The following is a 115343-nucleotide window of genomic DNA, read 5'->3' as shown; positions in this document are numbered from 1 at the left end:
CTGTTGAATAAAGCCGATACACTATCGGCTTAAAACCACGTCCGAATACAAATCGGCAGAAATACCATGACCCAAGCCTCATCTATCGCGCCAGAAATACCCTACGTCGGCCGCTTTGCACCGACACCTTCAGGCCCCCTGCATTTTGGTTCTCTGGTAGCAGCCCTTGCCAGCTATCTGGATGCCAAAGCCCACAAGGGACTCTGGCTGATGCGCATTGAAGATATTGATCCCCCAAGAGAACAACCCGGTGCCAGCGATACCATCCTGCAGGCGTTAGAGGCCTTTGAGCTTTTCTGGGATGGTAAAGTGATGTATCAGAGCCAACAGAATGAGCGCTATCAGGATCAGGTAGATCAGCTGATCCAGGCAGGCTTGGCTTACCCCTGCCAGTGCAGTCGTAAGCAGCTAAAAGAATATACTGTATATCCAAACAGTTGCCGTAAAAACCCACCTCCTGCCGATGCAGAATGTGCCATTCGCCTCAAAACCGAGGGCATCTTCAGTATTGAGGACAGAATCCAGGGACATTGCCAGTGGCCGATGGAGCAGGTGGGCGACTTTATTATTCAGCGCCGCGACAAGCTCTTTGCTTATCAACTGGCGGTGGTTCTGGATGATCAGGAACAGCGCATCAATCAGGTCGTTCGGGGTTACGATATTCTGGAAAGCACACCGCGCCAGCTGCAACTTCTAAAACACCTGAACCTGACACCGCCAACCTATGCTCATATTCCGGTGATCGTACAGGCCAATGGCCAGAAGCTGAGCAAACAGAATCTGGCACCGGCGATCAACAGCAAAGAGAAACATCAGCTGCTGCTTCGGGCACTGGCGGCACTGCAGATTTTTCCGGAGCGGGAGATACAGGCCTGCGCCTACTCTGATATTCTTCGCTGGTCTGTTGATCAGTGGGATCCGTCCCGGCTGGCGATGAAGCAGGAGATCCCAGAAGCGGATCTGCTCTGATCTCTTTCAGACAAGCGTCAAACAGCGCCAGTAACACTTAATAAGAACAAAACAGCGAATTCGCCATGTATATGTACCGTTTGATTCTCTTTCTGGTATTTGCCGGCTACCTCTTCTCCCCGGTTCTGATGGACTGGTGGGGCGACACGAACGGCAGCTGGTACCGCCCCTATCTGATCTGGGGTGCTTTGATCGGCATCTCCATCTGGCTTGAGCAGAAGAGAAAACTTGATGAACTTTAGTTTCAGTCTGGGGCAGGTTTCCGCTATCGGCGTTGGCTACCTGCTGTTTCTGTTTGCTGCTGCTTACGCCACGGAACGCCGTTGGTTACCCCGTAAACTGACCCGCCATCCTCTGGTCTATGTACTGTCACTGGGGGTTTATGCCAGTGCTTGGGCGGTGTATGGCTCGGTCGGCTTAGCCAATCAATATGGTTATGGTTTCCTCTCCTATTACCTTGGGGTCGCCGGAGCCTTCGTACTGGCTCCTGTGCTGTTAGTCCCCATTCTCAGGATTACCCGTACCTATCAGCTGTCATCACTGGCGGATCTGTTTGCCTTCCGCTTCAGAAGCCGATGGATCGGAAGTCTCGTTACCGTCTTTATGCTGATGGGGGCGCTGCCCTTATTAGCCCTACAGATTCAGGCGGTTGCGGACTCCATCTATATACTGACCAACGAAGCCTCACCACACACCCTAGCTCTCGGCTTCTGTATGGTGATGATCCTGTTCGCTATTTTGTTTGGCGCACGACACACCTCCCTCAGGGAAAAGCATGAAAGTCTGGTCGTTGCGATCGCCTTTGAATCCATCATCAAGCTGGTGCTTATGCTGGCAATTGGCGCTTATGTGCTGTTTGAGATTTTTGGCGGTTTTCAGGGGCTGGATATCTGGCTGACCGCTCACGCAGACCAGTTGCAGGAACTGCAGAAACCGCTAGAGGCCGGCCAGTGGCGTACCATGCTGCTGCTCTTCTTTGCAGCGGCTGTGGCTATGCCACACATGTTTCACATCATCTTTACTGAAAACCAATCCACAGATGTATTGTTCCGTTCCAGCTGGGCAGTACCTCTTTATCTGTTGCTCCTCAGTCTGCCGGTGCCCCTGATTCTCTGGGCGGGTATGGCAGAAGGCAACCCGCTGAAGCCGGAATATATGGTGCTGGGTATCGGCATCAATGGTGCAGAAAACTGGGTCGGTATCTTTGCTTTTATCGCGGGTCTCTCAGCGGCGAGCGGCACTATTATTCTGGTAACACTGGCTCTGGCGGCGATGACTCTTAACCACCTGGTGTTGGCGGTTTATCAGCCCGGTGCCAAGTTCGATATCTACAACTGGCTGCTCTGGTTCCGTCGTCTGCTGATCGGCCTCATTATTATTGCGGCCTATCTGTTCTACCGCACGCTCGGGGTAAAACATGATCTGGCAAGCCTTGGCCTGACCTCTTTCGTCGGCATTCTGCAGTTTCTGCCGGGTATTCTGGCGGTGCTCTACTGGCCAACCGCAAACCGGATCGGTCTGATCGCAGGTCTCTGTGCCGGTATCGGCATCTGGATTTTCGGTCAGGTGATTCCTCTGCTCTATAATATCGAGCAGGTAACACTGCCCGCTACCAATCTGGTATTCCATTCCGGTGGCGATGGCTGGTATGAGGTAGCTCTGGCCTCCATCATCCTCAACATTGTGGTCTTCATCTTCACGTCGCTCTTTTTACAGCCCAGTGATGAAGAGAAAGCAGGGGCCAGCTCCTGCTCCGTTGATGCTCTTTCCCGCCCACACCGGTTACAGCTGAATGCCCGCACCTGCGAGGACTTTATCGGGTTTCTGGCGATCCCACTCGGCAAAATGACTGCCGAGCGGGAAGTGCAGACTGCGCTGAAGGATCTGCAACTGGCTCCGGAAGATGGTCGCCCTTACTCCCTCCGACGACTGAGAGACCGGATTCAGGCCAACCTCTCCGGTTTGATGGGACCGGCTATCGCGCAGGAAATTGTCGATCAGTACTTGCCCTATCAGGCCAACAGCAGCAGTCATAACTCAGAAGATATTCACTTTGTTGAAACCCGGCTGGAGAATTATCGCTACCAGCTGACGGGACTCGCCAAAGAGCTGGACTCCCTGCGCCGCTATCACAGACAAACCCTGCAATATCTGCCGATCGGGGTCTGCTCGCTGGGTAACGACTTTGAGATTCTGATGTGGAACAACACCATGTCGGAGCTGACCGGCATTCCGATGGATCAGGTGGTGGGTTCCCGCTTCGACAGCCTTCCGGAACCCTGGAAAAGCCTGTTGGGCGAATTCGTCGGCAGTCAGGCACCACACCTGTTCCAGAAGGTGCAGCAGGATAATGGTAAACCGCGCTGGTTCTCACTGCATAAAGCCCATATTGAAGAACCCCTCTCCCACATGGGTGGCTCGGTAATTCTTCTGGAAGACCACACCGAAACCCAACAGCTGGAAGAGGAGCTGGTACACAGTGAACGTCTGGCCAGTATCGGGCGCTTAGCGGCCGGTGTCGCCCATGAGATCGGCAACCCCATCACGGGGATCTCATCTCTGGTACAGAACCTGAAATATGAAACCGATAACCCGGAAGTGATCTCAGAAACCGCCGATCAGATTCTTCAGCTGACCAAACGGGTAACACGTATCGTGCATTCACTGGTGAGCTTTGCCCATGCCGGTCGCCACTCCAGCCAAACCGCACAGGAACCCCTGCTGATCAGCCATGCGGTAGAGGAAGCCGTCAACCTTATCTCCTTGAGTTCTAAGGGAAAAGATATTGTTTTCGACAACCAGTGCCCGGACGATCTCTACGTGATCGGTGACATTCAAAAACTGATACAGGTTTTTGTTAACCTATTAGGTAACGCAAGAGATGCCTCAGATGCGGGGGATAGTGTTACTATAACTGCTACCGTTCAGGACAATACCGCCCAGGTAAGCGTTACCGATCGTGGCTGTGGTATCCCTGAAGAACAGTTAGAGCATATTTTTGAGCCCTTCTTCACTACCAAAGATCCCGGAGAAGGAACCGGTCTCGGTTTAGCATTGGTCTACAGCATCATAGAAGAACACTATGGCCATATTCAGATCAGCAGCCCGGCAGACCGGACGCAAGGTCGTGGGACAGAGGTCACCATCACCTTGCCTCTCTACCATGCTGAAGCCAAAAGCGAATCCGCGTGGAATGACTAAATGAGCAAGATTCTGATTGTAGAAGATGAAGATATTATCCGTTCCGCTCTCAAGCGTTTGCTGGAACGACATAATTTCAACGTCAGTGAGGCCGGATCCGTCGATGACGCTCTGAGCCATCTTAAAAGTAACAGCTATGATCTGGTGATTTCCGACCTGCGCCTGCCTAAAGCTCCGGGGACGGATCTGATTGAACTGGCTGAAGGTACTCCGGTCCTGATCATGACCAGCTACGCCAGCATGCGCTCCGCTGTGGATGCCATGAAACAGGGGGCAGTGGATTATATCGCCAAGCCTTTTGACCATGACGAAATGCTGGAAACCGTCAACCGGATTCTGGCACAGCGCAAATCGGCTCAGCCGACAGAAAGCCAGGATGCTGAAGACGAGTCCGAGACAGAAGCCGGCACCATGGGCATGATCGGCCACTGCTCGCCAATGCAGGTGGTTTATCAGCGCATCCGCAAAGTTGCTCCGACAGAAGCAACGGTTCTGGTTCAGGGTGAATCCGGTACCGGTAAAGAGCTGGTGGCCAAGGCGATTCACAATCAGAGTCGCCGCAAGGGCGAGCCGATGATCTCAGTAAACTGTGCTGCCATTCCTGAAACCCTGATCGAATCCGAACTGTTTGGTTATGAAAAAGGGGCATTTACCGGCGCAAACACCAACCGTAGCGGTCTGGTCGAAGCAGCCGATGGCGGTACTCTGTTCCTTGATGAGATTGGTGAGCTGCCTTTGGAAGCTCAGGCGCGTCTGTTGCGTGTTCTGCAGGAAGGCGAGATTCGTCGTATCGGCTCGGTACAGTCAAAGAAGGTCAATGTACGTCTTGTCGCCGCAACTCACCGGAATCTGAAAAAACTCTCCAGTGAAGGTGAATTCCGTCTCGATCTCTATTACCGACTGAATGTAATGGAGATCGCTCTGCCGGCACTACGTGAGCGTGGTGAAGATATTCTGGAAATTGCCGAATATCTGCTGGGCGAAGCCTGCAAGCGCATGGATCGCCCGAACCTGCGCTTCAGTAAGCATGCCTCCGATGCCATCATGCAGCATGACTGGCCGGGTAACGTGCGTGAACTTGAAAACGCCATCGAGCGCGGTGTCATTCTGGCGGAAGGCAACCTGATTCACAGTGATGATATGGGTATCGTGCCCGAAGTTGTGGCACCGGTACGTATGCCGCCTCAGGCTCAGTCCGCATTACCCTCTGTGAGCATGGCACCAGTTCCTCAGCGTTCTGCCGGTCGTAACGATGGTACAAAAGCACCGGAAGATCTGTCACTGGAAGATTACTTCCAGCACTTTGTGTTGGAACATCAGGATCAGATGAGTGAGACCGAGCTGGCACAGAGGCTGGGGATCAGCCGGAAGTGCCTCTGGGAGCGTCGCCAACGCCTTGGAATTCCTAGAAAAAAAGCAGCAACTAAGAAGAGCGGGTAACCCCCGCTCTTTTTTTGACCCACATCAAAGCCTGTTGACCCGCGCGTCAAGGTGACAAATTCAGAGTGTTACCGTAACACACAGACACAGAGCCAAATAATGGTTTCACAGGTAACAATCTTCTGTTTGGTCTTAGACGAACTTTACCAGCACAACCGTAATTCATTGTTTTTAAAGGTTTTTTTAAAAGCTGGCACACCAAGTGCAATCTATACGGGCAAGAACAACAAGAACACGGTTAACTGACAGCCAACTCAATAAAAATAATAACTGGCAGATTTTGTAACGCTCATACAACAAAAACAAAAATCAGAGCAAACAAACATCAGGCAAAAACGGAAACAACAAAAACAAATATCCGATAAATGCCAAACCTGAAACAACAACAATAAATCAGGTCGAAGTTAACCACAGCGAACTCATGCATCTCAGGCTCGCAACAACAATAAAAAAGCGGCGCTTTAAGATGCCAGCCCGAACAACAAAAACAAAACCTGGGCTGAGAAAAAATCCTTGGATTAATTGTTTTGAATACGAGGCGGTCCAAACCAGAAGTAGTGATACTTCGCATTGGAAAACAAAAATAACAAGGCTTAAGCCACCAAGGTTTGTCACCGATAGACTGTCATTGCGTATTCAGAGCGATTTACCGAAGTCTGACATACCGTCCGCATGGAAGCGGACAGTTCCGGCGGGGCCAATTTGGCCCCGCTTTTATTTTTAGGGTAAACTCCCCTCTCCTATTCAGAGATTCAAGACCCAGCGATGCTAAAAGGAATTCCTTCTTTTCTAAAGCGTCCCGGTGATTCAATTCGGCAGCTGCTTAAATCAGAGCGGCCACAGCAATCCGAAAAACACGAATTGCGCATCGTTTCCCGTGACGAACACCCCATCAGCCGCTCCGGCATTTCAGAAAGCGCTTTGAAAGTGCTCTATCGTCTGAAAAAAGCAAATTATGATGCCTTTCTTGTAGGCGGCTGCGTTCGTGATGCGCTTTTGGATCTGCACCCGAAAGATTTTGATGTGGCTACCAATGCCACACCGGAACAGGTCAACAGCCTGTTTCATAATGCCCGCATTATTGGCCGACGTTTCCGTATTGTGCATGTCCGCTATGGTCGTGAAATTATCGAGGTGACCACCTTCCGTGCGCCCCACGATACATCCAATGCCAAGTCCCACGCATCTCAGACCGACCAGGGGCTTTTGGTACGGGATAACGTATTCGGCAGCATTGAAGAAGACGCTATGCGTCGTGACTTCACCATTAATGCCCTCTATTACAATATCCGCGATTTCTCCATCCATGATTACGCTGGCGGTATCCGTGATATTGAACAGCGCCTGATTCGAATGATTGGTGATCCGGAAACCCGCTATCGGGAAGATCCGGTTCGCATGCTGCGTGCGATCCGCTTTGCAGCCAAACTGGACTTCAATATCGAAGCTGCGACAGAAGCTCCTATCCGCGCATCTGCCAACCTGTTACGCCAGATTCCCGCTGCGCGTTTATTTGAAGAGGTACTGAAACTTTTCCTCTCAGGTCAGGGTGTTGAAACCTTTAAGCTGCTGCGTGAATACCAGTTATTCGGGCAACTCTTCCCGTATACAGAAGATGCACTGCAGGAAAGCCCTGAACGCGAAGCCTTTATTATCCGCGCACTGGAGAATACCGATAAACGTATTCGCCAGAATAAGCCGGTAACACCAGCTTTCCTGTTCGCGGCACTCTTGTGGCCTGTGGTTCAGAGAGCCTTTGGTGAGTTAGTTCGTTCCGGTATTCCACCTGTGCCAGCAATGCAACAGGCAGGACAGCAAGCAACAGCAGCTCAGGTGGATTTCACCTCGATTCCTAAGCGTTTCAGCCAACCGATGCGTGAGATCTGGGAGTTCCAGTTACGTCTCGAACGACGTCAGGGCAAACGTGCTTTCCAGACTGCTGAGCATCCGCGCTTCCGCGCTGCTTATGATTTTCTGGTACTGCGTGGCGAAACCGGTGAAGACGTTCAGGATCTGGCTGACTGGTGGACCGATTTCCAGGAGAGTGATACCCACTCCCGCCGTAATCTGGTTCAGCACAATGAGCAGAATGAAAAACCTGCTCCCCGTAAGCGCCGCCGTCGCCGCCGCAGTAACAGTAAGAACAGCCATCATAAAGACGGCCCCCGTAAATCTCAGGATTAAGTGGCCCCATGACAGCAACTCATACCGCTTATATCGGACTGGGCAGTAATCTCGAAGATCCAGTTCAGCAGCTCAAAACCGCGCTGCAGGAGCTGGATCAGCTGCCCGAGACCAGCCTGACTCAAGCATCTTCTTTATATAGCAGTAAACCGGTTGGCCCTCAGGATCAGCCGGACTTTGTTAACGCGGTTGCTAAACTGGAAACCAGTCTTGAGCCATTAGCACTTCTGGATCAACTTCAGGCTCTGGAGCAAACCCACCGACGAGTTCGTGAGCGTCACTGGGGGCCGCGAACCCTGGACCTGGATCTGTTACTGTTTGATGACCAAATCATTTCACATCCCCGCCTGATCGTCCCACATGCACACATGCATGAACGGGGCTTTGTACTGTTACCTCTGGCTGAAATCAGCCCCAATTTGTCCCTGCCAGGTAAAGGTTCTATTACAGACATTCTGTCTAATATCGCGACAGATGACTTGCAGATACTGACAAAGTCAGAGTAAAGTTACCGCAGCTTGTTACCTTTAGATGCAGGTAACGTCAAAGTAACACATTCCGAAACGCCCACCGCCACAAGCAGTGGGCGTTATTGTAATGGCGGAACATAATAATGAAGACAGTGACAATCAGTACACTGAATAAGCTAAAACAGGCCGGTGATAAATTCAGCTGCCTGACTGCGTACGATGCAACTTTCTCAGGACAGGCAAGCCAGGCCGGAATCGAAGTACTTCTGGTTGGTGATTCACTGGGTATGGTTCTGCAGGGACATAACAGCACACTGCCGGTAAGCGTTGACGATATCGTTTACCACACTCAATGCGTAGCCCGTGGTAACAAAGGCGCTCTGATTATGGCGGATATGCCATTTATGAGTAACGCATCAACCGAACAAATGCTACTTAACGCAGGCAAGCTGATGCAGGCCGGTGCACACATGGTCAAGATCGAAGGTGAAGCCTGGTTAGCAGAAGGTATCACTGAATTGACCCGCCGTGGCGTTCCGGTTTGTGCGCACCTGGGTCTGACACCTCAGATGGTGAACCAGTTTGGCGGATACAAGGTGCAGGGCAAAACCGAAGCCGCTGCACAGGCAATCATTGAAGCCAGTCAAAAGCTGGTGGATGCGGGTGCCAGCATCATCCTGCTGGAATGCGTACCGACTGAAGTCGGTCGTCTGGTGACTGAAGCGGTATCCGTACCAGTGATCGGTATCGGCGCTGGCCCACACACTGATGGTCAGATTCTGGTTCTTCAGGATATGCTTGGCATCACTATGGGTCACACCGCTAAGTTTGTGAAAAACTTTATGACCGATGCATCAACCATTCAGGAAGCACTGAGCAACTATCATCAGGAAGTGAAAGCCAACACCTTCCCTGCTGAGGAGCACTGTTTCTCATGATTCTGTGTCACACCATTGCTGAGCTGCGTGCTGCTATCGCAGAACGTCGCCGGAATGAAGGCGGCAAGGTCGCTTTTGTTCCGACAATGGGCAATCTGCACTCCGGTCATATTCAGCTGATCCACGAAGCTCATAAAGAGGGCAGCACTGTTGTGTGCAGCATCTTTGTGAACCCGATGCAGTTTGGCCCCAATGAAGATCTCGATTCTTATCCGCGCACTCTGGACGCGGACAGCCAGCAACTGTCAGAAGCCGGTTGCCATATTCTGTTCGCGCCGAATGCCAACGAGATCTACCCTAACGGTCTGGACAGCCAGACACAGGTCAATGTACCTGAGCTGGGTGAAGAGCTATGCGGTGCTGCCCGTCCCGGTCACTTTACCGGTGTTACCACAGTGGTCAGCAAGCTGTTCAATATTGTTCAGCCGGATGTGGCTTTGTTTGGTCAGAAGGATTTCCAGCAGCTGGCGATCATTCGCAAGATGGCACAGGATCTTTGCATGCCGCTTGAGATCAAAGGCGTGCCAACGGTTCGTGCAGAATCCGGTCTGGCTCTGAGCTCTCGCAATGGCTACCTGACACAGGAAGAACTGACACAGGCATCCGCCTTGTATCAGACATTAGTCAAAATTCGTCAATCGATCGAAGCCGGTGAGTCAGATTTTGATAAACTCTGCCAGCAAGCGAAGACTGAGCTCAGCACCCATGGTTTTACCCCGGACTATCTGAGTGTACGACGCCAGTCTGACCTGAAAATCGCTGACGCTAATGACTGTCAGCTGGTCATCCTGGCAGCTGCCCACCTGGGTAAGGCACGACTGATCGATAACATCGCATTTGCGTTGAATCAAAAATAACATTAAGGCATACTGCGCGACTTAGCTGCTATTTGCAGCAAACCTGCGTGCTTCTATAGCGTTTCCAGTATGCTTTTTAATAAAGCATTTCAGAAAGAAATAAAGGTTAATCATCATGCAATCCATCATGCTTAAAGCAAAACTGCATCAGGCTCGTGTCACTCACGCGGTACTGGAGTATGAGGGTTCTTGCGCTATTGACGGCAACTTGCTGGATATGGCCGGCATCCGTGAATACGAGCAAATTCAGATTTACAACATTGAAGGTGGCCAGCGCTTCACTACCTACGCTATCCGTGGTGAAGAAGGTTCCGGCATCATCTCTGTTAATGGCGCTGCAGCTCACCAGGCTAAAGTTGGCGATCGCGTTATCATCTGCGCATACGCAAACTACACTGAAGCTGAGCTGGCTAACTTCAAGCCTGCCCTGATCTACATGGCAGAAGGCAACGAAGTGAGCCACACCAGCAACGCGATTCCGGTACAGGTTGCTTAAGAGCAATACTTACCGAGAAATGAAAAAAGCTGACCTAAGGTCAGCTTTTTTTTTGTCATCATTTAGGCGTATTCTGTCTCTGGAACTGCAAAAAAGTGCTATGCTGCATAGCACAATAAAGATCTTTATCTGATAAAAAAGGAAATACCTATGCAAGACGTTGTTATCGTCGCCGCCGGTCGTACAGCAATCGGCAGCTTTAACGGTGGTCTGAGCTCTGTTTCTGCCAGCGATCTGGGTGCCGTTGTAATCAAAGGCCTGTTAGAGAAAACCGGTATTGATCCTAAACAGGTAGACGAAGTTCTGCTGGGTCAGGTACTGACAGCGGGTTGCGGTCAGAACCCTGCTCGTCAGGCAGCGATCAAAGGCGGTCTGACAGAAGCAACGCCTGCTATGACAATCAACAAGGTTTGCGGCTCAGGCCTGAAAGCCCTGCACCTTGGTACCCAGGCGATCCGTTGCGGCGATGCTGATGTGATCATCGCTGGCGGTATGGAAAACATGTCTCTGTCTGCCCACGTTCTGCCGGGCTCCCGTTCTGGTCAGCGCATGGGTAACTGGGCTCTGCAGGACAGCATGATTGTTGATGGCCTGTGGGATGCCTTTAATGATATCCACATGGGTATTACCGCAGAAAATCTGGCGGAGAAATACTCCATCAGCCGTGAAGAGCAGGATGCGTTTGCTGCTCAGTCTCAGCAGAAAGCTGAAGAAGCGATTAAAGGCGGTCGTTTCTCTGATGAGATCATTCCGGTAACTATCCCTCAGCGTAAAGGCGATCCGGTTGTTTTCGGCACCGACGAAAACGCACGTTTCGGTACCACCGCTGAAAAGCTGGCAGCTATGCGCCCGGCATTCAAAAAAGACGGCACCGTAACTGCGGGTAACGCTTCTACACTGAACGATGGTGCTGCAGCCGTTATGCTGTGCAGCGCGAAGAAAGCTGAAGAACTGGGTCTGCCGGTTCTGGCCAAGATCTCTGCTTACTCCAATGCAGGTGTTGATCCTAAGATCATGGGTATTGGTCCTGTTCCTGCGACTCAGCGCTGCCTGGAAAAAGCAGGTTGGGATATCAAGGATCTGGATCTGGTTGAAGCCAACGAAGCTTTCGCCGCTCAGGCTCTGAGTGTCAACAAAGAGCTGGGTTGGGATACCGGTAAAGTCAACGTAAACGGTGGTGCGATTGCACTGGGCCACCCGATTGGTGCTTCCGGCTGCCGTGTACTGGTCAGTCTGGTTCACGAAATGATCAAGCGCGATGCTAAAAAGGGTCTGGCGACTCTGTGTATCGGCGGTGGTCAGGGTGTTGCTCTGGCGGTTGAACGCTAAGCATCACTTTGCATTGACAGTAGCCTGCTTGCCGCAGGTTACTGTGCTGCACAAACAGCAGACATAAAAAAACCTCGCAATGGCTGCATCAGCTTTGCGAGGTTTTCTTTTATCAGGAGTCTGCCTTTGATATCAAAAACAGACGCCTGAAGACCAAGAGCGAGTCTTACTCTGCAGCTTCTGCCAGAGTCGCTGCTTTCTCTTCGTCGGTTACTTCTTTAATGCTCAGCTTAACGCGGCCACGGTTGTCCACGTCCAGAACTTTAACAGCAACCATATCACCTTCTTTCAGGTAATCGCTTACAGCGTTAACACGCTCTTGCGCAATCTGAGAGATGTGCACCAGACCGTCCTGACCCGGCAGGAAGTTAACGAAGGCACCGAAGTCCGCCAGACGAACAACCTTACCTTTGTACACAGTACCGATTTCAGCTTCAGCAGTGATACCAGCAATCTCGTTGATCGCCATCTGTGCTGCCGCTTTGTTTTCTGCGTAGATCTTAACCAGACCATTGTCGTCGATATCGATAGAAGCACCGGTACGCTCACACAGTGAACGGATAGTCGCGCCACCTTTACCGATAACGTCACGGATTTTCTCAGGATCGATCTTGATGGTGGTCATCGCAGGTGCGTTCTCAGACAGATCTTCACGACCTTCGCTGATCACTTTGTTCATTTCACCCAGGATGTGCAGACGTGCTTTGTTTGCGCGCTGCAGAGCCACCTCCATGATCTCTTCGTTGATACCTTCAATCTTGATATCCATCTGCAGAGCAGTGATACCTTCAGCAGTACCGGCAACTTTAAAGTCCATATCACCCAGGTGATCTTCGTCACCCAGAATGTCGGTCAGTACAGCGAAACCTTCGCCTTCTTTAACCAGACCCATAGCGATACCGGCAACTGGTGCTTTCAGAGGTACACCAGCGTCCATCAGAGCCAGAGACGCACCACATACGGAAGCCATAGAGCTGGAACCGTTAGATTCAGTGATCTCAGATACCACACGGATGGAGTACGGGAATTCTTCTTCAGTCGGCAGAACCGCCTGAACACCACGACGAGCCAGACGACCGTGACCGATTTCACGACGCTTAGGACCACCCATGAAGCCAGCTTCACCTACAGAGTATGGAGGGAAGTTGTAGTGCAGCATGAACGGGTCGCGAACTTCACCAGCCAGAGACTCGCTGATCTGTGCATCACGGGCAGTACCCAGAGTTGCAGTAACGATCGCCTGAGTTTCACCACGGGTAAACAGAGCAGAACCGTGAGTCTTCTGCAGCATGCCTACTTCAACGCGGATATCACGAACAGTATCCTGATCACGACCGTCGATACGAGGCTCACCATTTACCACAGACTGACGAACAACCTGTTTTTCAATGCTTGCGAATGCAGACTTGATCGCGTCAGCAGTCGGGCCTTCTTCATTAGCCAGTTTCTCAACCGCTTCTGCTTTCAGCTCGCCCAGTTGAGCGTAACGATCCTGTTTAACAGTGATCTTGTACGCGTCTTTAATCTTGTCAGCGTAAGCCAGAGAAACCAGTTGCTTGGTCTCTGTGTCTTCTGCCGCAGGTTGCCAATCCCATGCAGGAGTGCCAACTTCAGCAGCGAACTCTTTGATCGCTACATTCACAGCCTGCAGCTCTTTATGAGCAAACAGAACCGCACCCAGCATCTCGTCTTCAGTCAGCTCTTCTGCTTCAGACTCAACCATCAGTACCGCACTTTCAGTACCGGCAACAACCATGTCCAGAAGAGACTCTTCCAGTTTTTCGTTGCTTGGGTTCAGGATGTAACCTTCGTCGTCAGTGAAACCAACGCGCGCAGCACCCAGAGGACCGCTGAAAGGTACACCGGAAACTGCCAGCGCAGCAGAAGTACCGATCATTGCAGCGATATCAGGATTGTTGTCCTTATCGGCAGACATAACAGTACAGATAACCTGTACTTCGTTCATAAAGCCGTTCGGGAACAGAGGACGAATCGGACGGTCGATCAGACGGGAAGTCAGTGTCTCGTTTTCAGTCGGGCGGCCTTCACGCTTGAAGTAACCACCAGGGATCTTACCTACTGCGTAAGTCTTTTCCTGGTAGTGAACAGACAATGGAAAAAATCCCGCGTCCGGCGATACATCTTTTTTCGCTACTACAGTACACAGCACAGAGGTGCTGCCCATAGTAACCATAACTGCACCAGTAGCCTGACGGGCGATACGACCCGTTTCGAGTGTTACGGTCTGATTGCCGTAAGTAAATGTCTTAGTAACCGGATTCACGGTAATTTCCTTCCAATGTCTATTGCTTTCATGTGTGCGCTATTTTCACACAAAGAAGCCCGCTATCAAAGTGATAGCGGGCTTCAGAGGGCAAACATTTATCCGCCACAAAATTGTGACGAAAAAAGCTGCCGGAGTCCTACGGACAACGTCGTATTAGCGACGCAGACCCAGACGCTTGATCAGATCGCTGTAACGACCCAGATCTTTCTTCTTCAGGTAGTCCAGCAGCTTACGACGCTGGTTAACCATGCGAATCAGACCACGACGGGAGTGGTGATCCTGTTTGTTCGCTTTGAAGTGATCCTGCAGACCGTTGATGTTGAACGTCAGCAGTGCAACCTGAACCTCTGGGGAACCAGTGTCGCCTTCGCCACGTGCGTATTCTTTAACGATTTCTGCTTTCTTTTCTGCAGTTAAAGCCATGATGCTTCTCCTGATAAAATATGCGAAATATAAATTCAGGGTAACCGCGCATATTTACAGTTATCCTAACTTTGCCTCTGACTGAAGCAGTCCTGTCCACAGACCGGTAACGGCGGGACATGGAAATCTGTGTTTGTTGTTCTCAGAGCAGGATCACTGCTCTTCGAACACCACCAGTCGTTTGGGTTGCAGACGACCGGCTTCTGCCGATTCAGCAAGACCGATAAAACGGCCCTGATCATCGTACAAACGAACTTTATTGGCATACACCTGATCACAGGCGATATCCTGGCCGTGGAGGATACGCGCAGTTTCCTCCGCAGACAAATCTTTCTTCGGAAAATGCGCCACCAGAATGTCGGTGTCCAGCAGATATCCGTCAAGAGATTGTTCCAGATCTCTTTCCGCCTGCAGGCGATCAAACTCCAGCATCTCATCCCCGGTAAAACCACCGGTATGAGTACGGTGCAACATCACCAGATGCGCGCCACAACCTAAGGTCTCACCAATATCTTCCGCCAGTGTGCGAACATAGGTGCCCTTGGAGCAACGAACAGAGAAAGTCAGATCCGGTGCATTCCATTCGATCAGTTCGAGATCAAAAATGGTGACGCTGCGAGCCTTACGCTCTACCGTCTTACCTTCACGGGCAAGCTTGTACAACGGCTGGCCATTCTGTTTGAGCGCCGAATACATCGGCGGTACCTGCTCAATATCCCCCAGAAAACGCGCCATAGCTTCTTTGATCTGAACTTCATTAAGCTCAGGCACAGGGCGTTCCTGAATGATATTACCTTCCGCATCACCGGTATCGGAGACCTGACCCAGTCGGGCGGTTGCGATATAGGCTTTGTCTGCGTCCAGCAGGTAACTTGAAAACTTAGTCGCTTCGCCAAAACACAAAGGCAGTAGTCCGGTTGCCATAGGGTCAAGATTACCCGTATGGCCGGCCTTGCTTGCATTCAGCATGGCACGCACGCGCTGAAGGGCGCGGTTACTGGAAATACCTTTGGGTTTATTCAGCAGAAGGACGCCGGAGATATTCCGGCCTTTACCACGACGAGCCACCGGAGATTAATCCTCCGATGAATCGTTGTTGTGTTCTGAAGGGGTGTCTGTCTCAGGAGAGATGCGTGATTTATCGGCAGCAACTGCTTCCTCAATCAGGCTGGACAGCTTACGGCCACGCACCAGGCTGGAGTCATAATCAAACTTCAGCTGAGGGACGATACGCAGTTTAACGGCCTTGCCGATTTCACGACGCAGAAAACCTGCTGCACGGTTAAGTACTGCCAGATCTTCTTTCGCTTCTTCAGCGCTGTCTTTACCCAGAACAGTAATGTAGACGTTTGCGAAGCTCAGATCACGACTGATCTGAACGTCATTCACGGTTACCATTCCCAGACGCGGGTCTTTAATTTCAAACTGAATTATCTGAGCTAGCTCCTTCTGGAGCTGCTCAGCAATTCGGTCCGTTCGTTTGAACTCACGGGACATTCAGCTTTTTTCCTCGGCTCTTAATTAAGTGCCTAAAGAGTAAAGTTACAGGGTGCGCTCAACTTTAACTTTGTCAAAGACTTCGATCTTGTCGCCTTCTTTAACATCGTTGTAGTTCTTAACACCGATACCACACTCAACGCCGTTACGAACTTCGTTAACGTCATCTTTAAAGCGACGCAGGGATTCCAGCTCGCCTTCGTAGATTACAACGTTGTCACGCAGTACACGGATCTTCTTGCTGCGGTAAACCGTACCTTCAACAACCATACAACCTGCAATAGCACCCAGCTTCGGAGAACGGAATACATCGCGTACTTCAGCGATACCCACGATCTCTTCTTTGTATTCAGGAGCCAGCATACCGGTCATCGCTTGTTTAACGTGATCGATCAGTTCATAGATCACGCTGTAGTAGCGCAGATCAATCTCTTCACGTTCAACAATGCTACGGGCGGTTGCATCAGCACGAACGTTGAAACCAACCAGAATCGCGCTGGAAGCCAGAGCCAGGTTAGCGTCAGTTTCAGCAATACCACCTACACCGGAAGAGATGATGTTCACCTTCACTTCATCGGTAGACAGATCCAGCAGTGCTGCAGAGATCGCTTCCAGAGAGCCACGTACGTCAGTTTTCAGTACGATGTTCAGGTTAGCAACTTCGCCTTTCGCCATGTTCTCGAACATGTTCTCCAGCTTAGCCGCCTGCTGACGAGCCAGTTTCACATCACGGAATTTACCCTGACGGAACAGTGCAACTTCACGGGCTTTACGCTCATCCTGTACTACGGTGAACTCATCACCCGCATCAGGCGTGCCGTCCAGACCCAGAATCTCAACCGGAATCGCAGGACCTGCTTCATCGATCGGCTTACCGTTCTCATCAATCAGAGCACGTACACGACCGTAGTTCAGACCTGCCAGAACCATGTCACCCTTACGCAGAGTACCGTTCTGAACCAAAACGGTGGATACAGGACCACGACCTTTATCCAGACGCGCTTCTACAACCACACCTTTAGCCGGTGCTTCAGGAACCGCTTTCAGCTCCAGAATTTCAGATTGCAGCAGTACTGCGTCCAGCAGCTCATCGATACCCTGACCAGATTTGGCGGATACGTGGATAAACTGAACGTCGCCACCCCAATCTTCCGGGATAACTTCTTTAGCAGCCAGTTCGGTCTTAACACGATCCGGATCAGCCGCTTCTTTATCAATTTTGTTAACAGCTACAACGATAGGTACGCCAGCCGCTTTCGCGTGATGGATCGCTTCTTCAGTCTGAGGCATCACACCATCGTCTGCAGCGACAACCAGAATTACAACGTCAGTTGCTTTCGCACCACGTGCACGCATCGCAGTAAAGGCCGCGTGTCCCGGAGTATCCAGGAAGGTGATCATGCCGTGACCCGTCTCAACGTGGTATGCACCGATGTGCTGGGTAATACCACCGGACTCGCCGGATGCAACTTTAGCGCGACGGATGTAATCCAGCAGCGAGGTTTTACCGTGGTCAACGTGACCCATTACGGTAACAACCGGAGCACGAGTTACTTCGTGGCCGTCGTAGCTGATGTTGTCCAGAACTTCGTCTTCCAGAGCGTTGTCGTTCAGCAGTTTGAACTTGTGCCCCATCTCTTCAACGACGATCTGAGCGGTTTCCTGATCGATCACCTGGTTAATGGTAACCATGGCGCCCATCTTGAACATCACCTTGATCACTTCAGCAGCTTTAACGGCCATTTTGTCAGCCAGTTCAGCAACTGTGATCGCTTCAGGGATCGCTACTTCACGTACGATAGGTGCTGCCGGTTTCTCGAAACCGTGCTCACGCTTAGGACCGTTGTTACGGTTATCACTACCGCGACGAGCATTTTTCTTAGCGCTGCGTACTTCTTTCTTGCCGCGACGAGGAGCGTTTTCTTTCTCTTTCTTACGCTCGCCATACTCTGGCTTGGCAGCTGTTTTCTTGCCTTTACCCGGCTTGTTGCCACCAGAAGTGTCTTCATCACGGAACTTCTTAGCAGGTGCTTCAGAAGGCGCTGGAGCCGCTTCAACAGGTGCAGCAGGAGCTGCTGACTGTGCTTTTTGCTCTTCAGCTTTACGTTTAGCTTCTGCCTGACGTTTTGCTTCCTGCTCAGCCTGCAGTCTTGCTTCTTCTTCCGCTTTTTTCTTCGCTTCTTCTTCCGCAGCCTGATCAACTTCAGGGCGCTTCACGTAAGTACGCTTTTTACGCACTTCAATATTAACGGTTTTCTTGCCAGCACCCGCTTTCAGCTTAGTCGTAGTACGACGCTTCAGGGTGATCTTACCCGGCTCACTCGCTTTACCACCGTGACTTTCTTTCAGGTGGTTCAGAAGGGTTTGCTTGTCTTGCTCTGAAACCGGCTGATCCGCTTTCTTATGTGGCAGGCCTGCTTCGCTCATCTGCTCCAGCAAACGTTCCACAGGTCGGCCAACACTTTCAGCAAACTCTTTTACGGTTGATTCTGCCATTCATTCTTCTCCTGTGACTTTGCTGCGCTTACTCGCCGCCCTCAAACCAAGGTGCACGGGCCGTCATAATTAACTGGCCGGCTTTTTCCTCAGACATACCATCAATATCAAGCAAGTCGTCAATGGACTGTTCAGCAAGATCTTCCATGGTACAGATACCTTTACTTGCTAATACATATGCAAGGTGCTTATCGATACCTTCCATATTCAACAGATCTTCAGCTGGTTCAGAATCTTCCAGTTGCTCTTCATCAGCAATCGCCAGATTCAGCAGCTCATCTTTTGCACGGCTGCGCAGTTCTTTAACTAAATCTTCATCAAAGCCTTCAATGGCCAACATTTCATCGATTGGCACATAGGCCACTTCTTCCAGACTGGTGAAACCTTCTTCAACCAGTACGCGTGCCAGCTCCTCATCAACATCCAAATGGTTGATAAAGATCTGAACAACGCTGTCGAACTCTTCGCCCTGCTTGGCTTCAGCTTCTTCTTCGGTCATAACGTTGATCTTCCAGCCCGTCAGCTCACTCGCCAGACGAACGTTCTGACCGTTACGGCCGATCGCTTGTGCCAGGTTTTCGGAATCAACGGCAACATCCATCTCATTCTTGTCTTCATCAACAATAATGGACGCTACTTCGGCCGGAGCCATTGCATTGATTACCAGCTGGGCAGGGTTGTCATCCCACATAACAATATCAACACGCTCGTTACCCAGTTCAGAGGAAACCGCCTGAACACGGGAACCGCGCATACCAACACAGGCACCAACAGGGTCGATACGCTTGTCGTTGGTTTTAACCGCGATCTTGGCACGCAGGCCCGGATCGCGGGCTGCGCCACGAATCTCAATCAGCTGTTCTGCAATCTCAGGAACTTCGATACGGAACAGTTCAATCAGGAACTGCGAACGGGCACGACTCAGCAGCAGCTGACCGGAACGAGCGTCCGGACGTACTTCAGCCAGAAGTGCACGAACACGATCGTTCATGCGGTATTTTTCACCGGCAATCATCTCATCGCGAGGCAGGTAGCCTTCTGCGTTGTTGCCCAGATCAACAATAACGCCGTCACGTGTGGTCTTCTTAACAGTACCGTTAACGATTTCGCCTTCACGCTCGGAATACTGACGCACGATCTCTGCGCGCTCTGCTTCACGTACTTTCTGAACGATAACCTGCTTAGCGGTCTGCGCAGCGATACGACCAAAAGCGATCGATTCGATCTGCTCTTCAATCACATCGCCCAGATTCAATGAAGGGTCTTTCTTCTGAGCATTCGTCAGTGAGATCTCATAATCCACATCATCCAGCTCAATATCTTCAACAATTGTCCAGCGACGGAAGGTATCGTAATCGCCTGTTTTACGGTCAATTGCTACGCGGACGTCCGCCTCTTCATCTTCGAAACGCTTTTTGGAGGCACTAGCCAGAGCTAATTCGATCGCCTCAAAAATCACTTCTTTGGAAACGCCTTTCTCGTTTGAAACGGCATCTACTACCAGAAGAATCTCTTTACTCATGCCATTGCCTCAACAAAAAGTCCTTAGTTATCAAACTGCGGCACTATCCGAGCCTGCTCAATATTCTCGATTGGAAAACAGTACTCTTCCTGATCGACTACAACCAGCACCTCATCTTCTTCGATGCCGTTAAGAATGCCGGAAAATTTACGTCTTCCTTCATACGCAAGGTTCAGCTTCAGAGCTACTTTGTAGCCCTTGTAACGAGCAAACTGATCCAGAGTAAACAGAGGACGATCCATACCCGGGGAGGATACTTCCAGCGTATATTCACTGCTGATCGGGTCTTCTACATCCAGAACACCGCTGAGCTGACGACTGACTTCTGCACAGTTATCCACTGTGACGCCATCCGGCCCATCGATAAATACCCGTAACATAGAATGATTGCCCTGTGGTTTATATTCCAAACCCCAGAACTCAAGCCCCAGTGCTTCGACAACTGGCTTGGCCAGATCGATCAGCAAAGTCTCTTTCTTTGCCATCTAATCACCCTGAAAAAATAAGAAAGCTGAACTTTTTTGCAGCTAACAAAAAGCCCCTATAAAAGGGGCTTTTTGTTATAGAAAATTGGTAGCGGGGGCCGGATTTGAACCGACGACCTTCGGGTTATGAGCCCGACGAGCTACCAGGCTGCTCCACCCCGCATCAATGAAGGTGCACATTCTAGGTGCTAGACAAAGAATAGTCAACTGACTATTTTTTACCAGCGCCGATACCTGCGAATTGCAGGCATCTGTGCTAATTGGTGCCGAAAGCGGGACTTGAACCCGCACGACCATAAGGTCACCACCCCCTCAAGATGGCGTGTCTACCAATTCCACCACTTCGGCATATCTGGAACAAACAAAGTCACAGCGGACTTTGCGAAAGCGCTGAACCAGCCAGCGCTCAGAAACTTTCAGTCAATTAACGCTCTGCAGGAACATCGCTGTCTGCAGGTGCCGGAGCAGCTTCTTCCAGAGCAGGAAGGCCACCTTGGGCTTCTTTTTGCGCCTGCTCGGTTACGATACCGGTATCAGCAGATTGACTCGCGCTTTTCGCTTGTTGACTGGCATAGAATGCCAGAGCCAGACTGGTAGCGAAAAACAGGGCCGCAATTATAGCGGTAAGGCGACCCAAAAAGCTAGTGCTTCCTGTGCTGCCAAAAACAGTTTGTGATGCACCACCACCAAAAGAAGCGCCTGCCTCTGCACCTTTACCCTGCTGGATCATTACCAGACCCACCAGAGCGATAGCCAGAACCACGTGTACTGCCAGAATTACGGTTTCCATCATCTCGACCTATGCTTAATTTGCCGCGCGGCAAATTGAAATAAATTCGTCTACGTTCAACGATGCGCCGCCAACAAGGCCGCCATCGATATCAGGGCAAGCAAACAGCTCTTCTGCATTAGCTGCCTTAACGCTACCGCCATACAGGATGCGCATTGCATCAGCATGTTCCTGACTGAAACCTGCCAGGGCCTCACGAATAGCACGATGAACTTCCTGCGCCTGATCGCTGCTTGCTGTCTTACCTGTACCAATCGCCCAAACCGGCTCGTAAGCGACAACCAGTTTCGACCAATCTGCCAGCTCCAGCTGCTCAACCACAGCCTTAACCTGACCAAGAACCACATCAAGCGTGCGGCCATTTTCACGTTCTTCAAGGGTTTCACCCACACAAAGAACCGCTACCAGACCAGCCGCGATTGCCGCTTTAGTCTTCTGGGCGATCAAAGCATCCGTTTCGCCATAAATAGCACGACGCTCAGAGTGCCCCACCAGAACATGGCTCAACTGCAGCTCAGCAAGCATTCCGGTTGAAACTTCACCGGTAAATGCGCCGGACTCAGCCTCATGGCAGTTTTGAGCACCAACCAGCAGACGCTCGCCAGCCTGACGACGCACATCACCCAAAAAAAGTGATGGCGGACAAACCAGAATTTCAGCTTGTGACTGTTTGGCCTCTTCAGCCAGAGCGGGAACCAGAGAGTTAATCAGCTCATAAGAGCCGTTCATTTTCCAGTTACCGGCGACAATTTTCTTACGCATAACAATTCCTGTATTTCAGGGCGCAAAATATTACTTCATGCCAACCCGACTGACAAGGTGAAGCCGCCTTATCCGGCGGACTTCTTGCTTATCCTGCAACCTGTTGCGCGATGACTGCGGCCAAATCTTCAGCCAAAGCGGTTACTTCCGCTTCATCCTCACCTTCAGTCATCACCCGAATCAGAGGCTCGGTTCCTGAAGGACGCAGCAGCAGACGACCACGACCTTCAAGCGCAGCCTCAACTTCAGCGATTTTCGCTTTTACCGGAGCCGCCTCCTGAACGTCTGCTGCAGAAGCGTCGCCCAGACGAACATTAACCAACACCTGAGGTAGTTTATTCAAAGGTTCCAGCAACTCTTCCAGGGTCTTTCCACTACGGGCTACCGCAGCCATCACCTGCAGCGCTGAGACAATGCCATCACCGGTGGTCTGTACGTGCTGACATACCAGATGACCTGAGTTTTCACCACCTACACGCCAGTCATTTGCCTTCAGCTCGGCCATAACATAACGATCACCCACTTTTGCACGGGTGAACGGAATATCCAGTTCCGCAAAAGCTTTTTCCAAGCCAAAGTTACTCATCAGAGTACCGACAACACCGCCACACAGCATATCTTCACGCTGCATATCTGTGGCGATAATGTAGAGCAGATCATCACCATCCAGCAGATTACCCTGCTTATCAACCATGGCGACTCGGTCGCCATCACCATCAAAGGCGATACCCAAATCTGCACCATGCTCGAGAACTGCAGCCTGAAGAGCTTTAGGCGCCGTTGAACCGACCTCTTTGTTGATATTGAGGCCGTCTGGATTAGCTCCGATAGCAACGACTTCGGCACCGAGCTCTGTAAACACAGATGGTGCAATGTGATAGGTTGCCCCATGAGCACAATCGAGCACGATCTTAAGCCCTTCCAGATTAAATTCGTTCGGGAAGGTGCTCTTACAAAATTCGATATAACGGCCAGCGGCGTCGTCAATTCGTTTGGCTTTACCCAGTTTTTCAGGGCTAACCGTCACCATAGGCTCATCAAGCTGAGCCTCGATAGCCGCCTCGATATCATCCGGCAGTTTGGTACCCTGCGCCGAGAAGAATTTAATGCCGTTATCTTCAAAAGGGTTATGAGAAGCACTGATCACGATTCCAGCCTGCGCGTGGAAAGTACGTGTCAGGTAAGCGATACCCGGTGTTGGCATAGGACCAAGCAGATAAACATCAACACCCGCTGCTGAAAGACCCGCTTCCAGCGCAGATTCAAACATATAACCCGAGATACGGGTGTCTTTACCAATCAGAATCTTGTTGTGGCCTTTCTGGTTAAACACCTTACCGGCCGCCCAACCCAGCTTCAGCATAAACTCGGCAGTCACTGCACCTTCGCCAACACGACCACGGATACCATCGGTACCAAAATACTTACGACCCATTTTTATTCTGCTCCCTGCACTGCCTGATAGACCTTCAGTGCATCAATTGTTTCTTCTACATCATGTACCCGCAAGATCCATGCTCCCTGCTGAGCACAAATCAGTGCACTAGCGACACTCGCACTAATCCGCTCTGCCGGTACGTCTTTGCCTGTTATCGCCCCCAGCATGCTTTTACGGGACGTTCCCGTCAGCAGGGGGTAACCCAAGTCTGAAATATCTTTTAAGTGCTTGATCAGGCTGCAATTATGCTCAACACTTTTTCCAAAGCCATAACCCGGATCAAGAATAATCTTCTCTTTTGCAATTCCTGCCTGAAGACAAGCATCGATTCGCTTCTGCAGATAGCCCGTTACTTCACGGAGCAGGTTGCCATAGGAGGGATCATCCTGCATGTTCTGCGGCTGACCCTGCATGTGCATCAGACAGACAGGCAACCCAGTAGCCGCTGCCGCCTGTAGCGCACCTTCTTTTTCCAATGCGCGGACATCATTAATTAAGCCAGCACCTGCTTTTGCAGATTCAGTGATCACTGCAGCTGTGCTGGTGTCCACAGAAACCAAGGCATCAAACTCTTTTACCAGCGCCTCTACCACAGGCACAACACGATCCAGCTCTTCCTGCTCAGGCACAATCGCAGCACCCGGCCGGGTCGACTCTCCACCAACATCGATCAGTGTCGCACCAGCTTTTATCATCTGTTCAGCATGACGCAGAGCGGCATCCAGTCCGTTGTGACGACCACCATCAGAGAAGGAATCCGGAGTCACATTAAGAATACCCATGACCTGAATTTTATTCAGATCCAGTGTATGACGAGCAAAAGAAAAAGGGCGTGATTCAAGGTTCGACATCAAGCTTTCCCGCTTTAAAATCAAACACTTTAAATCACGCCCTTCTTCTTAGGCAAGCGATTCAGTCGGCTAAGACTTAGTCCTGACCTTTCGGCTTATCACCATCAGAATCAGTATCACGCTTAACCTCTGAGCCGCCATCGGAATCATCTTCAGACTTAACTTCAGAGCTATCATCCTGAGCCTTTTCCGCATCCGCCTCAGGACGAATCGGAGACACATTAGAAGACTCTACAGCTTCTGATTTTGGCTCCTGAGTTTCTTCTGCCGCCGCATGACCTTTTTCTACCCAACCTTCAGGTGCTTCCGGCTCACGACCTTCCATGATGGCATCGATCTGCTTGGCATCAATGGTTTCATACTTCATCAGAGCATCAGCCATCATATCCAGCTTATCGCGATTATCCGTCAGAAGCTGCATTGCACGGTCATAGCACTCATCAATGATGCCACGCACTTCTTTGTCGAGCTTGCTAGAGATCTCAGCAGAGGAGAATTTACCGGCAGCACCACCAGACGGACCACCCAGGAACTGGTGTGACTCATCTTCGTTGTACATCAGCGGACCCATCTCACGGGACAAGCCCCACTTGGTTACCATGCTGTGGGCAATCTCGGTAGCGCGCTTAATATCGTTAGAAGCACCTGTAGTGACACCATCAAAGCCCAGCGTCATCTCTTCAGCAATACGGCCACCATAAAGACTGCAGATCTGGCTCAGCAAACCAGTACGGCTGTGGCTGTAACGGTCTTCTTCAGGCAGGAACATGGTTACACCCAGTGCACGCCCACGCGGAATAATACTCACCTTGTAAACAGGGTCGTGTTCAGGCACCAGACGTCCAACAATAGCGTGACCTGCTTCGTGATAAGCCGTATTCAGCTTCTCTTTCTCAGACATCACCATGTTCTTACGTTCAGTACCCATGATGATCTTGTCTTTCGCCAGATCAAACTCAACCATGCGTACCAGACGGCTGTCGCTACGGGCAGCAAACAGAGCAGCTTCGTTAACAAGGTTTGCCAGATCAGCACCGGAGAAACCCGGCGTACCACGAGCAATGATTGCCGGATCAACGTCATCAGCAATCGGTACTTTACGCATGTGCACTTTCAGAATCTGTTCACGACCACGGATATCAGGCAGACCTACCGTTACCTGACGGTCAAAACGGCCCGGACGCAGTAGCGCAGCATCAAGAACGTCAGGACGGTTAGTCGCTGCGATTACGATGATGCCTTCGTTACCTTCAAAGCCGTCCATTTCAACCAGCAGCTGGTTCAGCGTCTGTTCACGCTCATCGTGACCACCACCCATGCCGGAGCCACGCTGACGACCTACCGCATCAATCTCATCAATAAAGATGATGCAAGGTGCCTGCTTCTTAGCCTGCTCGAACATGTCACGAACACGGGAAGCACCGACACCAACAAACATCTCAACAAAGTCTGAACCGGAGATCGTGAAGAAAGGCACTTTGGCTTCACCGGCAATCGCTTTTGCCAGCATGGTTTTACCGGTACCCGGCTGACCAACCATCAGGACACCGCGCGGAATCTTACCGCCAAGGCGCTGGAACTTGCCCGGATCACGCAGGAAGTCCACCAGTTCTTTCACTTCCTCTTTAGCTTCGTCAACACCGGCAACGTCAGCAAAAGTGGTTTTAATCTGATCCTGAGGCAACAGACGGGCCTTCGACTTGCCGAAGCTCATCGGGCCTTTACCGCCGCCACCGCCGCCCTGCATCTGGCGCATAAAGAAGAAGAAAATCGCCAAAATAATCAGGATAGGGAAACTGGCAACCAGCAAACGCGACCAAACACTCTGCTGTTCAGGCTGACGACCTTCCACCACCACCTGGTGCTGGATCAGATCATCCATCAGCTTAGGATCCTGTACCGCCGGACGAATTGTCTCAAAACGGCTACCGTCGATACGCTCACCTGTAATGGTATAACCATCCACTACAATCTTACGCACCTGATCACGCTGCACCTCTTCGATGAAGTCGGTGTAGTTCATGCGCAGTGGTGAGGAATCAACACTGAAATTATTGAAAACTGTTAATAACACTGCAGCGATAATCAGCCACAGAATTAAATTTTTTGCCATATCGTTCAAGGGCTCACCCTCTGTTTGATCGCTTTGATTGCCTGCATTTCAGGATCCTTAATAGACAATACTATACTCCAATCGGTTCAACCATCCGACCAGGGTTTAGCCTTAAAATCCTTTGATGAGAAGGTAAACTTCTCTGGATCTTGCCCGTGAGGCATCCGGTTTCCTTGTAATTACTGTTTTAAACTGACTTTACGGGTCTTTCAAGCAGGTAACACCACCTGCGTTGAAACTCCCTGACCAGAAAAAACTGTCATTCTTAAGAGTACGTGAAGCCCGTTCAAGTGCAAGCACCCCTCCGATACATGGCCTGCTGTCGGTACATGATGATCATAAAATGTACACCCTGCAGTCCAAAACCGGATTTTGACCGAACCCCACAAATTTCCTGTAAACAAACACCGGTCAGAGATTACCATCCGCTCTGCACTTAGCTACAATGTGGGTTTTACCCAAGCCAAATTCAAGGCAAGCACTTCTGGAAGTTTTATGCCCCTGACATCTGCAGTTAAAAAACAGTACCGTTCTATCGCCCATCATCTGGATCCAGTGGTGATCGTTTCTGAAAACGGTCTGAGCGATGGACTTCTGGCCGAAGTAGATCGCGCACTGAACGATCACGAGCTGATCAAGGTTCGCGTTAGCGTTGCAGACCGCGAAAGCAAAGTGTTGCTGATCGAAGAGATCCGTAAAGAGACAGGCGCAGAACTGGTTCAGACCATTGGCAAAATGGCGGTTTTCTTCCGCAAAGCCAAAGAGCAGAATGCCAAGCTGTCCAATCTGGTTCGCTACGAGCATTACCTGAACCGCTGATACCTTCAGCCGTCACCGGTGATACATTCAGCGGTCACAGGCGAAACTGCCTGAACCCGAAGAACCTCCGACCTGATCATCGCATCCGGTCATAAAAGTTCTACGGTACAAATCAAATAAGGGGGCAAAAGCCCCCTTATTTTTTTAGATGTGGTGTACTTCCGAAATCTCGTACTCCACTTCGCCGCCTGGTGTTACCACCACGACAACGTCACCTTCTTCCTTGCCGATCAGGGCACGGGCGATAGGTGAGTTCACCGAAATCTTTCCGGCTTTAATATCCGCTTCGTCGTCACCAACGATCTGGTAGCGCACTTCAGCTTCAGTATCCAAGTTGTACAGATCAACCGTGGTACCAAAGATCACCTTGCCACTTTTCGGAATAGTAGTGATATCGATCACCTGAGCGGTGGACAGTTTGCCCTCCAGCTCTTGAATACGGCCTTCGATAAAGCCCTGCTGCTCACGGGCAGCATGGTATTCAGCATTCTCTTTCAGATCGCCATGTTCACGGGCTTCAGCAATCGCTTCAATAACCCGTGGACGCTGGACAGACTTCAGATCGTCAAGTTCTGCACGAAGGCGCTGTTCGCCTTCGACAGTCATTGGGAAACGGTTTACGCTCATGCGTTAACTCCTGAATGGATATCCTGCAGGCGACGAACGTTGATCTCATCACCATACTCCAGAGCCAGACATACCGCTTTAGCAGCCGCCAGAGTCGTGGTGTAGGCCACCTTGTGCTGCAGTGCTGTACGACGGATAGTGGAAGAATCCGCAATCGCCTTACGACCTTCAGTGGTGTTAACCACGTAGGAGATCTCGTCGTTTTTCAGCATATCAACCAGGTGTGGACGACCTTCGTTCACCTTGTTAACCACTTCAACCGGGATATTCGCTTCTTCCAGAACCTTAGCAGTACCGCGAGTCGCCAGCAGCTCAAAGCCCAGTTTCTGCAGAGACTTAGCCACGTCAACAACCGCTACCTTATCTGCTTCACGAACACTCAGGATCGCACGACCGCCATTCTTAGGCATCTGCTCACCTGCACCCTGCTGTGCTTTCAGGAAAGCTTCAGCGAAGGTATCACCGGTACCCATAACTTCACCGGTAGACTTCATCTCAGGACTCAGGATCGGATCCACACCCTGGAATTTGTTGAACGGGAATACCGCTTCTTTTACGTTGTACAGTGTCGGAACGATCTCTTTAGTGAAGCCCTGCTCCTCCAGAGAGATACCGGTCATGCAGCGCGCAGCCACTTTAGCCAGAGAGGTACCGATACACTTGGACACGAAAGGAACCGTACGGGATGCACGAGGGTTAACCTCGATCACGTAGATCTCACCGTCCTGCCACGCCAGCTGAACGTTCATCAGACCAACAACACCCAGCTCCAGCGCCATACGCTTAACCTGATCGCGCATCTGATCCTGTACATCAGATGGCAGGCTGTATGGAGGCAGAGAACACGCAGAGTCACCGGAGTGAACACCCGCCTGTTCGATGTGCTGCATGATGCTGCCGATAACAACCTGCTTACCGTCAGATACCGCATCAATATCGATTTCGATCGCTGCATTCAGGAAGTGATCCAGCAGAACCGGGCTGTCGTTAGACACTTTAACCGCGGTGTTCATGTAGCGGTTCAGCTCTTCATCGCTGTATACGATTTCCATCGCACGACCACCCAGAACGTAGGACGGACGCACAACCAGCGGATAACCGATCTTCTGAGCCAGCAGCAGAGCTTCATCCAGGCTACGAGCCGTCGCATTAGGTGGCTGCTTCAGTTCCAGACGTTCAATCATCTTCTGGAAACGCTCACGGTCTTCTGCGCGGTCGATCGCGTCAGGAGTAGTACCAATGATAGGCACGCCAGCAGCTTCCAGTTCACGAGCCAGTTTCAGCGGCGTCTGACCACCGAACTGTACGATTACGCCTTTTGGCTTCTCTTTATCAACGATTTCCAGCACGTCTTCCAGAGTGATCGGTTCGAAGAACAGACGATCTGAAGTGTCGTAGTCAGTAGAAACCGTCTCAGGGTTACAGTTCACCATGATGGTTTCGTAACCGTCTTCACGAGCGGCCAGTGCTGCGTGTACACAGCAGTAGTCAAACTCAATACCCTGACCGATACGGTTAGGGCCGCCACCGATAACCATGATCTTCTCACGGTCGCTCGGATCTGCCTCACACTCTTCTTCATAAGTGGAGTACATGTAGGCGGTATCAGAAGCAAATTCTGCGGCACAGGTATCAACACGTTTGTACACAGGGCGAACGCCCAGCTTCTGACGCAGCTTGCGGAATTCTTTTTCGGACACATCCAGCAGGTCAGACAGACGCGCATCAGAGAAGCCTTTACGCTTCAGACGGAAGATTACGTCTTCAGTCAGCTCAGCCATGCCCATTTTCGCAACGCGCTGCTCATCTTTGATGATGTCTTCGATCTGCACCAGGAACCAAGGATCAACACCTGTGATCGCGTACAGCTCTTCAACGCTCATACCCAGACGGAAAGCATCACCGATGTACCAGATACGATCCGCACCCGGGTTCTGCAGTTCGCCTTTCAGCTTATCCATGTAGCCTTCTTCAGCGGTATCCAGAATCGGATCGAAACCGGTCGCGCCTACTTCCAGACCGCGCAGAGCTTTCTGCATAGATTCCTGCAGAGTACGGCCAATCGCCATCACCTCACCAACAGACTTCATCTGAGTGGTCAGACGGTCGTTAGCCTGCGGGAATTTCTCGAAGGTGAAACGAGGAATCTTGGTAACCACGTAGTCGATAGACGGCTCGAAAGACGCCGGAGTACGACCACCGGTAATATCGTTCTGCAGCTCATCCAGGGTGTAACCCACCGCCAGTTTGGCTGCGATCTTAGCGATCGGGAAACCGGTTGCTTTGGATGCCAGCGCAGAAGAACGGGATACACGCGGGTTCATCTCGATCACAACCATACGGCCGGTCTTAGGATCCATACCGAACTGTACGTTGGAACCACCGGTCTCTACGCCGATCTCGCGCAGTACCGCCAGAGAGGCGTCACGCATGATCTGGTATTCTTTGTCGGTCAGAGTCTGAGCCGGTGCAACTGTGATGGAGTCACCGGTGTGAACACCCATCGCATCGAAGTTTTCGATGGCACAAACGATGATGCAGTTGTCGTTTTTGTCACGAACAACTTCCATCTCGTACTCTTTCCAGCCGATCAGGGATTCGTCGATCAGCAGCTCGTTGGTTGGCGACAGGTCCAGACCACGGGTACAGATCTCTTCAAACTCTTCTTTGTTGTACGCGATGCCGCCACCGGTACCACCCATGGTGAAAGAAGGACGGATGATGCAAGGGAAACCCAGTTTCGCCTGTACTTCCCACGCTTCTTCCATGGTGTGCGCGATATCAGCACGCGGACATTCCAGACCGATGTTTTTCATCGCCTGGTCAAAACGCTCACGGTTTTCAGCTTTGTCGATGGTGTCGGCGTTAGCACCGATCATTTCCACACCGAACTCTTTCAGTACGCCGTGCTTTTCCAGATCCAGAGCACAGTTCAGTGCTGTCTGGCCGCCCATGGTCGGCAGAACCGCATCCGGACGCTCTTTCTCGATGATCTTAGCAACAGTCTGCCAGGTGATCGGCTCGATGTAGGTCGCATCAGCCATCGCCGGATCAGTCATAATGGTTGCCGGGTTAGAGTTCACCAGAATTACACGGTAACCCTCTTCACGCAGTGCTTTACAAGCCTGTGCGCCGGAATAGTCAAACTCACAGGCCTGACCAATGATGATTGGGCCTGCGCCCAGAATCAGAATACTTTCTATGTCGGTACGTTTTGGCATGGTCACTCACACACTAAAAATTCGGTTGGTATCAGTTCAGCATCGCTGACCCGGCTTACCGGGTCATTTCAGATACTGTTAACCGCGCTTTTCCACGTAGGCCTTGATGTTGTCGATAAAACGATCGAACAGAGGCGCTACATCGCGTGGGCCAGGGCTTGCTTCAGGGTGACCCTGGAAGCTGAACGCTTTCTTATCGGTACGCTCAATACCCTGTAGAGAACCGTCAAACAGCGACTTGTGAGTCGCACGCAGGTTCGCAGGCAGTGCATCTTCTTTCACCGCAAAACCGTGGTTCTGGCTGGTGATCATTACCGTTTTGTCGTCCAGGCTCTGCACCGGGTGGTTTGCACCGTGGTGACCGAACTTCATTTTTTCAGTTTGCGCGCCGCTGGCCAGAGCCAGAAGCTGGTGACCCAGACAGATACCAAATACAGGAATATCAGTTTCCAGAATCTCTTTGATCGCTGCGATAGCGTAATCACACGGCTCCGGATCACCAGGGCCGTTGGACAGGAACACACCGTCCGGATTCAGAGCCAGAACTTCGCTCGCAGGCGTCTGTGCAGGTACAACTGTCAGCTGGCAACCGCGCTCAACCAGCATACGCAGAATGTTGTACTTAACACCGTAGTCGTAAGCTACCACGTGGAATGGCAGTTCACTGTCATCGCGATGGATGTAGCCTTTGCCCAGTTCCCAGCTTGACTGGTTCCAGCGGTATGACTGACGGGTAGTCACTTCTTTGGCCAGATCCATGCCTTTCAGACCCGGGAAGGCGTTAGCCGCTTCCAGAGCCTGTGCTTCGGAGATATCACTGCCGGCAACAATTGCGCCACGCAGAGAACCTTTCTCACGCAGAATACGGGTCAGACGACGGGTATCGATATCCGCGATCGCAACAATGCCGTTCTCTTTCAGATAGTCATCAAGTGATTTCTGATTACGGAAGCTGCTGGCCAGCAGAGGCAGGTCACGGATAATAAGACCGGAAGCACAAACGCTGTCGGATTCAACGTCTTCGCTGTTGGTGCCGGTATTGCCGATATGAGGATAAGTGAGGGTAACAATCTGTTTGGTATAGGATGGATCTGTCAGGATTTCCTGATATCCGGTCATTGAGGTGTTAAATACCACCTCACCACTGGTGATGCCATCATTACCAATGGCCACACCCTGAAATACACTGCCGTCTTCAAGGGCCAATATGGCTGGTCTGTTCAAGTCAACCTCCTCCCGTCGCGCGATTCTGATCTGATAAGCTCTGAACTGGTCAGGGTAATTCTGCTGAAAAACCCCGTACTACAGCTGCAAAAAAGCGAGATGAAACATAGTTCCATCCCGCTTTTTTTATAATTTGGTGTGATTTGGCCTGAGTCTGGCCAGTAATCCGCAGTATTCTAGGCAATTTAGCCCGCTGCGTCCACGACTTCCTGAGGCTAATTTTAGCCAAAGTCTGAAAACATCGGGCCTTCAGCCAGTTAGCGCTGAATCAAACTTTACTTCAGATTCAGCACATCCTGCATGTCGAACAGGCCGGACTCTTTATCCGCCAGCCAGCTGCAGGCACGTACAGCGCCTTTGGCAAAGGTCATACGGCTGGAAGCTTTGTGGGTAATTTCCACGCGCTCGCCTTCTGTAGCGAACAGAACCGTGTGATCACCCACCACATCACCGGCACGAATGGTTTCGAAACCGATCTCTTTCTGGGTACGGGGACCGATCTGACCTTCACGACCATAAACCGCACACTCTTTCAGATCTCGACCCAGCGCACCGGCAACCGCCTCACCCATACGCAGAGCCGTACCGGACGGAGAATCCACCTTGTGACGATGGTGTGCTTCAATGATCTCAACATCATAATCATCACCCAGCACACTGGCAGCCATCTCCAGCAGCTTCAGAGTCACATTCACACCCACACTCATGTTAGGCGCGAACATAATGGCGACTTTGTCAGCAAAAGATTCCAGAGCAGCCTTCTCTTCATCATTCAGACCTGTGGTACCGATCACGATTTTTTTACCGTGTTCCGCACAGAAAGCCAGGTTAGACAGAGTCACCTGAGGTGCCGTGAAGTCGATCAGGACATCAAAGTCATCTTTCGCTTCTTCCAGAGAACCCACAACAGCAACGCCCAGTTTGCCAACACCTGCCATTTCACCGGCATCAGCACCGATCAGACTGCTGTCCGGCTCAACAATAGCGGCACCCAGCTGAACACCTTCAGCCAGAGTGATCGCTTCGATATTGGTTTTGCCCATGCGGCCAGCGGCACCGATTACGGCTACTTTGATCATTTTGCTTTCCTTTATTCTTTTCTTAAACGGCGCCACGCGCCCTATAGGGTTCCTTCAGACTCAGCTTTCGGCGCTTGAGATCTGTTGATTCATATCCAGCGCAGGCTTCTCACAACCTGAGCTGCCGACAATCTTGGCAGGCACACCGACAACCGTGGTGTGTGGCGGTACGTTTTCCAGTACCACAGAGCCACCACCAACTTTAGCGCCGGCACCGATTTCGATATTGCCGAAGATCTTGGCACCCGCAGCGATCAGTACACCTTCACGGATTTTCGGGTGACGATCGCCACACTCTTTACCGGTTCCGCCAAGGGTCACGTTCTGCAGAATAGAAACATCATTTTCAATCACGCAGGTTTCACCGATAACAATCCCGGTGGCATGGTCAAACATCACACCACGACCAATCTTGGCCGCCGGGTGAATATCCACCTGAAATACCTGACTGATCCGGCTCTGCAGATACAGAGCCATAGAGCGACGCCCATGACACCACATGCAGTGCGCAACACGATACGCCTGCAGGGCATGAAAACCTTTCAGATAGAGCAACACAGTAGACAGTTGTGAGATGGCCGGGTCACGGTCACGTACCGCCACGATATCCTGGCAGGTTGCCTGCATAATCTGACAACCACTGTTAAAGGCTTCTTCGATCAGTTCACGCAGACTGACCGCAGGCATTACATCATCCGCCAGCTTGACCGCCAACAGATAAGACAGTGCACTGGCCAGATCATTATGACCAATAATCGTGCTGTGGAAGTAACTTGCCAGAAAAGGTTCACGCTCCGCTTCTAAGCGGGCCTCGTCCTGCATCTCACGCCAAAGCGCCTGAGTATCTAATGGAACAGGTGCCATAACTCACCTCTTTGAATCCCCTGATAACAGGGATGAATGTGCTGCTCACAAATAAAAACAGGAAGCCGCCCGCATCATCAATGAAATCTCCACCAATGACCAGACATGGCTTCCTGCTAACTGCCGATTCTAACGCTTAGTTCTTGAACTCTTCAAAGAACTTTTTCACGGAATCAAACCAGCTGTTCTTCTTCGGGGAGTGATGCCCCTGAGTATCTTCCATGCTGTCCTGGAATTCACGCAGCAGTTCTTTCTGACGCTCGGTCAGATTCACCGGCGTTTCAACCAGCACTCTGCACAGCAGATCACCCTGCGCACCGCCACGAACCGGCTTCACACCCTTGCCACGCAGACGGAAGAGTTTTCCGGTCTGAGTTTCTGCAGGAATCTTCAGCTTCACACGACCATCAAGGGTCGGTACTTCCAGCTCGCCACCCAGCGCCGCATCCACGAAAGATACCGGCACTTCGCAGTACAGATCACGACCATCACGCTCGAAGATGTTGTGCTGACGCACACTCACCTGAACATAGAGATCGCCTGCAGGACCACCATTCGCTCCCGCTTCACCTTCGCCGGTCAGACGAATGCGATCACCGGTATCCACACCCGGTGGAATCTTAACGGACAGGGTTTTCTGTTCCTGAACACGACCTTCGCCATGACACTTACGGCAAGGATTTTTGATCTCAGAACCGCGACCATGACAGCTCGGACAGGTTTGCTGCACCGAGAAGAAGCCCTGCTGCATACGCACCTGACCGTGACCACCGCAGGTGGAACAGGTCACAGGCTTGGAGTTGTCGGCAGAACCTGTACCGTCACAGGAATCACACTCAACCAGCGTCGGCACTTTAATGCTGACTGTTGTACCGTGAACCGCTTCTTCCAGATTCAGATCCAGACGGTATCTCAGATCAGAACCGCGTTGCGGCGCATTCGGATCATGCTGACGACCACCGCCGCCACCAAAGATATCGCCGAATACATCACCAAAAATATCACCGAAACCACCGGCACCGCCGCCGAAGCCACCACCGCCGTAGCCGGCCTGACCATCAACACCAGCATGACCGTACTGGTCATAGGCCGCACGCTTGTCTGAGCTGGTCAGAACGTCGTAAGCCTCGGTTGCTTCACGGAATTTTTCCGCGGCTTCTTCATCATCCGGGTTACGGTCCGGGTGATATTTCATCGCCAAGCGACGGTAAGCCTTCTTGATGGCTTTCTCATCATCGCTCTTGGAAACACCCAGAACTTCGTAGTAATCACGCTTTGACATTGCTAGCTAACCATAGGTTATGAAAGAGGAAAGGAGCTGAAAAAGTGTCGGATACAAGAACGCGGGAGAGCCTCCCGCGTTCGTGCATTCCTTAGCTTAAAGCGACTTATTTCTTGTCGTCTTTAACTTCTTCGAACTCAGCGTCAACCACGTCGTCTGCTTTAGCAGAACCCTGCTCCTGAGCCTGTTCGCCACCCTGAGCCTGAGCTTCAGCCGCCTGCTCAGCGTACAGTTTCTGCGCCAGCTCGCCGGATGCTTCAGTCAGAGCGTTAGTCTTAGCTTTGATCTCTTCTACGTCGTCGCCTTTCAGGGCTTCTTCCAGATCTTTGATCGCAGCTTCGATCTTCTCTTTCTCTTCAGCAGTGGCTTTGTCGCCCGCTTCTTCCAGAGTTTTCTTGGTTGCGTGCAGCATGGTGTCACCCTGGTTACGGGTCTGAACCAGCTCTTCGAACTTCTTATCCGCTTCAGCGTTAGCTTCTGCGTCACGAACCATTTGTTCTACTTCATCATCCGACAGACCGGAGGATGCTTTAATTACGATAGACTGCTCTTTACCGGTCGCCTTGTCTTTCGCGCTTACGTTCAGAATACCGTTCGCGTCGATGTCGAAGGTTACTTCGATCTGAGGCACACCGCGTGGCGCAGGTGGGATATCAGCCAGATCGAAACGGCCCAGAGATTTGTTCTGAGTCGCTTGCTTACGCTCACCCTGAACCACGTGAATGGTTACCGCAGTCTGGTTGTCGTCAGCGGTTGAGAACACCTGAGATTTCTTAGTAGGAATCGTGGTGTTCTTATCGATAACCGGAGTCGCAACGCCGCCCATAGTTTCGATACCCAGAGTCAGAGGGGTTACGTCCAGCAGCAGAACGTCTTTAACGTCACCTGCCAGTACACCGCCCTGAATAGACGCACCGATCGCTACCGCTTCGTCAGGGTTAACATCTTTACGTGGCTCTTTGCCGAAGAACTCAGCAACTTTAGCCTGAACCTGAGGCATACGGGTCTGACCACCCACCAGGATCACGTCGTCGATCTCAGAAGTGGACAGGCCAGCATCTTTCAGAGCGATTTCACATGGCGCCAGAGAGCGCTGTACCAGATCCTCAACCAGAGATTCCAGCTTCGCACGGGTCAGTTTTACGTTCAGGTGCTTAGGACCAGTCGCGTCTGCAGTGATGTACGGCAGGTTCACGTCAGTCTGTTGGCTGCTGGACAGCTCGATCTTCGCTTTCTCACCCGCTTCTTTCAGACGCTGCAGTGCCAGAGGATCGTTGTGCAGATCGATACCGGACTCTTTCTTGAACTCGTCAGCCAGGTAGTTGATTACTGCCAGGTCGAAATCTTCACCGCCCAGGAAGGTGTCACCGTTAGTCGCCAGTACTTCAAACTGGTGCTCGCCATCTACTTCAGCGATCTCGATGATAGAGATATCGAAAGTACCACCACCCAGGTCATATACCGCTACGGTGCGGTCGCCACGGGATTTGTCCATACCGTATGCCAGAGCAGCAGCGGTAGGCTCGTTGATGATACGCTTAACTTCCAGACCAGCGATCTTACCGGCGTCTTTAGTTGCCTGACGCTGAGAATCGTTGAAGTACGCAGGAACAGTAATTACTGCTTCTGTTACCTCTTCACCCAGATAGTCTTCTGCAGTTTTCTTCATTTTCTTCAGAACTTCTGCAGAGATCTGTGGTGGAGCTTTCTTGTCGCCTTTTACTTCAACCCAAGCGTCACCGTTGTCCGCTTTAACGATGGAGTAAGGCACCATTTTGATGTCTTTCTGTACAACATCATCTTCAAAACGACGACCGATCAGACGCTTAACCGCGAACAGAGTGTTGTTCGGGTTAGTTACTGCCTGACGTTTTGCAGACTGGCCAACCAGAGTCTCGTTGTCTTCAGTGAACGCGATAATCGATGGGGTGGTGCGATCGCCTTCAGCGTTCTCAATCACCTTAGCTTTGTCACCATCCATTACTGCAACACAAGAGTTGGTAGTACCCAGGTCAATACCGATAATGCGGCCCATAATCTTCTCCGATCTTTCAATCTAATTCTGTAGACTTAGCGGCTTTTAGCTGTGCTTTACGCCACTTTTCTTTGCATTTAACTGCTATATGCGGCCTTCACAATTTCTTTCAAGGCCTGCAATTTAATTTTTTTTGCAGATTTCTTTCCGGCCTTACGCAGCCTTGGAAACCATCACCATCGCCGGACGAACCAGACGGCCGTTCAGCAGGTAACCTTTCTGCATAACAGCGATAACGGTGTTCGGCTCCACTTCAGGATTCGGCACCATAGACATCGCTTCGTGGAACTGAGGGTCGAAGGGTTCGCCCTGTGGGTTCAGCTGTTCCACATCGAATTTACCCAGAGTGCTGACAAACATGCTCAGGGTCATCTCAACGCCTTCTTTCAGAGCCGCATCTGCGCCAGTCTGATCAAAGGCTTCGATAGCACGCTCAAGGCTGTCGATAACCGGCAGCAACTCTTTAGTGAATTTTTCCAGCGCAAACTTGTGCGCTTTTTCAACATCCTGTTCTGCACGGCGACGGGCATTCTGAGCATCTGCGTGAGCGCGCAATACCTGATCTTTAGCCTGCGCCAGTTGCTCCTCAAGGGCTGCAACTTCGCTGGCAACAGCATCAGACTCTGCGGCTTCTTCTACCACATCACCTTCAACAAGATTCTCCTGGGCAGCCTGCGCTTCTTCGGCAGCCTGCTGAGCCTGATCCAGCTCTTCCTGTGCGGTCTTTTTCTGCTCTTCAGTTGTCATTGCGTCTGTATCTCTCGCTTCAGATCGTTATCACCAATTGCTTGGCTATATTGGGTTAGCCACTTTTTTTTCAACCCTTTGTTCGCCTTAATTCCTCACAAAGTGTGTATTTGATTAAAAATCAGGCTGTTATCACATTTCGATTAGCCTCAGGCCGCGCCATACCTGTTTCAGGGCTACATTCTGTATTTGCTCCTTACAGTAAAAATACTGTATAAATACCCATGCTCGTTTTCAGATACCGTTTTACCTGTACTCAGACACCTGTTTATTCGTAAATAACAGCCTTTACCAAACACTGAAAAACCAACCCCTTATTACCTGAATATCCGGCAGAACGGGCCGGCGCGAGGATGCACTGATGCTGACTTATCTAGCGATCACCAATCTGGCCATTGTGGAACATCTGGAACTGGATCTTCCGCCCGGCATGACCGTGATCACCGGTGAAACCGGTGCCGGTAAATCGATTCTCCTGGATGCCCTCGGGCTCGCTCTGGGTGACCGTGCCGATGCGGACAGCGTGCGTCACGGCGCTGCCAAAGCTGAGATTCATGCGCACTTCGACATTACGGTTCTGCCTCAGGCAAAAAGCTGGCTGGAAGATCAGGAACTGACTGACGATGAGCATGAGTGTGAATGCGTACTTCGCCGGGTGATCCATGCCAATGGCCGTTCTAAAGCCTGGATCAATGGCCAGCCCTGTTCTGCCCAACAACTGAAACAGCTGGGCAGTCACCTGATCGATATTCACGGCCAGCACGAACACCAGTCTCTTTTGCGTAAAGAAACCCATCTGGTACTGCTGGATGAGTTTGGTCATCTGACAAAGAACGTGGAACAACAGCGAGTCATCTATAAAGAGTGGCAACAGGTTCGCAAACAACTGGAACAGCTGAAAACTCAGGACAGCGAGCAACAGGCGCGCCTCGAACTTCTACGCTATCAGGTTGAAGAACTGGAACAGCTGGGCTTACAGGAAGGTGAACTGCAGGAGCTGGAAAACGAGCAGCAGGAACTGGCCAATGCGGAAACCCTGATCTCCGAAGGTCAGGCGACTTTGGACCTGTGCGATGGCGATGATGGCGGTGCCCGTCAGGCACTGAACTATGCCTGTCAGCGACTGACCCAAATACCTTCTCAGGACCCGCGCCTTACTGATATCGGCCAGATGCTGAATGACGCCCTGATTCAGGTGGAAGAAGCCTCCCGTGAATTAAGCTTCTTTATTGAACACTGCGAGCTTGATCCGGAACGCTTGCAGTTTGTCGAAGATCGTCTTTCTGCGGTTTATCAGCTGGCACGTAAACACCACATCACACCGGAAGAGCTGTACAGTCATAGCCTTGCGCTGCGTGAAGAACTGGACAATATCGAAAGCGGCCCGCAGAACATCGACCAGCTGGCGGAACAGCTGGATACCCTGACCACCCAATACCGCGAACATGCCGCGCAGCTGAATCAGAAGCGCCAGCAGTTTGGTCAGAAACTGAACAAAAAGATCAATGAGCAGCTGGCTCAGCTGGGTATGAGTAACGCCCGTTTTGAAGTCTCCATTAAGAGCACCGAGCAGTTCCAGCCCACCGGCACCGATGATGTGGAATTCCTTATCAGCACCAACCCCGGGCAACCGGCCAAGCCGATGATCAAAATCGCATCCGGTGGTGAGCTGTCGCGCATCAGCCTGGCGATTCAGGTGGTCACCGCCCAGACCTCCACCATTCCGACACTGGTATTTGATGAAGTGGATGTGGGTATCAGTGGCGGCACCGCTGAGATCGTCGGTAAACTACTGCACAATCTGGCGAAGAAGGGCCAGATTCTCTCCGTGACCCACCTGCCCCAGGTGGCTGCGCAGGGGGATCAGCATCTGCATATCAGCAAACACAGCACCAAGGACAACACCAAGTCCCAGATGAACTGGCTGGCGGATCAGGACAGAACTACCGAACTCGCCCGCATGCTGGGTGGTGTTGATCTGACCGAACAAACCCTGGCCCATGCTGCCGAGATGCTGGAAATCAGCCGCCAGAAAGCGGAAGCCTGATTTCTCCGCCTGCCGTTATCGAAAGCTACAGACACAAAAAAGCCTGCGCTGAAAATCTCATAGCGCAGGCTTTTTTCGTTACCGAGGCTTCATTTTATAAGCGCTTTCTTACGGCTGCTTTTGCGGCAAGTACTTATATAGTGAAACCAACTGAAAGCAGGGATTAACCTTCTTTCTTACGTACGTACAGAACCAGAGAGTGATCCACCAGCTCATAACCGTGCTCGGCTACGATCTCGTGCTGACGACGTTCAATCTCAGGATCAAAGAATTCGATCACTTCACCACTGTCCACACAAACGATGTGATCATGGTGCTCATCCTTCGCCAGCTCAAATACCGCATGGCCGCCATCAAAGTTGTGACGCACCACCAGACCTGCGGACTCAAACTGAGTCAGTACACGATACACGGTAGCCAGGCCAACATCCTCGCCTGCTTCCAGCAGCGCCTTATAAACATCTTCCGCGCTCATGTGGTGTGCTTCGGCACTTTCCAGCAGCTGAAGAATCTTAATACGCGGTAAGGTTACTTTCAGACCTGCTTTTTTCAGTTCCTGATTTTCATCTGCCATGTTTTTCCGGTCTCGCTTCGCAGTCGGTGCTAATTTCCGGTATTATCCCAGACTTGCACAACAAGGTGAAAGATATTCTCATATGCAAAGACTGATCATTTTAGTCATCTTTTCGTCGATAGTCACACTTTCCGGCTGTATTTTCCCCGGCGTCTATAAAAGGGAGCTACAGCAGGGTCATGTAATGACCGATGAGATGATCAATCAACTTCAACCCGGACTAACCCGGGAACAGGTGATCTACGTGATGGGTAATCCACTAACCCCGTCCAGTCTGGATCAGAACCGCTGGGATTATATCTACTGGTCAAAATCCCCTCGGGATGAAGTGACCCAGCAGCGCGTTTCCCTGAGATTTGAAAACGACCGTCTCACGGAAATCACCAAAACCCCATAAGGGTTTGCCCCGAATAACAAAATGCCCGCCAGGATCTCTCCTAGCGGGCATTTTTTTGTCTTATGTTTTGTCTGTAACCCCAGCTTGCCGTTATCAGGTAAAAGCATCCAATCCGGCAAGCGTATCAGACAAGCATTAGTCTTTTTTCTGTTTCGCCGCGCGGTTCGCACGCACCTTTTTCGGGTCAGCGATCAGAGCACGGTAGATCTCAACACGATCATTTTCCCGCAGCGCCTGTTCCGCCGGTTTCTTCACCAGCTTGCTGAACACGCCCAAAGAGGCTGTTGCCAGATCGATCTCCGGATAGTGCTTATCCAGACCTGATTTCTCAGCCGCCTGCATTACCGTCGTACCTTCCGGTACAAACAGCTCAACCACTCTTTGTTCTTTTGGCAGGGCGTAAACCACCTCAACCCGAATCTGCTTCGTATCCATATTATCGGCCATAAACCTCATCCGCCCGCTTACAGAAAGCTTCAACCATTGTATTGGCAGCCTGATTAAAGACACCGCCCAGCGCCATGCTCAGTAACTTACCGGCAAACTCAAACTCCATGGTCAGAGTTACCTTGCAGGCTTCCTCCGACAGCGCATCAAAACGCCAGTCACCTTCCAGCTTCTTGAAAGGGCCATCCACCAACTGCAGATGAATATGATGGGGTGCTTCCAGCGTATTGCGTGTAGTAAAGCTGTGATTGATTCCCGCCTTGGAGATCTCCAGCTTACCCACCATGTGCGTCTCGGAAGATTCGATCATGGTCGCGTTGCTGCACCAGGGCAAAAATTGCGGATAAGACTCACAGTCATTTACCAGGTCATACATCTCACGGGCAGAGTGCATAACCAGCGCGCTTCGGGTCACCGTTGTCATTTATGACGCTCTCGCTCTCTTCATCTTGACCCTGCCGGATAGTTTTCCGACAGCACAGGGGCCAAATTTGTAGCAAAACCGGGCAGCCGCCGATGCCGCTGTCCACTTGAAGGCAGAATTGTAGCATGATTTTGATTTTTAACGGTTTCGCCCGATAGCCCTTTGCCTAACTTGGATTTATAATGCGCGCTATGGCTAAGAAACAGAAAGCAAAATCTACCAGTCCAACTATCGCTCTGAATAAGCGCGCACGTCACGAATTTCATGTTAATGAAAAGTTCGAGGCTGGCGTGTCTCTGGCTGGTTGGGAAGTAAAGAGTCTGCGTGCAGGTAAAGTCCAGATCACTGAGGGCTACGTTATCATGCACAAAGGTGAAGTCTGGCTGATGGGTGCACATATCACCCCATTGATCAGCGCTTCTACCCACGTACTTGCGGAACCAACCCGTAATCGCAAACTCTTACTGCATAAGAAAGAGATCGCAAAAATCTTTGCTGCCATTCAGCAGAAGGGTCACACCTGTGTTCCTCTGGCGCTGTACTGGAAGAACAACAAGGTGAAATGCGAGATCGCACTGGTAACCGGTAAGAAACTGCACGACAAACGAGCCACGGAGAAAGACCGTGACTGGGGTCGTCAGAAACAGCGTATCGTTCGCGAGCACGCTGGCTAAGTCAGCAACCCGCTGATTATTAGGCAAAACCGGGGCTATTCTGTTAGAATGCCCGACTTCTTTGGGGGTGATATGGCTTCGACGCCGGTTTCAAACCCTGAGGTGCATGTCGAGAGGGTAACGTATCTCGTAAATCCAGCGTTACAATTTAATAGTCGCAAACGACGAAAACTACGCTCTAGCTGCTTAATGCAGCTCCCTCAGACGGAAGTTGCCTGTAACTTCTAGACGAGGTACGAGCCCGCGAAACAGGCTCGAAGCAACGTCCGTCTCAGACCGCGCTTCTAAAACTTTTCGAGACTCGCGCTAGGTAATCCTGTTCGTTGGAGTGCCAAGCGTTAAACTAAAAGACGAAACTAAGCATGTAGAGCCGATGGCAGAGGACTGACGGACGGGGGTTCAACTCCCCCCACCTCCACCAAACATCAAAAGCCCAGCTGAAAACAGCTGGGCTTTTTTTGTTTTTGTACGAAAGGGATTACTGGGCGTATGCTAACGCTTCAGATTGGATTTGATGACTTATCAGGGAGTTAGATTTTGAGCATCTGGGAAGCTATAGGCTCTTTCGTATTCTTTGCCTTTATTCTTACGGTACTGTTCTGCTCGCCAGCCCACATTATTTGGCTAGCCTGGAAAGCACTTAAAAATTCGAAACACCCTAATTACATATATATAGGTCTTGGCATTTCGTTAGTTATTGCGATTATTCTTATCTATCTATGGAACAATGGTTTTAGCACTGATTCCCATAAACTGGCTGAATTTGGAAGCTACTTTGGAGGCGTACTAACGCCCTTTGGTATTCTTTTAGCAGCATTATCCATGCATTGGGATAAGCAAAAAGAGCTTTCTCAAATAGAAGAAAAGCGTCAAATAGAAGTTTTGAAGAGCATAAAACTCAACCTTGACTCAATATATACTGATATTAGAGTCCTGCAATTTAAAGCTTCATTTCTGCCTCTCAACCAACCCATTGATAGCAAAACGGATCTATCGACCATAGCAACCACGGCTAGCATGGCAATAACAATAGCGACCAATCGTTCTTACAAACTAACTTCCCCCAACCAAAAGATTACAGAGCGAGACAACGATACTCAGCACTTTGTAGGCATCACTTTCTCAAAGATCTGCAAATCTTCTATTAGAGCCTTTGAACTTTTCGAAAAACTACAACCAACAAAGAATAGTGATCTTGAAAACGAGAAAACAGAAGCGCTCAAAAAAATAGAATTGGCTGTAGCCATAGCAAAACTAATTACCGTCAGCTATGAAGATGCATTTAACTTACAGGGAAGAAATGTAACAACCTGGTTTGGCAACAGCAGCTCTTGCAAATCCAAAATATCAGAAATACTAGATTTCTTTGAAGTTAAGGAACGCGATAAAAAAGAGCTCGCGCTTTACTTCGCGAGGAATAAAGACCTAACATTTTTTAGCGATGACATAGTCTTACTAGACCATCAATATCACATGCTTAAGCCCAAAAAAGACATTAGATTTAATATAAACATATGATGCTAGGCTCCTATTTGGCAGCAAACCATACAGGAAAGACTACTTCCGGCTATAAACCTGCAGTACGGTCTCAGCGATTTCGAGCATCGGGGTGGCGACTCTGAGGGACTTGCCTCGGGTGACCATATCACCGACGAGGTGATCACCCTCGATAGGCAGGCCGTTACGCATGTCGCGGTACATGGAGGAGTTAAAGCTGGATTTCGGGTTGGTGAGGATACGCCGGAAGCCTTTAACGGAATCCTCAGCCAACGGGTAGCCGGAGGCGGCTGCTACCTGACAGCACTCATCAAACAGCTGCAGGGCAATTTCACCACCGCGATCACTCTTCATATACTCCCCAACATTCCCCTGCAGCAGGCAGTTGGCAGCCCCTAAGCCAGCCATACGACAGAACTTATCCCACATCTGCGCGATAACCGCATCACCGGACTCCACCATAAGCCCCGCATTGTGGAACAGTTCGGTAATCTCAGCCACACGGGCTTCCTGACCCGCTTCACGGGCACCCACGGTAATGCTGTTATGAGCATTGGCGACCTTCACCTGCCAGGGTGTGCTCAGAGTTGCGACAGTCTTAGCGATACCACCCAAAATCCGTTCCGCGCCGAAGGCGTTATCTAACAGATCCAGATGCTTAAGGCCGTTCAGCAGCGGCAGCAGAAGGGTGTTTTCAGTAACAGCGGGGGCAATATCCTCAATCACCTGTGGCAGGCCGTAGGCTTTATTGGTCAGGATAATCAGATCAAAAGCCGGGGATGATGTCAGTTCCGGTTGGGTCAGGCAGACAGGGGAAAGACTGATGGTAGATTCCGGCAGACAAAGCTCCAGCGGTTGCTGCTTGAGTTCATCAGCACGTTTCGGGCGCACCAAATATGAGATATCCACACCCTGTTGCTGCAGCTGACTGCCAAACAAAACACCGACTGCACCTGCGCCTACGATCAGAATCTTCACTGTGTTGCTCCTGCCTGCTGTTGTCCGCTGAAAAAATCAGGCCACAGTGTAATCCGCTGTGCAGGCAGATGCAGCATTGAGGTTAACCAAACAAGAAGGCTACCGATCCATCACGCCCATAGCGCCATTACCGATGGGCACTTCCAGAAAGTTATCTGCTTCTCTTAGGGGCTGGCCGACCATCTCGTCGTAGGCGCTTTGCTGACGCAGCACCATCTTGCGATACGGCAGACCTTCAAACAGAGCCTGCAGGCTGAGTTTATTATGGCTTCGCAGGAGCTTGCCCTGCTCATCGGTGAGATACAGCTCCTGTCCTTCGATAAGCACAGAAACCTGATAAAGCGCGCAGTCCAGTGAGTGAATAATAACTTTCTCAATCTCAGGCTGCTGTTGCAGGGTTTTAAGGCTGATGGTCATATTGCCTCCGGTTCGGTTGAGCCGCTCGTCAGGGCTGGTTTGCCTTGTACGAGCGGCTTTCCTATCCGGTGCAGGAATCAATCGCAGTTGATCAAATACCGCTATCGAAGGATGCCATCTCATCCTCCGGGATCTCTACCTTGGGCAGGGTCACGCGGAAGTGGCTGCCTTCGCCCTCAGCGGAGCGCACCAGTTCAACTTCGCCGCCCATCACATGGCACAACTCACGGACGATGCTCAGCCCCAGCCCTGTGCCGCCATGACAGCGATTCACAAACTCGGTGGCCTGTCGGAAGGCTTCGAACACACGCTCATGGGCCTGCTCCGGAATACCTTCACCCTCGTCGATGACATCAAACACCACCTCTTTATCGGTCTCGCTGACGGCAAGCTCAACATTACCCTGCGGGGTGAACTTAATGGCGTTTTCCACCAGATTGTTCAGCACCTGTCTCAGGCGGGTATCATCGATATAAAGACCGGAATCCGGTGTGACGGCACTGGTATTCAGCTGCAGAGTCAGGCCTTTCTTTGAGGCGCTGCTGCGGTGACTGGAAACAAAGCTGTTGAGCCAGCTTTCCAGTTTGATCTCATGGGGGGTCAGCATCAGCTGGCCGGCATCCATCTTGGCCAGATCGAGAATATCGTCCACCAGCCGCAGCAGATGTTTACCACTCTGATGGATAATATCGGCGTATTCACGGGTCTCTTCGTCTTTCTCATCCAGCTGCAGAATCTCAGCAAAGCCCATAATACCGTTCAGCGGTGTCCGCAGTTCGTGAGACATACGGGCAAGGAAGTCACTCTTCATCTGACTGGCTTTTTCTGCATCCTGACGGGCTTTATCCGAGATACTGAAAGAGGCTTCAACACTATCCGCCATGCCATTAAGGGCATGACTCAGCTGACCCAACTCATCCTTGCGCTTGGCTTCAAAGCGATAGCTGTAATCCCCCTGCTCCATCTTTTGCAGGCCGGAGGTGAAGTAACGCACCAGACCGGTAATCATGGAGGCCATCCAGACGGCGATGATCACCACCACAATCACCATCAGCGCGGTGGACACCGTCAGCTCCATCGCCACATCCGCCATGATCTTGTTGATCAGCTGACTTAGCTCTGTCTGACGCTCCGCAAGAATACCGGTGAACTCTTCCAGCTTGGCATCCATACGGGCAGCGGTTTCCTTCGCTGGCAGCTGGAAGTCATCGATATTGGCCCCGATGGTGACAAAACCAAAGCCCCTTGGTGAGTCGCCATAACGGCCTGTGAAATAAGGAATGGTCGCGGCTGTGGTCAGCTTCCAGACGCCGGTCCAGTAGATCAGGAAAGAGCCCGAGCCACCCTGACGGGTCAGATCGTTCCAGCCTTTACACTGAGGAGCAAAGTTCAGATAACGGCACTCCAGTCCCAGCTGTCCCTGTTTGATCAGCTCAATAGCCGGTTTCTTACTGCGGGTCTGCTGATCAAAATCTTCGATATTACTCAGATAATCCCGCAGCGGCTGTCCGCTCTGCTGCCAGCCCTGATAGAGAGATGCTTCCAGCCAGGGCACAGCACGCTCACCGGTTTGCGGATCAAAACCGACAATGGAGTGATGGCGTGGGTGGGCGATATTGCGGTCTTTGTAATCCCACATAAAGGCGTAGTTGCCGCTACTGGCATCCGCGATCACGTCGTAGCGCTGGTTAGTGGGCTTCAGATTATCGGTAAAGGAGAGAATATGGTCGTGATTCAGCGCCAGCGTGATATAGCCGATCTTTTTGCCGTTACGCACAACAGGGGTTGCCCAGCGGATGATGCCACGGAATTTCTGACCCACAGGGTTTTCCCGGCCGGCGTAGGCTTCCTGCTCAGGCTGAAAAGGAATCTTGCGCTTCTCGGCTGCTTTAGGAGTTGCTGGTCCAAGAATCCGTGACGGCACATAAGGGCCAATCACATCGGAAACATAGATCTCACCGGGCTTGAGCTTTTTCAGCTCAGCAAAATAATGCTCGGCTTTGGCGTAGGTGTTTTCCGGTCTGGAAACGTCTTTCAGCTCTTTGGAAAGCAGATCGGAGGTTTGCACCTTGATGCGCTCGCGACCATCCAGACCGATAAAGGTAACTTCGTGATAAAGAGGGATCAGATGGCTGGGCAGAACCACTTCCGGCGGACGGTAGTGAAAGTCCTGCTTGTTCTCAGCGTTGGAGGACTGAACATCAGCGCTTGCTGGTTGCAGCGGATTAACCGGTAGCCACTGACTGCCATCTTCTGCCAACTGCCAGTCTCCGGTGGCGGTGACCCGGCCTTTGCGGTTCATCACGAAGCGGCGCAGGTTGGCTTCATCCATAGGCAGGCTAGCCACCAGATTCAGATCTTCATCCCGCTGATAGAGGAAGTTAGCCACATCCCGGGCGGTATCCGTGGTCAGACGTTCCAGCTCTTCACGGGCACGGTTGTTCAGGGCTTTTTCGGCACCTTCGCTGAAGGTATTGCCCATATCCTCAACGGTATAACGCACCTCGTCACTTAGCAGGTGGGTTTCATCATTCAGGCGCTCGCCCAGATAAACCACCCCATGCCATGCCAAAAGCGCCAGCAATATCAGAGGAATTACTTTGATCAGCAGAAACAGAGCGACCAGCTTCGCTCGTATCCCAAGCCTTACAGAGGCATCAGCCATCCGCTCTGCTCCCAGAAATGTTATTTTTTGTAATGTTACCTCAGAATGTCATCTTTGCCCTGCTTCCAGATCAACTTTTTGCTGTCTATTGGTCGCACTCTGTTAGCCGCTAAGGCCTGCTTATGACCCTGTCGATACCGAGGTTTACTCACTGGTGTTCAGTATAAGACCTGAACCGAAAGCTGCCGGATATCCGCAAAACAGACAAAAAAATACCCCGTGGGGCAAAGGCACGGGGTATTTTTCGGCCAGATCAACAAACAATCTGACCCTGCAAATAAGAGCGCAGACTATGGAAGCGCTCAATCCATGAGGTGGCTGACCCCATGAGGTGGCTGAACCAAGGCCTTAGTTCACCAGCACCCAGATCTGGGTCAGCACCGGAAGGATACCAATCACAAGTCCCGCCGCTGCCATCAGCAGGGTTGCACCAACACCAATAGTTTCATAATCATGAGATTCTGCATGTGCCATTGTGGTCACTCCTGTTGCAATAAGAATCAGCGCTTAACGCTTTCAGTCTGAATACTGCAACCGGGGTGCCAAGGTGAATAACCTTCTATTTTTCAGCCTTTAACCTGCTGAATTTTATGGATTTATTGGTCACACAGCCAAACGAAACCAGCTCACAAAGCCAACGCCAACATCTCCTGAAAGACAGATTCGTCAGTCAGATATGACAGGCAGTCAAATCATGACAGGCATCAAATCACGACAACAATCACGACTCTTTGCAGACATAAAAAAACCGACCCTAGGGCCGGTTTTATTCTGACGAATCACGGATCAGCAATTAAGCTGCGCAGATCGCTTCGCCATGGTTGTGCACTTCAATCAGGCTGCGGTGCAGACTCTGAACCGCAAGATCATAGTCCTCATCAGAGACGATAAACTGAATATCAACCTGACGCATTGACTGCTGTAGCGCCAGCACACTGATCTTAGCTTCGGCCAGAGCATTAACGGTTTGCGCGAGAATACCCGGCACCTGCATATCACTACCGATAGCAGAAACAATCGCCACCTTCTTCAGGCTCATTTCACAACCCGGGAACTGTTCCTGAATCGCCTTCTGCAGACGTTTAATGGTTTTCAGATTGGCCGCCATATAGTGCGTCAGCGTATTCGCATTGTTGTCCTTGGTGATCAGCGGCACTTTAAAGCGCTCAATAATCGCCAGCAGCTCACGGCCGTAACGACTCATACTGCCCATCATATCCTGATCGAAGAACTCCAGTGCATATACATTCTGACGACCGGCAATGATCTCAACGCACGGCTTCTCACTCACGTATTCTGCCGTGATCAGAGTACCCGCATGGTCTGGCTCAAAGGTGTTCATCACGCGCAGAGGAAGACGTTGCTGACGCAGACCTTTCGCCGCTTTCGGGTGAATCGCTTCCATACCCAGATTCGCCAGCTGATCAGCCACATCGTAGTTGGTACGGCCGATCGGAACTGCGTTATCCACACCTACAAGACGCGGATCAGCGCTACTCAGGTGATACTCTTTGTGAATAATGGCTTCACGGGCTTCAGTCAGCACGGCAACACGGCTGAACACCATCTCGCTGTAACCGCGATCAAAGGTCTGCATCAGTCCCTCGGTGCAGTGGGCATAACCGGTGGCAATCGGCAGGCAGTTCGCCAGATCGATATCCTTAAAGGCGGACTCGATGCGCTCATCCAGCGACAGGTGCTTCTCAGCGTTCCAGCCGGTGAGATCAACAAACACCGCATTAATACCGTCACGCTTCAGCAGCTGCGCCATGTTCCAGGCGCTGTGGGCTTCACCGAGGCTTGCCATCATCTCACGTACTGTCATCAGGTGATCACTCAGATCAAAGTGACCGTGCTGACAGACGCTTTCCAGATCATTCAGGGTCTGCTCGGCTTCGTCCAGACGATCACCAATAAAGCGATCCGCCATCTGACAGAGCGGTGTTTCACCAAACAACTCATAGTTAATCGATACCAGCTTGGCGCGCAGACGAGCCATTTTATCCCGCCAGACGCTGCCATCCTCGGCACCGGCAAATGAGGCGTAAACCCCTGCTTTGTCTGATTTTTTATGCTCCAGCAGGAGGTCGGTCACACCACCGTACGCAGATACCACAAAAATTCGCTGATAGCCTTCCCGTGCGGCTTGCTTGTGAAAAATGATGTTATCTCGTACTGCGGCGTAATCACTCATCGACGTGCCGCCGATCTTCTCTACCGTATGGCTTTTCATTGTTTAGGTTCAGCTTTCTGACCGGTTAAGGCCGTAACAAAAGCAGCTGCCTCCTTAATGTGTTTTCAGTTTTGCAGACATGAGTCTGCCCGAATCGCAAAAGATTATATCTCTAAACATTTCATTTGTTAAACACGACCATTGGAGAGCAGGCATCCACTGCAATATCTCGGTAATAATCGCAAAATACCGCAACATAATGACACACATGCTGGCTTTAACTTTCATTTGATGCCGCTAGATTATATAGTTCACTAACTATATTTATCCTGTTCTACTGCTGTGAGACTTAAATCAATGAATGATCAATGGGTCAGCTTTTCACTGGCGGGCGAGAAATACGCCCACCCCGTAGCGAGTATCAAGGAAGTACTGCGCTATCAGGAACCCTCGCCCGTGCCCGGTGCACCAAGCGATGTGGATGGCATTCTGAATATTCGCGGCGAGGTACTGACAGTTATCTCAGCCCGCAAACTAATGGATCTGCCGGACGACCCGCAGACCGAGGACAGTCGCATCATCTCAATCGAAACCGATGATGGCCTGTGCGGTATCGTGGTGGACAACGTGGAAGCGATTGTGGGGTTTGAGCAGGCGAATATCGACCCTCCGCCCAATCTGGATAGCAAGGGTGTGATTCAGGGCACGATACACCGTGAAGGTGAACTGTTTATCGTGGCAAACTTTCTGCCCCATTGCGAAGGTGTCGCAAGGCAGATGTGATCTGCCTTTAAAAAATTCAGAAAAGCATCTAATCGCGAAGCCGAAAGAAATAGTGCAACGCCATCACTAGTGAGCGCAGCAACATAAAGCAGGCAAAGGCCAGCCAGAGCCCCTGATTGCCTAAACCGGATAACAGCGCCTCGGCGAGAAGAAATGCCGCAAAGGCGATCAGCATACCGTTACGCATCACATCGCTGCGCATCAGTCCGATATAAACCCCATCCAGCAGATAGCTGCCCGCAGCTAACAGGGGAATCAGCACCGCCCAAAGCAGATAGCCTTCCGCCAACTGCTTCACTTCCGGCAGATCCGTTAGCAAAGCGATCAGATAATCGCCCCACAACAGATAGAGCAGACTGATCAGACCAACGCTCAACCCGCTCATTACCGCTCCCGCCGAGACGATCCGGTTACGAAGACGAACATCTTTAGCACCTTCCGCCTGTCCCACCAAAGCTTCAGCAGCATAGGCGTAGCCATCCAGCGCGTAGGACGCCATCATAATCAACTGCATCAGAATCGCATTGGCTGCCAGCGTCTCACTGCCAAAGGCCGCTCCCCGGGAGGTAAAGTACGCCATACTGCCCAACAGCAACCAGGTGCGCACCATCAGCTGATGATTGACCCGGAACAGGGCTTTAAGCTCTTTTGCCACCCAGGGCTGCCATTGCCAGCGCGACTGCAACTGGCGGATACGTTTAAGCGCCAGCCAGCCTCCGACTACCAGAACACTGTAATCCGCAATCAGGGAAGCAAAGGCAACACCCTGTACCTGCCAGCCCAATATGACCACAAACACCAGATCCAGCAGGATATTGATACCATTACCGAGCAAGAGCATCTGCAGAGCAAAACGGCTGTTCTTCTGCGCCAGAAACCAACCCATCAACACATAGTTGATCAGCACTGCCGGTGCTGACCAGATACGCACACCGGCATAGAGGGCCGCCTGATCTCTCGCCGCACCGGGTTCCGCCAGCAATGCCAGCCCCTGCGGAACCAGCCAGCCCTGAAACAGCAGTAAGACCAGCGCGATAGCCAACGCCATCAACACACCCTGTTGCAGCAGGCGAATCACCGCTGACCAGTCTTCTCCCCCCGCTGCCTGAGAAACAGCACCGGTTGTTCCCATGCGCAAAAAGCCAAAACCCCAGAACAGAAAACTGAACAGTGTTGCTCCCAGCGTAACGCCAGCCAGATACGCCGCATCATTCAGATGACCGACAACGGCAGTATCCACCAGCCCCAGCAAGGGTACGCTAATGTTGGAGATAATGATCGGCAGGGAAAGCGCGAAGATCTGTTTATAAAGCGGCGGCAAGGTCACAACAACTCCGGCAGACTGATTCGGACAGAAGAGCTACAAATCCCAGGCAAAAAAAATGCAGCACCTGAGTGCTGCATTTTTTCTGAGAAAAAACAGAAATTAACCCAGAGACGCCTGGATAATTTTGTATTTTTCCATCAGTTCGTCCTTAGACTCAACGTGCTCAGGGTTTTCCGGAATACATTCTACCGGGCAAACCAGAACACACTGAGGCTCGTCATAGTGACCAACACACTCAGTACACAGGTTAGGATCGATCTCATAGATCTCGTCACCCTGAGAGATTGCACCATTCGGACATTCTGGTTCACATACATCACAGTTGATGCATTCGTCGGTAATCATCAAAGCCATAACGCTTACCTCATCAAAAAGCTATCTTGCTTAGTCGTTTTTAAAGTGTTCTTTCAGGGCCTGATCGACGGTCGGATGTACAAACTTACTGACATCGCCATTCAGGCAGGCAATCTCTCTCACCAGAGTCGATGAGATGAATGAATTACGCTCTTCCGGGGTCAGGAAAATACTCTCCACATCGGGAGACATCGCCCGGTTCAGGTTGGCAAGCTGCAACTCATACTCAAAATCAGATACTGCACGCAGCCCGCGAATAATAACGCGAGCCTGCTGTTGTTCCAGAAATTCGGTCAACAGGCAGTCAAAACCACAAACCACGACATTGCTGTACTGAGACAAAACAGACTCAGCCAGCGCAACGCGCTGCTCCAGAGGCAATAAAGGCTTTTTGCGAGGGCTGGCGGCTATAGCCACAACCACTTTGTCAAAAATCCTGCTGGCACGCTCTACCAAATCGGTGTGACCGTTGGTAATAGGGTCAAACGTTCCGGGATAAACTACCGTCGTCATCGCATTTTCCTGATTATGCGCGGATTTTGGAGAGGCAGAATGGTAAACAAATTGCCTCACCGGTACAAACTTCTCTCGCTATAAGGTTATAGCTAATTTAAAGCAGCCAAAAGCGATTAGCTGTAATAGCATCACACTTTTTAAGGACATCACAGGCTGCCCTGATGCTGTTGCCGGATTATGACAGCTAAAAGCAGGCCGAATATACCCAATTGGCGAAACAGATTTATTACTCTAATGGTGCTATATTCACAGACACTGTTACGACAGTAATATAATCTGCAAAGGCCGAATTTGCTGTGTTCTCGGACAATTCTTTCTTCAACAGCTTAATGCAGACTGAAGGTAGAAATGCCGCAGATAATCAGAGCGCAGACTTACCTGTCCATTCAGAAGACGGGAAGCCACTGCCGATACTGAACTCAGCATGATAAAAAAAGCGATCCCCGAGAATTGACCGTGAAAACAAAAGACAAAATTGTTCAGGCTTCTTTAGAGCTGTTTAATCTCCACGGAGAGCGCTCTATAACAACCAACCACATTGCTGCCCATATCAAGATTTCGCCGGGCAACCTCTATTATCACTACCGTAATAAGTCCGACATTATTGCGCGCATCTTTGATCAGTATGAAAAGGCTGTTGCCAACCTGTTCGAACTGCCTGCTGACCGTGATATCACACTGGAAGACCGAGCCCAGCTAACCGACAAACTGCTGGATCTGATCTGGGCATACCGTTTTATGCACCGCGATCTGGTGGGCATGCTCGCTAATGATGCCGAGCTGAAAGAACGCTATCAGGCTTTTGCCACTCAGGGCATCCGCAGTACCGAGATGGTCTATCGCAGAATGTGCGAGTGCGGCTTTATGGCTATTCCGGAAGATCAGATTAAGCCTCTGGCGCTGAACATCTGGATTCTGGTAACCAGCTGGACCACCTACCTGCGCACCGCACTGGGTGTTCCGGAAGATGAACTGACCCGCGAGCAGCTGAACCAGGTGATCTACCAGATGACCTATCTGGAGATGCCTTACCTGACTGAAGCAACCCGCGAAGAGACTCAGGAACTGCTGGCCACTTACGGCCCCAACGCAGCCTGATCGATCAGCAGCCTTTAAACAGCTGCTGACGGTTCGCTTATGCCGCCTCTGCTCTCCGGTAGAGGCGGCAGATCACCTGCCCCGCTTTCTTCTCTTTTTCCAGCTGCCATCCCGCTGGAATCTCTGCGAAATCAAAACCTTTTTCCGCCTCCAGATAGATGAGCGCACCATCGGAAAGGCGTTTTTCTGCTTCCAGCTGCTGACAAACCGGGCCTAACAAGCCTTTGCCGAACGGCGGATCGAGGAAGATCAGATCAAACACATCCTCATGACTTGCGATCCAGCTTAACGCCTCGCCCTGAAAAACCTCTGCCTGCTGGCATTTCAGCGTTGTCAGGTTTTCCCGCATCTGGCGGACAACCCCCGGATGGTTATCCAGAAACACCCCACTTTTAGCGCCACGGGATAACGCCTCAAGCCCCAGCGCACCACTACCGGCAAACAGATCCAGCACCCGACGGCCATAGAGATCAAAACTCAGCCAGTTGAACAGGGTTTCCCGCATACGATCCCCTGTTGGTCGTAAACCTTCACCATCAGGAAAAGGCAACTTACGCCCCCGCCACTCACCGGCAATGATACGCAGCTGATTCCGTCCGGCTGATGCTGCCGGTGCATTGGCTCGTCCGGTAGCTTTACCGGCAGAAGGGCGGGATGAAGGGCGACGGGATCTCGGCATGAGGGCTTTCCAAAACTCAGGGGTTAATCGACTTGGGGCTTTGCACAGACAATAAATGCGCTACCTCATCAAGAAAGGCGTTTCATCACAAAAGATAGCGCGCAAAGCGCCGTGGATTGTACCCCCCGTGGGCGACAAGTGGTAGGATAGTGCGCCATAAGAGGCAGGGCATCACCTGCCATTTTCCGTGCTAAAGAGACAGAATTTATCCCATGTTTGGATTCTTCAAGCGTAACAAGAAGCAGCCGGAGCAACCGGATGCACCTCTGGAACAGACTCCGGAGACCAACGCTGCCGAAACCGAGGCCAGCGAAGCCCCCCTTTCTCAGGCAGACAGCGTACAGACTCAGGAAGTCAGTGCTGAAACACCGGCATCCGATGCCACTGCCCAGCAGGATGCTGAAACCGTATCAGAAACAGCTCAGGAACCCCCTGCGCCAGCTGAAGAAGCAGAGCCTGCGGCATCTGTTGAACCTGTTGCTGAATCCCCTGTTGTTGAAACAAAAGTTGAAACAGAAGCTGAAACCAAGGCTGAAACGACTTCAGAAACAGCTGAAGCTCCAGCCGAGGAACCAGCTCCAGTAGCTGCAAGCAGCCCTGCTGAAACCAGCCCTTCTGAAAAGCAGCCAGAAGCAAAACCTGAAAAAGTGGGTTTCTTTGGCCGTATCAAACAGGGTCTGGGTCGCACCCGCGCCAATCTGAGCGAAGGTCTTGCGAGCCTGTTTCTGGGTAAGAAACAGATCGATGAGGATCTGCTGGAAGAGATCGAAACCCAGCTGCTGGTTGCAGATATCGGCGTAGAAGCTACCTCTCAGATCATCGACCGCCTGACCGATAAAGTTTCCCGCAAACAGCTGACTGATGCTCAGGCCTTGTACGAAGCCCTTCAGGAAGAGCTGCGCGCTATGCTGGAGCCCTCCAACAAGCCGCTGGTGATCGACGAACAGAAAACCCCATACGTAATCCTGATGGTGGGCGTAAACGGTGTGGGTAAAACCACCACCATCGGTAAGCTGGCGAAGAAATTCCAGCAGGAAGGCAAAAGCGTCATGCTGGCCGCCGGTGATACTTTCCGTGCCGCAGCGGTAGAACAGCTGCAGGTTTGGGGTGAGCGTAACAGCGTACCCGTGATCGCCCAGCACACAGGTGCTGACTCTGCGTCCGTTATTTTCGATGCTATTCAGGCCGCTAAAGCCCGTAACGTGGATGTGCTGATTGCCGATACAGCAGGTCGTCTGCAGAACAAGAGCAATCTGATGGAAGAGCTGAAGAAAGTCACCCGCGTGATGAAAAAGCTGGATGACTCCGCTCCTCACGAAACCATGCTGGTGGTGGATGCAGGCACAGGTCAGAATGCCCTGTCTCAGGCAAACCTGTTTGACGAAGCAGTCGGCCTGACCGGTATCACACTGACCAAGCTGGATGGCACTGCAAAGGGCGGTATCGTATTCGCTCTGGCGCAACAGATGCAGATTCCGATCCGCTTTATCGGCGTTGGCGAGCAGGTTGATGATCTGCGCCCGTTTGATGCCGACCAGTTCACAAAAGCCCTGTTCGATCAGAACGACAGCTAAGGCTGAGCTTCCCGCAGCCTTCGGGCTGCGTGGCAACCCTTTTGATTCAACCCGGAGCCTGAGCCTCTCTGTTCTGACCGCTCAAGAGCCTCCCCGAACTTTCAACGCAGGATGCCATGATCCGCTTCGATAACGTCAGTAAACGCTACGAGAACGGGCATGAAGCCCTCAAACAACTCAATCTGTCCGTCGAAAAAGGCGAGATGTGCTTTCTCACCGGTCACTCCGGTGCGGGTAAAAGTACCCTTTTGAAGCTGATCATGCGGATGGAGAAAGCCACTCAGGGTCAGGTATTTGTGAACGGCCAGAACCTCTCCCGCATGGGTAACGGTCAGGTGCCTTACCTGCGCCGTAACATCGGCGTGGTTTTTCAGAATCACCAGCTGTTGTTTGACCGCTCTGTATTCGACAACGTGGCGCTGCCGCTGATGATTGAAGGCGCTGATCCGGCTGATATCGGACGACGTGTACGGGCCGCGCTCGACAAGGTCGGTCTGCTGAAGAAAGAGAAACTTAACCCGATTATGCTGTCCGGTGGTGAGCAGCAGCGTGTGGGCATCGCCCGTGCTGTTGTTAACAAACCCGCCCTTCTCTTGGCGGATGAGCCAACCGGTAACCTTGACCCCCAGCTCTCTGCTGAAATTATGCACCTGTTCGAGCAATTCAACGAAGTGGGCGTAACCGTACTGATTGCCAGTCACGATCTGAGCCTGATCGCCCGTATGGGTCACAGGGTTCTGACACTGAGTGACGGCCAGCTGGTGACTGACGGAGGTATGCTATGAGTCAGGTAGGAAAGCCCCACAACCGTGGCGCATCGCCTCGCGGTGCAAGCGGTGCAACCCCGCTACAGGGTGCGCGTCGTGGCGTTACCCCAATTGCACCAAAAACATCTCCTGCCGGTCGCAGCGCTGAACCACGCAAAGCGCCAGCTAAACGCCCGGGTTCTGAAGGTGCCAGTGAGCACAAGGTTGAAACCAACCATAAGATGAGCAGCTGGTTGCGCCACCATCGCCTGATGGCCACCGACAGTCTGTGGCGTGTGCTGAAGACACCGTTTGCCAGCCTGATGACCTGGGCGGTTCTGGCGATCGCACTGGCACTCCCCGCCAGTCTTTATATCTTCCTGAATAACGCCCAGCTGGTAACCAGCAACTGGGACGGCGCAGCCCAGATGTCTCTGTTTCTGAAGATAGAAACTTCAGAGCAGGAAGCCGAATCCCTCGCCGACAGATTGCGCCAGCGGGATGATATCGCCTCAGTGCAGTATATTTCCCGTGAGCAGGCACTAGGGGAATTCAAAGAGTTCTCCGGTTTCGGTGAAGCACTGGATTATCTGGATGGCAACCCGCTGCCCAGCGTACTGGTGGTTCGTCCGGCAGCAGGGCAGGTCAATCAGCAGGAAGAGCTGCTGAATGAGCTGCAAAGCCTGAAAGAAGTTGATGAAGCCCAGCTGGATCTGGCTTGGGTGAAACGCCTTTACTACATCATGGAGCTGGCTCAACGTGCCGTTAGCGCACTGGCGGTTCTGCTGGGTATTGCGGTGCTGCTGGTAGTGGGTAACACCATCCGGCTTGCCATTGAAAACCGTCGAGATGAGATCGTGATCGTCAAACTCGTTGGCGGCACCAATGCTTTTGTCCGTCGCCCCTTCCTCTATACCGGTATCTGGTATGGCTTAGGCGGTGGTGTGATGGCCTGGATGATTATCAACCTGAGCCTGATCTGGCTGGCGGGCCCTGTTCGTGCTCTGGCCAGTGTTTATTCCAGCAGCTTTGAGCTGGTAGGGCTGGGCATGTCCGATTCGATTCTGCTGATCCTTTCCGGCACCCTTCTGGGCTGGCTGGGTGCCTGGGTCGCGGTAGGTCGTCACCTGGGTGAAATAGAACCCCGCTAAACCCGCCTTGCTTCCTTGTTTCGGGTCAGCTCAGAGCTTTGCAGCCGGCTGATCCGAACTCAGGGAAATACAGTAAGATGATCACCGAAGGCTTCATGATCAATTAAAACAGTCTCCTGTTACACCGGACTGTCATCTGAGGCTTGCAAAATATGCAGGAGATTTTATATTAATCCCCTGATTGAACTTTTGGCTTAGCCACAAATCACAAAGATCAGTAAATATTAACCGAACAGACTCTCTTGTCCCTTGGGTAATAAATAGCTGCTTCTTCGAGGTAATATGAATACTAGCCTGCAAACCGTTGACCACCTGTCCCCTGGCCAGGACCTAAACGCTTATATTCAGATTGCTAACAGCATCCCTGTTCTTTCTGTTGAGCGCGAGCAGCAACTCGCCCGCCAACTGCATGAAGAGGGTGATCTTGAGGCTGCACGTCAGCTGGTTATGTCGCACCTGCGTTTCGTGGTGCATATCGCCAAGAGCTATTCCGGCTATGGTCTGCCTCAGGCAGATCTGATTCAGGAAGGTAATGTTGGCCTGATGAAAGCGGTTAAACGCTTTGATCCCAATGTCGGCGTTCGCCTGGTGTCCTTCGCGGTACACTGGATCAAAGCAGAGATTCACGAATACGTACTGCGTAACTGGCGCATCGTTAAAGTTGCGACCACTAAAGCTCAGCGAAAGCTGTTCTTTAATCTGCGCAGTGCGAAAAAAGGCCTCGGCTGGCTGAACAATGGTGAAGTTGAAGCCATTGCCAAAGATCTGGACGTTAAACCTCAGACCGTTCGCCAGATGGAAAGTCGTTTAAGCGCCCACGATGCCGCCTTTGATGGTTACAGCGACGATGACGACGATTCCGCATATCAGGCACCGGCCTATTATCTGGAAGATCATCGTTATAATCCGGCCACCGAGCTGGAAGATGCCAACTGGGCTGCAGATGCTTCTTCACGCCTTCAGTATGCGATGTCGCAGCTGGACGAGCGTAGTCAGGCGATTCTGCAACAGCGCTGGCTGACCGATGACAAAGCCACTCTGCACGAGCTGGCAGATGTTTATGGTGTGTCTGCTGAGCGTATCCGCCAGCTGGAAAAGAATGCCATGAACAAAGTCCGCAAACTGATGGAAGAAGTGGCTGAAGCCTGATCTTCTGACCCTGTTTGCTAAAAAGGCTGCTTCGGCAGCCTTTTTTGTTGCTGCTGCCTGACCTGACAACCTTCACTCTCTTTCTCTTCTTTCACTTTCTCTACTCGCTATCCTTTCTACCGATACTCGCTTTCAATACACACCGTTTTCTATCTACCTGCTCTTAACTAGCAAGCACCGTATTTTCCGTTACACTCGAAGTGATACCTCTTTTAGTCCCGCATCTATTTTGCGGCACTTATCCATGCATTCAACACAGACAGACAGCCCATACAACAAACACAATCAGGGAGGGATTTGACAGCACAGGGAGCGGCAGACCGATAACACTCTGTTCACAGATATCCGCCATACTCCTCATCTGTCTTTTCCACCTGAAAACTTTATCGGGAAAAGCTATCTCATATTTGCCTATATAATTAGGTTAAGCTAATATACAGAAAATCTAATTTTAGGCCCCGTCAGATGCGGGCTTAGCAGGAGAACGATTCATGTCCAATCATCAACTCAAACCCTGGCTTTCAGCCCTCTGTCTGCTCGGGACACTTTCTCTGCCCGCTCACGCGCTGGAGACAGTCACCCTGCAGCCCAAAGCTGTCAGCCAGTCGATCAAACTCGATGGCATCGTTGAAGCCGTTCGCCAAAGTACCGTTGCCGCGCAAACCGCTGGTACGGTAACCGCGATCTACTACGACGTGGACGATAAGGTTAAACCCGGCTCTGTCATTGTTGAGATCAGCGACACTGAACAGCAAGCTCGTCTGGAGCAGGCTCAGGCCGCAGCCCGTGCCGCTCTGGCAAACCTGCGTGATGCTGAACAGGCTTTCAACCGCATCGATGAGATCTATCGTAAAGAGCTGGCATCTAAAGCTCAGTACGATCAGGCGAAAAACCAACTGGATGCTTCCAAAGCGACCTATCGCCGCGCCCGTGCAGCCCTGAAAGAAGCAGAAAAACAGGTTTCTTACACCAAGGTGATCGCCCCATACGGTGGCGTGGTGACCCAGCGTTTTGTTGAAATTGGCGAAGTGGTTGCCCCCGGTTCTCCCCTGATGTCCGGTATCGATCTGGATCAGATGCGGGTGAATATCAATCTGCCACAACGCTATGCGGCGACTGTACGTCAGCACCAGCTGGCTGAAGTTGCGCTGCCAAACGGTAAAACCGTACCGGCGAAAGAGCTGACCATCTTCCCTTACGCCGATGCCCAGACCCATAACTTTAAAGTGCGGGTTCATCTGCCGGAACTTCAGGCAGGTCTGTATCCCGGCATGATGGTTAAGGTATCTCTGCCAATCCAGACCGGCGAAGCACTGACCATTCCGGTATCGGCACTGGTCACCCGTAGCGAGCTACGCGCGGTTTATGTACTGGACAGTCAGGACAAACCTCGCCTGCGTCAGGTACGTACCGGCTACGAAACCAATGGTGAAATCGAGATTCTTTCAGGACTGCAGACCGGTGACAAAGTCGCTCTGGATCCCAATGAAGCCCTGAAACTGATCAATGCCGCGAGGGTTGAACAAGATGCATGATAATCAGGCTCCTGAGCACAAGCCCCTGGGCATCTCAGGGCGTACAGCAAAGGCCTTCCAGACGACCGAGATTACACCGCTGCTGGCGATTGTCGGTATGTTGCTGGGTCTGCTGGCCATTCTGATCACACCGAAAGAGGAAGAGCCTCAGATCGATGTGACCTTTGCCAACGTCTTTATCCCCTTCTCCGGCGCTTCTCCCGTTGAGGTTGAGCAGCTGGTATCGACACCTGCCGAGCAGGTGCTGAGTGAGATCGAAGGTGTCGAACACACCATGTCGGTTTCCCGTGCTGGCATGTCGGTACTGACTGTTCAATTCGAAGTGGGCATCACCCGTCAGCAGGCGATTGTGCGCCTGTACAATCAGGTGTTCTCCAATATGGACTGGCTGCCACCGAATCTGGGTGTGGGTCAGCCCCTGATCAAGCCGATGGGCATCGACGACGTACCTATTATGTCGCTGACACTCTGGTCAGACGATGATCAGATCGGCAGCCACGAGCTGAAGAAGATCGCCCACAATCTGGAAGTTGAGCTGAAGCGTGTTAAAGGCACCCGGGATATCTATACCCTGGGCGGTCCGGATACCACGGTTCAGGTTACTCTGGATCCGGCTCGTCTGTCCGGCTTTAACATCAGCCTGGATGACCTGCGTAACGCGCTGCAATCCGGCAATACCACAGGAGCTGAAACCAAAATCATCCGCAATAACACCGTTATTCCGGTACAGGCGGGTGATTTCCTGTCCACGGTTGAGGATGTTAAGCGTCTGGTCGTCGGCCTGAATAAAGGTGCGCCGGTTTATCTGGAAGATGTTGCCGATGTCACTCTGAGTGCGGATATCCCAGAGCAAAGTGTCTTTATGGGCACAGGTCCTGCGTTCTCCGAGCAAGGCAAAACCGGTCTTTACCCTGCGGTAACGATGGCGATTGCCAAGCAGCCGGGACAGAACGCTATCGACATCACTCAGAATGTAAATAAGCGTATTGCACAGCTGGAGAGCGTTGCCATTCCGGAAGGCGTTCATCTGACCGTCACCCGTGACTATGGTGAAACCGCGAACAGCAAATCCAACACCCTGATCTCCAAGCTGATCTTTGCCACTGGTGCGGTTGTGGTGCTGGTGCTGGCAGCTCTGGGTTTCCGTCAGGCGCTGATTGTGGGGCTGGCGATTGTCATCACTCTGATGATTACCCTGTTCGCTTCCTGGGCTTACGGCTTCACCCTGAACCGGGTATCCCTGTTCGCGCTGATCTTCTCCATCGGCATTCTGGTGGACGATGCCATCGTGGTGGTGGAGAACATCCACCGACACCTGAGCATGGGCGGCAAGTCGATGCGCGAAGCGATCCCACTGGCGGTTGATGAGGTGGGCGGCCCGACGATTCTGGCAACCTTCACCGTAATCGCAGCCCTGATGCCGATGGCTTTTGTGACCGGCCTGATGGGCCCGTACATGAGCCCGATCCCGATCAACGCCAGTATGGGCATGCTGATCTCTCTGGTGATCGCCTTTGTGGTAACGCCATGGTTAGCCTTCAAGCTACTGAAGCATGAGGAGCAGGAACACTGTGCGGAAACCGAGCACGATGTCACCAGCCCGAAAATGCAGGCCTTCTTCCGTAAGATGGTTGGCCCGTTCCTGGGTGGCAAGCAGGGTCGTAAGAAGCGTATGGCGCTGGGTGCCGGTATCGTTGCTCTGATGATGGCCTCAGTAGCACTGCCGGCGACACTGGCCGTGGTACTGAAAATGCTGCCGTTTGATAACAAGTCGGAAGTTCAGGTGATTGTGGATATGCCGGAAGGTACTCCGGTTGAGCAGACCCAGCGGGTACTGCTGGAGCTGGGTGAATATCTGCAGACCATTCCTGAAGTAACTCATTATCAGACCTACGCGGGCACAGCTGCACCGATCAACTTTAACGGCCTGGTGCGCCAGTATTACCTGCGTGCTGATCCGCACTCCGGTGATATTCAGGTGAACTTTGTCGATAAAGGTGAGCGTGACCGTAAGAGCCATGAGATCGCTCTGGCGATGCGCGCCCCTCTGCAGGAGATCGGCCAGCGTTACAACGCCAATGTTAAAGTTGTTGAAGTACCACCGGGACCACCGGTAATCGCTCCGATTGTGGCTGAGGTTTACGGTCCGAATCAGGAAGCGATGACAGAGACCGCTAAAGCACTGCGAGCCCGTCTGGAGCAGACCGAAGGCATTGTTGATGTCGATGACATGATCGAAGCGCCAGCTAAGAAATACCTGCTGCAGGTGGATCGTCAGAAAGCATCTCTGCTGGGCGTGCCGCAAGCGAGCATTGTATCGGCGATCACAGCAGCACTGGGTGGCGAAGATATCAGCTACCTGCATGAGAGCCACCAGAAGTATGCGCTGCCAATTCGTCTGGAGCTGAACGAAGCGGATAAAAGTAATCTGCTGCAGTTTATGACTCTGAAAGTGCGCAGCATGAGTGGAGAACTGGTTGCCCTGTCTGAAGTGGTGAACCTGGTGGATGCCCAGTGGGAGAAAACCATCTATCACAAAGACCTGCTGCCGGTGACCTTCGTGACTGCAGATATGGCCGGTGATCTGGACAGTCCTCTGTACGGTATGTTCGACCTGATCGGTCAGCTGGGTGATGAGCCGCTGTTTAAAGATACCCCGCTGGAGCAGTTCTTTATTCAGCAGCCGGAATGGCCGCTGGTGCCGTCGGTGAAATGGGATGGTGAGTGGCAGGTCACTTACGAGACATTCCGCGATATGGGCATCGCTTACGGTGTCGGTATGATCCTGATCTACATGTTAGTGGTGGCTCAGTTCCGCTCCTACCGTGTACCTCTGATCATTATGACCCCGATCCCACTGACGGTGATTGGTGTCATGCCGGGGCATGCTCTGATGGGCGCTCAGTTCACGGCAACCTCCATGATCGGCATGATCGCTCTGGCAGGCATTATCGTGCGTAACTCCATCCTGCTGGTGGACTTTATCAACCAGCAGCTGGAAGAAGGTATGTCCTTTGAAGAAGCGGTAATTCAGTCCGGTGCGGTTCGTGCCAAGCCGATTATCCTGACCGCTCTGGCGGCGATGATAGGCGCGCTCTTTATTCTGGACGATCCTATCTTCAATGGTCTGGCGATCGCTCTGATCTTCGGTCTGACAGTATCAACTCTGCTGACCCTGATCGTTATTCCTGTGATGTACTACGCTTTTGCACCACAGCGCATTAAGGATCTGGATCAGACCGTTAACAAAGCATAAAGGCAGCCAGGCCTGAGCCGGGCAAAAGCCAAAAACAAAAACGCCGCAGCGGTTAAAACCCTGCGGCGTTTTTCGTTCTGATTGGGTGGAAAAGCTTTTCAGGCCAGTTAAGTCATTAGATCGCCAGAAGCGTTCCGGCAGATAAGGCTATTAAAGCTCAACCTAAGACTGATAAAGCTCAACCCGGTTGCGGCCATTCTCTTTGGCGGCATACAACGCCTGATCCGCCTGTTCCATCAGGGCTTCAAGGTTCTGATCACTTCGCATACAAACGCCCATACTCAGCGTGACTTTGAGGGCTTCATCCGGCAAGGCCACCTCGGTATTCTCGATCACAGTTCGCAGTGTTTCCATACGCGCCAGCAGGTCACTCCCGGAAACCCCCTGCGTCAGCAGACAGAACTCTTCACCACCCAAACGTGCCATCAGGGTATCGCTCTGGCTTTCATTGCGAATGCACTCAGCAACCGCTTTCAGCACCTCATCACCGGCACTGTGACCATAGGTATCGTTTACTTTCTTAAAGAAGTCGATATCCATCATCACAAGACCAAGCTCCAGCGACTTTTCTTCGGCCTGAGCAATCAGGCCGTCGGCTGTCGGATAGAAGTACTGGCGGTTCGGCATGCCGGTGAGGAAGTCTTTATAGGCCGCATCTTTAAGCTCACGCACGCTCAACAGCAGATCCATCATATTGTTGATGCGGCTGTAGAATTCCTCCACGGTGAAGCCTTTGTACATAAAGTCATTGGCACCGCATTTGAGGATCTGAGCAGGAATCTGCTGATCGATCTGGCCGGAGATGCCGATAATTGGCAGCTCAGTTGAGTTGTACTGCTTGCGGATACGGCGGATCACATCATAGCCACTCATCCCCGGCAGCTGGTAATCCATCATCACCATGGAGATATCATCACGGCTGGCGAGAATATCTACCGCCTGTTCGCCGGTTGTCGCCAGAATCACCTGATAGTGCTGTCGTTGCAGCAACACCTTGAGATACGCGCAGTAGGTAGTGGAATCATCGACCACCAGCACCTTGTGCTTGCGGTTGGAGATCAGACGCTTCACCAGAGAGATCACATCCTCCAGCCCATCCTGATCTTTAAAGAAGTAGTCGATAACGTCCCGGTCCATCACAGACTGTCGGGTTTCGCTATCCAGAGAGCTGGTCAGAGCGATGGCGGGAATCTTATTCTCAGCCGCCAGATCCAGCATGGCACCGGGGGGTGCATCCTCCAGTACCAGACCACTGATCACCGCCATATATTCCTGAGAATTTTCCGCCAGAAGAGCTTCGGCTTCACTGCAGGTTTTAACTGAATCAACCTGAAGCCCCTTAACCTGACTCATCAGAGCCTGAGCGAGTACATCCCGGAAGAAGATGGAGTTGTCAGCGATCAACAGGCGATTTTTCAGGGGCATAGTCCAGCCTTATTATTAAACCCTTGGGGTCATACTCCGACAGCAACCGGCGTCATCAGATCGCTGGCAAGGAAAGCCCATTGCTCAGGCCAGTTCTCTACCGGAGAGCGTCCGGTGCGGGCATATTGCTGAATACGCCCTTCCACTATTGAGAGTAGCAGCTGAGACGTTACCGGCACAGGCATACGGGTTTTCATCTGATCACGGATCTCAGCTTCACGCAGGATCTGCTTCAGCTGGGTTTCCAGTCGCTCGTAGAACTGAGAAACACGACTGCGCAGACGCTCGTTTTCGCCCACCAGAGCTTCGCCGGTCAGAATACGGCACAGCCCCGGGTTGCGGTCAGCAAACGCCAGCACCAGTGTCAGCAGATGTTCGCAGCGATAGATCGCCTGAGGCTCATCCTGAAGAATGCGGTTCACACGACTGAATACCGCATCTTCAATAAACTCGATCAGACCTTCGAACATCTTGGCTTTGCTGGCAAAGTGGCGATACAACGCAGCTTCAGATAAGCCAACCTCTTTCGCCAGATTAGATGTCGTGATCCTGGCACCGGGGTTGTTCTCCAGCATCTGAACTAATGCCTGCAGAATCTGCTCCCGGCGAGATGATTTTGTGTGCTTCTGATTACTATCCTGCGTCATGGTCTTTCCAGTTTTCCCAGCTTTTCTGTCAAATCCTTTGCCCGATCATCAATCCTGATTGGTGATGAGTGTTCCCACCCCGGCATCGGTGAAGATCTCCAGCAGGGTCGCATGAGGAACCCGGCCGTCAATGATATGTGAGCTTACCACGCCATGTTTCACAGCGCTCAGGGCACAGCCAATTTTTGGCAGCATGCCACCGTAGATGGTGCCATCTTCGATCAGCTCATCAACCTGAGTGGTGCTCAGGCCGGTCAGGATATCACCGTTTTTATCCAGCAGACCGGCGATGTTTGTGAGCAGCATTAATTTTTCTGCACCCAGAGCTTCAGCCACTTTACCGGCAACCAGGTCAGCGTTGATGTTGTAGGAGCGCCCTTGTTCATCAACACCAATCGGTGCGATAACCGGGATAAAGTCGCGCTGAACCAGCATATCAACCACATCGGTCTGTACTTCAGCCACTTCGCCCACATGACCGATATCGATAATTTCCGGCGCAGTCATCTCGGGGGTTTTATGAGTTACTTTCAGTTTGGTTGCCTGAATCAGACCACCATCTTTACCGGTCAGCCCCACAGCCTTACCACCGGCCTGATTGATCAGACTGACGATCTCTTTGTTTACCAGACCACCCAGAACCATCTCAACAACGTCCATGGTTTCTTCGTCGGTAACACGCATGCCGTTTACAAAACGGGATTCGATCTTCAGTTTTTCCAGCAGCTCACCAATCTGAGGGCCACCGCCATGAACAACAACCGGGTTGATACCAACCTCTTTCATCAGCACCATATCGCGGGCAAATGAAGCCTTAAGTGCTTCATCAGTCATAGCGTTGCCGCCATACTTGATCACGATGGTTTTGCCGGAAAAGCGCTGGATATAAGGCAGAGCCTCACTAAGAACTTTTACCACTTCGATGGCGTGTTCTGTATTAGCCGCAGATTCGGCGCGTTTGTTGTCGCTCATGGGAGTACCTGCATACCTCTTGGTTATTATCTTGGCTGATGGGCTGAACCCCGGGATGAAACTATAGGGTCGGGTTCATGCCTTTATTTTTTTCTTTTGTGTCACGAGTATTCGGCCCATCCGGAGCAGAATACTTCATCGGATTCTTTCTCTTACCGGTTGCCAGATTGTTTCTGGTGACCGGTCTTGATCGACAGCCAGTATTGATCGACGGCTGGCTCTTATTGTCGACCTGAATGGCCGAAACCACCGGCACCACGATCACTGGCTTCAAAGTCATCAACGATATTCAGTTTCGCCTGTACCACAGGCACCAGCACATACTGCGCCAGTCGCTCACCGGGTTCCAGCGTGAAAGCGGTCTGACCACGGTTCCAACAGGAGATCATCAGCTCACCCTGATAGTCAGAGTCGATCAGACCAACCAGATTGCCCAACACGATACCGTGCTTATGGCCCAGACCGGAACGGGGTAGAATCACACCCGCAAGACCCGGATCACCGATATGAATCGCAAGACCTGTGCCGATCAGCTGGGTTTCACCCGGCTGCAGTGTCACAGGTTCATCGATACACGCGCGCAGATCCATACCCGCTGAGCCTTCTGTAGCATAGTGCGGCAGTGGCAGCTCGTTACCAATTTTAGGGTTGAGGATTTTTACGTCGAGTGTACTCATCGGATAACCGTGCTCTTTCAGAAAATTAGGGAATAGTAACCGGCGAAACCTGTCTGTTTCTGATGCAGACTGACTCAGAAAGCTGCATCAAAACAGGGCGATGCCTTACCTTAAAGCACCGCCGGTCTTATTTTAAAACGCCGTCGGATAATGGCTGAGTATTATAACGATTTCAGCGCCAACTGCTTGTTAAACTTCTGCATCATCAGTGCTTTTCCTGATGAAAACGGCTGGCGATGCAACGTACCAGATCCTGCGCCAGATCCTGCTTAGCCGCCTGCTCGGGGCTTTCAGAGACCAAGGCTCCATCCTCCTGCCAAAGCAAGGTGACAGCGTTCTGATCACTGTTAAAGCCGATGTCGGTACGGGAAACATCATTGGCAATAATCATATCCAGATTTTTTCGCACCAGCTTATCGGCAGCGTAGGCTTCAACATCCTGCGTTTCGGCCGCAAAACCCACGGTGAAAGGACGTTCTTCATGTTTGGCCACCGTGGCGACGATGTCAGGATTTTGTACCAGATGCAGCACCAGATCATTTTGCCCCGGCTGCTTTTTCATCTTCTGATCAGCAGCACTGGCCGGACGATAATCAGCGACAGCGGCGGCAGCGATAAAGATATCGGTTGAAGCTATCACCGACAGGCTGGCATCCAGCATCTCCCGCGCGCTTTGCACCGGGATCAGATCGACCCCTTCAGGCGCTTTAATCTGCACAGGCCCGGCAATCAGATTCACCTTAGCACCTGCGTTTAAAGCGGCCTCTGCCAATGCAAAGCCCATCTTGCCGGAGCTGTGATTACTGATATAACGCACCGGATCAACCGCTTCACGGGTCGGCCCTGCCGTGATGGTAACGGTTTTACCCGCCAGCAAGCCCCTCAGGCTTGCTACCTGCTGATCCGCGATATTTGCCAACCCGTTTTTTTCTTCCGCAGCCTGATGTATCAGAGCGGCCAGCGCTTCCGGTTCCAGCATACGCCCCGGCCCCACATCACCACAGGCCTGCTCACCCTGATCCGGACCTAACAGCTGATAGCCATAGGCCTCCAGCTGCTGAGCATTGCGCTGTGTCGCCGGATGCCGCCACATCGCCTGATTCATCGCCGGAGCCAGCAACACCTTCGCCTCAGTAGCCAGACACAGGGTCGTCAGCAAGTCATCCGCCATACCTGCTGTCAGGCGCGCCATTACATCGGCACTGGCCGGTGCGATCACAATCAGATCCGCCCACTTGGCCAGCTCGATATGCCCCATGCCCGCTTCCGCTTCCGGATCAAGCAGATGGGTGTGCACCGGGTTGCCGGACAGCGCCTGAAACGTCAGCGGCGTGATAAAAGCCTGTGCGCCCTCGGTCATCACCACGCGAACCTCAGCACCGGCTTTAATCAGCAAACGGGTCAGTTCAGCAGATTTATAAGCAGCGATACCGCCACTGATTCCTAGCAGAATACGAACCTTAGCCAACATGATAGACACACCCTCGGTAGATAAGCCCGCCCCCGCCTGAAGTCATCAAACAGCGAAACCGGTTAAATAAAGAAGCACATAAAATCTGAGCGCCACAAGATAGCATGCACGCCCGTTAGCGTCAGCTCTGAGCTTAGTGGCTTAAATCCGCTACAAGACAGCCTCAGCACTGCACAAACAACCTAGCACCGAACAAGCAAGCAAGCACCGCACAAGCAAGCTAGCACCGCACAAGCAACACATAGCATTGTGACTTGCTTAAACGCTCTCCAACGGCAACTATGAAACCCTACAAGGATTTTTTATAAGTAGGGTGCTGTATCAACGATCAGCATGTCATCAGGGAGGTGACCATGAGTCTTAAGGACTGGCCGGAACAGGAGCGCCCAAGAGAAAAGCTGCTCCGACAGGGTGCGCAGGCACTCAGCGACGCCGAATTACTGGCAATCTTTCTTCGTACCGGTATCCCCGGTAAAAACGCAGTCGAATTAGCCCGCGAGCTGTTATCCGGCTTTGATGGCTTAAGAGCACTGTTGGAAGCCGATCTGAAAACCTTCTGCCGGCACAACGGTCTTGGCCCGGCAAAGTATGTCCAGCTACAGGCGGTGCTTGAGATGGGCAAGCGTCATCTGATGGCGCGACTTGAAAGCGGCGAGGCTCTGACCAGCCCGGAACTGGCCGAACACTACCTAATCACTCAGCTGCGTCATGAACCCCACGAGGTGTTCGCCTGCCTCTTTATGGATAACCAGCATCAGGTTCTGGCTTTTGAGCCTTTGTTCCGAGGCACCATCGACAGCGCCAGCGTCTATCCCAGAGAGGTTGTGAAACGGGCCCTGGCTCATAACGCAGCTGCCGTTATTTTCGCCCATAATCATCCCTCTGGGATCGCCGAACCCAGCCAATCCGATGAACGCATCACCCATAAACTGACTCAGGCATTGAATCTGATTGAAGTACGGGTACTGGATCACTTTATTATTGGTAACGGAGACACGGTTTCGCTTGCTCAACGCGGCCTGATGTAGATAATGTGCCCCTTCTGGCTGACTTTTTGCCTTTTTAGAACAGACTTTTTGTCGTTTTCATTAAAAAGAGCAGAAAAAAGGCCGCAAAACCACATAAAACTTGTCAGCTAGTGGGCATTCTGATATAACAGTGCGCCTTTAAATTGATGGGTTGAAGCAGGGCGCCGATTGTTCCGGCTGATTCGCTGATTCCCCCCAGGTTTCTTGAATAGTTAAGACGCCTAGCTAGCGGCTGGAGGCTAGAAAATGTCCAAAGTTTGCCAGGTTACCGGGAAGCGTCCTGTAACCGGAAATAACGTATCACACGCACAAAACAAAACGCGTCGTCGTTTTACTCCTAACCTTCACACGCACCGTTTCTGGGTTGAAGCCGAGAAGCGTTTTGTGAAACTGCGCGTATCTGCTAAAGGCATGCGCATCATCGATAAGCAAGGTATCGAAAAGGTACTGGCTGACATTCGTGCGCGCGGCGTTAAGCTGTAAGCACTGAATAAAGGAGATTAATCATGCGTGATAAAATCAGAATGGTATCGTCTGCTGGTACTGGTCACTTCTATACCACAGACAAAAACAAGCGTACTACGCCAGACAAACTGGAAATGAAAAAATTCGATCCAGTTGTACGTAAGCACGTTATGTACAAAGAAGCTAAAATCAAATAAGATTTTTTCTTCTGAAAAAACCCGGCTTGTCCGGGTTTTTTTATGCCTGCATAATAACCCACTCTTTAACTGGGTTATTATTTCCCGCCGATATCATTATTCATTCCCCGGAGTCTGAACCGGGTACTCTGATCCCGAGAGAAGCATGTCATGCCTGAATTACCGGAAGTCGAAACCACCCGCAAAGGTGTCAGCCCCTACTGCCTGAATCAGACCGTTAAACAGCTGATCGTTCGACAGCCCTCACTACGCTGGCCGGTCCCCGGTGATCTGGATAAGAAGATCTGCGGTAAAAGCATCCGCCAGGTTGAACGCAGAGGAAAGTACCTGTTGTTCGGCTTTGATCGCGGCACCCTGATGATTCACCTCGGCATGTCCGGTAGCCTCAGGGTTTTGCTGGCAGACACCAGCCATGAAAGTGCTAACAAACATGATCATGTCGACATCATCATGGAAAGCGGCGATACCTTGCGCTATCACGACCCAAGACGTTTCGGGGCGATTCTCTGGACCGAAGAGCCGATCGAAAACCATAAACTGATCGCGCATCTGGGGCCTGAACCCCTGTCTGATGATTTTACCGCCGACTATCTGGCCAAGCGCTGCGGCAAACGCAAAACCGCTATCAAAAGCCTGATCATGGACAGTAAGGTCGTCGTAGGCGTAGGTAACATCTACGCCAATGAAGCTCTTTTCCTGTCTGGTGTTCATCCGCAACAGGCAGCCGGCACGATTAAACCGGCACAGCTGAAAAAGCTGACAGACAACATCAAACATGTGTTGCAGCGCTCCATCGAACAGGGCGGCACTACCCTGAAAGACTTTGTCGGCGGTGATGGCAAACCCGGTTATTTCGCTCAACAGCTGAACGTCTACGGCCGTGCAGGGTCAGAATGCCTGCATTGCAAAACCGAACTGAAGGAGATTCGTCAGAACAACCGCAGCAGTGTTTTCTGCCCGAAGTGCCAGCCTCTTAAAGGCTGACACAACTGCTCTGACAATCTGAGCGCATCACGCGATCACCAAAACCATGATAAGCACCTGAACCTGTTATTCACTATTTCAGAAAGGAACCACCATGTACGCTGCGTTTAAACACATTCACCTGCTAACTGTTGCCCTGAGCCTTGGTCTTTTCACCCTGCGCGGAATCTGGATGCTGCTGGATTCCGACAAACTGCAGAAACGCTGGGTAAAAATCGTTCCCCATATTATCGATACCCTGCTGCTGGTCAGCGCCATCGGCCTGATGTTTCAGATCCACCAGTATCCGTTTGCAGACGGCTGGCTAACCGCCAAACTGCTGGGCCTGATCGCCTATATCGTGCTGGGTACTATCGCCCTGAAACGCGGTAAAACCAAAGGCACTCGCGTGATCGCTCTGGTCGCAGCCTTCGCTGTAATCGCTTATATTGTTGGCGTGGCGATTCGCCATAATGCTTTGTCCTGGCTGGCCTGATTCAGCCCGGAGTACATCCAACACTATTAAGGAACACACGCCATGCGTATTGCCGTTTTCAGCGCCCAACCCTACGACAAACAGTTTCTGGAGCAGGAAAACGGCAGGCATGGCTACGAGCTGAACTACTTTGATCAGCTACTGAATGAAACCAACGCCGAACTCTGCAAGGGCTTTGATGCCGTCTGTGCCTTTGTCAATGACGACCTGAGCGCTCCGGTACTGGAGAAGCTGAAAGCAGTCGGCGTGCGTTTTATAGCCCTGCGCTGCGCAGGATTCAACAACGTAGATCTGCTGGCGGCCAAAGCACTCGGTCTGCCGGTGGTTCGTGTTCCCGCCTACTCCCCGGAAGCTGTTGCCGAACATACCCTGGCACTGATTCTCACCCTGAACCGCAAAACCCATCGCGCCTATAACCGGGTACGGGAAAGCAACTTCACGTTGAATGGCTTACTGGGTTTTAACCTGCACGGCAAAACTTTCGGTCTGATCGGCACCGGTCAGATAGGTCTGGCTACCGCCAAAATCATCAAGGGTTTTGGCTGTAATTTGATTGCACACGATCCCTACCCGAACCCTGATTTTCTTGCTCTGGGCGGCCGCTATGTGGAACTGGATGAGCTTTATCAGCAATCCGATATCATCAGCCTGCACTGCCCCCTGAGCGAAGAGAGTCACCACCTGATCGACGAACAGGCGATCAGCCTGATGAAAGACGGCGTGATGCTGATTAACACCAGCCGGGGCGGCTTAGTGGATACCCGCGCCCTGATTGCCGGACTGAAAAGCCGTAAGGTGAGAGCCCTAGGTTTAGATGTGTATGAGCAGGAAAGCCAGCTCTTCTTCCATGACCACTCCGGTGAAATCATCGATGATGAGCTGTTCGAGCGTCTGCAGAGTTTCCCGAATGTGCTGATTACCGGCCATCAGGGCTTCTTTACCGAGGAAGCCCTGACCCAGATTGCAGCGGTAACTCTGGGCAATCTGGATTGCCTGAAAAGCGGTCAGCCCTGTGACAACGAGCTGACCCACTCAATCAGCTAGAAACCTCTGCACTCGTTAGTCGGCTTAGTTAACCAGCCGGCTCAGTTAAAAAGCGGAGCCAGACTGGATGGCAGCAGCTGAAGCACAATGGGTAGCGTCACCATCGCCAGTAAGGTCTGCGCAGTGGTGATCGCAGCCATCAGGGGGGCATGTCCGCCCAGCTGACGGGCAAGAATATAAGATGAGGTTGCCGTTGGCATAGCCGCGAACAGCAGCAGAACGGCTATCTCAAGCTCGCTCAGTCCAACGGCAAAGCCGATCAGGGTCGCCACTACCGGCATAATAAAAAGCTTGATCAGACTGGACGAGATCAAGGGCCAGGATGCTTCCTTCACCGCCTTCAGATTCAGGGCAAAGCCAACCGCCAAAAGACCCAACGGCAGCGCCGCGTTACTGACGATATTGAAAGCCGCCGCACTCCAGCCCGGAAGACCAATTCCTGTCACGTTCAATGCCATTCCCAGCACACAGCCGACAATAAGCGGATTTTTCGCAATCGCTCTAATCGTTGCGCCAACACCACTGCCACTCTGCCCCACATAAACGGCAAAGATGCAGACACAGAACACATTGATCAGCGGAATCATAATGGCCATAGCAACTGCGGCTATGGTCAGTCCGGCTTCGCCATAAAGCGCCTCTGCCGCTGCCAGAACCACATAGGTATTGAAGCGTAGCCCGCCCTGATAAACCGAGGTAAAGGCAGGACCTGATTTTGTCAGCAAAGGTTTCAGCACGACTACCAGTGCGGTCATCGCAATCAGCAGCCCGACAATTGCCATGGCGACCTTATCCACCGCGACTTGATCGATCCGGGCATTAGCCATCTTACTGACCAGCATCACCGGAAAGAGAAAGAAATAAGTAAAGCGCTCGACTAAGGGCCAGAAATCCCCGCCGGGAAACCGAAAAATATGCAGCAGGGTACCGGCCATAATCACCATAAAAACCGGAACCAATGCATCAAGAATCAACATAAAAACCTCTTTCTGAACGTCTGCCAAAAGTGGCATTTCTGACGAAGGCGCAGTCTACCTAAGGCCTGCAATAAGACCAAGCAGACAGCTTCCGAACTAAGGTCAGTCAGCACCAAACATATATCCGACGCTTTCTTGATCCGGCTCAACATACCAACACTTTCGCTTCCGATGCGACAAATATGCGGCAATTGGTCACACGGTTTTCAGCGGGAATTTCGTTAGACTTGAGCCATTCGCAATCAGTGGCATCGGCCTGTCCTGTAACGGCCATAGAATAACAACTGACTTTTACCGAACTCCTTTTCCATGGGCGTAAGCGTTACCTATGTCGACCAAACAACTTAAATTTCTCTGGACGCTGACCATCGCCGCTTTGCTGGTGATGCTGATCTATCTGGCTAATCATCTGAACGCCCTGATGGATATCGACGAAAACCAGATGCCCGGCTGTGTTATGGAACAAGGAAGCTGCACCGTAACATTAAGCAGCGGGGATTCCGTGCGTCTTTCGGTCTCTCCGTGGCCGGTACTGGCACTGAAACCCGTTGAGTTCCGGATTATGGCCGACAATCTGCGCCTGACGTCTGCTCAGCTCGCCCTGACCGGGCGCTCCATGTACATGGGCATTCATCAGTACACCCTGCGTCCTTCAGTCGGCGACAATACTCTGGCGGTTAACGGCACCATCAGTGTCTGTACCGAAAAAGTAATGCCCTGGCGGGGCCGCGTAGAGCTTGAAACAGCATCAGGCTCTGAACAGATCTGGTTTGATTTTGATGTGCTGCAGATGTAGCCATTCACATCATGAGCAACTTTTCCGGCTGATGAAACTCTTAATCAAACCGTCGCCTTAAAACAGCACAAAAGCTCTGCCGTAAATTTCAGGAATCCTTTAAGGTAAGTGGCTAACGATCAGGATTAGCCTCAAACCATGGAACAGACTTATGCTCGACAGTTTTAAAAAGCACTTCTTCAAAGCCTTTATCATGCTGCTGCCGGTTGTTGCACTGGTAGCCGGTATGGAGATGTACCAGAAGTCCCAGATGAAAAATGCCGCCAAGGTGATGCAGATTGGCGGGGATTTTACCCTGCAATCCGCTGACGGCCCTTTTACCCTCAGCGCCCGCCCAGGCAAACTGAACGTCATCTATTTTGGTTACACACAATGCCCGGATGTTTGTCCGACCTCTTTGTCGGTGATGGCTCACGCCTTTAAACAGCTGCCGGAAGAGCAACTGGCCAAGCTACAGGGCATTTTGGTGAGCGTCGATCCGGAACGTGACACGCTACAACACCTGAAAAACTACACTCAATTCTTCCACCCGCAGATTGTCGGCCTGACAGATACCCCGGAAGCGGTACTCGCACTATCCCGCAAGTACGGTGCCTTCTATCAGAAGGCCAAAATCGATGGCAGTGCCATGGGCTACACCGTGGATCATACCTCGATCTTCTATCTGACCAATGACAAGGGTGAAGTGTTAGAAACCGTCAGCCACTCAGCCTCACCGGATGCTTTGCTGGAAGCGCTCAAGCGCCAGCTGAACTGATACTGACCGGTTAAAACTGTCCAAAAGACTTAAAAATCACCAAGAACAACGGTTGAGAATAAAAAGGAATCACCATGAAAAAATGGCTTACTGCACTGATCTTTGCTCTGATCACTCCAATGGCGATGGCTGCCAGCACAGTCGACGCAGTTAATCCTTATGCCCGTGCGGTACCACCGGGCCAGCCAAATTCCGCCATCTTTATGATGCTGAAAAACAACTCGGCAAAAGAGATCAGCCTGATCCGCGCGCAAAGCAGTGTTGCTGAGGCTGTTGAACTGCACACTCACACGATGGACCAGGGAGTGATGAAGATGCGTCAGGTTTCCGAGATCCGTATTCCGGGTAACGGCATGGCGCAACTGCGTCCGGGCGGTAATCACATTATGCTGATCGGTCTGAAACAGAACCTGTTTGAAGGACAGAAGGTCTCAGTCAAACTTTACTTTAGCAATGGCAGTATGTCTGTTGTCGAGATGCCGATTAAGAAAGTGATGGTGGGCATGCAGCAACATTCCGCTCACTAAGGCTTTCATCTCAAACAAAAAGGGCTCAGAGAAAACTCTGAGCCCTTTTTTTATATCTGTATCTCTGACCTTGTGTCAGCTATACCGCCTGGTTACACAGCGTCAGTACCACTTTCGCCGGTACGAATACGGATAACCTGCTCCAGTGCGGAAACAAAGATCTTACCATCGCCGATCTTGCCAGTGTTCGCTACCTTGGTGATCGCTTCGATAACCTGATCAACCACGTCATCACCAACAGCAATCTCAATTTTTACTTTAGGCAGGAAGTCGACCACGTACTCTGCACCACGGTACAGCTCAGTGTGACCTTTCTGACGACCAAAACCTTTAACTTCCGTTACGGTAATACCCTGAACACCAATCTCAGAAAGAGACTCACGCACATCGTCCAGCTTGAACGGCTTAATAATCGCAGTAACCAGTTTCATTGTTGTACTCCTGTGAAAACGGTCCCAGCCCCGGGAGCTGGTAAGAATTAGTGAACAGGTCTGGTGTGCATCCCCTGTCTAAACTGCCAATAGCATACTGCTATTGTTGACAATAAAAAAGGGTACCAGACCGGTACCCTTAAGCTTTTTGAGGTCAAACCTCATTCTGTTTTTCTTAATCTTTGTCGCTTTCTTCGTCGAACTCTTATTTTTGTTGGGTTAACACAGTGTTTAAACCCTGTGGCGATTAACCTTTAGTGAATTCTGGGTAAGCTTCCAGACCACACTCAGCGATATCCACGCCGTCGTACTCTTCTTCTTCAGAAACCCGGATACCGATAACCGCTTTCAGGATTGCCCATACGATCAGGCTTGCTACGAATACCCAGCCGAAGATAGAGATGATACCCAGCAGCTGTGCAGAGAAGGTTGCATCAACGTTGTTCAGAGGAACAGCCAGCAGACCCCAGATACCCACAACACCATGTACAGAGATAGCACCTACAGGATCGTCGATACGCAGTTTATCCAGCGCGATGATAGAGAAGACTACCAGCAGACCACCTACAGCACCGATCAGAGTAGAAGACAGAGCGGTTGGTGACAGAGGATCAGCGGTGATCGCTACCAGACCAGCCAGCGCACCGTTCAGCACCATGGTCAGATCCGCTTTACGGAACCACAGGCGAGCCAGGATCAGAGCCGCAATCGCACCGCCAGCAGCACCGGCGTTAGTGTTTACGAATACCTGAGCAACTGCGTTAGCTTCACCTACATCAGACAGTTTCAGTTCAGAACCACCGTTGAAGCCGAACCAACCCATCCACAGGATGAAAGTACCCAGAGTTGCCAGAGGCATGTTGCTGCCCGGAATCGCATTTACCTGACCGTTAGGACCGTATTTGCCTTTACGGGCACCCAGCAGCAGTACACCTGCCAGAGCTGCAGCAGCACCAGCCATGTGAACGATACCGGAACCTGCAAAGTCAGAGAAACCCGCTTCGCTCAGGAAACCACCACCCCAGGTCCAGTAACCGGAAGTTGGGTAGATAAAACCTGTCATCACAACCGCGAAGGTCAGGAAAGCCCACAGCTTCATACGCTCAGCAACCGCACCGGATACGATAGACATCGCAGTCGCTACGAATACCACCTGGAAGAAGAAGTCAGAACGTGCAGAGTAGTAAGTATCACCACCACTCGCCAGAACCGCTTCAGTGGTGTTCTCTTCGCCAATCAGGAAGCCCAGATTTGGCAGGATGCCGCCCTCGTCACCGCTGTACATGATGAAGTAACCGCACAGCAGATACATGGTACAGGCGATCGCATACAGAGCGATGTTCTTGGTCAGAATTTCCGTGGTGTTTTTGGCACGAACCAGACCGGCTTCCAGCATGGCGAAACCTGCCGCCATCCACATTACCAGCGCACCACAGATCAGAAAGTAAAAGGTATCAAGTGCATACTTGACTTGTACTAAATCTTCCATTGGAAGGCCCTCCGAAGGCTGAATTCTTTTTAGCTAGTTAGCGGCTTAAATGGCGTCAGTGCCGCGTTCGCCGGTACGGATACGAACAATCTCTTCCAGAGCGGTGATGAAGATCTTGCCATCACCGATCTTGCCGGTATTCGCTGCGTTGGTAACCGCTTCAACCACTTGGTCAACCTGGTCACCGGAAACCGCAACTTCCAGCTTCACTTTTGGCAGAAAATCCACCACGTATTCCGCACCGCGATACAGTTCGGTGTGACCCTTCTGGCGGCCAAAACCCTTAACTTCAGTTACCGTGATCCCCTGAATACCGATGTCGGATAAGGCTTCACGTACATCGTCCAGTTTGAACGGCTTGATGACTGCAGTGACCAGTTTCATTGGTTTACCCCTACGGCACGTTTAACGTGCTTATCAGATTGAATTGTTGTCCGTAATTTTTGGTCTAAGGTGTGGCTTTCTCGCGGTGCACCGCTTGCTCAATGCACTCTCGCCAACATATCTCGGGTTTTGCATAGGGTGTGCCAATAAGAAAAAACCTATGTTTTTCATAACACTAGAAGCAAAAACAGCCTAAAACGGGTTCAGACACGCACCAAAACAGAAAAAACACTGCACCGACAAAATTCCAAACAAACCTTTGCTGCACTATTTTTGTGCATATAAAACGCACCACGAAGAAACACAGAAGGGCAAATCCGGAAAAGAGAGAAAGCACGTAAAGTGGTACACTTTGACCTGCTTTAAAGACGGGTGCCGATAAGCACCTTCCGGCCAGTCAGGCCGAGCCATAACCTACTGAAATAACGCAACTGTTGAGCCATCAAGATGCTGAAACCTGAAATGATCTCTGAACTGACCCGCCAGATGGGCGAAAAATTCTCTGGTGCAGGCCTTCCCGGCGAAGCCGAACTGAAGCGTCAAATGCAGGCAGTGGCCGAAAATGTTTTTGCTAAACTGAATCTGGTGACTCGTGAAGAGTTTGATATCCAGAGCGAAATTCTGCTGCGCACCCGCGCTAAAGCCGATGCACTGGAAGCTCAGGTTGCTCAACTGGAAGCGACCCTTGCTCAGCTGGTTGCTCAACAAGGCAACCATGAACAGAACGACTAAGCCCGATAAAGACCGACTTTTTCCATAAGCTGTCTTTAAGTTCTCATAATCTGTCTTTTAAGACTTAAGCGCTTCATTAAGGAATCGATGAAGCCGGAACACTTGTTCATCAACAAGCTGTTTAATGCACAAGGAGCTGTGCCATGACCCTAGCTGTTATCTACAGCCGCGCTTCTGTGGGTATTGATGCCCCGGAAGTGCGCATCGAAGTTCATCTCACCAATGGCCTGCCCGGTCTTGCCATCGTCGGCATGCCGGAAACTGCCGTGCGGGAAAGTAAAGATCGCGTCCGTAGCGCTCTGATCAACGCAGGCTTTGAATATCCCCAGCGCCGTATCACCGTCAATCTCGCTCCGGCAGACCTGCCAAAAGAAGGTGGTCGCTATGATCTGGCCATCGCTTTGGGGGTTTTAGCCGCGTCCAACCAGATACCTGCCGATCGTCTTACTGAGTTCGAATGCTATGGCGAACTGTCACTCTCTGCAGAACTACGCCCTATATCCGGCATTTTGCCAGCAGCTCTGGCTTGTGCTCAGGCAGGACGCACCATGTTGGTTCCCTCTGAAAATGGCGATGAAGCCTCGTTGCCAGAGGCCAATAAAGTCTTAACCGCCACTCACCTGCTGGCGGTAACTGCCATGCTGCACGGTCAGAACGAGCTGCCGCTGCATCAGCTGGAAAGCCAGAAGCGCCATACCCTGTTCAGAGATCAGCCAGATCTTGCCGATGTAAAAGGTCAGTTTCAGGCTCGTCGTGCGCTGGAGATCGCTGCTGCCGGAAACCACCACCTGTTATTAGTCGGGCCACCGGGAACGGGTAAGACACTGCTCGCCAGCCGTCTTGGCGGCATCCTGCCGAAAATGAGTGAAAAAGATGCACTGGAAGTGATGGCGCTGGCATCGGTATCCGGACGCTTCTCCATAGATGAATGGGGGCAACGACCTTTTCGCAGCCCGCACCACACCGCATCGGGCGTCGCTTTGGTGGGCGGTGGTTCAAGACCGAAACCCGGTGAGATCAGCCTCGCCCACAATGGCATTCTGTTTCTGGATGAACTGCCGGAGTACGATCGTCGTGTGTTAGAAGTGCTTCGGGAACCACTGGAATCCGGAGAGATTCATATTTCCCGGGCAACCCAGCAGGTGCGTTATCCCAGCCGTTTTCAGTTAGTTGCCGCAATGAACCCCTGCCCCTGCGGCTACTTTGGCGACAGTTTAAGAAGCTGCCGCTGCACGCCCAAACAGGTTCGCAGCTATCAGAGCCGTTTGTCCGGCCCGTTACTGGACCGTATCGACCTGCAGGTTGCGGTCACCAGTCTGCCACCGGAACAACTTGCCAACGTCAGCCCCGGAGAATCCAGCCAACAGGTTCAGGCACGGGTGACAGAAGCCCATCAGCGCCAGCTGGATCGTTCCGGTAAAAGTAACGCTCAACTGACCGGCCGTGAGCTGGATAATCAGATTCTGCTGCAGGATGAAGCCAGCAGGCTTCTGCAACAGGCGATGGAACAACTGGGCTTATCACCAAGAAGCTACCATCGCATCCTGAAAGTCGCCCGCACCATTGCCGATCTTGCCGGAGAAGAAAGTGTCGGTGTACCTGCTGTTTCAGAGGCTCTGGGGCTGAGACAGCTGGATCGTTATCTGCAACAGCTAACCTCCTGAGTCTCTTCGGGGCTGAAAAATAAAATCTGATTCATCAAAGCGCAGTGTGACACCGAGAAAGTTCACACTGCTTTTTTGCTTTAGGCTGGTACAATTCCTTCCCCCAGAAAACGATTCTTTCTCAGAAACATCCGGAAACCCTATATGCTCTCTCGCCTGAATGATCGCCAACGTGAAGCCGTGGAATATGTCGGTGGCCCACTTTTGGTACTGGCCGGTGCCGGCAGTGGTAAAACCAGTGTTATCACCACCAAGATCGCCTATCTGATCAAAGAGAAAGGCATCAAAGCCAACAAAATCGCGGCAGTGACCTTTACCAATAAGGCTGCACGGGAGATGAAAGAGCGTGTCGGCAAACTGGTGCAGGGTAAAGAAGCCCGGGGACTGACGGTTTCCACCTTTCACAACCTCGGCCTGACCATTATCCGGCGTGAGCATAAAACTCTGGGCTACAAAGCCGGTTTCTCCCTGTTTGATGATCAGGACACCAAGTCTCTGATCAAGGATCTGATGCACAAAGACTTCCAGACCGATGCCGAAATCATCGGCATGGTGCAGAACATGATCTCCAACTGGAAGAACGATCTGATCGAACCGGAACAGGCGATGGGGCTGGCCAATGATGATCGAGAGACACTGGCTGCAGCGGTTTTCCGGGAATACGACCGTCACCTGCAGGCCTATAACGCGGTGGATTTTGACGATCTGATCCGCCTGCCGGTACGTCTGTTTCGCGACCATCCTGAAGTGCTGGATCGCTGGCAGAACAAGATGCACTACATGCTGGTGGATGAGTATCAGGACACCAACGTCAGTCAGTATCTGCTGGTAAAACTGCTGATCGGCTATCGCGGTGCGTTAACCGTGGTAGGCGATGATGACCAGTCGATCTACGCCTGGCGGGGTGCGCGTCCGGAAAACCTGGTGAAATTGGGTGAAGACTTCAAAAGCCTGAAAATCGTCAAACTGGAACAGAACTACCGATCAACATCGCTGATTCTGCGCTGCGCCAACACTCTGATCGCCAACAACCCCCATGTTTATGAAAAGACGCTGTGGAGTAATATGGGCTCCGGCTCACCGATTCGGGTGATCAGCTGCCGTAATGAAGATGCGGAAGCAGAACGCGTGGTCACCGAAATCCTGACCCACCGCATCAAGAACGATGGTCACTACAAAGATTTCGCCATTCTCTATCGCGGTAACCATCAGGCACGTCTGTTAGAGATTAAACTGCAGGCGTATCAGGTGCCTTATAAAATCAGTGGCGGCACCTCCTTCTTCTCCCGTCATGAGATCAAAGACATCATGGGCTACCTGCGTTTGCTGGTAAATCCGGAAGACGATAACGCCTTCCTGCGAGTGATCAATATGCCTCGCCGCGAGATCGGCCCTTCCACTCTGGAGCGTTTAGGTACCTACGCCAACAGCCGTCATATCAGCCTGTTTAATGCCTGCGATGAGCTGGGGCTGGAACAGTACCTATCCGGAAAAGCGCTGGAGAAACTGGGACGCTTTAATCACTGGCTGCAACAGACTATCAAGCGCTGCTCTCAGGATGACCCGATCGCCGCTATCCGTCAGATGATCGAAGATATCGACTACGAGGCCTGGCTGCATCAGAACTCCAGCTCGCCTCAGGTGGCTGAACGGCGCATGGCTAACGTCTGGATTCTGGTGGAGTCGTTGAAAGATACCCTCGCCCGAATGCAGGAAGAGGATGAAGAAGCGACCATCGAGGATGCCATCTCACGTCTGGTACTGCGGGATATGCTGGAACAGCAGGAGAAAGAAGATGACTCCGACAGAGTTCAGCTGATGACCCTGCACTCAGCCAAGGGTCTGGAATACCCGCACGTGTACATTATCGGCATGGAAGAAGACCTATTGCCTCACCGTAACAGTATCGATGACGGCAATATCGAAGAAGAGCGCCGTCTCGCTTATGTGGGGATCACACGGGCACGGGAAACCCTGACGCTTTCTTTTGCCAGCCAGCGTAAACAGTTTGGCGAGATGCTCAACTGCACACCAAGTCGCTTTCTGGATGAACTGCCGGAAGCGGATCTGGCATGGGAAGGCAAAGAGAATGCACCGGATGAAGCCAAGCGCGCCCGTGGGCATGCGGCTCTGGATGCGCTGAAAAAACGTCTGGGTAACGCAGACTAGAAACAATATCTAAACAACAGACATGAAAAAGCCGGTACAGCTCGCCAAAAGCTGTACCGGCTTTTTTGTATCAAACAGCGTTTAAGACAGAGTCTTACTTGCTGTTTTCTACGATGTAATCAACGATAGATTTAACATCGTCATCGCTCAAAGATGGGTTACCACCTTTAGCAGGCATCGCGTTGAAGCCGTTCAGAGCATGGCTGTACAGAGTGTCCATGCCTTTGCTGATGCGAGGAGCCCAAGCACCTGCGTCACCTTTCTTAGGTGCGCCCGCTGCGCCAGTGTTATGACATGCAGAGCAAGAAGCGCTGTACAGGTCTGCAGGAGACTTAGCACCACCCGCTGCCGGAGCAGGAGCTGCACCGCCACAATCCTGACCTTGCAGGCAAACGTCACCAACCGGTGCCAGACGCTCTGCAATAGCTTCTTTAGACATTGCTGCCGCTTGTACTGATGTGCTCAGAACCGCGCCAGCCAGCACGCCCATTACACCCGCGATAATTCCGCTGCGTTTCACTCTCACCACCTCTAATCACTGGTCCGTCAAAAAACAAGATTTGCTTTTTTTCGGTGTGTATTCTATTAACCCTAAAAAACGGAAGTATAGCGGCAATTAGTCTTAGCGGAAATAGCCAACAAGGCGCATAGCCCGCTAAGAATCAGCCGATCCGCAGGTAAAAAGACACCCAGAGCTAGCATCAGCCTCTGCTGATCGCAGCACATACCCGTTTAGATCTTGATTTTAAAGCGCTTTCCCGCCGGCTGTTTTGATCTCACAGGGGGTTCAGAGTAGACATAGGGTTAATAACTCCATAAAATGCTTGCCGTTGCCCGCTCGTAGCTCAGCTGGATAGAGTACCGCCCTCCGAAGGCGGTGGTCGCGCGTTCAAATCGCGCCGAGCGGGCCATTTATATCCCTCTGCTACACCCTCCCCTAGCCTGTACTCATCAGCATATATTCTTTAGTGCTCACTGTATCTGTCTGCTTTTTGCGCAGATTTTTCGCTTATTGCCGACCTATTTCCGATTCCGAAAATTGCTTTCCCGTCTAAACTGTTAGTCAGATCAAAGAAGTAAAATAAAGACCTCGATGGGGTTTGCGTTCAGATCAGCAAGGTTTTACATTAGCTAGAGATAACCGGGACGCCGGTAGTTAACAGGGCAGATTCAATGACATCATCCATCGATATCTTCGCAGGCAAACTCCTTATAGTTGACGATGAACCCGTCAACGTGAAGCTGCTTGAGAGAACCCTCGCCAAGGCTGGCTACAGTGATATCGTTTCCACACTGGATCCCCGTGAAGTCTGTGACCTGTTTGCCCAACATGATTTCGATCTGATCCTGCTCGATCTGAATATGCCCCACATGGATGGCTTTGCAGTGCTGACCGCTCTGCATGAGCGTTTCAGCAATCCGCCACCGGTTCTGGTTCTTACCGCCCAGTCTGCTCAGGAGTTCCGTACTCAGGCTCTGGAAATGGGTGCACAGGATTACGTCACCAAACCCTTTGAACGTAACGAACTTCTGCACCGGGTCAGCAATCTGCTGGGCAGTAAGCTCTACCGCCAGGGTCTGGAACGCCTGAATGAATCCCTCGAAGAAAAAGTCGCTGAGCGAACCAAACAGCTGAACGAAACCCGCCTTCAGGTGGTGCGTCGTTTGGGTCGTGCCGCGGAATACCGGGATAACGAAACCGGCCTGCATATTGTGCGCATGAGTAAGATATCCCGCCTGCTGGGTGAAGCCATGGGTATGGATGCTTATGAGTGCGATCTGCTGCTGAATGCCAGTCCGATGCACGATATCGGCAAGATAGGTATTCCGGATCAGATTCTGCTTAAACCCGGTAAGTTTGAACCCCATGAGTGGGAGATCATGAAACAACACTCTCAGATGGGTGCGGATATTCTTGAAGGTGAAGATTCCGATCTGCTGACTATGGCCCGTGATATCGCCCTGACCCACCATGAGAAATGGGATGGCACCGGCTACCCGAACGGCCTCAAAGGGGAAGATATTCCTTTGGTCGGCCGCATCTGTGCAATCGCCGATGTGTTTGATGCCCTGACCTCTGAACGCCCCTATAAAAAAGCCTGGTCGGTTGAAGATGCCCTCAAGCTGCTACAAGAAAACCGGGGCACACACTTCGACCCCGCTCTTGTTGACGCCTTTATGGACAATCTTGATGGCATTCTGGCGATTCGCAACAGCCACCAGGAACCCGACCAGAAGTAATTCATTCCCTGACTTACTCACGCCCTGTGGATAAGTTTGTGGCTAAGTGGGTTGCTACAGTGGATAAAATCTGTGAACACTCTGTTCATGTTTCTGTATTGCTCTTTTACCCGATTAATAAATCCTGCGTCTAAGCATAAGGCGCAATAGGAATCATCCTGCAGATTGGTTAAGGTAGCGCCAAAATAACCAGTGCAGGTTTCGTCTAATGGCCTTGCGTAATTCCTTCCATTTTTTCCGCTTATTCAGTGCTCTGCTTTGCGCTCTTGTTTTGGGTGCCTGCACCTCCAGCCAGCCGGATAACAACTACAACAAGCTTCCCTATCTGGCGAGCCTGAGCAATGCCAAGGTCACTGTTTCCGGTTTTTCATCCGGTGGCTATATGGCTAACCAACTACATCTGGCTCATCCGGAAGAGATTGAAGGTGCGGCTCTTTTCTCTGCCGGGCCATGGGGCTGCGCTATTAAAGGCCTCAGCCACGCCATGATGTCCTGTATGGCAACGACCCTGCCGATGATCAGCCAGCAGGAACGTATGACCATGCTGCACAAAGCCAGCCGAAGCGGCGCTATTGGTGATCCGGCTCTACTGGTGGATGATCCGGTTTATATCTTTGTCGGTCAGAGCGACACTGTGGTTGCGCCAGCAGTAACAGAAAGCCTGATCACCTTCTATCAGACGCTGGTTGCCAGCTATAACCTGAAAGTTACCGCGTTACCGAAAGCGGGACATGGCTTCCCGACCCTGCAAACCGATGCAGAGTGTGGCGATCCTTCCGGTCACCATCTGCAGAACTGTCATTTTGATGGTGCAGGTGAGGCACTAACCACCCTCTACGGTCAGCTGCAACCTGCATCGGCACCGGAAAAACTCAACGGTAATGTTGAGGAGTTTGGTCAGCTGGAGTTCTTTGATGGTAAAGGCATGCTGGATCGGGGTTATATCTACATTCCGGAAGCCTGTCGCGATCAGGATAGCCAGTGTCAGTTGCATGTATCCCTGCACGGCTGTGATCAGAGCGCTGAAGTCGCCGGTGACAGCTTTATCCGCAACAGTGGTTTTAACCGTTGGGCGGACAGCAACAATATTGTCGTGCTCTACCCTCAGGCGAAAAAGAGTCTGCCGAATCCAAAAGGTTGCTGGGACTGGTGGGGTTATGAGTCTGAGCCTTTCTTCTCCCGCAATAACCAGCAGGTTTCAGCGATTGTCGGCATGATGCACCGCCTGACAGGCCGGGAAGAATAAAGGTAACTGCTCGCTCACTGTGATCTGATTCTAAGATCGACCTGAAGATCTCCCCCAAATATCTGGCCGATAAGACACAAAAAAAGCCCGCTTACCGGTATGGTAAGCGGGCTTTTTCAGCTCTGGCGATCAGACTCAGTCTGAGCAGCCAGCAGATCTCTTAACTCTTAACCCAGAACCTTCTTCATAAAAGGAGGCAGAGTCAGAGCACCACGGTGCATGTCCGCAGTGTAGTAGTCAGTATCAAAAGCTTTACCGGCAGAATCGGTTTCGCGGAAGGCTTTTACATCAGTACCTTTACCCGCCATAGTGCAGCTCCACCAGCCTGATGGGTAAACCGGCTGAGGGAATGGCAGAGTTGCCGTAGTGCTGAAGCCAGCTGCCTGCATATCAACGTGCAGATCTTTGATGATGCTGTCGGTGTGGTACAGCGGAGATTCAGACTGCTGAACCATGATGCCGCCCTGCTTCAGAATACGGAAGCAACGCTTGAAGAAGTCTACCTTGAACAGACCTTCCGCCGGGCCAACCGGGTCGGTGGAATCAACAATGATCACATCGACGCTCTCTTCCGGGCACTCATCAACCCACTTAACGCCATCTTCAAACAGCAGCTCAGCACGAGGATCATCATTGCTGTCGCACAGTTGCGGGAAGTACTTCTCAGACAGATCAGTCACCAGCTTGTCGATATCGATCTGAGTCACTTTCTCAACACCCGGGTGTTTCAGTACTTCACGCAGAGTACCGCAGTCACCACCGCCAATGATCACCACACGCTTTGGATCAGGATGACTGAACAGCGCCGGGTGAGACATCATTTCGTGGTAGAGGAAGTTGTCGCGATCCGTCAGCATCACGCAGCCATCGATAACCATCAGGTTGCCATAAGTTTCCGTATCGTAGATTTCCAGTTTCTGATACGGACTCTGTTCCTCATGCAGTTTCGCTTTTACTTTCAAAGAAAAGCCGGAACCACAGGAAGTGAAAACCTCAGTAAACCAGTTGTTGTCCAGTTGTTCGCTCATAGCTACCTCAACAATTGCATCTCAGAAACGTCTGCATCCCGGGCATTCATTATTGATACCTGAGATGTGGTTGCACCTGATGGGAAGTGGCTTGCAGCCTAAACTCTTTTGTTTGAAAGAGCCGTTCAAGCCGATTAAATAAGGGGCGCAACAATAACGGATTGCCCCTGCAGAAACAAAGATATTTTTAACCCAAAATCCGATAAAAGCCACTCGTGAAAAGGGGCAGAGATTTTGTTTGATTTTTCACCAATTGAATGGATAATGCGCGCGCCTGAAAGTCGCCCGGAAAGAGATCAAATCCCGACGAAAGCACACAGGAAAAAACTGCTTTCGTCATCAAAATGATCTACCCTCAAAACCATCCCGCAGCTCAGCCCACTCCCGTCATCATGGGACGGTATTTTTAAGGCTATCAACAAGTGACCGGCTGAGCGTTATGATGCGGATGATGAACCGTTTCCTTATTTAAACTACCAGAAGGTGAGTAACGAAGAGATGACCGATTGGAGCCTAGAAGATGCGTTCCGCACATACAATATCGACCACTGGGGCAGCGACTACTTTGCTGTAAATCCTAAGGGTCGTGTCGTTGTTAAGCCCAGCCCGGCACAGCCGAATGCTGCGGTGGATCTGACACAACTTTGCCAGACGCTTCAGGCTCAGGGACTTTCGTTACCGGTTCTGGTTCGTTTTACCGATATTCTGCACCACCGTGTGAATCGCCTGTGCGCCGCTTTTGATAAAGCGATGCAGGAGCAGGAATACACAGGTGGCTACACTGCGGTTTACCCGATCAAGGTGAACCAGCAACGCCGCGTGGTGGAAGAGATTCTGAACACCTCGGCCCGCTCTGCTAACCGCGTCGGTCTGGAAGCCGGTAGTAAACCTGAGCTGCTGGCCGTGCTGGCACAAACCGGTCAGAAAAACTCCGTGATCGTCTGCAACGGTTATAAAGACCGCGAATACGTGCGTCTGGCACTGCTGGGTGAAAAACTCGGCCATAAAGTCTTTATCGTCATCGAGAAGATGAACGAACTGAACCTCGTGCTGGAAGAAAGCAAAAAGATGGGTGTTAAGCCGCGCATGGGTATCCGCGCCCGCTTGGCATCCATCGGCAAGGGTAACTGGCAGAACACAGGTGGCGAAAAGTCCAAGTTCGGCCTGTCTGCCAGCCAGATTCTGGAAGTGGTTGAACAACTGAAAAAAGCCGGTGCTCTGGATGCGCTGCAACTGCTGCACTTCCACCTGGGTTCTCAGATCGCCAACATTCGCGATATTCAGCGCGGTCTGAAAGAGTGCGGTCGTTTCTATACCGAACTCTGTAATCTGGGTGCGAATGTGCGTTTTGTCGACGTTGGTGGCGGTCTGGGTGTGGACTACGAAGGCACCCGCTCCCGCAGCATCTGCTCCATCAACTACAGCATGGAAGAGTATGCCAACAATGTAGTGCATGCGATCAACGAGGTGTGCAGCAATAACAATCTGCCGCACCCACACCTGATCACAGAATCCGGCCGGGCGATTACCGCGCACCACGCGGTGTTGATTACCGATGTGATCGATATTGAATCACCGGATACCAATGCACCGGACTGTATCAGTGATGATGAACCGGCGGTAATCCACGAACTGTGGCGCGCCTTCCAGCTGGTCACTCAGGGTGCTGATGAGCGCTCTCTGGTGGAAAGCTACCACGATGTGGTGCAGGCGGTTTCTGAAGCGCAGGATATGTACACTCTGGGCATTCTGACTTTGACTCAGCGCTCACTGGCGGAACGTATCTACACCGCAACCTGTGATCAGCTCCGTGGTCAGCTGAACACCCGTAACCGTGCCCACCGCACCATTCTGGATGAGCTGAACGAGAAACTGGCGGATAAACTGTTTGCTAACTTCTCCCTGTTCCAGTCGCTGCCGGATGTTTGGGGTATCGAGCAGATCTTCCCGATTCTGCCACTGTCTCAGCTGCATCAGCCGCCGCTCCGCCGTGGTGTGATTCAGGATATTACCTGCGACTCCGACGGCCGTATCGATCTGTATGTAGATGGTCAGGGTCTGGAAACCACCCTGCCTCTACCAGCCTGGCCGGAAGGTGAACAGCGTCTGCTCGGTGTCTTCCTGGTGGGTGCTTATCAGGAGATTCTGGGGGATATGCACAACCTGTTCGGTGATACCGACTCAGTGGACGTTACCGTTAACGCCGATGGAGAGGTGCAGATCAATCAGGTGATCAAGGGTGATACCGTGGCTAAGGTTCTGGAATACGTGAACTTTGACCCGAGTAAGCTGATGGATAGCTACCGCGCCAAAATGGAAGCCAGTGACCTGACTGAGGAAGAGCAGGCGCTCTTTATCAAGGAACTGGAAGACGGCCTGGCTGGTTACACTTATCTGGAATAAGCGGCGAACCCACACTGCATTCCCACGCGGAGCGTGGGAACGAGCGATGGCAGCTCTCTACTCACTCCCATACTCTGCGTGGTAGCGAAAATGGTCAGCAGCCCGTTCTAACAAAAAAGGCTGAGTCGTAAGACTCAGCCTTTCTTTTATTCTCAGATAACAAACCAAAACTCACAGCCGATCAGATAGCGATACCCTTAGGCTCTGCCTCTTCAGCCTGCTTCTGTTCTTCTTCCAACTGGCGACGTTCACGTTCTGCCTTCTGCTCCTCGTACTCTTTTTTCAGGTACTCGGTGCCTTCATCCAGTTTTTCTTTGGTAACTTCAGCGGCGTTCTTACCGGCATCGACCAGAGAACTCCCCCAGCCTTTAAGGGTTTCACCGACAGCTTCACTATCGGTTTCTTCCAGCTTCTGTTTAGCAACATCCGCAGCTTCCTTACTGGTATCCCAGACTTTGCTGCCCCAGTCTTTCAGTTTGCTGCCCACTTCAGATGCCGTTTCTGCGGTCTCATCGGCCAGTGCAGAGGCCTTCTCTTTTAACGCTTCGGTATCCGCCGCCTGCACAGGCAGAGCAACAGCTGTCAGTAATGCCAGTGAGAAAATAAATGGCTTCATAGTTTGGGTAATACCTTTATTAACCAGTCTGCAAAGATTCAAATCAATCCTTATTCTGACACAGAGGTTACTGCCGGGTTCCCTTCCGAAGCCCCGGGTAAAGCGATACGGTGTTGCTGTAGGAGTTTAAAGGTCGCTTCGGTATCCACCGGACGACTCAGCAGGTAACCCTGAGCATAGGTGCAGCCCTTGTCCTTCAGCATCTGCAGCTGGAACTCAGTTTCCACACCCTCAGCAACGGTCTCCAGATGCAGACTCCGCCCCAGATTAATAATCGCGGTGGGAATAATCTGATCGTTTCGACGCTCGGTCAGCTGCTGGGTAAAGGCGCGGTCGATCTTGAGCTTATTCGCGGTAAAGCGCATCAGATAACTCAACGAGGAGTAACCGGCACCAAAGTCATCGATGGAGATCTTCACCCCCAGAGCCGAAATCTCACGCAGTAGGTTCTCGGTCTGCTCCGGCTGCTTCATCACCGTGGTCTCTGTGATCTCCACATGCAGCAACTCAGGTTTCAGGCCGGTTCGTTGCAGCACATCAGCGATATAACCCGGTAACTCCGGATTCTCAAACTGAATGGCAGACAGGTTAACCGCCATTGCGACCGGATGTTCCAGCTCTTTATTCCAGAGCGCTGCCTGCTCGCAGGCCGCTTCCAGCACCCAGTTACCGATATCGTGAATCAGGCCGGTTTCTTCAGCGTGCTCAATAAAGTCACCGGGATAAACAATCTTGTCTTCCTGCGGTTGCCAGCGAATCAGCGCTTCAACAGCCGCAATCGAAGCATCGGCAATAGAGACAATCGGCTGGTAGTGCAGGATAAATTCATCCTGAGCAATCGCCTGTTTCAACTGGCCGGTCAGCGCCATACGATCCAGATTCATCTCGGTCATGTTGCTGTCAAACAGCTGATAGCGACCACGTCCCGCTTCTTTCGCGCGGTACATCGCCATATCGGCATATTTTTTCAGTAGTTCGCTACCGGAGGCATGTTCCGGATAAAGACTGATACCGATACTGGCACCGACAAAGATCTCCCGCTCGGCAATCTGAACCGGACGCTCGATCTGTTCGATAATCTTGCTGGCGACCACTTCCATATCCTGAGCTTCATGCACACTGCGCACGATCACGGTAAACTCGTCGCCACTGATACGGGCCACGGTATCCGGCTCACGGATACAGCTCTTAATGCGACGACCGATCTCTACCAGCAGTTCATCGCCCACGGAGTGCCCCAGGGTATCGTTCACATACTTAAAGCGGTCGAGGTCGATATAAAGCACACCAAATCGACTGTGATCTGCAGAACAGGTGCGTATCTCCTGCTCAAGACGATCATTAAAGAGCACACGGTTTGGCAGGTTGGTCAGCGGATCATAATAGGCCAGACGCTCAAGCTGCTGCTCCGCCTGCTTCAGGCTACTGATATCCATAAAGACACCCACATAGTAGGTGTAGTCTGACAGACCATCGTTGACCGCATTGATACTGAGCCATTTCGGGAAGACTTCACCGTTCTTACGGCGATCCCAGATCTCACCACTCCACTCACCATTCTGATTCAGGTTTGCCCACATATCCTGATAAAACTCAGGTTCATGGCGGTCAGAACGGGTGATATTCGGATTTTTACCCAGCACATCCTGACGGCTGTAGCCGGTGATCTGACAATAGGCCGGGTTTACTTCCAGAATACGGGCATCAGAGTCGGTAATAATCACCGCTTCACTGGTGTTATGAACCGCCATCTTAAACAGCTGCAGCTGCTTCTCTGCTTCCCGACGGAAGTCCACCTCCTGCTGCAGACTCTCGTTAATCTTGGCTAGTTCCTGAGTCCGTTCTTCAACCCGGGTTTCCAACTCATCATTAGCCAGCTGCAAAGCATCCAGTACGTTATTCAGCTCAGATTCAGCATTCTCTTTAAAGGTGATCTCCTGACGCAAGCGCTGGTTGGTTTCCTCAACCTTGCTCTGGGTGATATCCAGTGCCACCAGACTGCGCTGGAAGCAGTCGATCGCCTCCGACATCTGCTGCAGTTCTTTGGTTTTATAATCCCGGTCACGCAGACCGATACGGCGCTCGCCGGAAGCCAGCTTATTCAGCGCCTGAATCATGCTGTGCAAACTACGGGAGAAATCACCGGTCTGACGGAAACTAAACACCATCAGCATAAAGAGTACGATACTCATGCCCAGAGTGAAGGCGATCACCTCCTGCTCTAAACGGCGCAATTCGGTATTGGTATCACGGCTGATGGTATTACCCATCAGCTCCAGAAAGGTGATGAACTGACGGTGGGTATTGGAGAAGCTGCGGTTGAGCAGCAGAACCATACGATCAGTTTCCGCATGTTTATCCGATGCATGCTCCAGTGTGGCTTCAGCACTGATGGCATAGCCTTCCAGATCATCAAGCAGCGCTTTCAGCGCCTCGCTCAGCGGTCGGCCGGAGATCTCACGCTGTTGCTGAAACTCCAGCTGCAGGTTGTCCCGTATCTGGTAGATCACATGGATACGGCTCAGACCAATATTATTGAGGCTGCTGCCATCATCAAGCTGCTGATAACGGGTCAGCAACTCCTGCAGGGAAACATGATTACGGGACAGATCCGATAACAGAGAGGTATTACGGGCGATGCTGGTCAGATCTTCAGTCACGATCTGGCGCATACTGCTCTCCTGCCGGTTTACCAAGCCCAGCATAGCAGTAATAAAAAGACCAACAATCAGGAAACCCACCGCAGGTACAGCGATAAGCTTCTGCCTTAAAGAGAGGCGGCTAAGCATGCTGCACTCCAATCATCGCCTGACGGCTGAACTGGAAATAAGACACGGACGAGTTGTTATTATAATCCATTGGGGTATCCGAGAAGCGTTTACTGGCAAACAGTCTTTAGATAACTATAAAAGACACCATTATATAGTGGTCGAAGCTAAGACCACAAAATTATTCAGGAATAGACCAGAAAGCAAACGGGGCGAACCTCCGTCGCCCCGTTATTTCGATAATAGACCAAGCCGCATGGCAACTTGACTACAATTTGCTCCGTTTTATTACGTCAGGTAACCAAAACGGTTTTACCGCAGATAACAAAACCTGATCAGTGCGCCTGATCCCAGTTTTCGCCGCTATCGGCTTCCACCAGTAACGGCACATCCAACTCAACAGCATTTTCCATCAGCGGCAGCAGACCGGCCTTAAAGGCTTCGACCTGTGCTTCCGGTACTTCAAACACCAGTTCATCGTGTACCTGCATGATCATCTTCACATCTTTGCAGGCCGGATCTTTGCCTGCACCTAACCACTGATCCACGGCGATCATCGCTTTTTTGATGATATCCGCAGCCGTGCCCTGCATCGGCGCGTTAATCGCGGTACGCTCGGCGGCTTTACGCATAGCGCCGTTACGGGCGTTGATCTCCGGCAGATAGAGGCGACGACCCAGCAGAGTTTCCACGTAGCCCTTCTCCTTGGCACTTTCACGGATGCTGTCCATATAGCGCGCCACACCCGGATAACGGTCGAAGTAACGCTCGATATAGATCTGCGCCTGACCACGTTCAATATGCAGCTGCTTGGCTAAACCAAAGGCGGACATGCCGTAGATCAGACCGAAGTTGATCGCTTTGGCACTGCGGCGCTGATCATTCGTCACCTGATCCGGTGTGCAGCCGAATACTTCTGCCGCCGTTGCCTTGTGCACATCCTGATTGTTCTTAAAGGCTTCCAGCAGGCCTTTGTCACCGGACAGATGCGCCATAATACGCAGCTCAATCTGGGAGTAATCCGCCGCGACAATAATGTTGCCGTCCTCCGGCACAAAGGCCTGACGGATACGACGACCTTCCTCGGTACGGATCGGAATATTCTGCAGGTTAGGATCACTGGATGACAGACGACCGGTGGCCGTTACCGCCTGATGATAAGAGGTATGGATACGGCCGGTACGGGCGCTGACCATCTGCGGCAGTTTGTCGGTATAGGTGGATTTCAGTTTGCTTAAACCACGATGCTCCATGATCAGCTTAGGCAGTGGATAGTCCAGCGCCAGCTCCTGCAGCACCCCTTCAGCGGTGGAAGGTTTACCCTTTGGCGTTTTCTTCAGCACCGGCAGCTGCATCTCATCATAGAGAATCTCGCCCAGCTGTTTGGTGGAGCCCAGATTGAACTCTTTACCGGCCAACTCAAAAGCATCACGTTCCAGCTCGGTTAGACGAGCCGTGATCTGCTGGCTTTGCTCAGCCAGTTTAGCTGTATCAATTTTGGCACCATTACGCTCAATGCGGGACAGTACCGGCACCAGCGGCAACTCCACCTCGGCTAACAGATCACCCAGATGACCTTCGGCCTGCACCATAGGCAGCAGTTTGTTGTGCAGACGCAGGGTGATATCCGCATCTTCAGCGGCGTAAGGCGCAGCCTGCTCCATCTCGATCTGGTTAAAGGTCAGCTGCTTGGCACCTTTACCGGCGATCTCTTCAAAACTGATGGTGGTATGCCCCAGATACTTGCTGGACAGGCTGTCCATATCGTGACGGGTCGCGGTGGAGTTGAGCACGTAAGAAGCCAGCATGGTATCGCTGGCCACGCCCTGCAGCTCAATGCCGTAGTTGGCCAGTACATTGATATCGTATTTCAGATGCTGACCGATCTTGCCCTTGTTCGGATCTTCCAGCAGAGGTTTCAGCTGGTTCAGTACCCAGTCACGATCCAGCTGCTCCGGTGCGCCCATGTAGTCGTGCGCTACCGGCACATAAGCGGCTTTACCGGCTTCCACGGCAAAAGAGACACCGACAATCTGCGCCTGCATATAATCCAGGCTGGTGGTTTCGGTATCAAAAGCAAACTGCTCAGCGGCTTTCAGCTGATCCAGCCACTTATTGAAAGCTTCTTCGGTAAGTACGGTTTCATAGTCACCGGCAATGGCAGGCGCTTCATCTTCTGCAGCCAGTTCAACTTCTGCAGCGGTGGCTTCTTCATTAGCGACTTTGGCAGAACTACCTTCGGCACGATTCAGCGCATTGAGCCAGGTTTTAAATTCCAGCTCAGCGTACAGCTCTTTCAGAGTGTCGGTATCCTGTGGTGCCAGTACCAGCTCTTCGATGGTGACATCCAACTCAACATCGCACTTGATCGTCGCCAGCTCGTATGACAGATAAGCCATATCTTTGTGTTCGGCCATCTTCTTCGGCAGGGTTTTAGCGCCACGGAAGCTCAGCTCCGGAATCTTATCCAGATCGGCATAGATAGCATCCAGACCACCGATTCCCTGCAGCAGACCTAAGGCGGTTTTCTCGCCCACACCCGGTACACCCGGAATGTTATCCACCTTGTCACCCATCAGCGCGAGGAAGTCGATAATCAGCTCAGGGCCAATACCAAACTTGTCGTGCACACCCTGAATATCCATCACGGTGTCGGTCATGGTGTTCACCAGCGTTACCTTTTCGGTTACCAGCTGCGCCATATCTTTATCGCCGGTTGAGACAATCACAGAGCGGCCTGCAGCCTCGCCCTGTTGCGCCAGCGTACCGATCACATCATCGGCCTCAACACCTTCCACACACAGCAGTGGCAAGCCCATCGCTTTAATCGCTTTATGCAGCGGTTCGATCTGGGAACGCAGTTCATCCGGCATCGGCGGACGCTGCGCCTTGTACTCGGCGAACATCTCATCACGGAAGGTTTTACCCTTGGCATCAAACACCACCACAACCGGCGCCTGCGGGTACTGTTTCAGCAGGCTCTTCAGCATATTGATCACCCCTTTGATCGCACCACTGGGCTGACCCTTGGAGGTGGTTAAAGGTGGCAGGGCGTGGAAAGCTCGGTACAGATAGGAGGAGCCATCAACCAGAACCAGAGGCAATTGGGTGGTGTCATTCATACAGGATATCAACTCAACTCGGTTATACTGGGAACATATTGGGATTCATCATAATGCACTCAGGATTCAGACCAAAGGTCTGACAAGGATTTAACATGAAACGCAGCCTGTTTTTTGGCCTGACCGCTGCCCTGTTGCTGTCATTGCCCTTGGGCACTGCCTATGCAGAAGAGCAACAGCCGGAGCCTGAAATTACTATTCGTGACGGCGGTGACCGCACCCTTTATGAGTACCGTGCGAACGGCATTCTCTATGCGATTAAAGTGAAGCCAAAGGTAGGTCCTGAGTATTTTCTGGTGGATGCCAACGGTGACGGAAACTTTGTGCGCAAAGAGACCACCCGTAAGTCGTTCCTGATCCCGGAATGGGTACTGCTTCGCTGGTAATACCAGTAAACAACAAGAAAGCAGACCATCTTATTGATTTTGCAGTTCTTTTAATAAAAAATCGCTGCTGAAATTTTTTATCCCTGCACACTGATTAAGAGCACCGACCATGGCCGTTTATACCCAGGTTTCCGAGACTGAACTGAATTCCTTTCTGCAAGGCTACGGCATGGCCAGCAATTACCAGCTGCAGGGACTGATGGGCGGCACCGAAAATACCACCTATCGCATCAGCTATGACGGTCAGCCTGAAAGCTACATCCTGACCCTGTTCGAACAGGGTGATCACAGCGATCTGGGTTACTTTGTTTCTCTGCTGACTCAGCTGAAAGACAAAGGTATGGATACTGTGGCAGCGCCTATCGCTGATGCCAAAGGCGAGTTTCTGCAGACACTGGCAGACAAGCCGGCTCTGCTGTTCCCTTGCCTGAGCGGTACGCATCCGGCAAACCCGGGTATCGAGCATGCCAAACAGCTCGGCCAATGGCTTGGCCAGATGCACGTTACGGCGCAGCAGTTTGATCTGCACAAAGCCAATAACCGCTCTGTCGACTGGATGAAATCTGTAGCCCCGGACCTGCTGCCTTTAATCGATGAGATGGATCAGCAGCTGATGCAGCTGGAGATCAGCCACTTTGCCGATCTGCTGGAAGAGTGCCCGGATCTGCCGGAAGGTATTTTGCACGGCGACCTGTTCCGGGATAACACCTTCTATGAAGGTGAAACCCTGACCGGTGTGATCGACTTCTACAACGGCTGTAACGGTCACCTGCTTTATGATCTGGCGGTGGTACTGAACGACTGGAGTTGTCAGGATGGCAGCGAACCGGATCTGGAACTGCAAGCCGCCCTGCTGGAAAGTTACGAGAGTGTGCGTCCACTAACGGATACCGAACGTCACGCCCTGCCAGGTTTCCTGCGCGCCTGCTCCCTGCGCTACTGGATCTCCCGCCTGCTGGCGAAACATCTGGCAGAAGAGGAAGGCCATGCCCACGGCTTTAAAGATCCCGAGCACTACAAACTGATCTTGCTGAACCGCATCAAGCAGGCAGGTTGGTAAGACAGAACAGGTTCTGAGATTCACTTTCCCACGAGAAAGAATCCGACCAACAAAAAAGGCGAAGCCCGATAACTGGCTTCGCCTTTTTTAATTCTGCTACCGCGATAAGCGCACCCGCTTACTTGGCTTTAGGATCCATCAGGTTGACTACCTGAATCTCATCCCTTGGATCAGCCTGAGTCTGGTTTACGCGAGTCGCGGGTTCTGCGACTTCCGGTGGTGCGGTCAGGGACATCTCATCGGTGAAGTCACAGGCAACACACTCACGGTACTGGATATCGTCCTCGGTCCAGGCTTTCAGTTTATCCATCTCACCACAGCGCGGGCAGACCGCACCGGCGATAAAGCGTTTCACAATTGTCATATTTTTTACCTGTAAAAGACCTGTAAAAAGTACCTGTTTAGTGTTTTTTCAGCCGGACAGGGCGGCCATTATGCCGCCCTGTCCGTAGGAACACCATTAGCGTTCCGGCTTATTCCGCTCTTGAGAGCCTGCTCTTTAAGCCCGCCTTAACCCTGAATACCAGAGTGGCGCAGCAACGCATCCACTTTCGGTTCGCGGCCACGGAAGGCTTTAAACAGCTCAGCCGGTTCACGGGAACCGCCCATCTCCAGAATATTCTCCCGGAAGGAACGACCGGTCGCTTCGTTAAAGATACCTTCCTCTTCAAAGCGGGAATAGGCATCTGCCGACAGCACTTCTGCCCACTTGTAGCTGTAGTAACCCGCTGCATAACCTCCGGCAAAGATATGACTGAAGCTGTGCTGGAAACGGTTAAAGGCCAAAGGTGGCAGCACCGCAACCTGGGCACGTACCTCATCCAGCAACTGCTGCACGCTGGAGTTCCACTCCGGCTGATATTCGTTATGCAGGCGGAAATCAAACAGAGAGAACTCCAGCTGGCGCACCATCATCATGGCGGACTGGAAGTTCTTCGCCGCCTGCAGTTTATCCAGCATCGCCTGTGGCAGCGGCTCACCGGTATCCACGTGACCGGCGATCAGTGCCAGACCTTCTTTCTCGTAGCAGAAGTTCTCCATAAACTGGCTTGGCAGTTCCACCGCATCCCACGCAACGCCGTTGATACCGGAGACATCGGCGACATCGATTTTGGTCAGCATGTGGTGCAGGCCGTGACCGAATTCGTGGAACAGGGTGGTGACTTCATCGTGGGTCAGCAACGCAGGTTTGCCACCAACCGGGGCGGAGAAGTTACACACCAGATAAGCCACCGGCAACTGAACAGAACCATCGGCTTTACGGCGACGCACACGGCAGTCATCCATCCAGGCACCGCCGCGTTTGTTTTCACGGGCATACAGATCCAGATAGAAACCAGCAATCGGCTGACCATCCTGCGAGATCTCGTAGTATTTGGCATCCTCGTGCCAGCGATCTACCTGCTCGGTTTTCTCTTCGATGGTGATGCCGTACAGGCGGTTCACCACCTCAAACATACCGGCGATCACTTTTGGTGCCGGGAAATAAGGGCGCAGCTCTTCCTGAGAAATCGCATAACGCTGCTGGCGCAGTTTTTCGCTGTAGAAACCCACATCCCAAGCTTTCAGCTCGCCATCAAAGCCTTCTTCGTTGGCGTAAGCCTGCAGCTCTTTAAACTCCTGACGGGCCTGAGGTACAGAGCGCTCCGCCAGATCGGTCAGGAAGCCCAGCACTTCATCGGTGCTGGAAGCCATCTTGGTTTCGATGGAGTATTCCGCGTAACTGCCAAAGCCCAGCAGTTGCGCCAGCTCGACACGCAGTTTCAGAATCTCTTCCATCACCGGAGTGTTATCCCACTGACCGGCATTCGGCCCCTGATCCGATGCGCGGGTAACAAAGGCGGTGTACACCTCTTCCCGCAGGGAACGATTTTCCGCATAGGTCATCACCGGATGGAAGGCCGGGAAATCCAGCGTTATCAGCCAGCCGTCCAGCTCTTTCTGTTGGGCTAACTGTTGCAGCAGGCCTAAAGCACTTTCCGGCAGACCGGCCAGCTCTTTCTCATCGGTGATATGTTTGGTCCAGCCCTGCGTCGCGTCCATAACGTTTTCAGAGAACTTGTTGCTCAGCTCTGACAGGCGGGATTTCAGCTCGCCATAACGCTTTTTCTTTTCTGCTGGCAGATCGATACCGGACAGGTGGAAATCACGCAGGGTGTTGTTGATCGCTTTCTGCTGAGCTTCGTTCAGGTTGGCAAACTCAGGGCTGGCTTTAAGGGCTTTAAAGCTTTCGCACAGGGCTTCGTTCTGGCCGATCTCGGTACTGTACTGAGACAGTTTCGGCAGGCAGGCGTTGTAGGCTTCACGCAGAGCATCGCTGTTCAGTACGCCATTTAGGTGCCCCACTGGTGACCACATCTGCGCTAAGCGGTCTTCATGTTCACTCATCGCCTGTGCCAGAGATTCCCAGCTTGGGTTCTCCTGCTGTTGCAGCTCGGCAATGGCCGCGCGGTTGTCCGCCAGAATCTGATCCAGTGCCGGTTCAATCATTTCCGGTTTGATCTGGCTGAAGGGTGGCAGGGTATGACTTTCAAGTAACGGATTGCTCATGGATGAATCCTTATCAGTAATCTTTGGCTTTTTCGCTTACAGTGAATATGGGGACGGAGCACAGAAATTCCACCGGTCAGCGGGTTATAATCGCCGCACAGCTTTCCTCATTTTACGATAACGACAACTAAAACGGAGCTTCAGCCATGTCTACAGCCAAACCGGCAAACACCGCGTCTGCAACTACCAGCAATATCCGCTCATTTAAAGAGTGGACACCTAAGCTGGGTGAACGGGTATTTGTCGATCCAACCGCTGTGGTTCTGGGGGATGTTGAACTGGGCGATGATTGCTCTGTCTGGCCGTTAACTGTGATCCGTGGCGATATGCACCGCATCCGTATCGGCAGCCGCACCAGTGTACAGGATGGTTCGGTACTGCATATTACCCACGCAGGTCCCTTTAACCCGGATGGTTTCCCGCTGATTATTGGCGATGATGTCACCATTGGCCATCAGGCGATGCTGCACGGCTGCACCATTGGCAGTCGGGTGCTGATCGGTATGGGCGCTATGGTGATGGATGGTGCGGTAGTGGAAGATGATGTCATTGTTGGAGCCGGCAGTCTGGTGCCACCGGGTAAGGTACTGGAAGCCGGTCATCTCTATGTCGGCCGCCCGGTGGAGAAAAAACGCCCGCTGACCGAGAAAGAGATGAAGTTTTTTACCTACACCGCTGGTAACTACGTCAAACTGAAAGATGAGCATATCGCTGAAGGCTATGGCTGTTAAAAGGAACGGCTAAAAAGAATCTCTGAACCCTGCTCCGGCAGGGTTCTTTATTTAGGTCTAAAGTTCTCTCTGTTTGCACCAAATAGAGGCTGTACTCAAAATTCATTTCAGCGATAATTCTACAGAATACCCCGTTTGATTATATTCGTTTGATTACAACACTGTGCCAACCACTGGCACAGGTGACCGCGAAAGGATTATCTATGCCATCACAACAGGTTTCCCGTTGGTTCAAAAAAGCGCTGATTACGGGTGTCAGTGCAGCACTTCTGACCGCATGTGCGAGTTCGCCTACCGGTCGTCAGCAGCTCAAACTTTTCCCCAGTTCTGAGATCGATCAGATGGGCGTGCAGTCCTTTGCTCAGATGAAAGAGCAAACTCCGGCCACCAACAATACCTCCACCAGCCAATATGTGAATTGCGTGGCAAATCAGGTAATCGCTCAGGTGCCCTCCAAGTACGGCATCAAAAACTGGGAAGTGGTGGTGTTCGACTCCGAACAGGTGAATGCCTTTGCTCTGCCCGGCGGTAAAGTGGGTGTTTATACCGGTCTGCTGAAGGTTGCCAACAACCAGCACCAGCTGGCTGCGGTTATCGGTCATGAGCTGGCGCACGTATTAGCAGAACACGGTAACGAGCGAGTCTCCACCGCCTTTGCTACCCAAACCGGTCTGGCACTGGCCTATAAGATCAGTGGCGAGCCAAGCGAAGAGAAAGATCAGCTGTTCGCCCTGCTGGGTATTGGTTCTCAGGTTGGCGTGGTGCTGCCCTTCGGGCGCATTCAGGAAAGCGAAGCGGATGTCATGGGTCTGGAACTTATGGCCAAAGCAGGCTTCCAACCCCAGCAAGCAGTTAACCTGTGGCAGAACATGGCGAAAGCCAGTGGTGGTCAGAGTCAGCCGGAGCTGCTCTCGACTCACCCATCCCATGATCGCCGGATAACGGATCTGCAGAAGCAGATGCCTAAAGCTAACGGTCTTTACGAGAAAGCAAAAGCTGCCGGTCGTGTACCGAGCTGCTCAATTTAACTCTCATTTTAACGACGCACCGATAACAGGTAATTTTCTGAACAATGATGTATTCGATTAAAAACCGCTGGGTACTTTGGGGCCTGGCACTGATGGTTGTTCCTTCCGTTGCCATGATGAGCGGCTACTGGGCGGAACTGACCGAAGTTCAGAAATGTATCGCCGAGGGTATGGGCTTTGATTACCGCGTGGGTGAGTGTATCGAAGGCCGTACCATCTTTGTGCCCTTCTCTGAACGCCAGCCTCTGCTGGTGAACAGCGGTATCCTGTTATCGATGCTGGGTCTGATCCTGTGTCTGATCGGGCTGTATAAGAAGCGCTGATCCGAGCAGGCCTTCAACTTCAGACACAAAAAAGCCAAAGCAACTGCTTTGGCTTTTTTTGTTCTGGCAATCCATAAGGCTGGACAAACTAGCTCTGCAGCTGCGCCCTCAGATCCGCCAGCACCTCTGCGGTATCCGGTTTTACGCCACGCCAGATGCGGAACGACTCTGCGGCCTGCTCCACCAGCATACCCAAACCATCAATCGCCTTGGCCGCACCATGCTCCAGCGCCCATTGGTTAAAGACTGTCGTCTCCGCACCGTACATCATGTCGTAACAGGCGGCGTTATTTGCCAGCAGGCTATCTGGTAGAGGTGGCAGATCCCCGGACAGACTGGCAGCGGTGCCATTGATCACCAGATCAAACTGCTGACCGTCGAGATCGGTAAAGCCACAGGCGGAAAGAGTACAGCCTTCCGGCAGCAGGTCTTTAAAGATATCTACGAGGAGTTCCGCTTTGGAAACGGTGCGATTCGCGATAACCACAGAAGCCGGTTGCTGCTCCAGAATCGGTTCGATCACACCGCGCACAGCACCTCCGGCACCCAGAATCAGCACACGCTGGCCTTTGATGCTCACCTGCTGGTTATCGGTCAGGTCTCCCACCAGACCGACACCGTCTGTGGTATCACCCCAAAGCTTGCCATCTTCCGCCTGCCAGAGGGTATTCACAGCACCAGCGCGCTGAGCGCGGGCGGTCAGCTGTTCTGCGGTTTCAAAAGCATCCTGCTTGAAAGGCACTGTGATATTGCAGCCCCGCCCCTGATCCGCCAGAAAGGCGCGCAGCGATTGAGCAAAAGCCTCCACCGGTGCCAGCAAGGCTTCGTAACTCAGCAGCTGTTGTGTCTGACGGGCAAAAGCCTGATGAATCTGAGGCGATTTACTGTGAGCAATTGGATTACCGAATACCGCGTAACGATCGGTCATCTTAAACCTCCGTTGCCTGAGGTGTTGCTACCTTGCCGGAAACCACTTCAGCAACCACAGGCTTCAGTGCCTGAATCAGACCTTCAGGATCACCGTAGAAATCTTCATGCTGGATCTTCTGATAACGACCACGATACTTAATGGCAAAGGTCGGATAACCCTGACCTTCTGAGGAGGTCATCATGTTATGGCCCTGGGTAAACAGTGGGTCCATCAGCTCTGACCAGCCAGCACGTTTGCTCAGTTTCTCTTTCAGAGCGGTCTGATCTTCCAGCAAGCCATCAGTAGCACTGATCAGCAGATCGGTTTCATTCAGGCTAAAACCTTCACGGAAATGATGGTTCTGCAGACGCTTGATGTAATCCAGCGTCTTTTCCGGGTCACCCTGCAGAATCAGTTCATGGATGGCGATACTGGAAGGACGGGAGTCCAGTGCACAGTCTGGCTGCTGAATCAGTTGCTTAAAGCCCATACCGATAGTCTGACCGGTAATCTGCTCGATACGCTGGCTGGCAGCCAAAATATGATCACGGAAACGCGGCCCCAGCACGCGGGATTCGCGAATCAGACCACCCAGATAGATCTGCCACTGCAGCTGATCACCAAACTCTTCCCGCATCGCTTCCACAATAGGGGCTGCGGCATAACACCAGCCACAGAGCGGATCCATAATGTAGGCGACCTGAAGTTTGTGGCTAACATCATTATTGGTAGGCATAGCATCGTTGGCGGCCTGTTGGCTCATCTTCTGGCTCCTGCAAAATATTTCAGCAACGCCTTTTGGCAGACGTTTCGGATAACAATTTGAATAGGGTTAGAACCGGGCTGCGGGTAACAGCCCGGATTTCTTTCTTTAACTAAGGCGTTCAGGATAATCCGACACAGGTGAAACCCTGGTGACAAAGTCAGATCCAGTCGCGGTGTGGCAGGAAGCGCTCATAGAGCTCTGCTTCGGCACTGCCAGCTTCCGGCTCGTAACCATAATCCCAGTGCACCACAGGAGGCAGCGACATCAGGATAGATTCAGTACGGCCACCGGACTGCAGGCCGAACAGGGTGCCACGGTCGAACACCAGATTGAACTCCACATAACGGCCACGGCGGTAGCACTGGAACTTGCGCTCGCGCTCACCAAATGGCGTATCTTTACGCTTGGTCACGATCGGACGGTAAGCCTCCAGATAACTGTCACCCACCGCCTGAATAAACTTAAAGCACTCCTCAAAGCTGCCAAAGGTGGCTTCGTTCAGGTCATCCATAAAGAGGCCACCCACGCCACGGGCTTCTTCACGGTGCTTCAGGTAGAAGTACTCGTCGCACCATTTTTTGTACTTGGGATAAACCTCTTCACCAAACGGCTCGCAGGCTTTTTTCGCCACCTGATGCCAGGCAACACAGTCTTCTTCAAAACCGTAGTAAGGCGTCAGATCGTAACCACCGCCAAACCACCAAACCGGCTCTTCGCCTTCTTTCTCGGCAACGAAGATACGCACGTTCATGTGAGAGGTGGGAACATAAGGGTTCTCCGGGTGCATCACCAGAGACACACCGGCAGCATGGAAACTACGACCCGCCAGCTCAGGACGCACCGCTGATGCACTCGGAGGCAACTTACCGCCAAAAACGTGGGAGAAATTCACGCCACCTTTTTCAAACACAGCACCATCAGTAATCAGACGGGTACGGCCACCGCCGCCCTGTTCGCGCTGCCAGTTATCTTCCTGAAAACCAACCTTGCCATCTTCTTCAGCAAGACCTGCGCAAATACGATCCTGCAGGTCGAGCAGATAGGATTTAACGGCTTCAAAATCGACAGCACTCATGGCGTTCTCCGGTGGTTAAGCGTTTGCAGGCAGGCTCTTGAAAACATGGGTGACACCAAGCCTGTCTGACAATAAAAGGGATGAGTTTCGCTACAGGAAACTCAATCAAAAAAGTTGCCGCAAATACTAGGGGGAATACCCATCATAAACAAGGGACAGAGGGATTCGCTAAGTCCGGCAATGATTCTGCTAAAGCGGGATTCAAGATCGGGATAAAAAGTAGGTGTGGATAACAGATAGATATGAATAGAAACCGTGGTGAATCAAAACCGGCCCTTCAAAAACCTGAAGAGCCGGATTCGGTAGAAAAGTCATCTATGGCGACTCAACAGCCTGGACTAAGGACGCAGGGTTTCACCGGTCAGCAGATTACGAATGGTACTTGGCTGACCCAGCCCACCCAGTTCGCCGGATAAAACAAAATCCAGACGATCTTCAAAGTAGGTGTGGATATCTTTTTCACTCAACGCAGGATCTTCCCCCGCCGGATTGGCTGAGGTAGACACAATCGGACCACCAAACGCTTCACACAGCGCCTGTACCAATGGATGCGCGGTAACCCGCATAGCCACCAGCGGATGCTGACCTTTGATTAGTGTCGGAACTTTATCCGAAGGAGGCACTAACCACGTATTGGGGCCGGGCCAGGTGTGAGTGAGTTGTAACTTTTTCTCATGGGAAAGCTCTTCCATAAAGGAAGGTTCCATATAGGGCAGCACCTGCTCAAAGCTGGCCGCAATCAGAATCACGCCTTTACCGGGATCACGGGATTTCAGCGCCAGCAGTTTTTCCATCGCCTCGGTATTTAAGGGATCACAGCCCAACCCCCAAACCGCTTCTGTCGGATAGGCGATTACACCACCCTGTTTCAGGGTGTCTGCCGCTTGCTGAATCAGTGAATTATTTAGAGACGCTTGTTTTGTCACGGGAGTACCTGTTCTTTCTTCTTTGATAACCGGAAACTAGAAACTTCTGACGCTTGGCTTGCGATCTTCTTTCTTCTCTTTTGTTTTGTCGACCTGGGCTGCTTCCAACGGCCTCACTCCCTTCAGGCAGGCGGAAAATTAGCCAAGGCTGGCGCTTTATGCAAGCAAAAGACTGATGACATGCCAGATGCAGAGCTGATAGATACGGCGGGAAAAGATAAGTTCCGCATATCGACGCTTTCCTGGAAGACGGCTCAGAAAATGGAATGGCCAGCGGATTACTCAACTAACCTGCCAACGCCCTGCTTGCTGTTTCAGTAAGCCCTGCATCTCCAGCATCAGGCAATGCTGACTGATCAGGGATGCCTCCAGCTGACAACGCAGCACCAGTTCATCCAGATTACCTGCACCTGCTTTGACCGCCTGCCAGATTTGATAGGCTTCCGGTGAGGTAAATTCCTCGGGACTGCGATCCGCGAGTTGCTTACGGTTGCTGCCTGACGCACTTTGTTTACTGAAAAGAGATGTTTGTGGACCAACAACGGCATAACTGGTCTGTTCAGAATCAGCAGGATAAACAGGCATAGGGGCGGCATTCTGCAACCAGTGACTCAGCTCCTCATGCATATCCATCACGGTTTCGGTCAGTTTCGCCCCCTGCTTAATCAGCTGGTGGCAACCCTTACTCTGCGCCTGATGAATAGAACCCGGTATGGCAAACACCTCCCGCCCCTGTTCGCTGGCAAGTCGGGCGCTGATCAGAGAACCGCTTTTCAAAGCAGCTTCAACCACCAGAAGCCCAACGCTTAAACCACTGACAATGCGGTTACGACGGGGAAAGTTAGGACCACGCGGCGGCGTGCCTAAGGGATATTCACTGACCAGCAAGCCAGCAGCGGCAACAGCTTGCTGCAGACTCTTATGGTGAGCGGGATAACAACGATCAAGCCCTGTGCCTAATACCGCCAGAGTTTTACCCTTGGCCTGCAACGCGCCCTGATGAGCGGCTGCATCGATGCCTTCAGCTAACCCACTGGTAATCGTCCAACCCAGCTCTGTCAGTGCTCCTGCAAACGCACGGGCATCAGATAACCCCATCGCCGTCGGTCGGCGCGCGCCAACAATGGCTAACTGAGGTCTGTGCAGAAGTTCCGCATCACCCTGCAGATAGAGCAGTAGCGGCGGATCTGAGATTTCCGCTAGCAGATAGGGATAGTTTTCCTGCCCCAGGGCTAAGAGCTGTCGGCTGGGATTTGCCTGCAGCCATTCAAGCACAGTATCCCGTTCCGGCCATTGGCTGCTTAGGCTGTCATTGAAAGGATCGGAAATCCGGCGTTCAAAACTCTGCAGCTCCTGCGGGGATAACCGCTTCTGCCCGTTAAGAGCATTCAGCACCAGCGACCAGAAAGCCTCTTCCTTGGGAACAACGCCTTCCTGATCTGCAAAAGCCAGTAACTCCTGCACACCCACCGGCCCAAGACCTTTAATGGATGACAGTGCCAGAAAGCGCAGGCTGGTTAAAAGTTGATCAGTCGAATTTGAAGAGTTACGAGAGCTTGAAGTGTTTGGAACATCAGATAAATCGGTAGCGGGGGTTTCAGCGGACATCCTGTCGCTCCTTTCTGCCAATCCTTAGCAGTAACTGTATTATTTTGAGTTTCGTCCTATCAGACGTCCAACATCAGAAGCCAGGGTTATCAGAAATCGGGAGTTATCAGCTGATCACCAACACCGATCGGTTTTTTCGCTTCCATCACCAGGGCATAACTCACCTGCTTAAAGGTGCGGAAAACCATCAGCTTACCGGTCTCTTCCGGCGGCAGTTCGATTAGCTCATCGGTACGGCTGTCTTTTACCGGAGGACGCTTCTGTTGGATGTTGAGGACATTGCCCGGCACCAGACGGTTCGATTTACCCAGATTGATGGCAACCACGGCATTGGCTCCGGCATAACGCACACCGGACAGCACAGAGATAATTTCACCCTGCACCCGACGGGAAGGAGCGCTTGGGAAGAAAGTAGCCGGAGTCTCACCACGATCCTTCAGCGTTACCAGATCATTATCCCGGATCTCTTCGCGTGCCTGAACCACACGCATGACCGCCACATCGCTGCCGGAGGATTCCTGCTGCAGAGTCGCGACATATTTCAGCTCAATACCCAGCAGCTGTTCTTCACCGGAAAGGTCGGTTGCCAGATAAGGACGCTGCTGGCGATAGACCAGAAAGCGGGTGCCATCCTGCGCTTCTTCCGCATTACGCACATAAACCAGATCACCAACACCGGTCACGATACGGCCATCTTCCGCACCGAGCACATAGGCACTGCTCCGCACCTCCTGCTCGGAAAACACCTGATGACGTTCAATAAAGGGCTCGATGGTTTTTAAAGGAATCGCCGGAACCGCCTGACGATAGCGGGTAATACGAATACCCGGAGAGAGTTTCACTACGCCGGGTTCCATCCGCTCCAGACGAGGCTGCCCCTTTTGATCAAAAATCAGAGCCAGCCGATCACCGGGGTAGATCAAATCCGGATTTTCTACCTGTGGGTTTTCCCGCCACAGCTGCGGCCACATCCAGGGATCTTTCAGAAAGAGCGCCGAGATATCCCACAGAGTATCGCCGGGCTTCACTTCGTAATGCTGAGGAGCATCGGTACGGATACTACTTTGCCCAAACGACAGTGGATTGTTTTGGCCTGACTGCTGATAGCCACTGGTAATGGCAGATCCCGCGTCCTGCACCGACTGGGCTAAACTCTGGCCTGCCATACCGGCCATTAATGCAACAGAGAAACCGGAAACCAGCAGGCTTTTCAGCAAAGGCTGTGATGCCTTTCGAACTGAAGAAAGAGGTAAAGACGAGTTTTTCGGCTGGTTCATGCTGCTTTCCTTTTGCCAAGCCTTCGCACTCTGGTGAGCCAGAATGCGGATTAAAATCCTGATGCGGAATGAGTGACCATGGGTAAATCATGGCTTTCAGAGTCGGCTTATTCCACTCAAGAGATTGCCCCTAGGGAACCTCCCCCCTACAATACCAGTCAAATTTTCCGGAAGCAGCTATTTGCCCCGCTTTCAGAACAAAATTATCCGGACAAACTGAGGCTCAGAGCTGCATCAGACGCAGGCTTTAACAAACATCCTCATTTTGTCCCAGACAGTATTGATAAAGGCACGCGCCATGGCAGTTCTTGAAATTCTAGAGTACCCAGATACCCGTCTGCGCACAGTCGCAAAACCTGTGGCAGAAGTTGACGATAATATCCGCAAGATCGTCGACGATATGTTTGAAACCATGCTGGATGCCAACGGAATTGGTCTGGCAGCAACTCAGGTCAACATTCATCAGCAGATCATTGTGATCGATGTTTCCGAGAACCGTGATCAGCCTTATGTGTTGATCAATCCGGAATACACGCCGCTGGATGACGAGACCGAGATGATGCAGGAAGGCTGCCTGTCGGTTCCTGAATACTACGCCGATGTTGAACGCTCTCTGCGTGTTCGCCTGAAAGCTCTGGATCGCAACGGCGAAGCTTATGAGCTGGAAGCCGACGGTCTGCTGGCCCACTGCATTCAGCACGAGTGCGACCACCTGCAGGGCAAGGTATTTGTTGATTACCTGTCCAGCATGAAGCGCAACCGCGTGCGTAAACTGATGGACAAGCGTCATAAAGATCAGAGCCGTTAACAGCGGTTTTTGATATGTCAGGCCAGCGACTGCTGGCCTGTTCTGTTTCTGGTGATACTGATTTCAATGTTTAGTGTTACCGGAAATAAGCTGTTTTACTGTTAGAGCCTTTTCGTGGAGATCCACTGATGTCATCCGATTCCCTGCGCATTATCTTCGCCGGAACCCCTGAGTTTGCCGTGCGCTCTCTGGCTGCACTGCTGGAAACCCGTCACGAGGTTGTGGCGGTTTACAGTCAACCGGACCGTCCTGCCGGTCGTGGCCGTAAACTGGCACCAACTCCGGTTAAAGCGCTGGCTCTGGAACATGATATTCCGGTTTATCAGCCGGTTTCTCTGCGGGATGAAGAGGCTCAGCAGATTCTGGCCAGCCACAATGCTGATCTGATGGTGGTTGTAGCCTATGGTCTGATTCTGCCTCAGGTGGTACTGGATACCCCACGTCTGGGTTGTATCAACGTACATGGCTCTTTGTTGCCGCGCTGGCGTGGTGCAGCACCGATTCAACGTGCTATCTGGCAGGGTGATGCGGAAACCGGCGTTACCATTATGCAGATGGAAGCGGGTCTGGATACCGGGCCTATGCTGCTGAAAACCCGTCTTGATATCGCCGCCGATGAAACCGCTCAGACCCTGCACGATAAACTGGCCGATCAGGGCGGTGATGCTCTGAAAGAAGCTGTTGATGCTTTGGCGGAAGGCACCCTGACACCGGAAGTACAGGATGATGCTTTGGCGAATTACGCAGAAAAACTGAGTAAAGCAGAAGCTGAAATCGACTGGGCAAAAGATGCGGCCTTTATTGATCGCTGCATCCGTGCCTTTAATCCCTGGCCTGTATCCTGGACAACCCTGAATGGCGAAACTGTTCGTATCTGGCAGGCAACCCCTGAAACCGAAAACAGCGATCTGACTCCGGGAACCGTGATCAGTGCGGATAAAACCGGCCTGCGCATCGCCTGCGGTGAAGGTACTCTGTGCATAAAAAATATGCAGCTGCCGGGTAAAAAAGCGCTTTCGGTTGTGGATATCTTAAACTCAGGTAAGAACCTGTTTGTTGCCGGTGAGACCTGTCTCGGTTCCTGATCGTTTCGTTTCCCGAACTCGGCTTTAATGGCCAAATAATAGTCAGCCTCTGCATAAGCAGGGGCTTTTTAGCAGATTACGACGGTATCTTTTTATGGCTCGTCCCAATGTTCGTGTTGCCGCAGTGCAGGCGTTGTTACCTGTGGTTTCCCAGCAGGATTCTCTCTCTACCAGCTTGCCAAAGCAGCTGGATAAAGTACCGGATCAGGATCGCGGGCTGCTACAGGAACTCTGTTTCGGCACCCTGCGCTGGCTGACTCAGCTGGAGGGCGTACGCAATCAGCTGCTGGAAAAGCCCTTTAAAGCCAAAGACAGGGATATCGATCTGCTACTGCTGGTTGGTCTTTATCAACTGCACTATATGCGGATTCCTGCTCACGCAGCCATCAACGAAACCGTTCAGGGTGCTGTGGATATCAAAAAGCAGTGGGCAAAAGGCGTGCTCAATGGCTGCCTGCGCCGCTTCCAACGGGAAGGTGAGCAACTGCTGGCCGAGCTGGAACGCTCCGATGCTGCCCGCCTGGCTCATCCGAACTGGTTGCTGAATCACCTGAAAGAAGACTGGCCAGAACAATGGCCGGAGATTGCAGCTGCTAACAACTTGCATCCACCGATGACCCTTAGGGTGAATCACAGTCAGAGCAATCGGGATGACTATCTTGCTCAGCTTAATGCCGCAGGCATTGAAGCCCGCGCCTGTGACTACTCCCCTGATGGTATTCAGCTGGAGAAAGCACTGGATGTAACCTCACTGCCGGGCTTTGCCGATGGTGCCATCAGCGTGCAGGATGAAGCCGCTCAACTATCCGCCCAACTGCTGCAACTGCAACCCGGCCAACGGGTGCTGGATGCCTGTTGTGCCCCAGGTGGTAAAACAGCACATATTCTGGAACGGGAGCCAACGGCTTCTGTAGTCGCAGTCGACAGCGAAGCCCATCGCCTGCAGCGGGTTGAGGAAAACTTTGAACGTCTGGGACTGAGTGCTGAGCTGCACTGTTCCGATGTTACCGCATTGGATAACTGGTGGGATGGCGAGCAATTTGACCGCATCCTGTTGGACGCCCCCTGCTCCGCCACCGGCGTGATCCGTCGCCATCCGGACATCAAATGGCTGCGTCGTAAAGCCGATATTCCGGCCTTAGCTGAGCTACAGCAATCTATGCTGCAGCTGCTCTGGAAAACACTTAAACCGGGGGGAATCATGGTTTATGCTACCTGCTCGGTTTTATCCATGGAAAATTCGGGGAATATCCGACAGTTTTTAGCAGCTTCCGATGCCCGTCTGATCGGACCTCAGGCTGCGCCTTTTGGTATTGATACCGGCTTTGGCCAACAGCTGTTGCCTCAGCCTCAGGGACACGATGGTTTCTTTTACGCCGTTCTGCAAAAGCCTGCACAGTAAGGCATACCTTTTGACCTGTTTTACCTGACACAGTGTCAGCCAGCAGGACAAAGGGGGCGGAAACCAAAAGCGGAATTAACTGAGATCTGATAATGAAGATTATTATTCTGGGTGCCGGTCAGGTTGGCGGCACTCTGGCTGAGAACCTGGCCATTGAAGAAAATGACATTACCGTGGTCGATACTGACGGTGCCCGTTTAAGAGAGTTACAAAACCGTTTTGATATCCGGACGGTTCAGGGCAAGGGTTCCTATCCTAATGTTCTGCGTCAGGCCGGTGGTGAAGACTGCGATATGCTCATCGCAGTGACCAACAGTGATGAAGTGAATATGATCGCCTGTCAGATCGCCTTCACCCTGTTCCGCACTCCTACCAAAATCGCCCGTGTTCGCTCCAACGCCTACTCCGGCCGTAAAGGTCTGTTTGGTGCTGAAGCGATTCCGATCGACGTTCTTATCAGCCCAGAGCAGGTGGTAACCAACCATCTGAAGCGTCTGATTCAGTATCCCGGTGCGCTTCAGGTGCTCGACTTTGCCGGTGGTGTGGCCCAGCTGGTTGCGGTACGCGCCTATTATGGTGGCCCGTTAGTGGGTCAGGAGCTGGGCTATCTGCGCCAGCACATGCCAAATGTTGATACCCGTGTTGCTGCTATTTATCGCCGTAACCGCCCTATCATCCCTCAGGGTGATACTGTGATTGAGGCCGATGATGAAGTCTTCTTTATCGCTGCACGTCACAATATTAACGCCGTGATGAGCGAGCTGCGTAAGGTCGATCACCAGTACAAACGTATTATGATCGCCGGTGGCGGTAATATCGGTGAGCGTCTGGCAGAAGCGCTGGAACACGAGTATCAGGTAAAGATTATCGAATACGGCCTGCCGCGCTGTCAGGAGCTGTCAGAAAAGCTTGATCGCACCATCGTGCTGCATGGCAGTGCCACCAGTAAAGATCTGCTGGTAGAAGAGAACATCGATGAGGTCGATATCTTCTGTGCTCTGACCAATGATGATGAAGTGAACATCATGTCGTCGATGCTGGCGAAACGTCTGGGTGCCAACAAGGTACTTACCCTGATCAACAACGCTGCTTATGTGGATCTGGTTCAGGGTGGCGAGATCGATATCGCGATCTCTCCTCAGATGGCGACCATTGGTAGCCTGCTGACCCACGTTCGTCGCGGCGATATTGTTAACGTACACTCCCTGCGTCGTGGTGCTGCTGAAGCCATTGAAGCCATTGCTCACGGTGATGAGCGCAGCTCGAAAGTGGTAGGCAAAGCGATTGAAGAGATCGATCTGCCGGATGGCACCACCATCGGCGCCATCGTTCGTAATGGTGAAGTGATTATCGCCCACGATGATGTTGTCGTTCAGCAAGATGACCACGTCATCATGTTCCTGGTGGATAAACGCAAGATTCGCGAAGTTGAGCGCCTATTCCAGGTTGGTCTCACCTTTTTCTGATGCCTCAGATTTGCTGACAGCAATCCGATAACGATGAATAAACGGTCGCTATGAATATTGTTATTACCATGCGCATTCTGGGGCTGCTGCTGATGCTGTTCAGCGTCACCATGATGCCCTCGATTCTGATCTCGGCGTTCTATAAAGACGGTGCTCATCTGGCCTTTATCACAGGTATGTCGATCACCTTCTTTACCGGTTTCTTTACCTGGCTTCCGGTGCGGCGGGAACGCAAGGAACTGCGCACAAGGGATGGTTTTCTTGTGGTGGTACTCTTCTGGACAGTACTGAGTCTGTTCG

General features: G+C 51.9%; 103 protein-coding genes, 3 tRNA genes and 1 other RNA gene (1 of these 107 running past the window's edge). 51 read left to right on the top strand and 56 right to left on the bottom strand.

What is annotated here, in order from left to right:
- The first annotated feature begins 66 nt into the window (after nt 1-66).
- The 10 genes from gluQRS (at nt 67) to BV405_RS06870 (ending at nt 11884) form a co-directional block, all read left to right on the top strand.
- On the top strand, nt 67-969 hold the full coding sequence (gene gluQRS, locus BV405_RS06910; protein WP_086480108.1) for a tRNA glutamyl-Q(34) synthetase GluQRS: 903 nt from the start codon (nt 67-69) through the stop codon (nt 967-969).
- 65 nt (nt 970-1034) lie between these two features.
- Complete coding sequence (locus BV405_RS17640) at nt 1035-1211, top strand: hypothetical protein (RefSeq protein WP_176330072.1); 177 nt, start codon at nt 1035-1037, stop codon at nt 1209-1211.
- Nucleotides 1201-4170, top strand: a complete 2970-nt coding sequence (locus tag BV405_RS06905; protein WP_086480107.1) for a sensor histidine kinase — start codon at nt 1201-1203, stop codon at nt 4168-4170. Before BV405_RS17640 ends, BV405_RS06905 begins: the two co-directional genes overlap by 11 nt.
- Nucleotides 4171-5610: a sigma-54-dependent transcriptional regulator gene (locus BV405_RS06900; RefSeq protein ID WP_086480106.1), complete on the top strand. Its 1440-nt coding sequence runs from the start codon at nt 4171-4173 to the stop codon at nt 5608-5610.
- Between the two features lie 765 nt (nt 5611-6375).
- Nucleotides 6376-7794: a polynucleotide adenylyltransferase PcnB gene (gene pcnB, locus BV405_RS06895; protein ID WP_086480105.1), complete on the top strand. Its 1419-nt coding sequence runs from the start codon at nt 6376-6378 to the stop codon at nt 7792-7794.
- Nucleotides 7795-7802: 8 nt separating this feature from the next.
- Nucleotides 7803-8300, top strand: a complete 498-nt coding sequence (gene folK, locus BV405_RS06890) for a 2-amino-4-hydroxy-6-hydroxymethyldihydropteridine diphosphokinase (RefSeq protein ID WP_086480104.1) — start codon at nt 7803-7805, stop codon at nt 8298-8300.
- Nucleotides 8301-8407: 107 nt separating this feature from the next.
- Nucleotides 8408-9202 (top strand): 3-methyl-2-oxobutanoate hydroxymethyltransferase, encoded by a 795-nt coding sequence (panB, locus tag BV405_RS06885; protein ID WP_086480103.1) that lies wholly within the window; start codon nt 8408-8410, stop codon nt 9200-9202.
- Nucleotides 9199-10059: a pantoate--beta-alanine ligase gene (gene panC / locus BV405_RS06880; protein ID WP_086480102.1), complete on the top strand. Its 861-nt coding sequence runs from the start codon at nt 9199-9201 to the stop codon at nt 10057-10059. The genes panB and panC overlap by 4 nt, the downstream gene beginning before the upstream one ends.
- A 115-nt stretch (nt 10060-10174) precedes the next feature.
- Entirely contained in the window at nt 10175-10555 is a 381-nt protein-coding gene (gene panD, locus BV405_RS06875) for an aspartate 1-decarboxylase (protein WP_086480101.1), read from the top strand.
- Between the two features lie 150 nt (nt 10556-10705).
- Nucleotides 10706-11884: an acetyl-CoA C-acetyltransferase gene (locus tag BV405_RS06870; protein WP_086480100.1), complete on the top strand. Its 1179-nt coding sequence runs from the start codon at nt 10706-10708 to the stop codon at nt 11882-11884.
- A gap of 166 nt (nt 11885-12050) precedes the next feature.
- Here the strand turns inward: BV405_RS06870 and pnp are convergent, their stop codons facing one another.
- From pnp to ftsH, 14 genes are all read right to left on the bottom strand, one after another.
- Nucleotides 12051-14168 carry a polyribonucleotide nucleotidyltransferase gene (pnp, locus tag BV405_RS06865; RefSeq protein WP_086480099.1) on the bottom strand — a complete coding sequence of 706 codons (2118 nt, stop codon included), beginning with the start codon at nt 14166-14168 and terminating at the stop codon, nt 12051-12053.
- A gap of 156 nt (nt 14169-14324) precedes the next feature.
- Complete coding sequence (rpsO, locus tag BV405_RS06860; RefSeq protein WP_086480098.1) at nt 14325-14594, bottom strand: 30S ribosomal protein S15; 270 nt, start codon at nt 14592-14594, stop codon at nt 14325-14327.
- 153 nt (nt 14595-14747) lie between these two features.
- Nucleotides 14748-15662 carry a tRNA pseudouridine(55) synthase TruB gene (truB, locus tag BV405_RS06855; protein ID WP_086480097.1) on the bottom strand — a complete coding sequence of 305 codons (915 nt, stop codon included), beginning with the start codon at nt 15660-15662 and terminating at the stop codon, nt 14748-14750.
- Between the two features lie 6 nt (nt 15663-15668).
- Nucleotides 15669-16091 (bottom strand): 30S ribosome-binding factor RbfA, encoded by a 423-nt coding sequence (gene rbfA, locus BV405_RS06850; RefSeq protein WP_086480096.1) that lies wholly within the window; start codon nt 16089-16091, stop codon nt 15669-15671.
- A 45-nt stretch (nt 16092-16136) separates the two neighbouring features.
- Nucleotides 16137-18587: a translation initiation factor IF-2 gene (gene infB, locus BV405_RS06845; protein WP_086480095.1), complete on the bottom strand. Its 2451-nt coding sequence runs from the start codon at nt 18585-18587 to the stop codon at nt 16137-16139.
- A 28-nt stretch (nt 18588-18615) separates the two neighbouring features.
- Nucleotides 18616-20109, bottom strand: coding sequence for a transcription termination factor NusA (gene nusA, locus BV405_RS06840; RefSeq protein ID WP_086480094.1), 1494 nt, complete (start codon nt 20107-20109; stop codon nt 18616-18618).
- A 23-nt stretch (nt 20110-20132) separates the two neighbouring features.
- A complete protein-coding gene (rimP, locus tag BV405_RS06835) occupies nt 20133-20594 on the bottom strand; it encodes a ribosome maturation factor RimP (RefSeq protein WP_086480093.1) in 462 nt (153 codons plus the stop codon).
- Nucleotides 20595-20680: 86 nt separating this feature from the next.
- A tRNA-Met gene (locus tag BV405_RS06830) sits at nt 20681-20757 on the bottom strand.
- Between the two features lie 98 nt (nt 20758-20855).
- A tRNA-Leu gene (locus BV405_RS06825) sits at nt 20856-20942 on the bottom strand.
- A gap of 76 nt (nt 20943-21018) precedes the next feature.
- The gene (gene secG, locus BV405_RS06820; RefSeq protein ID WP_217895585.1) at nt 21019-21384 is read right to left on the bottom strand and encodes a preprotein translocase subunit SecG; all 366 of its coding nucleotides are present in this window, start codon (nt 21382-21384) and stop codon (nt 21019-21021) included.
- 15 nt (nt 21385-21399) lie between these two features.
- Nucleotides 21400-22146, bottom strand: coding sequence for a triose-phosphate isomerase (gene tpiA, locus BV405_RS06815; protein WP_086480091.1), 747 nt, complete (start codon nt 22144-22146; stop codon nt 21400-21402).
- Between the two features lie 88 nt (nt 22147-22234).
- Nucleotides 22235-23581 (bottom strand): phosphoglucosamine mutase, encoded by a 1347-nt coding sequence (gene glmM / locus BV405_RS06810; RefSeq protein ID WP_086480090.1) that lies wholly within the window; start codon nt 23579-23581, stop codon nt 22235-22237.
- A 2-nt stretch (nt 23582-23583) separates the two neighbouring features.
- Nucleotides 23584-24435, bottom strand: a complete 852-nt coding sequence (folP, locus tag BV405_RS06805; RefSeq protein WP_086480089.1) for a dihydropteroate synthase — start codon at nt 24433-24435, stop codon at nt 23584-23586.
- 76 nt (nt 24436-24511) lie between these two features.
- The gene (gene ftsH, locus BV405_RS06800) at nt 24512-26557 is read right to left on the bottom strand and encodes an ATP-dependent zinc metalloprotease FtsH (RefSeq protein ID WP_086480088.1); all 2046 of its coding nucleotides are present in this window, start codon (nt 26555-26557) and stop codon (nt 24512-24514) included.
- A gap of 486 nt (nt 26558-27043) precedes the next feature.
- On the opposite strand from ftsH, the gene yhbY reads away from it, so the two are divergent.
- Nucleotides 27044-27367 (top strand): ribosome assembly RNA-binding protein YhbY, encoded by a 324-nt coding sequence (yhbY, locus tag BV405_RS06790; protein WP_086480087.1) that lies wholly within the window; start codon nt 27044-27046, stop codon nt 27365-27367.
- Between the two features lie 144 nt (nt 27368-27511).
- Here the strand turns inward: yhbY and greA are convergent, their stop codons facing one another.
- The 8 genes from greA to grpE all read right to left on the bottom strand — a co-directional run bounded on the left by greA (nt 27512) and on the right by grpE (nt 38446).
- Nucleotides 27512-27994 carry a transcription elongation factor GreA gene (gene greA / locus BV405_RS06785; protein WP_086480086.1) on the bottom strand — a complete coding sequence of 161 codons (483 nt, stop codon included), beginning with the start codon at nt 27992-27994 and terminating at the stop codon, nt 27512-27514.
- Nucleotides 27991-31215, bottom strand: coding sequence for a carbamoyl-phosphate synthase large subunit (gene carB / locus BV405_RS06780; RefSeq protein ID WP_086480085.1), 3225 nt, complete (start codon nt 31213-31215; stop codon nt 27991-27993). The genes greA and carB overlap by 4 nt, the downstream gene beginning before the upstream one ends.
- A gap of 78 nt (nt 31216-31293) precedes the next feature.
- Nucleotides 31294-32439, bottom strand: coding sequence for a glutamine-hydrolyzing carbamoyl-phosphate synthase small subunit (gene carA, locus BV405_RS06775; protein WP_086480084.1), 1146 nt, complete (start codon nt 32437-32439; stop codon nt 31294-31296).
- 275 nt (nt 32440-32714) lie between these two features.
- Nucleotides 32715-33518 carry a 4-hydroxy-tetrahydrodipicolinate reductase gene (gene dapB / locus BV405_RS06770; RefSeq protein WP_217895583.1) on the bottom strand — a complete coding sequence of 268 codons (804 nt, stop codon included), beginning with the start codon at nt 33516-33518 and terminating at the stop codon, nt 32715-32717.
- A gap of 60 nt (nt 33519-33578) precedes the next feature.
- Entirely contained in the window at nt 33579-34382 is an 804-nt protein-coding gene (gene cysE / locus BV405_RS06765) for a serine O-acetyltransferase (protein ID WP_086480083.1), read from the bottom strand.
- A 136-nt stretch (nt 34383-34518) separates the two neighbouring features.
- Nucleotides 34519-35664, bottom strand: a complete 1146-nt coding sequence (gene dnaJ, locus BV405_RS06760) for a molecular chaperone DnaJ (protein ID WP_086480082.1) — start codon at nt 35662-35664, stop codon at nt 34519-34521.
- Nucleotides 35665-35770: 106 nt separating this feature from the next.
- A complete protein-coding gene (gene dnaK / locus BV405_RS06755; RefSeq protein ID WP_086480081.1) occupies nt 35771-37699 on the bottom strand; it encodes a molecular chaperone DnaK in 1929 nt (642 codons plus the stop codon).
- A 153-nt stretch (nt 37700-37852) separates the two neighbouring features.
- The gene (grpE, locus tag BV405_RS06750) at nt 37853-38446 is read right to left on the bottom strand and encodes a nucleotide exchange factor GrpE (RefSeq protein WP_086480080.1); all 594 of its coding nucleotides are present in this window, start codon (nt 38444-38446) and stop codon (nt 37853-37855) included.
- A gap of 361 nt (nt 38447-38807) precedes the next feature.
- On the opposite strand from grpE, the gene recN reads away from it, so the two are divergent.
- Complete coding sequence (gene recN / locus BV405_RS06745) at nt 38808-40493, top strand: DNA repair protein RecN (protein WP_086480079.1); 1686 nt, start codon at nt 38808-38810, stop codon at nt 40491-40493.
- A gap of 163 nt (nt 40494-40656) precedes the next feature.
- On the opposite strand, the gene fur is transcribed toward recN, so the two are convergent.
- Entirely contained in the window at nt 40657-41067 is a 411-nt protein-coding gene (gene fur / locus BV405_RS06740) for a ferric iron uptake transcriptional regulator (protein ID WP_086480078.1), read from the bottom strand.
- Between the two features lie 184 nt (nt 41068-41251).
- Here fur and BV405_RS17635 point away from each other — a divergent pair, with 184 nt between their 5' ends.
- A complete protein-coding gene (locus BV405_RS17635; protein ID WP_176330071.1) occupies nt 41252-41464 on the top strand; it encodes an outer membrane protein assembly factor BamE in 213 nt (70 codons plus the stop codon).
- Between the two features lie 135 nt (nt 41465-41599).
- Here BV405_RS17635 and BV405_RS06730 read toward each other — a convergent pair whose 3' ends face one another.
- Together BV405_RS06730 and BV405_RS06725 are read right to left on the bottom strand one after the other, a co-directional pair.
- Nucleotides 41600-41911, bottom strand: a complete 312-nt coding sequence (locus BV405_RS06730; RefSeq protein ID WP_245832258.1) for an RnfH family protein — start codon at nt 41909-41911, stop codon at nt 41600-41602.
- Nucleotides 41901-42335 carry a type II toxin-antitoxin system RatA family toxin gene (locus BV405_RS06725; RefSeq protein ID WP_086480076.1) on the bottom strand — a complete coding sequence of 145 codons (435 nt, stop codon included), beginning with the start codon at nt 42333-42335 and terminating at the stop codon, nt 41901-41903. The genes BV405_RS06730 and BV405_RS06725 overlap by 11 nt, the downstream gene beginning before the upstream one ends.
- 191 nt (nt 42336-42526) lie before the next feature.
- Between BV405_RS06725 and smpB the strand changes: the two genes are divergently transcribed.
- From smpB to BV405_RS06710, 3 genes are all read left to right on the top strand, one after another.
- Nucleotides 42527-43009 (top strand): SsrA-binding protein SmpB, encoded by a 483-nt coding sequence (gene smpB / locus BV405_RS06720; RefSeq protein WP_086480167.1) that lies wholly within the window; start codon nt 42527-42529, stop codon nt 43007-43009.
- Nucleotides 43010-43072: 63 nt separating this feature from the next.
- Nucleotides 43073-43430, top strand: a transfer-messenger RNA (tmRNA) gene (gene ssrA / locus BV405_RS06715).
- Nucleotides 43431-43546: 116 nt separating this feature from the next.
- The gene (locus BV405_RS06710) at nt 43547-44527 is read left to right on the top strand and encodes a hypothetical protein (protein WP_086480075.1); all 981 of its coding nucleotides are present in this window, start codon (nt 43547-43549) and stop codon (nt 44525-44527) included.
- Between the two features lie 39 nt (nt 44528-44566).
- Here BV405_RS06710 and BV405_RS06705 read toward each other — a convergent pair whose 3' ends face one another.
- The 5 genes from BV405_RS06705 to BV405_RS06690 form a co-directional block, all read right to left on the bottom strand.
- Complete coding sequence (locus BV405_RS06705) at nt 44567-45484, bottom strand: 2-dehydropantoate 2-reductase (RefSeq protein WP_086480074.1); 918 nt, start codon at nt 45482-45484, stop codon at nt 44567-44569.
- A 99-nt stretch (nt 45485-45583) separates the two neighbouring features.
- On the bottom strand, nt 45584-45901 hold the full coding sequence (locus tag BV405_RS06700; protein WP_086480073.1) for a DUF6482 family protein: 318 nt from the start codon (nt 45899-45901) through the stop codon (nt 45584-45586).
- A 91-nt stretch (nt 45902-45992) separates the two neighbouring features.
- The gene (locus BV405_RS06695) at nt 45993-48566 is read right to left on the bottom strand and encodes a sensor histidine kinase (RefSeq protein ID WP_086480072.1); all 2574 of its coding nucleotides are present in this window, start codon (nt 48564-48566) and stop codon (nt 45993-45995) included.
- 348 nt (nt 48567-48914) lie between these two features.
- Complete coding sequence (locus BV405_RS17975; RefSeq protein WP_281251643.1) at nt 48915-49040, bottom strand: hypothetical protein; 126 nt, start codon at nt 49038-49040, stop codon at nt 48915-48917.
- A gap of 319 nt (nt 49041-49359) precedes the next feature.
- Nucleotides 49360-50799: an aspartate kinase gene (locus BV405_RS06690; protein WP_086480071.1), complete on the bottom strand. Its 1440-nt coding sequence runs from the start codon at nt 50797-50799 to the stop codon at nt 49360-49362.
- Nucleotides 50800-51096: 297 nt separating this feature from the next.
- Between BV405_RS06690 and BV405_RS06685 the strand changes: the two genes are divergently transcribed.
- Nucleotides 51097-51522, top strand: a complete 426-nt coding sequence (locus tag BV405_RS06685; RefSeq protein WP_086480070.1) for a chemotaxis protein CheW — start codon at nt 51097-51099, stop codon at nt 51520-51522.
- 28 nt (nt 51523-51550) lie between these two features.
- On the opposite strand, the gene BV405_RS06680 is transcribed toward BV405_RS06685, so the two are convergent.
- From BV405_RS06680 to coaD, 3 genes are all read right to left on the bottom strand, one after another.
- Entirely contained in the window at nt 51551-52849 is a 1299-nt protein-coding gene (locus BV405_RS06680; RefSeq protein WP_245832257.1) for an MATE family efflux transporter, read from the bottom strand.
- A 99-nt stretch (nt 52850-52948) separates the two neighbouring features.
- Nucleotides 52949-53203, bottom strand: coding sequence for a YfhL family 4Fe-4S dicluster ferredoxin (locus BV405_RS06675; RefSeq protein WP_086480069.1), 255 nt, complete (start codon nt 53201-53203; stop codon nt 52949-52951).
- Between the two features lie 30 nt (nt 53204-53233).
- The gene (coaD, locus tag BV405_RS06670; RefSeq protein ID WP_086480068.1) at nt 53234-53716 is read right to left on the bottom strand and encodes a pantetheine-phosphate adenylyltransferase; all 483 of its coding nucleotides are present in this window, start codon (nt 53714-53716) and stop codon (nt 53234-53236) included.
- Between the two features lie 459 nt (nt 53717-54175).
- On the opposite strand from coaD, the gene BV405_RS06665 reads away from it, so the two are divergent.
- On the top strand, nt 54176-54817 hold the full coding sequence (locus tag BV405_RS06665; RefSeq protein ID WP_176330070.1) for a TetR/AcrR family transcriptional regulator: 642 nt from the start codon (nt 54176-54178) through the stop codon (nt 54815-54817).
- Nucleotides 54818-54854: 37 nt separating this feature from the next.
- On the opposite strand, the gene rsmD is transcribed toward BV405_RS06665, so the two are convergent.
- Complete coding sequence (gene rsmD, locus BV405_RS06660) at nt 54855-55496, bottom strand: 16S rRNA (guanine(966)-N(2))-methyltransferase RsmD (protein ID WP_086480066.1); 642 nt, start codon at nt 55494-55496, stop codon at nt 54855-54857.
- A gap of 212 nt (nt 55497-55708) precedes the next feature.
- Between rsmD and ftsY the strand changes: the two genes are divergently transcribed.
- From ftsY to BV405_RS06630, 6 genes are all read left to right on the top strand, one after another.
- Nucleotides 55709-57070: a signal recognition particle-docking protein FtsY gene (gene ftsY / locus BV405_RS06655; RefSeq protein WP_086480065.1), complete on the top strand. Its 1362-nt coding sequence runs from the start codon at nt 55709-55711 to the stop codon at nt 57068-57070.
- 116 nt (nt 57071-57186) lie between these two features.
- Complete coding sequence (ftsE, locus tag BV405_RS06650; RefSeq protein ID WP_086480064.1) at nt 57187-57855, top strand: cell division ATP-binding protein FtsE; 669 nt, start codon at nt 57187-57189, stop codon at nt 57853-57855.
- Nucleotides 57852-58967, top strand: coding sequence for a permease-like cell division protein FtsX (gene ftsX / locus BV405_RS06645; protein WP_086480063.1), 1116 nt, complete (start codon nt 57852-57854; stop codon nt 58965-58967). The genes ftsE and ftsX overlap by 4 nt, the downstream gene beginning before the upstream one ends.
- A 282-nt stretch (nt 58968-59249) precedes the next feature.
- A complete protein-coding gene (gene rpoH / locus BV405_RS06640) occupies nt 59250-60116 on the top strand; it encodes an RNA polymerase sigma factor RpoH (protein WP_086480062.1) in 867 nt (288 codons plus the stop codon).
- Nucleotides 60117-60607: 491 nt separating this feature from the next.
- Nucleotides 60608-61651, top strand: coding sequence for an efflux RND transporter periplasmic adaptor subunit (locus BV405_RS06635; protein WP_086480061.1), 1044 nt, complete (start codon nt 60608-60610; stop codon nt 61649-61651).
- Complete coding sequence (locus BV405_RS06630; RefSeq protein ID WP_086480060.1) at nt 61644-64907, top strand: efflux RND transporter permease subunit; 3264 nt, start codon at nt 61644-61646, stop codon at nt 64905-64907. The genes BV405_RS06635 and BV405_RS06630 overlap by 8 nt, the downstream gene beginning before the upstream one ends.
- Before the next feature lie 162 nt (nt 64908-65069).
- Here the strand turns inward: BV405_RS06630 and BV405_RS06625 are convergent, their stop codons facing one another.
- The 5 genes from BV405_RS06625 to coaBC all read right to left on the bottom strand — a co-directional run bounded on the left by BV405_RS06625 (nt 65070) and on the right by coaBC (nt 70099).
- A complete protein-coding gene (locus BV405_RS06625; RefSeq protein WP_086480059.1) occupies nt 65070-66332 on the bottom strand; it encodes a GGDEF domain-containing response regulator in 1263 nt (420 codons plus the stop codon).
- Between the two features lie 29 nt (nt 66333-66361).
- Nucleotides 66362-66979 carry a nucleoid occlusion factor SlmA gene (gene slmA, locus BV405_RS06620; RefSeq protein WP_086480058.1) on the bottom strand — a complete coding sequence of 206 codons (618 nt, stop codon included), beginning with the start codon at nt 66977-66979 and terminating at the stop codon, nt 66362-66364.
- 48 nt (nt 66980-67027) lie between these two features.
- Nucleotides 67028-67951 (bottom strand): acetylglutamate kinase, encoded by a 924-nt coding sequence (argB, locus tag BV405_RS06615; RefSeq protein ID WP_086480057.1) that lies wholly within the window; start codon nt 67949-67951, stop codon nt 67028-67030.
- A gap of 221 nt (nt 67952-68172) precedes the next feature.
- Nucleotides 68173-68628 carry a dUTP diphosphatase gene (dut, locus tag BV405_RS06610; RefSeq protein ID WP_086480056.1) on the bottom strand — a complete coding sequence of 152 codons (456 nt, stop codon included), beginning with the start codon at nt 68626-68628 and terminating at the stop codon, nt 68173-68175.
- A gap of 205 nt (nt 68629-68833) precedes the next feature.
- On the bottom strand, nt 68834-70099 hold the full coding sequence (gene coaBC / locus BV405_RS06605) for a bifunctional phosphopantothenoylcysteine decarboxylase/phosphopantothenate--cysteine ligase CoaBC (protein WP_086480055.1): 1266 nt from the start codon (nt 70097-70099) through the stop codon (nt 68834-68836).
- Nucleotides 70100-70452: 353 nt separating this feature from the next.
- Between coaBC and radC the strand changes: the two genes are divergently transcribed.
- The 6 genes from radC (at nt 70453) to BV405_RS06575 (ending at nt 74292) form a co-directional block, all read left to right on the top strand.
- Nucleotides 70453-71127, top strand: a complete 675-nt coding sequence (radC, locus tag BV405_RS06600) for a RadC family protein (protein ID WP_086480054.1) — start codon at nt 70453-70455, stop codon at nt 71125-71127.
- A gap of 246 nt (nt 71128-71373) precedes the next feature.
- Complete coding sequence (rpmB, locus tag BV405_RS06595; protein WP_086480053.1) at nt 71374-71610, top strand: 50S ribosomal protein L28; 237 nt, start codon at nt 71374-71376, stop codon at nt 71608-71610.
- A 23-nt stretch (nt 71611-71633) separates the two neighbouring features.
- Nucleotides 71634-71789, top strand: coding sequence for a 50S ribosomal protein L33 (rpmG, locus tag BV405_RS06590; protein WP_078320520.1), 156 nt, complete (start codon nt 71634-71636; stop codon nt 71787-71789).
- A gap of 150 nt (nt 71790-71939) precedes the next feature.
- Nucleotides 71940-72773, top strand: a complete 834-nt coding sequence (gene mutM, locus BV405_RS06585) for a bifunctional DNA-formamidopyrimidine glycosylase/DNA-(apurinic or apyrimidinic site) lyase (RefSeq protein WP_086480052.1) — start codon at nt 71940-71942, stop codon at nt 72771-72773.
- A gap of 94 nt (nt 72774-72867) precedes the next feature.
- Nucleotides 72868-73248 (top strand): SirB2 family protein, encoded by a 381-nt coding sequence (locus BV405_RS06580; protein WP_086480051.1) that lies wholly within the window; start codon nt 72868-72870, stop codon nt 73246-73248.
- A gap of 42 nt (nt 73249-73290) precedes the next feature.
- Nucleotides 73291-74292: a 2-hydroxyacid dehydrogenase gene (locus tag BV405_RS06575; protein WP_086480050.1), complete on the top strand. Its 1002-nt coding sequence runs from the start codon at nt 73291-73293 to the stop codon at nt 74290-74292.
- Nucleotides 74293-74333: 41 nt separating this feature from the next.
- On the opposite strand, the gene BV405_RS06570 is transcribed toward BV405_RS06575, so the two are convergent.
- A complete protein-coding gene (locus BV405_RS06570; protein ID WP_086480165.1) occupies nt 74334-75269 on the bottom strand; it encodes an AEC family transporter in 936 nt (311 codons plus the stop codon).
- Nucleotides 75270-75597: 328 nt separating this feature from the next.
- On the opposite strand from BV405_RS06570, the gene BV405_RS06565 reads away from it, so the two are divergent.
- The 3 genes from BV405_RS06565 (at nt 75598) to BV405_RS06555 (ending at nt 77349) form a co-directional block, all read left to right on the top strand.
- On the top strand, nt 75598-76065 hold the full coding sequence (locus BV405_RS06565) for a hypothetical protein (RefSeq protein ID WP_086480049.1): 468 nt from the start codon (nt 75598-75600) through the stop codon (nt 76063-76065).
- A 151-nt stretch (nt 76066-76216) separates the two neighbouring features.
- Nucleotides 76217-76822 (top strand): SCO family protein, encoded by a 606-nt coding sequence (locus BV405_RS06560; protein ID WP_086480048.1) that lies wholly within the window; start codon nt 76217-76219, stop codon nt 76820-76822.
- Between the two features lie 74 nt (nt 76823-76896).
- A complete protein-coding gene (locus BV405_RS06555; RefSeq protein WP_086480047.1) occupies nt 76897-77349 on the top strand; it encodes a copper chaperone PCu(A)C in 453 nt (150 codons plus the stop codon).
- Between the two features lie 92 nt (nt 77350-77441).
- Here BV405_RS06555 and glnK (BV405_RS06550) read toward each other — a convergent pair whose 3' ends face one another.
- The 3 genes from glnK (BV405_RS06550) to glnK (BV405_RS06540) form a co-directional block, all read right to left on the bottom strand.
- Nucleotides 77442-77780 (bottom strand): P-II family nitrogen regulator, encoded by a 339-nt coding sequence (glnK, locus tag BV405_RS06550; RefSeq protein WP_086480046.1) that lies wholly within the window; start codon nt 77778-77780, stop codon nt 77442-77444.
- Nucleotides 77781-78027: 247 nt separating this feature from the next.
- Nucleotides 78028-79269, bottom strand: coding sequence for an ammonium transporter (locus BV405_RS06545; protein ID WP_086480045.1), 1242 nt, complete (start codon nt 79267-79269; stop codon nt 78028-78030).
- A 45-nt stretch (nt 79270-79314) separates the two neighbouring features.
- Nucleotides 79315-79653 (bottom strand): P-II family nitrogen regulator, encoded by a 339-nt coding sequence (gene glnK, locus BV405_RS06540; RefSeq protein WP_078320510.1) that lies wholly within the window; start codon nt 79651-79653, stop codon nt 79315-79317.
- Between the two features lie 447 nt (nt 79654-80100).
- Between glnK (BV405_RS06540) and BV405_RS06535 the strand changes: the two genes are divergently transcribed.
- The 3 genes from BV405_RS06535 to rep all read left to right on the top strand — a co-directional run bounded on the left by BV405_RS06535 (nt 80101) and on the right by rep (nt 84218).
- Complete coding sequence (locus BV405_RS06535; protein ID WP_086480044.1) at nt 80101-80385, top strand: accessory factor UbiK family protein; 285 nt, start codon at nt 80101-80103, stop codon at nt 80383-80385.
- 143 nt (nt 80386-80528) lie between these two features.
- Nucleotides 80529-82049: a YifB family Mg chelatase-like AAA ATPase gene (locus BV405_RS06530; RefSeq protein WP_086480043.1), complete on the top strand. Its 1521-nt coding sequence runs from the start codon at nt 80529-80531 to the stop codon at nt 82047-82049.
- 144 nt (nt 82050-82193) lie between these two features.
- Nucleotides 82194-84218: a DNA helicase Rep gene (gene rep / locus BV405_RS06525; protein ID WP_086480042.1), complete on the top strand. Its 2025-nt coding sequence runs from the start codon at nt 82194-82196 to the stop codon at nt 84216-84218.
- 94 nt (nt 84219-84312) lie between these two features.
- On the opposite strand, the gene BV405_RS06520 is transcribed toward rep, so the two are convergent.
- On the bottom strand, nt 84313-84738 hold the full coding sequence (locus tag BV405_RS06520; RefSeq protein WP_245832256.1) for a c-type cytochrome: 426 nt from the start codon (nt 84736-84738) through the stop codon (nt 84313-84315).
- A 314-nt stretch (nt 84739-85052) separates the two neighbouring features.
- Between BV405_RS06520 and BV405_RS06515 the strand changes: the two genes are divergently transcribed.
- The 3 genes from BV405_RS06515 to BV405_RS06505 all read left to right on the top strand — a co-directional run bounded on the left by BV405_RS06515 (nt 85053) and on the right by BV405_RS06505 (nt 87705).
- Nucleotides 85053-85129 (top strand) — tRNA-Arg (locus BV405_RS06515).
- Between the two features lie 262 nt (nt 85130-85391).
- On the top strand, nt 85392-86459 hold the full coding sequence (locus BV405_RS06510; protein ID WP_086480041.1) for an HD domain-containing phosphohydrolase: 1068 nt from the start codon (nt 85392-85394) through the stop codon (nt 86457-86459).
- 208 nt (nt 86460-86667) lie between these two features.
- Nucleotides 86668-87705 (top strand): extracellular catalytic domain type 2 short-chain-length polyhydroxyalkanoate depolymerase, encoded by a 1038-nt coding sequence (locus tag BV405_RS06505; RefSeq protein WP_086480040.1) that lies wholly within the window; start codon nt 86668-86670, stop codon nt 87703-87705.
- A 167-nt stretch (nt 87706-87872) separates the two neighbouring features.
- On the opposite strand, the gene speE is transcribed toward BV405_RS06505, so the two are convergent.
- Nucleotides 87873-88733, bottom strand: coding sequence for a polyamine aminopropyltransferase (gene speE, locus BV405_RS06500; RefSeq protein WP_086480039.1), 861 nt, complete (start codon nt 88731-88733; stop codon nt 87873-87875).
- A gap of 498 nt (nt 88734-89231) precedes the next feature.
- Between speE and speA the strand changes: the two genes are divergently transcribed.
- Nucleotides 89232-91136 (top strand): biosynthetic arginine decarboxylase, encoded by a 1905-nt coding sequence (gene speA / locus BV405_RS06495; RefSeq protein WP_086480038.1) that lies wholly within the window; start codon nt 89232-89234, stop codon nt 91134-91136.
- A gap of 181 nt (nt 91137-91317) precedes the next feature.
- Here speA and BV405_RS06490 read toward each other — a convergent pair whose 3' ends face one another.
- The 3 genes from BV405_RS06490 to polA form a co-directional block, all read right to left on the bottom strand.
- On the bottom strand, nt 91318-91752 hold the full coding sequence (locus tag BV405_RS06490) for a hypothetical protein (RefSeq protein WP_140054485.1): 435 nt from the start codon (nt 91750-91752) through the stop codon (nt 91318-91320).
- A gap of 50 nt (nt 91753-91802) precedes the next feature.
- Nucleotides 91803-94541, bottom strand: coding sequence for an EAL domain-containing protein (locus BV405_RS06485; RefSeq protein ID WP_086480036.1), 2739 nt, complete (start codon nt 94539-94541; stop codon nt 91803-91805).
- A 314-nt stretch (nt 94542-94855) separates the two neighbouring features.
- Entirely contained in the window at nt 94856-97642 is a 2787-nt protein-coding gene (gene polA, locus BV405_RS06480; protein ID WP_086480035.1) for a DNA polymerase I, read from the bottom strand.
- Between the two features lie 95 nt (nt 97643-97737).
- Between polA and BV405_RS06475 the strand changes: the two genes are divergently transcribed.
- Both BV405_RS06475 and BV405_RS06470 read left to right on the top strand, forming a co-directional pair.
- Nucleotides 97738-98028, top strand: a complete 291-nt coding sequence (locus BV405_RS06475; protein ID WP_086480034.1) for a DUF2782 domain-containing protein — start codon at nt 97738-97740, stop codon at nt 98026-98028.
- A gap of 109 nt (nt 98029-98137) precedes the next feature.
- Nucleotides 98138-99088 carry a homoserine kinase gene (locus tag BV405_RS06470; protein ID WP_086480033.1) on the top strand — a complete coding sequence of 317 codons (951 nt, stop codon included), beginning with the start codon at nt 98138-98140 and terminating at the stop codon, nt 99086-99088.
- A gap of 118 nt (nt 99089-99206) precedes the next feature.
- On the opposite strand, the gene BV405_RS06465 is transcribed toward BV405_RS06470, so the two are convergent.
- A complete protein-coding gene (locus BV405_RS06465; RefSeq protein ID WP_086480032.1) occupies nt 99207-99452 on the bottom strand; it encodes a YheV family putative zinc ribbon protein in 246 nt (81 codons plus the stop codon).
- Between the two features lie 146 nt (nt 99453-99598).
- Nucleotides 99599-101638: an oligopeptidase A gene (gene prlC, locus BV405_RS06460; protein WP_086480031.1), complete on the bottom strand. Its 2040-nt coding sequence runs from the start codon at nt 101636-101638 to the stop codon at nt 99599-99601.
- 146 nt (nt 101639-101784) lie between these two features.
- Here prlC and BV405_RS06455 point away from each other — a divergent pair, with 146 nt between their 5' ends.
- The 3 genes from BV405_RS06455 (at nt 101785) to BV405_RS06445 (ending at nt 103720) form a co-directional block, all read left to right on the top strand.
- Nucleotides 101785-102369: a gamma carbonic anhydrase family protein gene (locus BV405_RS06455; protein ID WP_086480030.1), complete on the top strand. Its 585-nt coding sequence runs from the start codon at nt 101785-101787 to the stop codon at nt 102367-102369.
- Nucleotides 102370-102572: 203 nt separating this feature from the next.
- Nucleotides 102573-103397 (top strand): M48 family metallopeptidase, encoded by an 825-nt coding sequence (locus BV405_RS06450; RefSeq protein ID WP_086480029.1) that lies wholly within the window; start codon nt 102573-102575, stop codon nt 103395-103397.
- A gap of 44 nt (nt 103398-103441) precedes the next feature.
- Nucleotides 103442-103720 carry a hypothetical protein gene (locus tag BV405_RS06445; protein ID WP_086480028.1) on the top strand — a complete coding sequence of 93 codons (279 nt, stop codon included), beginning with the start codon at nt 103442-103444 and terminating at the stop codon, nt 103718-103720.
- 88 nt (nt 103721-103808) lie between these two features.
- Here the strand turns inward: BV405_RS06445 and aroE are convergent, their stop codons facing one another.
- From aroE to BV405_RS06415, 6 genes are all read right to left on the bottom strand, one after another.
- Nucleotides 103809-104648 (bottom strand): shikimate dehydrogenase, encoded by an 840-nt coding sequence (gene aroE / locus BV405_RS06440; protein ID WP_086480027.1) that lies wholly within the window; start codon nt 104646-104648, stop codon nt 103809-103811.
- Between the two features lies 1 nt (nt 104649).
- On the bottom strand, nt 104650-105393 hold the full coding sequence (locus tag BV405_RS06435) for a hypothetical protein (RefSeq protein WP_086480026.1): 744 nt from the start codon (nt 105391-105393) through the stop codon (nt 104650-104652).
- 160 nt (nt 105394-105553) lie between these two features.
- Nucleotides 105554-106471, bottom strand: a complete 918-nt coding sequence (gene hemF / locus BV405_RS06430; protein WP_086480025.1) for an oxygen-dependent coproporphyrinogen oxidase — start codon at nt 106469-106471, stop codon at nt 105554-105556.
- 338 nt (nt 106472-106809) lie between these two features.
- Nucleotides 106810-107397 carry an L-threonylcarbamoyladenylate synthase type 1 TsaC gene (tsaC, locus tag BV405_RS06425; RefSeq protein ID WP_086480024.1) on the bottom strand — a complete coding sequence of 196 codons (588 nt, stop codon included), beginning with the start codon at nt 107395-107397 and terminating at the stop codon, nt 106810-106812.
- A 282-nt stretch (nt 107398-107679) separates the two neighbouring features.
- On the bottom strand, nt 107680-109005 hold the full coding sequence (dprA, locus tag BV405_RS06420) for a DNA-processing protein DprA (RefSeq protein WP_086480023.1): 1326 nt from the start codon (nt 109003-109005) through the stop codon (nt 107680-107682).
- A gap of 89 nt (nt 109006-109094) precedes the next feature.
- Nucleotides 109095-110282, bottom strand: a complete 1188-nt coding sequence (locus BV405_RS06415) for a LysM peptidoglycan-binding domain-containing protein (protein ID WP_086480022.1) — start codon at nt 110280-110282, stop codon at nt 109095-109097.
- 78 nt (nt 110283-110360) lie between these two features.
- Here BV405_RS06415 and BV405_RS17630 point away from each other — a divergent pair, with 78 nt between their 5' ends.
- The 6 genes from BV405_RS17630 to BV405_RS06390 form a co-directional block, all read left to right on the top strand.
- Nucleotides 110361-110594, top strand: a complete 234-nt coding sequence (locus tag BV405_RS17630) for a hypothetical protein (protein ID WP_176330069.1) — start codon at nt 110361-110363, stop codon at nt 110592-110594.
- Entirely contained in the window at nt 110581-111090 is a 510-nt protein-coding gene (gene def, locus BV405_RS06410) for a peptide deformylase (protein WP_086480021.1), read from the top strand. Before BV405_RS17630 ends, def begins: the two co-directional genes overlap by 14 nt.
- 128 nt (nt 111091-111218) lie before the next feature.
- Nucleotides 111219-112175, top strand: coding sequence for a methionyl-tRNA formyltransferase (fmt, locus tag BV405_RS06405; protein ID WP_086480020.1), 957 nt, complete (start codon nt 111219-111221; stop codon nt 112173-112175).
- A gap of 94 nt (nt 112176-112269) precedes the next feature.
- Nucleotides 112270-113577 (top strand): 16S rRNA (cytosine(967)-C(5))-methyltransferase RsmB, encoded by a 1308-nt coding sequence (gene rsmB, locus BV405_RS06400; protein WP_086480019.1) that lies wholly within the window; start codon nt 112270-112272, stop codon nt 113575-113577.
- 92 nt (nt 113578-113669) lie between these two features.
- Entirely contained in the window at nt 113670-115043 is a 1374-nt protein-coding gene (gene trkA, locus BV405_RS06395; RefSeq protein WP_086480018.1) for a Trk system potassium transporter TrkA, read from the top strand.
- Between the two features lie 50 nt (nt 115044-115093).
- On the top strand, nt 115094-115343 hold the 5' portion of the coding sequence (locus BV405_RS06390) for a TrkH family potassium uptake protein (protein ID WP_086480017.1). Its footprint extends 1199 nt past the window's final position; 250 of the gene's 1449 nt are visible here — the first part of the coding sequence; the start codon lies at nt 115094-115096; its stop codon lies beyond the right edge, outside the window.

The sequence above is a fragment of the Oceanospirillum sanctuarii genome (genome assembly GCF_002150805.1).
GTDB classification, from domain to species: domain Bacteria; phylum Pseudomonadota; class Gammaproteobacteria; order Pseudomonadales; family Halomonadaceae; genus Oceanospirillum; species Oceanospirillum sanctuarii.
This window is presented reverse-complemented; position numbering and strand designations above follow the sequence as displayed.

Coding starts and splice junctions, on each gene's coding strand:
- rpmB (WP_086480053.1), top strand. CDS start 71,374: ATGTCCAAAGTTTGCCAGGTTACCGGGAAGCGTCCTGTAACCGGAAAT.
- BV405_RS06450 (WP_086480029.1), top strand. CDS start 102,573: ATGCCATCACAACAGGTTTCCCGTTGGTTCAAAAAAGCGCTGATTACG.
- tpiA (WP_086480091.1), bottom strand. CDS start 22,146: ATGCGTAAGAAAATTGTCGCCGGTAACTGGAAAATGAACGGCTCTTAT.
- BV405_RS06455 (WP_086480030.1), top strand. CDS start 101,785: ATGTCTACAGCCAAACCGGCAAACACCGCGTCTGCAACTACCAGCAAT.
- BV405_RS06900 (WP_086480106.1), top strand. CDS start 4,171: ATGAGCAAGATTCTGATTGTAGAAGATGAAGATATTATCCGTTCCGCT.
- hemF (WP_086480025.1), bottom strand. CDS start 106,471: ATGAGTGCTGTCGATTTTGAAGCCGTTAAATCCTATCTGCTCGACCTG.
- prlC (WP_086480031.1), bottom strand. CDS start 101,638: ATGAGCAATCCGTTACTTGAAAGTCATACCCTGCCACCCTTCAGCCAG.
- folP (WP_086480089.1), bottom strand. CDS start 24,435: ATGTCGAACCTTGAATCACGCCCTTTTTCTTTTGCTCGTCATACACTG.
- secG (WP_217895585.1), bottom strand. CDS start 21,384: ATGGAAACCGTAATTCTGGCAGTACACGTGGTTCTGGCTATCGCTCTG.
- BV405_RS06560 (WP_086480048.1), top strand. CDS start 76,217: ATGCTCGACAGTTTTAAAAAGCACTTCTTCAAAGCCTTTATCATGCTG.
- BV405_RS06635 (WP_086480061.1), top strand. CDS start 60,608: ATGTCCAATCATCAACTCAAACCCTGGCTTTCAGCCCTCTGTCTGCTC.
- polA (WP_086480035.1), bottom strand. CDS start 97,642: ATGAATGACACCACCCAATTGCCTCTGGTTCTGGTTGATGGCTCCTCC.
- BV405_RS06470 (WP_086480033.1), top strand. CDS start 98,138: ATGGCCGTTTATACCCAGGTTTCCGAGACTGAACTGAATTCCTTTCTG.
- fur (WP_086480078.1), bottom strand. CDS start 41,067: ATGGCAGATGAAAATCAGGAACTGAAAAAAGCAGGTCTGAAAGTAACC.
- glnK (WP_078320510.1), bottom strand. CDS start 79,653: ATGAAACTGGTCACTGCAGTCATCAAGCCGTTCAAACTGGACGATGTA.
- ftsX (WP_086480063.1), top strand. CDS start 57,852: ATGAGTCAGGTAGGAAAGCCCCACAACCGTGGCGCATCGCCTCGCGGT.
- coaBC (WP_086480055.1), bottom strand. CDS start 70,099: ATGTTGGCTAAGGTTCGTATTCTGCTAGGAATCAGTGGCGGTATCGCT.
- BV405_RS06725 (WP_086480076.1), bottom strand. CDS start 42,335: ATGACAACGGTGACCCGAAGCGCGCTGGTTATGCACTCTGCCCGTGAG.
- coaD (WP_086480068.1), bottom strand. CDS start 53,716: ATGACGACGGTAGTTTATCCCGGAACGTTTGACCCTATTACCAACGGT.
- folK (WP_086480104.1), top strand. CDS start 7,803: ATGACAGCAACTCATACCGCTTATATCGGACTGGGCAGTAATCTCGAA.
- BV405_RS06415 (WP_086480022.1), bottom strand. CDS start 110,282: ATGAACCAGCCGAAAAACTCGTCTTTACCTCTTTCTTCAGTTCGAAAG.
- BV405_RS06695 (WP_086480072.1), bottom strand. CDS start 48,566: ATGGCTGATGCCTCTGTAAGGCTTGGGATACGAGCGAAGCTGGTCGCT.
- dapB (WP_217895583.1), bottom strand. CDS start 33,518: ATGATCAAAGTAGCCGTAATCGGTGCCGCTGGCCGCATGGGCAAAACC.
- radC (WP_086480054.1), top strand. CDS start 70,453: ATGAGTCTTAAGGACTGGCCGGAACAGGAGCGCCCAAGAGAAAAGCTG.
- panD (WP_086480101.1), top strand. CDS start 10,175: ATGCAATCCATCATGCTTAAAGCAAAACTGCATCAGGCTCGTGTCACT.
- BV405_RS06675 (WP_086480069.1), bottom strand. CDS start 53,203: ATGGCTTTGATGATTACCGACGAATGCATCAACTGTGATGTATGTGAA.
- mutM (WP_086480052.1), top strand. CDS start 71,940: ATGCCTGAATTACCGGAAGTCGAAACCACCCGCAAAGGTGTCAGCCCC.
- BV405_RS06510 (WP_086480041.1), top strand. CDS start 85,392: ATGACATCATCCATCGATATCTTCGCAGGCAAACTCCTTATAGTTGAC.
- BV405_RS06690 (WP_086480071.1), bottom strand. CDS start 50,799: ATGAAAAGCCATACGGTAGAGAAGATCGGCGGCACGTCGATGAGTGAT.
- dnaJ (WP_086480082.1), bottom strand. CDS start 35,664: ATGTCAAAGCGTGATTACTACGAAGTTCTGGGTGTTTCCAAGAGCGAT.
- nusA (WP_086480094.1), bottom strand. CDS start 20,109: ATGAGTAAAGAGATTCTTCTGGTAGTAGATGCCGTTTCAAACGAGAAA.
- BV405_RS06485 (WP_086480036.1), bottom strand. CDS start 94,541: ATGCTTAGCCGCCTCTCTTTAAGGCAGAAGCTTATCGCTGTACCTGCG.
- BV405_RS17635 (WP_176330071.1), top strand. CDS start 41,252: ATGACCGATGAGATGATCAATCAACTTCAACCCGGACTAACCCGGGAA.
- BV405_RS06905 (WP_086480107.1), top strand. CDS start 1,201: ATGAACTTTAGTTTCAGTCTGGGGCAGGTTTCCGCTATCGGCGTTGGC.
- dprA (WP_086480023.1), bottom strand. CDS start 109,005: ATGTCCGCTGAAACCCCCGCTACCGATTTATCTGATGTTCCAAACACT.
- glnK (WP_086480046.1), bottom strand. CDS start 77,780: ATGAAACTGGTTACTGCGATTATTAAGCCGTTCAAGCTGGACGATGTG.
- trkA (WP_086480018.1), top strand. CDS start 113,670: ATGAAGATTATTATTCTGGGTGCCGGTCAGGTTGGCGGCACTCTGGCT.
- cysE (WP_086480083.1), bottom strand. CDS start 34,382: ATGGCACCTGTTCCATTAGATACTCAGGCGCTTTGGCGTGAGATGCAG.
- BV405_RS06535 (WP_086480044.1), top strand. CDS start 80,101: ATGCTGAAACCTGAAATGATCTCTGAACTGACCCGCCAGATGGGCGAA.
- BV405_RS06630 (WP_086480060.1), top strand. CDS start 61,644: ATGCATGATAATCAGGCTCCTGAGCACAAGCCCCTGGGCATCTCAGGG.
- rpoH (WP_086480062.1), top strand. CDS start 59,250: ATGAATACTAGCCTGCAAACCGTTGACCACCTGTCCCCTGGCCAGGAC.
- yhbY (WP_086480087.1), top strand. CDS start 27,044: ATGCCCCTGACATCTGCAGTTAAAAAACAGTACCGTTCTATCGCCCAT.
- panB (WP_086480103.1), top strand. CDS start 8,408: ATGAAGACAGTGACAATCAGTACACTGAATAAGCTAAAACAGGCCGGT.
- ftsY (WP_086480065.1), top strand. CDS start 55,709: ATGTTTGGATTCTTCAAGCGTAACAAGAAGCAGCCGGAGCAACCGGAT.
- rep (WP_086480042.1), top strand. CDS start 82,194: ATGCTCTCTCGCCTGAATGATCGCCAACGTGAAGCCGTGGAATATGTC.
- BV405_RS06570 (WP_086480165.1), bottom strand. CDS start 75,269: ATGTTGATTCTTGATGCATTGGTTCCGGTTTTTATGGTGATTATGGCC.
- BV405_RS06505 (WP_086480040.1), top strand. CDS start 86,668: ATGGCCTTGCGTAATTCCTTCCATTTTTTCCGCTTATTCAGTGCTCTG.
- argB (WP_086480057.1), bottom strand. CDS start 67,951: ATGAGCGACAACAAACGCGCCGAATCTGCGGCTAATACAGAACACGCC.
- fmt (WP_086480020.1), top strand. CDS start 111,219: ATGTCATCCGATTCCCTGCGCATTATCTTCGCCGGAACCCCTGAGTTT.
- rsmB (WP_086480019.1), top strand. CDS start 112,270: ATGGCTCGTCCCAATGTTCGTGTTGCCGCAGTGCAGGCGTTGTTACCT.
- BV405_RS06730 (WP_245832258.1), bottom strand. CDS start 41,911: ATGGCCGATAATATGGATACGAAGCAGATTCGGGTTGAGGTGGTTTAC.
- smpB (WP_086480167.1), top strand. CDS start 42,527: ATGGCTAAGAAACAGAAAGCAAAATCTACCAGTCCAACTATCGCTCTG.
- BV405_RS06700 (WP_086480073.1), bottom strand. CDS start 45,901: ATGACCATCAGCCTTAAAACCCTGCAACAGCAGCCTGAGATTGAGAAA.
- BV405_RS17640 (WP_176330072.1), top strand. CDS start 1,035: ATGTATATGTACCGTTTGATTCTCTTTCTGGTATTTGCCGGCTACCTC.
- rimP (WP_086480093.1), bottom strand. CDS start 20,594: ATGGCAAAGAAAGAGACTTTGCTGATCGATCTGGCCAAGCCAGTTGTC.
- rsmD (WP_086480066.1), bottom strand. CDS start 55,496: ATGCCGAGATCCCGTCGCCCTTCATCCCGCCCTTCTGCCGGTAAAGCT.
- BV405_RS06445 (WP_086480028.1), top strand. CDS start 103,442: ATGATGTATTCGATTAAAAACCGCTGGGTACTTTGGGGCCTGGCACTG.
- BV405_RS06580 (WP_086480051.1), top strand. CDS start 72,868: ATGTACGCTGCGTTTAAACACATTCACCTGCTAACTGTTGCCCTGAGC.
- carB (WP_086480085.1), bottom strand. CDS start 31,215: ATGCCAAAACGTACCGACATAGAAAGTATTCTGATTCTGGGCGCAGGC.
- speA (WP_086480038.1), top strand. CDS start 89,232: ATGACCGATTGGAGCCTAGAAGATGCGTTCCGCACATACAATATCGAC.
- infB (WP_086480095.1), bottom strand. CDS start 18,587: ATGGCAGAATCAACCGTAAAAGAGTTTGCTGAAAGTGTTGGCCGACCT.
- BV405_RS06475 (WP_086480034.1), top strand. CDS start 97,738: ATGAAACGCAGCCTGTTTTTTGGCCTGACCGCTGCCCTGTTGCTGTCA.
- BV405_RS06555 (WP_086480047.1), top strand. CDS start 76,897: ATGAAAAAATGGCTTACTGCACTGATCTTTGCTCTGATCACTCCAATG.
- panC (WP_086480102.1), top strand. CDS start 9,199: ATGATTCTGTGTCACACCATTGCTGAGCTGCGTGCTGCTATCGCAGAA.
- ftsE (WP_086480064.1), top strand. CDS start 57,187: ATGATCCGCTTCGATAACGTCAGTAAACGCTACGAGAACGGGCATGAA.
- BV405_RS17630 (WP_176330069.1), top strand. CDS start 110,361: ATGGGTAAATCATGGCTTTCAGAGTCGGCTTATTCCACTCAAGAGATT.
- def (WP_086480021.1), top strand. CDS start 110,581: ATGGCAGTTCTTGAAATTCTAGAGTACCCAGATACCCGTCTGCGCACA.
- BV405_RS06530 (WP_086480043.1), top strand. CDS start 80,529: ATGACCCTAGCTGTTATCTACAGCCGCGCTTCTGTGGGTATTGATGCC.
- glmM (WP_086480090.1), bottom strand. CDS start 23,581: ATGGGTCGTAAGTATTTTGGTACCGATGGTATCCGTGGTCGTGTTGGC.
- slmA (WP_086480058.1), bottom strand. CDS start 66,979: ATGACGCAGGATAGTAATCAGAAGCACACAAAATCATCTCGCCGGGAG.
- BV405_RS06565 (WP_086480049.1), top strand. CDS start 75,598: ATGTCGACCAAACAACTTAAATTTCTCTGGACGCTGACCATCGCCGCT.
- gluQRS (WP_086480108.1), top strand. CDS start 67: ATGACCCAAGCCTCATCTATCGCGCCAGAAATACCCTACGTCGGCCGC.
- BV405_RS17975 (WP_281251643.1), bottom strand. CDS start 49,040: ATGGCACATGCAGAATCTCATGATTATGAAACTATTGGTGTTGGTGCA.
- BV405_RS06685 (WP_086480070.1), top strand. CDS start 51,097: ATGAATGATCAATGGGTCAGCTTTTCACTGGCGGGCGAGAAATACGCC.
- BV405_RS06490 (WP_140054485.1), bottom strand. CDS start 91,752: ATGAAGCCATTTATTTTCTCACTGGCATTACTGACAGCTGTTGCTCTG.
- aroE (WP_086480027.1), bottom strand. CDS start 104,648: ATGACCGATCGTTACGCGGTATTCGGTAATCCAATTGCTCACAGTAAA.
- BV405_RS06575 (WP_086480050.1), top strand. CDS start 73,291: ATGCGTATTGCCGTTTTCAGCGCCCAACCCTACGACAAACAGTTTCTG.
- greA (WP_086480086.1), bottom strand. CDS start 27,994: ATGAGCGTAAACCGTTTCCCAATGACTGTCGAAGGCGAACAGCGCCTT.
- rbfA (WP_086480096.1), bottom strand. CDS start 16,091: ATGTCCCGTGAGTTCAAACGAACGGACCGAATTGCTGAGCAGCTCCAG.
- dut (WP_086480056.1), bottom strand. CDS start 68,628: ATGAGTACACTCGACGTAAAAATCCTCAACCCTAAAATTGGTAACGAG.
- BV405_RS06465 (WP_086480032.1), bottom strand. CDS start 99,452: ATGACAATTGTGAAACGCTTTATCGCCGGTGCGGTCTGCCCGCGCTGT.
- dnaK (WP_086480081.1), bottom strand. CDS start 37,699: ATGGGCCGCATTATCGGTATTGACCTGGGTACTACCAACTCTTGTGTT.
- pcnB (WP_086480105.1), top strand. CDS start 6,376: ATGCTAAAAGGAATTCCTTCTTTTCTAAAGCGTCCCGGTGATTCAATT.
- recN (WP_086480079.1), top strand. CDS start 38,808: ATGCTGACTTATCTAGCGATCACCAATCTGGCCATTGTGGAACATCTG.
- grpE (WP_086480080.1), bottom strand. CDS start 38,446: ATGACAACTGAAGAGCAGAAAAAGACCGCACAGGAAGAGCTGGATCAG.
- BV405_RS06545 (WP_086480045.1), bottom strand. CDS start 79,269: ATGGAAGATTTAGTACAAGTCAAGTATGCACTTGATACCTTTTACTTT.
- rpsO (WP_086480098.1), bottom strand. CDS start 14,594: ATGGCTTTAACTGCAGAAAAGAAAGCAGAAATCGTTAAAGAATACGCA.
- BV405_RS06435 (WP_086480026.1), bottom strand. CDS start 105,393: ATGAGCCAACAGGCCGCCAACGATGCTATGCCTACCAATAATGATGTT.
- speE (WP_086480039.1), bottom strand. CDS start 88,733: ATGAGCGAACAACTGGACAACAACTGGTTTACTGAGGTTTTCACTTCC.
- BV405_RS06870 (WP_086480100.1), top strand. CDS start 10,706: ATGCAAGACGTTGTTATCGTCGCCGCCGGTCGTACAGCAATCGGCAGC.
- rpmG (WP_078320520.1), top strand. CDS start 71,634: ATGCGTGATAAAATCAGAATGGTATCGTCTGCTGGTACTGGTCACTTC.
- BV405_RS06625 (WP_086480059.1), bottom strand. CDS start 66,332: ATGCCCCTGAAAAATCGCCTGTTGATCGCTGACAACTCCATCTTCTTC.